Raw genomic sequence first — 115,343 nt, forward strand, 5'->3', positions numbered from 1 at the left:
GGGTCGGGATCGGCGGTTTTGGTATCCGGTGCGGCGGGTGCTGACACCGCCCCGCCGCCATTGCGGCTGCGTTGCACGGGATCTTGCGGCTTCTCCTTGGAGATCACCGCGATCACCTCGCCCACCGGGGCCTCCTCGCCCGCCTCGGCCAACAGAGCCGCCACAAAGCCATCCTGCCCGGCCTCAACCTCGACGGTGGATTTGTCGGTTTCCACCTCAAACAGCACGTCGCCAGCCGCGACCTCATCACCGGGCGCCTTATGCCACGCGACGATCAAGCCGCTGTCTTGCGCCATGCCGAGCGCGGGCATGATCACCTCATGCGGCATGGATCATCTCCCCCGACATCAGCTTGCGCGCCTTCTCGACCACCGCCTCCGGGGTGGGCACGGTCAGATCCTCGAGCGCAGGCGTGAAGGGCACCGGCACATCCATCGCCCCCATGCGCAGCACAGGCGCGTCCAGATGATAAAAGGCCTTCTCATTGATCCGCCCGGCAATTTCGCCGGTGACGCCATAGCTCTGATGGCCCTCGTCGACGACGATCACACGCGAGGTTTTTTTGGCGGAGTTGATCAGCGTGTCCTCATCAAGCGGCACAATAGTGCGCGGGTCGATCACTTCGGCGCTGATGCCCTCCTTGGCGAGGATCTCGGCGGCGGCTTCGCAGACCTGCACCATGGATGACGTGCCGATCAGGGTGATGTCGGTCCCCTCGCGCAGGATGTTAGCCTCACCGAAGGGGATCAGATATTCCTCCTCGGGCACCGGGGCCTTGTCGTTGTACATCAGCTTGTCTTCGAAGATCACAACCGGGTTGTTGTCGCGGATCGCGGTCTTCATCAGCCCCTTGGCCTCATAGGCGGACGAGGGCATTGCCACCTTCAGCCCCGGAATATGCGCCACCAGCGCGTGCAGCGATTGCGAGTGCTGCGCCGCCGAGCGCCGGGTTGCGCCCAGATTGGTGCGCAGGACCAAAGGCGCGCTCATCTTGCCGCCGGACATGTAATGGGTCTTGGCAGCCTGATTGCAGAGCTGATCCATGATCAAATAGATGAAATCGCCAAACATCAGGTCCACAACGGGGCGGGTGCCGGTCATCGCCGCCCCCACGGCCAGCCCCATAAATCCGGGCTCTGCGATGGGGGTGTCGACCACGCGGCTGGTGCCGAATTCCTCGACCAGACCGCTCAGCACCTTAAAGGGTGTGCCCGCCTCGGCCACATCCTCGCCAATGATGAACACGGTCTCATCGCGGCGCATTTCCTCGGCCAGCGCCTCGTTGACCGCTTGGGATAGGGTAATCTCTCGCATGTCGCTCTCCTCAGGCCAGCGCGTGTTTGACATCGGTGAAGACGTGCATGTCGACCTCGGATTCGTCGGGGTATCCGGCCTCCAGCGCGTAAGTCACCGCCGCTTCGGCATCCTTGCGCACCGCGTCATTGAGGGCCTCGATCTCGTCTTCAGTGGCGATGCCTTGTTCCACCAGCCAGCTGCGGAAACGGGTGATCGGATCGCGGTTCTCCTTCCAATCCTTCTCTTCTTCCTTGGAGCGGTAATATTCGCGGTTGATGTCGCCGACGTGGTGGCCGTGATAGCGATAGGTCATCAGCTCCATGAAAAACGGCCCCTCGCCTTTGCGGGCGCGGGCCACCAGCTGTTCGGTCAGCTCATTCACGGCGAGCACATCCTGGCCGTCCACCTGATGTGCCTCGATGCCAAAGGCCTCGGCGCGGGCGGTGATGGAACCCGCCGCGATTTCATCGGTGCGGGTGTATTCCGAGTAGCCGTTGTTTTCGCAGGCATAAATCACCGGTAGCTTCCACAGCGCGGCCATGTTCATGACCTCATACATCAGCCCCTGTGCGGTGGCGCCATCGCCAAAGAAACAGACCGTCACATCGTCTTTGCCCAAGAGTTTCGCGGTAAAGGCCGACCCCGTCGCAATCCCCATGGAGCCACCGACAATGGCATTTGCGCCAAGGTTGCCATTGGACTGATCGGCGATATGCATGCTGCCGCCCTTGCCCCGGCAATAGCCCTCTTCCTTGCCCAGAAGCTCGCAGAACATCTCCTTGAACGCGGCCCCTTTGGCGACGCAATGGCCGTGGCCGCGGTGGGTTGAGGTGATCTTGTCGGTGATCTTCAGCGCCTCGCAGATGCCAACGGCCACGGCCTCCTCGCCGGAGTACATATGCGTCAGCCCCGGCATTTTGGCCGAGAGGTACAGTTGGTTGGCGTTGTCCTCAAACGTGCGGATGCGGACCATCTGGCGATACATGCGCAGATAGTCTTCGGTGTTCGATGCTGTCTTGGCGGGACTCATGGGATCTCTCTTTAGAAAAAGTGCCCGGACCCGCAGGACCGAGCAGTCTTCGGGGGAGGTTAGTAACGGTTGGCGATCGGCAGCTCTTCGGCAGGGAACAGCGAAATCACCTCGCAGCCGGTGTCTGTCACCACCACCTCTTCTTCGATCCGCGCGGCAGAATAGCCGTCGCTGGCCGGGCAATAGGTTTCCAGCGCAAAGACCATGCCGGTCTGGATTTCCATCGGTTTGTCGAGGCTGACCGCGCGCGAAATGATGGGTCGTTCGTGCAGCGCCAGACCTAGCCCGTGGCCGAATTGCAGACCAAAGGCCGACAGTTCATCCGGGAAGCCGAACTCCTCGGCCTTGGGCCAGAGCTTGGCGACCTGATCGGTGGTCACGCCCGGCTTGATCGCTTGAATTGACGCATCAATCCATTCGCGCGCCTTGACGTAGGCATCGACCTGCGCAGGCGTCGATTTGCCGATGTTGAAGGTCCGGTAGTAGCAGGTGCGATAGCCCTGATAGCTTTGCAGGATATCAAAGAACGCCTGATCGCCGGGGCGGAACATGCGATCGGTGAAGTTATGCGGATGCGGGTTGCAGCGCTCGCCCGAAATGGCATTGATCGCCTCCACATCGTCCGAGCCCCACTCGTAGAGGAGCTTGTTGGACATGGCGACAATCTCGTTTTCGCGCACGCCCGGTTTCAGCTCCTCGTAGATCATGTGGTAAACGCCATCGACCATGCTGGCGGCCTGCGTCAAAAGCTGGATCTCGTCCCAATTCTTGATCTCGCGCGCGGAGAGCATGATCTGCTGACCGTCCACCACATTCAGACCGGCCTCTTTCAGGGCCTCAAACATGGCGGTTTCGGCATAATCCACGCCCACCGGCATGCCTTTCATGCCCGCGTCCTCAATGAGGCCCGCGATGTCTTCGGCGTATTTCTTCATCAGGCCAAAGCTCGGCGGGATGGTGCCGCGCATGCCGACAACGCCCGCGTGGCAATGATCCGGCACCAACCAGTCGGAGTATTTGCGGTGATGCACCGCAGCAGAGCCAAAGTCCCAGACATGCGGCGCGTCATCGCCAGTGAGCAGGGCAAAGCGGCACATCTTGTCGCGTTCCCACTCGCCGATCTTGGTCGAGGTCACATAGCGGATGTTGTTGACATCAAACAGCAAAAGCGAGCCTGCGCTGCTTTTCCTCAGTGCCTCGCGGGTGCGGCTCAGCCGGTAGCGGCGCAGCCGGTCGTGATCGACGCGGCGCTCGAAATCCACTTGTGTCGGGCCCCATGCGGGCAGGCGGCCTTCCCATTGCCAATTGGGCTCCAGATCCTGCGGTGTCAGGACGTTCGGGGTCAGTGCGCGAGACATAGCTCCTCCTTCGGGTATGCGCTCGCACACCCGTTTATCGCGTAATTTCAGTTTGTTAGTGTGTTACTGGATGCACCAGCCGCCATCGATGTGGATCATCTGGCCGGTCATGTAATCGCTGTCGTCCGAGACGAGGAAGGACGCGGTGCCCACGATATCCTTGGGGTAGGACACGCGTTTGATCTGCAAGGCATCGCGGGCGATATCGTCATAGGCCTGACCTTCGCGCTCCTTGAAACCGATCTCGACCAGATCCTTGTCGAGTTGTTCCCAGAGCGGCGTCACCACCACGCCCGGCGCATAGCCGTTGACGGTGATATTATGCTCCGACAGGCCAATCGCCCCGCAATGGGTCAGCGCCAGACAGCCGTATTTCGAGGTACAATACACGGTCACGTCCACCAGCGGTTTGCGCGACGCAATGCTACCCACGTTGATGAGCTTGTAGGGGTGATCCGCCATCGGCCCTTGCGCGATCATCTGGCGGGCGGTCTCCTGCATGCCCAGCCACATCGCCTTGGTGTTGACGTTCATAATCATGTCCCAGTTGTCCTCATCGATATCCATGAAGAACCGGGGCTTGTTGAGACCAGCGTTGAACAGGCCGACATTGATGGAGCCAAAAGCATCCACGGTCGCCTTGACGGCGGCGGCGTTGTCCGCGCGTTTGGTCACATCCATCCGAATGGCGATCGCCTTGCCGTTTCCGGCGGCGTTGATCTTGTCGGCCAGCCCCTGCGCCTCACCACCGTCGAGATCACCGATGCAGACATTTGCCCCCTGCGCCGCAAAGGCTTCGGCATTGGTCGCCCCCATGCCACGGGCCGCACCCGTAATTAGAATGTTTTTACCTTTCAAGCGGTTGGGGTCCATGATCTCTCCTCCTAGAGTCGCTATGTTCTTTGTGTTGCAATCAGGGCATCGGCCCGTGCCTGCGCCTGTCGCAGGGCCTCGCGCGGGGGGATGACCCCGCGCAGCATGTCGTGAAATTCCTCGCCACAGATGCGGATGATCTGGCCGATCTCCGGCACCGGCGGGCGCGGCCAGAATTGCAGCTCATCGCGCCAGGACATCGCGTCGACCGCCTCAAAGATCTGCGAGGTCCGCCGCACCTCGGGGTCCGAACCTACCGAGTACCGCGGATTGGTCCGGCTGCCGTGCTGCACAAAAAGCTTCTGCGCCTCAGGCGAGGTAAACACCATCAGCGCCTCGACGGCGGCGGGAATGCGGTCGGGCGCCAGATTGGCCGGAATGCCCATGACGTAGCCGCCCACCGGGGCAATTGGGTTGCCGCCCGCACCTGCGGGATGCGGCAGATAGCCAGTCTGACCATAAGCGGGCGAGCTTTCGTCCAGCTCGAAATATGGGGCCAGCAGCGTATAGCCGTAGGCCATGGCGATATTGCCCGCCGCATAGGGGCGCACCCGCTCGTACCAGGACATCGACAGGATGTCGGGCGGCGAATATTGCAGCAGTTCCAACAGGTATTCCGCCGCCAGAAGCCCCGCAGGCGTGTCGATGGTGGCGCGGTACGTCCGATCCGCCAGCCCGTCGGTGTCAAACCCGCCGGCGTTGGCAGGCAGGTCCAGAACCGGCTGGCCGAAATCCGCCATCGTCATCAAGGCCGTATGCCCCAGCGCCGTGCCGCGCGCCGCATTCCACGCAATGCCATAGCGGCCATGGCGCGGGTCATGCAGCGCCCGCGCGGCGTGCAACAGCGCATCAGTGGTCGCGGGGGGCTCCAGCCCCGCCTCGGCAAAGAGGTCGCGGCGATAGAACAGCAACTCCGGCGTGGTCTGCGCCGGCACCCCATAGGCCCGCCCGCCCCAATGCGCCGCTTTCCATCCCGCCGTGTGGAAATCCGCCGTATCCAGCCGGGCCACATCCATCACCTGATCGAGCGGCATCAGCACGTCTTTGGTGGCAAACTCTCCGATCCAGGGCAGATCAACGGCGATAATGTCGTAGCGGCTGGCGGCGCGGTCCGCATTGCGCAGGGCCTCTTCGCGCAGCCGGTCGATGGAAAACGCGCGCTGGCTGATCTGAACCCCGATCACCTGTTCAAACTGGCGTTTCAGGTTCTCCATCACCATAAAGGTCGGATCCCCATGCACCAGCACCCGCAGGCCGCCCGACACTTTCAACGGCTCGCTGCGCACCCGCATCGGCAGGATCGACTGCGCGGCAGAATAGCTGCCGCCAAAGTAGTAGTCCTTGCTCTCCTGCCCGCGATGACGCCCCCCGAACCGCGCTTCGGCCATGCGCCGCACGCGGCTTGAGAGACGAATCCACTGGTCCAGCAGCTTGTCGCTGGGATGCATCGAGAAACTCTTGCCGGATTTGGTGCGCGGGCGCTGCTCAATAAGGCCCGCCTCCACCATTTCCTTCATCCGGCGGGTGGCGGTCGCATAGGGCACCCGGCTGGCCCCGATCAGCGATGTGGGGGTGATGGTCTTGGCCTCGAAATGCCCCTTAATCAGATGCATCGCCATGCGCAGATGGGCATTTGGCACGTAAACATCGAGCGTATCTTCCAGCTCATCGCTCAGCTCTTCGAGCAGAGACAACGCCCCAAGCGCCTCGGATTTCGCCTCAGGCGACACCGGGCCGATCTGGTCATGTCTGGCGAAGGCATTCATCGGCGCGGTGGACCTTTTGCGATACAGAGGATTGCGGGGTTTCGTGATTTTATCCGGATTGGATGATGCGGAGTCGCTCACGGGCTTTCCTTTCGAAGATGTCCAAACTGACACACGCAGCGTAGCGCGAAGGTATCCAAATTGGACATCAAAACATCCATAATGGATATTTTCGCTACATTTTGGGTGACGCAGACTTGGCATTGTGCTCGAAGTCATCCGGTCGTCCGGGTGGTCCATTGGCGTCCGGGAGGGGCGCTCGGGACTGGAGGAAGTCTCGGGAAAAACGGGAGGAGATCAAAATATGAATATTCGAACCATGCTTGCCGCAAGCACCGCGATCCTGCTGGCGGGTGCAGCATCCGCCGACACCATGAAGATCGGCATCACCCAGAACAACGTGGGTGTGGACAGCTATCAGACCACATACGAGAAGGCTTTCATCGCCGCGGCCGATGCCAATGCAGACATTGAGGCCGTGGTTCTGGACGCAGGCGGCGACGTGGCTCGCCAGATTGCGCAGATGGAAGACCTGATCCAGCAAGAGGTCGATGCGATCATCATCTGGCCCACCAATGGCGAGGCCGTGATCCCCGCTGTGCGCAAGGCACAGAAAGCAGGTATTCCGGTGGTTGTCACCAATTCCAACATTGCCGAGGCGGGCTTTGACTTCATCAAGTCCTTCTCCGGCCCCGACAACATCACCCAAGGCGCGCGCTCGGCAGAGATCATGTGCGACAAGTTCAAGGACATGGGCATCGCGGATGAGGCGCAGGTGGTCCATATCACCGGCCAGCCCGGCTACACCACCGCCATTGAACGTGCCAAGGGGTTTGAGGACCGCCTGCCCGAGGTCTGCCCGAATGTGACCATCGTCGACACCCAGCCGGGCGACTGGAACCGCGAGAAATCGCAGCAGGTGATGGAAGCCTTCCTTGTGAAATACGACGACATCGACGGCGTCTACGCGGGCGATGACAATATGGGCGTCGGGGCTCTCAACGCCGCCAAGGCTGCGGGCCGTGACGGCATCATCTTTGTCGGAGCCACCAACTTTGCCGTGGGGTATGAGGCCATGGCAGCGGGGGATTACTGGGGGTCCATCTATCAGTCGCCGGTGGATGATGCCGAGGCCGCGCTGCAAACCGCCGTCGACATCCTGTCGGGCAAGGACATCCCCTTCCTGAACTACTTCGACACGCCGAAGATCACGCAGGACAATATGGACGAGTTCACCAAACCCGTCTTTTAAGGCGCATCATGTGGGGCGCGTCTGCCGGGTGCAGGCGCCCCATATGGCATTTCCCAAAATCGAGATTTGGAAGGGGCACGCCTATGGGACGTGTATCGGATCGCGTCTGCCTTGTGACGGGGGCAGCGCAGGGCATCGGCCGCGCCATTTCCGAGGCGCTGCTGCGCGAGGGCGCACAGGTCTGTCTGGCCGACATCAACGGCGACAAAGTGGCCGAGGTGGCCCGGAGTTTTGCCGCGGATCATCCCGGTCGCGTCACCTCCGCCCCGGTGGATGTCACCGATCGTGCACAGGTGCAGGCGATGATCGCCCATACGGTTGCAACCTTTGGTCGGCTGGATGTGAAATTCAACAACGCGGGCGTCAACCGGCCGATGAATTTTCTGGACGTGACCGAGGAAAACTGGAACTTCATCATGGGCATCAACGGCTTGGGCTGTATGATCGGCATGCAGGAAGCTGCCCGCCAGATGATTGCCCAAGGTCAGGGCGGCAAGATCATCAACACCGCCTCGGTGGCCAGCCGTCAGGGTTTTGACAATGTAGCCCCCTATTGTGCCTCGAAATGGGCAGTGGTGTCGCTCACCCAATCGGGCGCACGGGATCTGGCGAAACATAACATTACCGTCACCGGCTTTGCGCCCGGTGTTGTGGCCACGGAAATGTGGGAGCAGGTTGATCAGGATCTGATGGAGATCGGCGCGTCCGAGCGCCCCGGAGAGGCGATGGAGACCTTCTCGGCGGATATCCTCAAGGGACGTGTGGCCACGCCCGAGGATATCACCGGAACCACCACGTTTCTGGCCTCTCGGGACAGCGACTACATGACCGGACAGATCGTCATGATCGACGGGGGCATGACCCTCGTGTGACCGGCGACAAGGCAGGAGGAGCCGATGCCCGAGACATCACAACACGCCCAGAATCCAAGGGAGGGGATGATGGCAACACTGAGCAAAGAGCAAATCGGACGTGTCCTTGCCAAGCAAGGCATCCTGATTGCTTTCGCGATCTTTCTGGTCGCCTTTACCATCGCCAACCCCAAATTCCTGTCCGTTGATAATGTGTTCAGCGTGGTGCGTTCCTCCGCCATTCTCGGCGTGATGGCGCTTGGCGTCACCTTTGTGGTGATCAGTGGCAATCTCGATCTGTCGGTGGGGTCGATGATGTCGTTTTCCACCATCGTGGTGCTGGATCTGCACGACACGCTCGGACCATTGCTGGCGATCCCGGCGATGTTTGCGATGACGATGGCGCTGGGGGCCTTGATCGGGTTTCTGGTGGGCTACCTGCGGCTCAATTCGCTGATTGTGACGCTGGGGATGCTCTCGGCCATTCACGGGCTGACGCTCACCTATTCGGGCGGGCAGAACATGGATATCGCCGACAAGGAAGGCACGTGGTTCGGCGTCTTTGGACAGGGCAGCGCCCTTGGCATCCCGGTGCCGATCCTGATCTTTGCGCTCTTGGCGGCCTTGCTGGGGCTGGTCCTCGGCAAGACCCCATTTGGCCGCAAGATCTATGCAGTGGGGGGCAATGGCACCGCTGCGACCTTCTCGGGCATCCGCCGCGCCCGGACGGTGTTCAGCTGCTATCTGATCTCTTCGGCCTGTGTGGCCACCGCTGGGCTTATGCAGGCGAGCCGCTCTCTGGGGTCGCAAAACACCGTGGGCCAGGGGCTGGAACTTGAGGTGCTCGCCGCTGTGATCCTTGGCGGGGCGTCACTGATGGGGGGATCAGGGACGATCTTCAAAACCGTGATTGGCGTGCTGATCCTCGGATTTATCCAGAACGGTCTGCTGCTTCTGGGCCTGCAATTCTACGTCCAGTTCGTGGTGACATGGGTCATCATCATCCTTGCTGTCTGGCTCGATATCGCGGCCAAGCGCGGCAAGCTCTGGTCGCCAATCGCATAAGGGAAGGAAGAGCCCATGCAACCGGGTGCATTGTCCAAGGCGCTGAAAAACGGCGCAATCTGGGGCTTCATCGTGCTGGAGCTGATCTTCTTCAGCGTGGCGGGCGAGTTTCTGTCACTCTCCGACAAGGCCTTTATGGATTTTGAAAACATGCTGCTTTTGCTGAAGCAGTCCGCCCCCATCGGGATCATTGCGATGGGCATGACCATCGTCATGGTGAACGGCAATATCGACCTCAGCGTCGGGGCCACCTTTGCGATTGCCGCGATCGTGCTGCTGGACAGTATGACGTGGCCGATCTTCGCGGGACTGGGCGACTGGGTGATCCCGGTGGCGTGGCTCTTGGCGCTGACGGTCGGCACGCTTCTGGGGGCGCTCAACGGGCTTATTGTGTGGAAAACCGGGGTTGATGCCTTCATCGTGACGCTGGGGTCGATGCTGGGCTATCGCGGCATCGTCTTTATGTTCAACGGCGAGAACCCGACCTCGCATCTGAACTGGACGCTGGTGGATTTTGCCGAGGCGCAATTTCTTGGCCTGCACACCGCCACATGGTTCCTGCTGGCGGTGACGCTGGCGATCTGGTTCCTGATGGCGCGCACCGTGCATGGGCGCAACGCCTATGCCATTGGCGACAACCGCGACGCCGCCGTGAATGCCGGTATCCGCGTTGGCCCACATATGATGGTCAACTTCGCCATCATCGGCTTTCTCGCAGCGCTTTCAGCAGTGGTGTTTTATTCCGAAAGCGGCTCGGTCAATCCCAATGACGGCCAGCTTTATGAACTCTGGGTGATTACGGCCGTGGTCCTTGGCGGCACCAAAATCACCGGCGGCGCGGGATCGGTGATCGGCACCTTCGGCGGTGTCATCGCGATCCAGTTGTTGCGCAAGGGGCTGGGCCATATCGGCGCCGATACCTCCACCGTGAACCTGGTGATCGGCCTCATTCTCATTGCGGTGCTGTTTCTTGATCGTCAACTCAACGTCAAAGGCAAAGAGGAACTGAAGGTATGAGTGATCCGGTTCTGCGTCTCGAAAACATCGTCAAAACCTTCCCCGGTGTGCGGGCGCTGGACGGGGTGTCCTTTTCGGTGATGCCGGGCGAGGTACACGCCCTCATGGGGGAAAACGGTGCGGGCAAATCCACCCTGATGAAGGTGCTCGGCGGCATTCACCAGCCCGATAGCGGCCACATCTACATGGGCAACCATAAGGCGGTGATGGCCGGCCCCTTGGAGGCCAAGGCCAAGGGCATCGTTTTTATCCATCAGGAGCTGAGCCTCGCCGAAGAGCTCTCGGTGGCGGAAAACATCTACCTCGGGGAGCTGCCGCGCAAAAGCTTTGGCCGGGTGGACTGGCCCCGCCTTGCAGCAAACGCCAATGCGATCCTGAAAAAACTGAACGTGGGCTTTGATGCCAAGGCCCGTGTGGGCGATCTGTCGATTGCCAATCAACAGATGGTCGAAATCGCCCGCGCGCTCACTGTGGACGCCAAAGCGGTGATCTTTGACGAACCCACCGCCTCGCTGACGGATGCGGAAAAGGTGGTGCTCTTTGACGTGATCGCGGATCTGCAACGCGAGGGCGTCGGGATCATCTATATTTCGCACCGCATGGAAGAGATCTTTAAGATCACCGACCGCATCACCGTGCTGCGCGACGGGCAGTATCAGGGCACAGTCGAGACCGCCAACACCAATGAGGAAGCCGTCACCCAGATGATGATCGGGCGCAAGCTGGACCTCTCTCGCAACGCCGCGCATCACGAACTGGGCGATGTGGCATTGGAGGTGCGGGGCCTCAGCTGCGGCAAGCTGTTTCACGATGTGAGCTTTGAGGTGCGCCGGGGCGAGGTTCTGGGCTTTTACGGTCTGGTGGGCGCGGGTCGCACAGAGATTGCCGAGACGCTCTTTGGCCTGCGCGACCCGTCCGCCGGGCAGATCCTGCTCGATGGGCGCGAGGTGCGGATCACCTCTCCGGTGGAGGCCATCAATATGGGCATCTCTTTGGTGCCAGAGGACCGCAAAGGTCAGGGTCTCGTGCTGGGCATGAACTGTCGCGATAACATGACCCTGCCGCAGGTGGATGACCTGAAGGCCGGGCCGTTTGTGGCCGAAGGCGCGGAAATCGCGATCTTTGATCAGTATCGCGACCGGCTCGACATTCGCACCCCCGGCTGGCGGCAGCAGGTGGGCAACCTGTCCGGCGGCAATCAGCAAAAGATCGTCATCGGCAAATGGCTGTCGATGCACCCCAATGTGCTGATCGTGGACGAACCCACGCGCGGTATCGACGTGGGCAGCAAATCCGAGATTCACAAACTGCTGCGAGAGTTGGCCGCACAGGGCTATGCGGTGATCGTCATCAGCTCCGAGATGCCGGAGGTGCTGCATGTCTCCGACCGGATCGCGGCGATGTATTCAGGCCGCATCATGCGCAGCTTCACCGCGGAGGAGGTCACCGAGGACAGCCTGATCCAAGCAATCTCGGGCCTCGGTGGCGAGCAGGTCGCCTGACGTCAGAGCGTCGCACCGAGATCGTCCAGAACGCCACCCCATCGACTGCGGGTGGCGTTTTTGTCTCGCGCTGCAGCGCAGCATAAACCCGCCCAAAAATTACTCACCCGCGCCCCTGCCCGCTCAAAACGAGGGCATTTCCGTGCATCGCCCGCCGCCCTCAGCAAAACGCCTTGCTCGAAAATGTCGCTGCGAGGAGCGTTGAAACACCCGCAAAACAAGGCGTCAAAGCCCTTGGCGGGTGTGTGACGACCAGCGAATTGCCACTCGGTCTGGCCGCCACACGGATGCAACGAAAACACATTGCGCGCATATCCTGCCGAATTGCCCCCTGAAGGGCAAGCGCAGGGTCAGGCGCGACGGGAGACAGCTATGAAATCCGCAAAAACACTTCTGGCCAGCACAGCCGCTCTGGCAACCATGAGCCTTGCCGCACATGCCGCCGATTGCCCCATCAAGGTGGGCGTGCTGCACTCGCTCTCTGGCACGATGGCCATTTCCGAGACCACGCTCAAAGATACCGTCCTGATGCTCATCGACGAGCAAAACGCCAAGGGCGGCGTTTTGGGCTGCGAGCTGGAGGCCGCAGTGGTGGACCCGGCTTCTGACTGGCCGCTCTTTGCGGAAAAAGCGCGCGAATTGCTGAGCGTGCATGAGGTCGATGTGATCTTTGGCAACTGGACGTCCGTCAGCCGCAAATCGGTGCTGCCCGTCATCGAGGAACTCAATGGGCTTTTGTTCTACCCGGTGCAGTATGAGGGCGAGGAAAGCTCCAAGAATGTGTTTTACACCGGTGCTGCGCCCAACCAGCAAGCGATCCCCGCAACGGATTACTTCCTTGATGAGCTTGGGGTGGAGAAATTCGCGCTTTTGGGTACCGACTACGTCTATCCTCGCACCACCAACAACATCCTTGAGAGCTACCTGCAGTCCAAGGGCATCGCAGCAGAAGACATCTTTGTGAACTACACGCCCTTTGGTCACTCTGATTGGTCCAAGATCGTCGCCGATGTGGTCGCGCTGGGGGCCGATGGTAAAAAGGTCGGCGTGATCTCGACCATCAATGGCGATGCCAATATCGGCTTTTACAAGGAACTCGCGGCTGCTGGCATCTCCGCCGATGACATCCCCGTGGTGGCCTTCTCGGTGGGCGAGGAAGAACTCTCCGGTCTCGATACCTCCAACCTCGTCGGCCATCTGGCGGCGTGGAACTACTTTCAATCCGCCGAAAGCGATGCCAACGATGCCTTTGTCGCCAAGTGGAAAGAGGTCATGGGCGAGGACCGTGTGACCAATGACCCGATGGAGGCACATTACATCGGCTTTAACATGTGGGTGCAGGCCGTAGAGGCCGCTGGCACCACCGATGTGGATGCGGTGCGCAGCGCGATGTACGGGCAGGAGTTCCCGAACCTCACCGGTGGTATGGCCAAAATGCTGCCCAACCACCACCTCGCCAAACCGGTTCTGATCGGCGAAATCCTCGAGGATGGCCAGTTCGACATCATCAGCCAGACCACCGAGGTGGCGGGCGATGCATGGACCGATTTCCTGCCTGAATCGGCTGTGCTGACCTCCGATTGGGAAAAACTGGGCTGCGGGATGTACAACACCCAGACCGAGACCTGCGTTCAGATCAAATCAAACTACTGATCGAACGTCGCATTCAGGGAGAGGCCGCTGCGGCCTCTCCGCTTGGTTCCGGGAAAAGAGTAAATCCATGAGAAGACGAGTACTGGCAAGCCTCGGCTTGCTGCTGGTGGTGTTTGGCACCTTTGCCCAAAGCCCCGCCGCGCAACCCGCGTCCCCAGAGGCCGCGCCCATGCAAGATATCCTGCAAGAGCATGCCGCGATCATCACTAAATCCTCGCGCAAAACCATCGGCCCGGCGATTGACGCGGTTGCGGGCAGCGGTCTGGGCAGCGCACAGCGTGTGTTGGAGGCCTGGCAGGCCAAAGAGATGTGGCAACGGCAATCCGACGGGCTGTTCTTTCACGCCCAAAAGACCGACACAGGCTATGATCTGATTGATTTTGACAGCGGTGAGAGCGTCGGCGTAGCCAGCAAGGACGCGTTGCAGCAGATTAAACCCAACAGCGGCATCCGTGCGCTCTTGGCGGTGGCCTTGGTGCAGTTTCAGCTCTCTGATCCCGATCCCACCCGGCGTGCCGAGGCGCTTTTGTCGCTGGAACGCGACCCTACATCCGGCGCACTGGCACCGCTGCGAACCTCGATCCCTGGCGAGGGCGACCCGGTGCTTTTGGCCAACAAACAACGGCTCGAGCGGCTTTTGACCATCGCCTATGGCAGCAGCGACGAGGAACGCACCCAAGCCATCGACGATATGGCGGGGGATCTCGGCGTCGATGTGCGCGCCACGCTCAACCCGCTGCTCGTCACCACGCGCAAGGTCTATGAGGGCGCGCTGCCAGAGGGGGTGAATGTCGCCCTGCGGCTCACGCCCGGCGGCGAACGCCTCTCCCGCACCGAGGCTTATGCGCTTTTGGCAGAGCAAAACCTCGCCCCTGCCCCGGTTACGGCAGACGATATCCGCACCACATTGGCGGCGCATATCGACGGTGGCTACGTCGGTGGCGTGCCACTGGCACAACTCTCGGACCCGGCGCGGCGCATTGCGGCCTATGAAGCCCTTGTGGACGCGCAAAAAGCGGCGCCACTGCTGACAGAGGCAGATATCACAGACCTGCTCGCCGCATACGTGTTTGCCGATATCTACGCCGAACCCTCCACCGCTGTCACCGAGGCCGCAAACGCCGCCCTGCGCCGCATTGAAACCAAGGTTCAACTCAACCAGACGCTTGATCTGGGGCTGGATGCGCTCTCGCTCGGGTCGATCTATTTCCTTGCGGCCATTGGGCTTGCCATCACCTTTGGCGTGATGGGCGTCATCAACATGGCGCATGGCGAGTTTATCATGATGGGCGCTTACACCGGCTATGTGGTGCAGCAGGTGATCCCCGATCATACGCTGTCGATCGCGGTTGCCATCCCGCTCGCCTTTGGCGTGACCTTTCTGGCCGGTGTCGCGCTTGAACGGCTGGTGATCCGCTGGCTTTATAACCGCCCGCTGGAGACATTGCTGGCAACCTTTGGCGTCTCCATCGCGCTGCAACAACTGGCCAAGAATATCTTTGGCACCCAGGCCCGCCCCCTGACCGCCCCGGACTGGCTGGGGGGTGCGTGGGTTTTGAACGATGTGGTCTCCATCAGCTATATCCGCATCGCGATCTTCGGCCTCGCGCTGATCTTTCTGGGGCTGTTTCTGTTCATCATGAAACGCACGCGGCTTGGTCTGGAGACCCGCGCGGTGACGCAAAACCCCGGCATGGCGGCCTCGATGGGGATCAACACCGACCGCGTCAATATGCTGACCTTCGGGCTTGGCTCCGGCATCGCCGGGATCGCGGGGGTCGCCATCGGGCTTTTTGCCAAGGTCACCTCAGAACTGGGGCAGGACTATATCGTCCAGAGCTTCATGACCGTGGTTGTGGGCGGGGTCGGCAATATCTGGGGCACGCTCTTGGGCGCAGGGCTCATTGGCGGGCTGCAAAAAAGCATCGAGTGGCTGAACCCCTCAAACACGCTTGCCGCGCAGACCTACATGATCATCTTCATCATCATTTTTATCCAATTCCGGCCACGGGGCATCATCGCCCTCAAGGGTCGCGCGGCGGGGGATTGATCCATGAACCGCAGTTTTTTCGCACGGAACCCCTCCGTTTTGGTGTTTCTCGCCACGCTTGGGCTTGCGACGCTGGTTATCACCGCCGCCTCCGAGGGGCTGGGCCTTGGGCTCATCTCCACCTCGATGGTGAAAACGCTGGGCAAAACGCTCTGTCTCGCGCTCATTGCCGTCGCCATGGATCTGGTCTGGGGCTACGCGGGCATCCTGAGCCTTGGGCATTTCGCCTTCTTCGGGCTTGGCGGTTATATGATCGGCATGTGGCTCATGTATGAGCGCACCAGCCAGATCGTGACGCAAAACCTCGCCAATGCGCCTATTCCCCCTACGGCTGAGGAAATCTCGGACGCCATCGGTTCGCAGATCTTTGGCGTCGTTGGCAGTGCCGAGTTTCCGCTGATCTGGAGCTTTGCCGACAGTCTGGTGATCCAGCTTTTGCTGGTCGTCGCAGTGCCGGGGCTTTTGGCGCTGGTCTTTGGTTGGCTCGCGTTTCGCTCGCGGGTGGCGGGCGTTTATCTCTCGATCCTGACCCAAGCCATGACGCTGGCGCTGGCGCTCTATCTCTTCCAAAACGACAGCGGGTTGCGCGGCAATAACGGGCTTTCGGGGCTACAGAACATCCCGCATCTGGATCAAGTGCCACAATCCGTGCTGTCGGTCTGGTTCCTCTGGGCCTCGGCCTTGGCGCTGGCGCTTGGCTATGTCTTTGCTGCGTGGATCGTGTCGGGCAAATTTGGCAGCGTCATCCGCGGCATTCGCGACAATGAATCCCGGGTGCGGTTCCTTGGCTACTCGGTCGAGCGCTACAAGCTCTTTATCTTTACCGTCACCGCCATGATCGCGGGCATCGCGGGTGCGCTGTATTATCCGCAGGCGGGGATCATCAACCCGGCAGAGCTTGCGCCTGTCGCGTCGATATATCTTGCGGTCTGGGTCGCCATCGGTGGGCGTGGGCGTCTGTATGGCGCGGTGATCGGTGCCTGTTTCGTCAGCCTGATCTCCACGTGGTTCACCGGCGGGCAGGCCCCGGATATCAACCTCGGCTTTTACACCTTCGCATGGGTCGACTGGTGGACCATCCTCTTGGGTCTCTCATTCGTGCTGGTCACGCTCTTTGCACCCAAAGGCATCGGCGGGCTTTTTGACCTGATCGCCACACGCAACGAGGAGACACAGGAATGAGCCAGCTGCTTGAAGTCTCGGGCGTCTCCGTCACGTTTGATGGGTTTCGCGCCATCAACAACCTGTCCTTTGCCATCGGCAGCGCCGAGCTGCGTGCGATCATCGGACCAAATGGCGCGGGAAAAACCACCTTTATGGACATTGTCACCGGCAAAACCCGCCCTGACGCGGGGCGCATTCGCTGGGGCGACAAGGGCATCTCGCTTTTGGGTCTCAACGAGGCGCAGATCGCGCGCGAAGGCATCGGGCGGAAGTTTCAAAAACCCACCGTGTTTGAGGATCAGACCGTGCAGGAAAACCTGCTGATGGCATTGAAGGCCAAGCGCGGCGCGTTCTCCGTTCTGTTCTGGAAACCACAGCCTGCGGATCTGGAGCGCGTGCGCGCCCTTGCCACCGAAATCGGTCTTGAGGATGCGCTGCCGCTCAAATCCGGCACCCTCAGCCATGGGCAGAAACAGTGGCTCGAAATCGGCATGTTGCTGGCGCAGGAGCCGCGGCTCTTGCTGGTGGATGAACCCGCCGCCGGCATGACCCCGGCGGAGCGTGAACACACCACCGCCATTCTGGTCGAGGCCGCCAAGACCCGCGCCGTGGTGGTTGTCGAACATGACATGGAGTTTGTGCGCCGCCTCGATTGTCGCGTGACGGTGCTGCACGAAGGCGCGGTCCTCGCCGAAGGATCGCTGGATCATGTCACCGCAAACAAGGAGGTGATCGATGTCTATCTCGGGCGCTGATCCTATGCTGCAGGTCAGTGATCTGACATTGCATTACGGCCATTCGCAGATCCTTCACGGGGTCGACATCGAGGCCAGAACCGGCGAGGTCACCTGTGTCATGGGCACCAATGGGGTTGGAAAAACCTCGCTCATTCGCGCGCTTGCCGGGCGGCACAACCGATCTGGCGGCCGCGTGGTTCTGGATGGCGAGGCACTGCCCATACTGCCCGCGCACCATCTGGCCCACAAAGGCATCGCCTTGGTCAGTCAGGGGCGCGAGATCTTTCCGCTGCTCACAGTGCGCGAAAATCTGGAAACGGGCCTGTCGATCCTGCCCAAATCCGAGCGCGCCGTCCCAGAAGAGATGTTTGAGCTGTTTCCCGTCCTGAAGGAGATGCAAAACCGCCGGGGCGGGGATCTCTCGGGCGGTCAGCAACAACAGCTCGCGATTGCGCGCGCGCTCATCACACGGCCCAAGCTGTTGTTGATGGATGAACCCACCGAGGGCATCCAGCCCAACATCATCCAGATGATCGGTGATGTAATCCGCAGCCTGCGCGATGAAGGCCGAATGGCGATTATTCTGGTCGAGCAGTATTTCGATTTTGCCTATGATCTGGCCGACCGGATTGTGGTGCTGCAACGCGGTGCCGTCATCGCCTCCGGGGCCAAAGGCGACATGCCGCGCGACACGGTGCTCGCCAAAGTTTCGGTCTAATAACCCCACCCGCAGCCAGCCGATCCGCGCGCTGGCTGCGAATGGTTTGCTGGGTCAGGCGTCGATCACCACATCGCTCAACGGCACCGCCTGACAGGCAAGGCAATGCTCCGCCTCTTCAAAGGCAAGCTCGGTTCGGTGCATTGTCCGCCCGTCGATCACCCGCAGGCGGCAGCTTTCGCATTGGCCCGCGCGGCAACCGCTCGCAAGGGCCAGCCCCTCCCGCTCCGCCAGATCCAGCAGGCTCCCGGCGGCTCTGGTCCAGCGGAGCGTCCTGCCGCTCTTGGCGAACTGAACCTCAAATGGCCCCTCCGGAAGCGGCCTGTCCGCCACCGGCGATACAAAGGCCTCTTTGTGCAGGTGCTCTATCGGGTGGCCCGCCTGCGCCAAGGCCCGCTCCACCGCGGCCATCATCGCAGGGGGGCCGCATTGATAGACCTCGGGCACCTGCCCCGCCCAGTCGCGCAGGATATCCTCGGCCGTTACAAACCCACATTTGTCGTGGTTTGCGCCAATGCGATCCACCGGCAACGGCTCACTGTAAATATCGACCAGCTGCAGATTGGGCAGCTGCTTTTGCAAGTGCGCCAGCCGGTGGCGATAGGCATGCCCGGCACTGTTGCGGTTGGCGTATATCAGCCGCAGCGGATGCGAGAGACCAAGCGCCGCAGCGGTCTCCAGATAGCTCAGGAATGGCGTGATCCCGATCCCGCCCGCCACCATCACCAGCGGTCGCTCCATCGCAATCGGCAGGGTAAAGCGACCCGAAGGCGCTTTTAACTCGACACGGGTGCCACATGTCAGAGCGGTGTTGATAAACCCCGACATCACACCCCCCGGCAGGTCCGCACGATCTGCGGGTGCGGGCACATGGCGCACCGTGATCTGATAGCGGTCGCGCTCGGGATCAACTGCCGCCCCCACCAGCGAATAGCAGCGCACGACCGGCGCATCCTGACCAGCGATCTGCACCCTCAGCGTGATGTGCTGACCGGGCAGGAAATCCGGCAATTGCGCCATGCCGACAATCGCAAACCCAACGCGCATGCACCCGCTTGCGACCTCTTCGACCTCTGTGACCACCGCCTCGCGAAACCCCTGCCATGCAGGTTTGACACTGCCGCTGCCCGCAAGCGGTCGCAACGCGCAGCGGGTGGAGCGATGCGGGGCAGAGCCACTGATCGGGTCGCACTGCGCCGCCGAAATCAGCCGGTTGTAATTCGCCCCCTCGCCCGAGAACGGATCATATCCCCCCAGCCCCAATGGCGCATTGGCCTGCCACCAGCCATAGCTGCCCACCACCACATCCGGGTGCAGGTCGGTATCAAAGACCACCTGCATCCGGGCCGTCCCATGCGGCGAGACCAGCTCTGCCCAGTCTCCGTCCTCTAGCCCCTGCGCCTGTGCCGTGTCGGGGTGAACCCACACCTGCGGCTGCCTCATTCGTTTGCGCAAAGAGACCACATTGCGATGTTGCGAATGGCAAAAATAGCCGTTCTTGGCCGTGGTCAGCCGCAAGGGGTAGGCGTGATGATCCTCGCCCTGCACTTCGCTCTGGAAACGCGGCACCGGCTCATACCAATGGCTCAAAAGCCGCTCGGAATAGATCTCCACCAGCCCGGTCGGTGTCTGAAACCCGCGCAGGCCCGTATCCACCTGTTCCGCGAATTTCGCCTCACGATAGGTCAACGGGCGACAGATGCCCTTGGGGTTGGCGCGCAGATCCGCCAGCCGCAACCCGCTCGGTTGCACCTGCCAATCCCGCGCCGCGTCGATATCGCCATCGAAAAACGCATCTCCCAGCCCCAAACGACACGCAAGATCAAAGACGATCTCGGTATCGGAACGCGACTCTCCTGCAGATGGGACCACCGCCGGGCGCAGCTGCACCAGACTCTCGGCGCTTTGGCTCACGTCAAACCCATTGCGCAGGGCCTCGCGTTCCCATGGCGTATTGGCGGGCAAAAGATAGTCCGCAAACCGCGCCGTCGGGGTTTCCACGCTGTCGATCTGGACATGAAACTCCAGCGCCTGCAGCGCCGCCACGGCCATATCCGTATCCCCCTGAGACACCGACATATTCGCGCCAAACCCAACCAGAGCCCGCACCCGATAGGGCTCCCCCTCAAGGATCGCAGCATAAAGATCGCGGGCCGTGACCCAGCCCTGCGATGGCGGGCCAAGGGGGCGCGCCTGATACCCCAGCGCCTTGTCAATCTGCCCCGCCGGGAACTGATTAAAATCCGTCACCGCATGCATCGGGTGCTTTTCATAGGCCACATTGCCGCCCCGCCGGTCATAGCCCCCTTTGAGCGCCATCAGCAGGGCAATGGCGCGGTCCGTCTGGGTGGCCTCCCGGTGCTGCCCGACCCCGGACCAGCAATAATAGGCCACCCGCTTGGCGGCGATCAGCGTCTCGGCGGCGCGCAGAATATCCTCGGCGACGATGCCCGTTTCTGCCGCAGTCCGCGCCACGGTCCACGGCGCGCAGGCCTCCTCGTAACGAACAAAGGCCGTCCGGCACGCCACTGGGCCAAAGACCGTCTCCACCTCCATTTTGGTGCGCAGTTGCAGGCCCTGATGATCGGCGTCAAAGCTCCGGCTCTTGGGATCGTAAAACACCAAACCGCCTGCCGCATCGGCAGCAACATATCGCCCGCCCCCCACAACGCCGGTGACCTCTTCTTCACGAAGGAACGCTCCGGTCTCATCCTTCACCAACAGGCTGGCGTTGCTCCAGCGGCGCAGAAAATCTGCGTCATAGGCCTGCCGCGAGATCAGGATCTGTGCCAGACACATCGCCAGCGGCCCATCCCGCCCCGGCAGGACGCGCAGCCAATGATCCGCCCCCTGCGCATAGCCCGCTCTGCGCGGATCAACCGACAGGATCTTGGCCCCGCGCGCCCGTGCTGCTGCGATCTGCGTCGCCTGATCCAGCCAGACCGCACTGGGGTTAAACCCCCACAACAGGATCGCATCGGCCTTCTCATAATCGGGGTAAAGAATGCCAGACCCATAGGTGAACTTATGCGCGTGATCCTTGTGCCAGTTGCAAATTTCCGTGGCATAGACGGTGTTTGGACTGCCAAACAGCCGGATGAACCGCTCCACCCATTCAATCGAGTCACTCATTGGCGTGCCGCTCGGCGTGGTCACGCCAAAGCCAACGGCCTCTGCCCCGTCGCGTGTTTTGATCGCCTCCAGCCGCTGCGCGATATCTTGAAGCGCCTGCTCCCACGTCACCCGCTCCCAACCTGGGTTAGGATCGGATTTCGGGGTGGTGCGACGCTGCGGATAAAGCAGGCGATCCGGGTTGCTCCAAATCTCCGGCGCGGCCTTTCCTTTCAGGCAGAGCGCCTTTCCCGTCGGGTGATCCGGGGCGGGTTTTGCCGCGATCAACTGATCCTCGCGCACCTCAAAGCGGGCCCCGCAGCGCGACCGGCACAGACAGCAAAAGCCGTCGATTTCACGTGTTGTGGATGCTGGCATATCATGTCCTCCGCCCCACAGAGTGTGGCGGGCGCATGACAATAGCTAGTTTTTATATTTTATCACTGATATTGATTTCACTTATGCTTCCCACCATTCGCCAGCTTGAATTTTTTGTCGCCACCGCTGAAACCGGGCAGATCTCGCGCGCGGCCGCCATGGTCAATGTCACGCAGTCCTCAATCACCATCGCAATCCGGCGGCTGGAGGACATGCTTGGCTATGCGCTGTTCACCCGGAAATCCCATGGCGTCGAACTGACCGCACAGGGCGAGAGCTTTTTGCGCCACGCGCAAGCCATCCTCTCCGCGCTGCACGAGGCGGTTGAGCCTCCCACGGAAGCCGACTCCGATATTTCTGACACGGTCAATCTGGCGGTGACGGACACCATTTCGGGCTACTATCTGCCCACCGTCTGGCTGCGCCTGTCGCGGCTGCATCCAAGGCTGAAACTCGTGGTGACAGAGGCAAGTCGCGCGCAGATCGAAGACGGATTGCTGACAGGCGCCTATGATCTTGGGCTGGCGCTCACCTCGAACCTGCCCAATCCGGACCGCTACCATCTGCGCCGGGCGATGTCGTCGCCGCGCAATCTCTGGCTGGCGGCCAATCATCCGCTGGCGATGCGCGAAACGGTCGGCTTTGCCGATCTGGAGGATGAAAACTATATCCTGCTCACCATGGATGAGCATGAAAACACCATGCAAAATGTCTGGGCAGAGCATGGCTTCACCCCCAACATTCTGTTTAAAAGCCAGTCCATGGAGGCCCTGCGCAGCATGGTCGCGCATGGGATGGGGGTCAGCATCCTCTCCGATATGGTCTTTAGATCGTGGTCACTCGAAGGACAGCGCATCCTGCGCAAACCGCTCAGCGATCGGGTGCCCAATATGGACACCGGGATATTCTGGCTGCGCCAAACCCCGATGCGCGCCGCCAGCCGGGCGATTGTGGATTGTATCTGCCGGGGCAGCTGACCTGCGGCGATTGCGCTCTCAACTCACGGCATCGCGGGGGAATTTCTGCCCGCGCTCCCTGCTGCATTTCTAGGCAACAGCTCCACGCCCGCCGGTGTTTCCGACCTGATCCCGCGTTTTGGACCCGCGCAAAGGTTGACACATCCGATTCTTGAACCAATAGTGAATTGGTTCGCATCATTCTTCGCAGCCAAGGAGCCACGGATGTCGCCAGATCCCAGCCCACTCTCGCCACCCGACACGGGAGATCAGGGGCGCGATATTCTCAGCTTGCGCGATTTTCGCCTGCGCTTTCGCGGTCAGCCGGTCCCCACCGTGAACGGCATCGACCTCAAGGTCGCAGCGGGCGAGATCCTCTGCATTGTGGGTGAATCCGGCTGCGGCAAGAGCGTAACCGCCATGTCGATCATGGGTCTTTTGCCGCCAAGATCCTCCGAAGTTCTCAGCGGAAGCCTTGATTTCCTCGGTAAATCCTATGATTTGCGACACGAGAACCTGCCCGCAGGTCAGCGCGGAAATCAGATCGCGATGATCTTTCAGGAACCGATGACCTCGCTCAACCCGTCCTTTACGGTGGGCAATCAGATCGCAGAATCGGTGCTACAGCATCAGGGCGGCAGCCGCGCTGAGGCCATGGAACGCGCCCATGACATGCTGGTCAAAGTGGGCATTCCCGCACCGCGCCAACGGCTGAACGAATACCCGTACCAATTGTCCGGTGGTATGCGACAGCGGGTGATGATCGCCATGGCGCTGGCCAATGACCCGAAACTTCTGATTGCGGATGAGCCGACAACCGCGCTGGATGTGACCATTCAGGCGCAGATCCTCGATCTGATCCGCGACTTGCGGCGTGAGACCGGCATGGGCACGATGATGATCACCCATGACCTTGGCGTGGTTGCCGAAATCGCCGACAGCGTGGCGGTGATGTATGGCGGCGAGGTGGTCGAATACGGCCCCGTGACCGAGATTTTCGACAATCCGCAGCACCCCTACACAATCGGCCTGATGAGCGCGATGCCGCGCCTCGATCAGCCCGGTGGACGGCTGGCGATTGTGCCCGGATCGGTGCCGAGCATGGCCAATATGCCGTCGGGCTGCCGCTTTCGCAGCCGCTGCGCCTTTGCACATGCACGCTGCGCCGACCCCGCCCCAAAGGTAGAGGCCGCACCGGGCCATTCCGTGGCCTGTCACTTTGCCCCGCTGGAACAAAACCTCGCGGTGACAGCATGAGCAATGATGTGATCCTAACGGCCAAGGGGCTGACCAAACGTTTTGGCGGCGGCGGATTTATGGCCAAATCCCCGGTGATGCAGGCGGTGAGTGACATCTCGCTGGAAATCCGCCGGGGCGAGACCTTTGCCATCGTCGGCGAATCCGGCTGTGGCAAATCCACCCTTGCCCGCCTGTTGATGCGGTTGCTGGACCCCACCGAGGGGCAGGTGACCTTTGACGGTCAGGACATCAGCCATGTCACCGGGGCCGATCTGACCCGGCTGCGGCGCGATATGCAGTTCATCTTTCAGGACCCGTTTTCCTCTCTCAATCCGCGCATGACCGTGGGCAAGCTGATTGGCGAACCCTTGGAGGTCCACGCGCCCAACCTCGGCGCCCGCGACCGCCGCCAGAAGGTTGCGGAGCTCTTGCAACAGGTCGGCCTGCCCGCCGAGCACGCCAACCGCTATCCGCACGAATTCTCCGGCGGCCAGCGCCAGCGCATCGGCATCGCCCGCGCGCTGGCCTCCGGGCCAAAGCTGGTGATCGGGGATGAGCCGGTTTCGGCGCTGGATGTCTCGGTGCAGGCGCAGGTGATCAACCTGCTGGGCGATCTCAGCCGCGATCTCGGCCTGACACTGGTGGTGATCGCCCATGACCTCGGCGTGATCCGCCATATGAGCGACCGGGTCGCGGTGATGTATCTGGGCCGCATCATTGAGATGGGCACCGCCGCCGAGGTGTTTGAACAGCCCCGTCACCCCTATACGCAAGCGCTCCTGGCCTCGATCCCAGCGCCGCGCAGCGCAGAGGCCCCGCGCGAACAGCTCTCGGGCGAGATGCCTAGCCCCTCTGCCCCGCCACCGGGTTGCGCCTTTCACACCCGCTGCCCGCACGCGACGTCGGCGTGCAGCGCCGCAATCCCGACAATCACGAAGGTTGGCAACAGCCACAGCGTCGCCTGCCACCGCTGGCAGGACATCCCCGTCCCCGAAGGACAAACCGCAGAGCCCGCGCGATCAGACCAGGCAGAGTCCCGCTTTGCCCTGTATCGCGCGGCGCTGGCGGGGGGCGCGGTGCAGCATGGCCCCCACGAATAACAAGACCAAGAAACCACTGCCAAAGGACCAACAGAGAGGACCACACGATATGACCCTGCTGAAACCCACCCTGATGGCGGCGCTCCTCAGCGCCACAGCACTTGGGCTGGCCGCGACCGGAGCCAGCGCCAAGGATCTGCGCATTGGCCTGCAATCGGACGCCGATGTGCTGGACCCCGATCAGTCGCGCACTTTTGTGGGGCGCATCGTCTATGCCTCGCTCTGTGACAAGCTGGTGGACATCACCCCTGATCTGGAAATCATCCCGCAGCTGGCGACCGCATGGCAGCTGTCTGACGATGGCAAAACCATCACCATGCAGCTGCGCGAAGGCGTGATGTTCCACGATGGCACGCCCTTTAATGCCGAGGCCGTGGCCGCCAATATCGAGCGCTCCAAAACGCTCGATGAATCGCGCCGCAAGTCCGAGCTGGCCTCTGTGACCTCCACCGAAGTCACCGGAGACTATGAAATCAAACTGCACCTCGCAGGCCCCGACGCCACCTTGATGGCACAGCTTGCAGACCGCGCGGGCATGATGCTGTCGCCCACCGCTGCCGCCGAGGCCGGCGCGGATTTTGGGCTCAATCCGGTCTGCTCCGGCCCCTTCCGGTTCGAAGAACGTGTGGCGCAGGACAAGATCGTGCTGAAACGCTTTGCCGATTATTGGAACGCCGATGCGATCAGCTTTGACAGCGTGACCTTCCTGCCGATCCCCGACACCACCGTGCGTCTGGCGAACCTGCAGTCCGGTGATATCGACATGCTGGAACGTCTCGCCGCCACCGATCTGGCGCAGGCCAAAGCAGACGCCAGCATCACCGTCGCAGATGCAGTTTCTCTAGGATATCAGGGCATTACCTTTAATATCGGCAATGGTGACAAGAGCGACAACCCCTGGGGCAATGACAAACGTCTCCGGCAGGCGCTCAGCTACGCCATTGACCGCGCGGCGCTCAATCAAGTGGTCTTTGAGGGTGCCTTTGCCGCAGGCAACCAGCCCTTCCCGCCGACCTCGCCGTGGTATGATACCGACCACCCTGTGCCCGCACGCGATGTGGCCAAGGCCAAGGAACTGCTGGCCGAAGCAGGCTACGCCGACGGCATCGAACTGGAAGTACAGGTGCCCAATACCACTGTGCCGCTGCAACTGATGCAGGTGGTTCAGGCGATGGTGGCCGAGGCAGGCATCAACCTGAAGATTGTCTCGAAAGAATTCGCAACCCTGCTGGCCGATCAATCCGCAGGCGATTTCACCGCAAGCCAGATCGGCTGGTCCGGGCGCGTTGATCCCGATGGCAACATCCACGGCTTTGTCACCACCGGCGGCGGGCTGAATGATGCGAATTTCTCCAACGCTGATGTGGATGCGGCCCTGAACGCCGCCCGCGTCGCCCCCGACCTTGAGGCCCGCAAAGCCTCTTATGATGCCGCGCGCGATGTGCTGATCGACGAGTCACCGCTGGTCTATCTCTATCACCAGACATGGATCTGGGCGCTGAGCGACAAGATCGAGGGCTTCACCCCCTATCCGGACGGGATGATCCGTCTCGAAGGTGTGACCTGGTCCGAGTGATCCTGCCGCGCCCTGCCGCCAACTCTTGCGGCGGGGCGCATCTGTCTACCGGCGTAACAGCCCCGCAACCTCACAGGCTTGGTTTATGCTCCTGTTTCTGACGCGCCGCATCCTGATCGCGCTGCCCACGATCATATTGATCTCGATCTTTGTCTTTGCCCTGCAAAAGCTGCTGCCGGGCGATCCGCTTCTGGTGCTGGCGGGCGAGGAACGCGACCCGGCGGTGCTGGAACTCCTGCGCGAGAAATACCGCCTGAACGACCCCATCGTGGTGCAATATTTCACATGGGTCTCCAACGCCTTGCAGGGCGATCTCGGGATCTCTTTGCGCACCAACCAGCCCGTCACCGAACTGATGCTGCAAAAGCTGCCGGTGACGCTGCAACTGGCGGCGATGTCGATGATCTTTGCGCTGGTGATCGGCGTGCCTGCGGGCATCCTGTCGGCCTATAAAAAGGGCTCGCTCACCGATTATATCGCCAATGTCGTCGCGCTCTCTGGCCTGTCGATCCCGAATTTCTGGCTTGGGATCATGCTGATCCTTCTGGTGTCGGTAAAATGGCAACTGCTGCCCGCCTCCGGCTATGTGCCGCTGTCAGAGGATTTCCTGCAATCCATTCGCACCATGCTGATGCCCTCCTTCGTGCTGGGCACCGCATTGGCGGCCACCATGATGCGGCACACGCGCTCCGCCATGCTGGGCGTTCTGAGCGCCGATTACGTGCGCACCGCCCGCGCCAAAGGTTTGACCGAGCGCCGCGTGGTGTTGAAACACGCCTTTCGCAATGCGCTGACGCCGATTGTGACCCTCACGGCGCTGCTGTTTGGCGAACTCGTCGCAGGTGCCGTCCTGACCGAGCAGATCTTCACCATCCCCGGCTTTGGCAAAATGGTGGTCGATGCCGTTTTTAACCGCGACTACGCCGTGGTGCAGGGCATCGTTCTGGTGACTGCCGTGGGCTTCATTTTTATGAATCTCGTGGCGGACGCGCTCTATTTCATTTTGAACCCACGACTGAGAGGGCAGTGAGATGACCGAGACCACAGCCCCCATGATGCAGGAACAGCTCGGCAAGGCCGAAAACCGCGTCTGGAAGAAATTCCGCAGCCATCGCAGTGCCTTGCTCGGAGGTATCCTCGTCAGTTTCTTTGTGCTGATCGCGGTGCTGGCACCGATCCTGCCGATCCCCGATCCCGCCACCACCTCATGGAGCGCGGTGCGCAAAGCCCCCTCCATGGCCCATTGGATGGGCACGGATGAGATTGGCCGCGACGTGATGGCCCGCCTGATCTGGGGCGCGCAGGCCTCGCTTCTGGCAGGCGTCGTCTCGGTGGGCATTGCCATGTGCCTTGGTGTGCCGCTTGGCATTCTTGCCGGGTATTTCGGTGGCTGGACCGATGCCATAATCTCGCGCTGTACCGAGGCGCTCTTGGCCGCGCCCTTCCTGATCCTCGCGATTGCGCTGGCGGCCTTCCTCGGTCCCTCGCTCACCAATGCGATGATCGCCATCGGGATTTCGGCAACCCCGATTTTTATCCGCCTCACCCGCGGGCAGGTGCTCAATGTGCGCTCCGAGGATTACGTCGACAGCGCCCGCGCCATTGGTCTGCCGACGCCAAAGATCCTGCGCCGCTATATCCTGCCCAATGTGCTGCCGCCGATCCTTGTGCAGGCGACGCTGACCATCGCCACCGCGATCATCGCAGAGGCGTCCTTGTCCTTTCTCGGCCTCGGCCAGCAGGCCCCCGCACCCAGCTGGGGGTCGATGCTGAACACCGCCAAGAATTTCCTCAACCAAGCCCCCTGGATGGCCATGTGGCCGGGCATCTCGATCTTCCTCGTGGTGCTGGGCTTCAACCTTCTCGGCGACGGGCTGCGCGATGCGCTGGACCCGCGCGAGCACTAAAAAGACTAAGGGAGACATATAATGTCCGATTTCACCACCCGGCCCGAGATCCGCGGCACCTTTGGGGTTGCCACCTCGACCCATTGGATCGCCTCCGCTGTGGGCATGAGCATTCTGGAAAAAGGCGGCAATGCCTTTGACGCCGCCGTTGCCACCGCGCTGGTGCTGCAAGTGGTGGAGCCGCATCTGAACGGCCCCGCAGGCGATATGCCCGCGATCTTCCACAGCGCGACCACCGGCGAAACAAAGGTGCTCTGCGCCCAGGCCGTCACCCCCGCTGCCGCCACCATTGAGCACTACAAAGCCCAAGGTCTGACCCTGATCCCCGGCTCGGGGCTGCTCGCCACCGTGGTGCCCGGTGCCTTTGACGGCTGGATGCTGATGCTGCGCGATCATGGCAGCATGTCCCTGCGCGAGGTGCTGGAACCGGTGGTTTACTACGCCCGCGACGGCCACCCGATGTTGCCGCGCGTGGCCCACACCATCGCAGGCCTTCAGGATTTTTTTGAGGCCGAATGGCCCAGTTCGGCGGCCGTCTGGGCGCCAAATGGCGAAGCGCCGAAACCCAACGCCCTGTTTAAGAACCCCGATCTGGCCCGCACTTACGCGCGTCTCATTGAGGCCGGCGAAGCCGCAGGCGCGGACCGTGTGGCCCAGATTGACGCGGCGCGCACCGAGTGGCGCGAGGGCTTTGTCGCGGATGCGATCTTTGACTACCTCAAGGACGCCTGCGTGATGGATGTCTCCGACAAGAAACACAGCGCGGTTCTGGCCCCCGAGGACATGAAAAACTGGCGCGCTTCTTATGAGGACACCCTCACCTATGAGTATGAGGGCTGGACCGTCCACAAGACCCACGCCTGGAGCCAAGGCCCGGTTCTGCTACAAGCACTGGCGATCCTCAAAGGCTTTGACCTTGGCAAAATGGACCCGATGGGCGCAGAATTTGTGCATACGGTGACCGAGGCGATGAAACTCGCCTATGCAGACCGCGAGGCCTATTACGGCGATCCCGCGCACTCTGATATCCCGATGGAATACCTCCTGAGCGAGGACTACAACGTCGAGCGGCGCAAGCTGATCACCGCTGAGGCCTCGACCGAGCAGCGCCCGGGCCGGGTGCCGGGGTTTGAACATCTGGCCGATGCCTATGTTGAGCGCGCCGCACGGGATTTCAACGTGGGCCAAGTGGCCGCACAAGAGCCGACCATGTCGCATCTGACGGAAAAACGCGGCGATACCGTGCATCTCGATGTGATCGACCGCTGGGGCAATATGGTCGCCGCGACCCCCTCGGGCGGCTGGCTGCAAAGCTCGCCGGTCATTCCGGGCCTTGGCTTTCCGCTCAACTCCCGCGCCCAGATGTTCTGGCTGGAGGAGGGCCTGCCCACCTCGCTCGCACCAAATCGTCGCCCGCGCACCACGCTGACACCGAGCCTTGCGGAAAAGGACGGCATGCAGCTGGTATTTGGCACGCCGGGCGGTGACCAGCAGGACCAATGGCAGCTCATCTGGTTCCTGCGCTTTGTGCATTTTGGCATGGAGTTGCAGCAATGTATGGACGCGCCGCTGTTCCACTCGATGCATTTCCAAGGTTCGTTCTTCCCGCGCGAGGTGCGCACCGCAGAGATGATGCTGGAGCCGAACTTTGGCGCGGCGGTCATTGAGGATTTGCGCGCCCGTGGTCACAAGGTGATCGTGGCCGATCCATGGACCGTTGGTCGTCTGACGGCGGCCCTGCGGGAACCCGATGGGCTGATGCGGGCGGCTGCAACGCCGCGCCTGATGCAGGCTTATGCGGTGGGCCGATGACCTTTTCGCTGATCGCAAAGGACCCGGCGGACGGCGCGATTGGCGTGATCGTCGCCTCCCGCTTCTTTGCCTGTGGGGCGGCGGTGCCTTATGTGGGCGCCGCCGTCGCGGTCGCCACGCAGGCCTTCTGCAACCCGGTCTGGGGCACCGAAGGCCGCCGCCGTCTGGCAATGGCAGAGAGCGCCCAAGACGTGCTTGGCGATTTTGTCAGACGCGATGCGGGTCAGGCCATCCGTCAGGCGCATATGCTGGATGCGCAGGGCAATTTTGCGGCCCACACCGGTGCTGATTGCGTTGACTGGGCCGGGCATCTGATTGCGCGGGATCACTCCGTTGCGGGCAATATGCTGACGGGCCCCGAGGTCATCAAAGCCACCTCCGAGGCCTACGCCGCCCAGACCGATCTGCCCTTTGCACAGCGCCTGATTGCCGCGATGCAGGCAGGCGAGGCCGCAGGCGGGGACAAGCGCGGACGCCAGGCGGCGGGTCTGGTGATCCATCGCGGCGAGGATCACCCATGGCTTGATATCCGCGCCGATGATCACAGTGACCCTTTGGCGGAGCTGGCGCGGCTCTGGGATGTGGCGCAGGAACGCTATGTGCATTTCGCCAAAGCCATGCCCACTGCGGCCAATTTCTCCGGCCTGCCCACACGCGAGGGGATCGACGCCGACATCCAACGCGCCGAGGCCGCGCGCAAGGCGGCAGGGATCATCAGCCGCTCTTATGCGATCGACGCGGAGTGACCCACAACGACAGAAGGCCGGATACATTCCCCGGCCTCTTGCATTAAACAATTGACCTCTGCCCCGGCAGGCTTTTCTTTGCCGGAAATTTCAGGGAACCTGCACTTATGTCGTCATCCAGCCGCAACTCCTCGATCGAGCCGATCAAGCAGCAGGTCTTGGCCCTGATCCGCTCGGGCAGCCTTGCGGCGGATGGCAAACTCCCGACCGAGCGGGTGCTGGCCGAACAATTCGACGTCAGCCGCCGCGCGGTGCGTCAGGCGCTCGACAGTCTGGAAGAACAGGGGCTGGTCTGGCGCAAACAGGGCAAGGGCACCTTTGCGGGACAGCCCGCCGACCCCACCGGCGATCTCGCGGCGCGGATTGCCGGGGAAACCGATGCGCTGCAGGTGATGGAAGCGCGCCTGTGTATCGAGCCGGAGCTGGCAGCCCTATGCGCCAAACGGATGCAGCCCGATGAACTTGCGCGTCTGCGCCGTCTGGTGCAGCGGCAGTTTGAATCCAGCGGGCCAGAGGCGATCGAACTCTGGGACGGGGCGTTTCACCGGCTGATTGCGCAATGCGCCCGCAATCGCCCGCTGCTCACGGCCTTTGCGCTCTTGGACAAGATCCGCTCCAACCCGGAATGGATTCGCATCCGGGCCAAAGCGCGCAGCGCGCCCTCGCTGGAGGTGTCGCACTGCGAACATGTCACCATCATCGAGGCGATTGCGGCCCAGAACCCCGAATTGGCGCGCACCGCCATGCGCGATCACCTGACCACGCGGTTTGACGCGCTCCGGCAGGAAATGGACCCCGCAGATGCGGCCTGGGCCTCCGTGTTGTTCGACCCGGACACCGGCGCCTGATCTCAAAGCCAGGCCGCATCCACCTCCGGCAGTGGGATCGCATCCAGCAAATCGCGCGTGTACTGGGCCTGCGGCTGTGCAAATAAATCCGCCGTCGCCGCGTGCTCCACGATCTCACCTTGGTACAGCACCAACGTGGTGCCACAAAGCCGCCGGATAACCGACAGATCATGGCTGACAAAGGCCAGCGTCAGCCCCATCTCGGCCACCAGCCGCTCCAAGAGTGTCAGCACCTGCGCCTGCGAGGACACATCCAGCCCCGAGACAATCTCATCGGCGAGGATGAACTCCGGCTCTGTCGCAATGGCGCGGGCAATACCAACGCGCTGGCGCTGGCCGCCAGAGAGCTCATGCGGAAAGCGATGACGAAACGCCAGCGGCAGCCCCACCTGTGACAGCGCTTGACTGACCCGGTCCTTCACATCGTCAAACCCATGCAGCCTGAGCGGCCCCGCAATGATCCCGCCCACCGTGCGGCGCGGATTGAGCGAGGACATCGGATCCTGAAAGATCATCTGAAACCGCTTGCGCAGGGGCCGCAGCGCCGCCTCATCCAGATGGGTGATATCGCGCCCTTCAAACTCCACCAGCCCGGCCGAAGGTTCCAGCAGCCGCACCAGTGCGCGGCCCAAAGTGGATTTGCCGGAGCCCGAGCCGCCCACGATGCCCAGCACCTCGCCGCGCGCAATGTCAAAGCTCAGCCCCTTCAGCACCTCCACCCGTGGTGCCGCCCCAAACAGGGGCTTTTGCGCCAAGAGCGGAAACGACAGCCGCAGATCACGGACGCGGTAAATCGGCTCGCTCATGTCGTGGTCCTCTCGGCAAAATCCAGTTGCGCCTGCAGATCGTCAAGGATGCTTTGCGGCACCGGCGTCAGGCTCTGGTCGGGATCGGTATATTTGGGCGTCGCCGCTAAAAGCGCGCGCGAATAGGCATGCTGGGGCGCGGCAAAAAACGCCTCAACCGAGGCCTCTTCGAGCACCATGCCGCCAAACAGCACCGTCAGTTTCTGACAGATCTTGGCCACCACCCCCAGATCATGGGTCACGAACAAAAGCGCCGTATTGTGGCGCTGCTGCATTTCCTTAATGAGGCGCAGGATTTGTTTCTGCACCGTCACATCCAGCGCCGTGGTCGGCTCATCCGCGATGATCAGTTTCGGCTCCGCCGCAAAGGCCGAGGCAATCAGCACCCGCTGCCGCATCCCGCCCGACAGCTCATGCGGATAGCTCTGCATCACCCGTTTGGGGTCCGGGATATGAACCTCTGCCAACAGCTCCAGCGCGCGGGCCTCGGCGTCACGCTTGCTCCAGCCCAGAATATCCACCAGCCGCCGTGTGATCTGCGGCCCGATCCGGCGCACCGGATTGAGCGCGGTCAGCGGATCCTGTGGAATAAGCGCCGCCGTCTGGCCGATCACCCGACGCCGCTCTGCGGGGCGTAGCGCCAGCAGGTCCTGCCCATCAAGGCGGATCTCACCGCCGGTGATGTGAATGGCGCCGGGCAGCGTGCCAAGGATCGCCTTGCCGATCATGCTCTTGCCCGCGCCACTTTCGCCCACCAGCGCGCGCACTTCGCCTGCGGCCACGTTGAGCGAAACATCACGCAGGATCGGCACCGGACCCACGCGCGCACTGAGGGAGGTGATTTCAAGAAAGCTCATCGCAGCACCGGATCGAAATAGTCCTTCAGCCCCTCGCCCAATTGGCTAAAGCTGAGGACGGTGAAAAACAGACAGACCAGCGGGAACACCAGCACCCACCACGCCTGATGGATCGACACGCGACCCTCGGAAATCATCGACCCCCAAGTGGGATCATCGGTCGAGATTGAGAGGTTCACAAAGGACAGGATCGCCTCGACAATCACCGCGATGCCCATCTCCAGCGTCAAGAGCACCACCATGGTCGGCAGCACATTGGGCAGGATCTCAAGCAGCATAATGCCAATGCGCTTGTGCCCCGTCACCTGCGCCGAGGCCACGTAATCCATCGCCCCCTGCGTCATCGCTTCGGCTCGGATCACGCGGGCAAACCGCGTCCAGTCGATCACCACAATTGCGATGATGATGGACGTCAAACCCGTCCCCATCACCGCAATCAGCAGGATTGAAAACAGCACCGGCGGAAAGGCCATCCAGATGTCGATGAACCGCGAAATCAACAGATCCGGCCAGCCGCGATAGTATCCCGCAATCAGCCCGAGCGTGGTGCCCAGCAGGCAGGTCAGCACCCCGGCAATCAGCCCCACAAACAGCGCCACCCGCGCGCCATAAAGAAGACGGCTCAGCACATCGCGCCCCAGCGAGTCTGTGCCCAACAGATACCCCGGCTCCGCGCCGGGCAACCAAAACGGTGGCATCCGTCCCAGAAACAGATCCTGCATCAGCGGATCTTTGGGCGCCAAAAGCGGCGCAAAGACCGCCCCCAGCACCAATAGCGTGAGCCAGCCGCCCGAGAGCCACAACCGTGGCCCGATGGGGCGCTTTATTGCACTGCGCGCATCAGCCATGTCGCAACCTCGGATTAAGCAGCGCATAGGTCAGATCAACGATCAGGTTCACCAGCGTGAACATCAGCGCAAACAGGATGACGATGCCCTGGATCAGCGGCAGATCGCGGTTGATCACCGCATCAATCGCCATATTGCCAAGGCCCTCATAGGAAAACAGCCGCTCGATGATCACCGTGCCGCCAATCAGAAACGTGAACTGCACCCCCACCAGAGTCAGCGTCGGCAGGATCGCGTTTGGCAGCGCTTCGCGGGTGATCACCCGATTTTCGCCGTACCCATGCGTGCGCGCCAGCGTCACGTAATCCAGATGCATGGTTTCCTTGAGCGATTGCTTCAGCAGCTGTGCAATGATCGCCGCGAGCGGAATGGCCAGCGCCAGCGCGGGCATGAACATGTGGCTCACCAGATCAAGCCAGATATCAAACCGAAGCCGCAGCACGCTCTCAAAGAGGTAAAAGTTGGTGGCAAACGGCAGATCCAGCGCAGGGGAAACCCGGCCAGAGATGTGAAACACCGGCCAGAGCACCCCAAAGAGCAGGATCAGCAATAGCCCCCACAGGAAATCCGGCACCGAGAGCGCCATGCCGTTGGTGACATCAATCGCACCTTCCGTGCGCGTGCCCCGGTGTCGCGTGCCCGTCAGGGCCAGCACACTGCCGATCACAATGGCGATCACCAGCGCCATCACCGCCAGTTCAATAGTGGCGGGCAGACGCCCCAGCACCAGCGACAGAACCGGCTGGCGGGTGCTGATCGAGGTTCCAAAATCCCCCTGCAGCACACCTGCGACCCAGATCACAAATTGCTCGGGCAGGGATTTATCAAACCCATAGAGCGCCTTGAGGCGTGCGATATCTTCCTCGCCCGCGCCGGGGGGCAGCATCATGGCGATGGGGTTTCCGGGCACCACCCGGATCACAAAGAATACAATGACCGCCACGCCAAACAGCGTGATCAGCATGGAAAGAAGGCGGGTGAGAAGGGCTCTGACTGGCATATATGTATGAGGGGCAGCCCATCTGCCGGGCTGCCCACCGTCCTTATCCGCGCGTCATCAGCGCGGGCAGCAAGGCACCCGAGGTATGCGGCACCACCTTGACGCCCGGCGCATGCAGGATCGGCTGCACATATTGGAACAGCGGCAACACCAGCGCATCCTCGGCGATCTTGCGATCCACCGCTTTCCAGCCTTCGATGCGCTTGGTCTCATCCGCTTCGCCCCAGAGCGGGCCGATCATTGCCGCGAGGTCTTCGCCGTCCCAGACCGAATGCGGCGAGGGGCCGAACATGGCAAATCCGGTCGATGTGGTCGGATCGCCAATGGAGTTGCCCCAGTTATAAAACGCCGCCGGGGCCAGCTGGTCTGTGGCGCGCAGCTCGTAATGTTTGGCGACCTCATAGACCTCGATCTCGGCCTCAATCCCGACCCGACGCCACAGACCCACGATCGCCTGAATGATCTCGTAATCCTTGGGCTTGAAGCCACGGGTGGTCTGGATCTTGAACTTTACCGGGTTGTCCGGCCCATAGCCCGATTTCGCCAGCAGCGCCTTGGCCCCGTCGGGATCATAGGGCGTGGTAATCGACGCGTCATAAGCCGCATATTCCGGCGTTTGCAGCGTATCAATCGGCACGCCGTACCCCGACAAGAGCCGGTCCACGATGGCCTGTTTGTCCACCGCCATCACCGCCGCCTTGCGCACGTTGGGGTCTGCCATCACCTCGATATCGTTAAAGAAAATCATCGCGATGTCAGAGACGGGATGCGCCACGCCCTCGAGTTTGCCCGCCTTCAGGCGATCAAATTCCTCGTAAGGCATCTCCAGCGTGACATGGGCGTTGCCAGATTCCACCTCTGCCACCCGCGCCGCCGCGTCGGTCACAAATTTGATGGTGACACTCTCAAATTCGGGCTTCGGCCCCCAATAATCGCCAAAGGCCTTGAGTCGCACAAAGGCGTTGCGCTCATATTTTTCGACCATATAGGGGCCAGAGCCGATGGGCGCGGCCTCAAACCCTTCGGCGCCAACGCGCTCAATGTAGGCTTTGGGCCGCACATAGCCGGTGAGGAACGACATCCATTTGAAAATCGTCGGCTCAAACCGCAAAACATCCGCGGTGATACGCTGGCCATCGATCTGGAAATTGCCCACCGTGGACCAGATAAACTGGATCGGGTTGCCGCCATCCGGGTCGGCTGCGGTCTCAAGGCTCCAGACCACATCCTCGGGCGTCAGATCCGTGCCATCATGCCATTTGACGCCCTCGCGCACGGTCATGAAAATCTGGCTCTTGTCGTCGTTCCAGCCCCAATCGGTCACGATCCCCGGCACCTGCGACAGATCCGTGTCCTGCGCGATGAACAGGTCAAATACCGATTGATACATGCCCTGCAAGGTCGGGTTCACCGCCGACAGCCCCACGGTCGGGTCCCAACTGGGCAATGAGACGTTATTGGCAATCACCAATTCGTCGATATTTTGGGCAAAGGCGGGCAAGCCCACCGCTGCCAATGAAATCGATGCCGCGCCGAGCTTGAGCAAGCTCCTTTTGCTGAGTGTTGTCATGTTGTCCTCCCTATGACGCCAGTTTTTGGCCGAGTAGAAACCCCGCGCCCGCCCCGGTGCCTGCACCGGGCCAGACCGCAGCGCCTGTGTGAAACAGGCCCTCAATGGGGGTACTTCCGTCCGAGCGGCCAAACATCGGGCGGTACAGGAAATGCTGCGACAGATGGTGCGAGCCGCAAATCTGGTCTCCTCCAACCAGATTGGGGTTGTCTGCCTCAAGCATGTCCGGGGTCACCACTTTCTGAGCGATGATCTTGGCCCGTGTGCCGGGCGCATAGCGCTCCAGAATATCAAGGGCGCGATTGGCCATCGGCGCGGCGGCCGCCTGCCAGTCGCGCGCGCTGATCTGCCCCGCCGCATCGCCTTTGATGTCGCCGGGCACCATACGCACCTGCATCCAGAGCACATGTTTGCCCTCCGGCGCGCGGCTCGGATCAATCGCCGTCGGCTGCCCCACCACCACCACAGGTGCGTCGGGCAATAGCCCCGCCTGCGCCTGCTGATAGGTGCGCGCCATCTGGTCCATGTCGGGGGCCAGATGCACATAGGCAAACTGGCGCAATTCCGGGTCCGCGCGCCAATCGGGCAGATCCTCCATCGCCAGATGGATCATCATCGTCCCCGGCGCATGGCGGAATCTCTTCAGTTTCTGCTGATAATCGGGGGTCTCCTCGCCCATCAGCTTTGCCAGATGTTTGGGGGCGACATTGGCGATCACCGCGCGCTGCGCCTGACAGATGCGACCATCAGCCAGACGCACGCCCGTGGCCTTGCCGCCCTCGATCAGCACATCCGTGACCGGCACATTGGTCCAAATTCGCCCGCCTGCATCCTCGATACAGGCGACCATCGCCTTGATGATCGTATCCGCGCCGCCCTCGCCGATCACCATGCCAAAGCTCTGATTGGCCATGGCTTCCAGATAGGGAAACACCGCCCCCCCGGCGATGTCGGGGGCAAAATCCAGATGCATACCCCAAGCGGCCAGCGTCGATTTCACCTGCGCGCTTTCAAAGGTATCGCCCAGCCAGCTGCGCGGCGACGACAGCAAAAACCGCAGCAGTTCTAATGCGCCGCGCGTGCCCTCCTTGCGCCACAGACGCCACAGGATCTTGGCGAGGGGCCAGAACTTAAACGGGGTTCCCAGCAGCGCAAAGATATGCTCGGCCCGTGCCGGGAACTGGTCACTGAGCGCCCCCCAGGCTTCCCCATCGTTATTTGCAAATGCAGAAATATTCTTCGCATTGCGGCTACGGTCATTGGTGATGCCCAGCCATGTGTCATCGCCAAAGGCGGTGGCAAAGCAGCGCTCTGCGGGCACGAAGCTCAACCCCGCCGCCGTCAGCTCTGTCTGAAAGCGCTGAAAGAACGGTGATCCGGCGAATAAAGACAGGTTCATCGCGGCCCAGTCGTGCCGAAACCCCTCTGCAGTATAGGCCCCGGTCTTCACCGCGCCGCCAATCTCCGCCGCTTGTTCACAGATCAAAACGCGCCATCCACGGCTTTGCAGCACCATGGCACACGCCAAACTATTCAGCCCCGATCCAATGATCACGGCATCCGTTTTCTGGTCCATTTCTGGCCTCCCTCACGCATATTGTTTGCAAATGCAAATTTATTTGTCTAGCGTTGAATCACACCTACGGGGTCGATCTTTGCAAGGGAGGATGCAATGAACGCAGGAAACACACTGGCCAATCTGGGGCAAATGCTGGCGTCAGGCGCGGTCGAAATCATCGATTGCACGGGCGTCTTGGGGCCCAACACCCCAATTCTGCAACTGCCTGAAGACTTTGCCAAAAACACACCCAAAGTCGAAATTCACAAGATCAGTGAATATGACGAGGACGGCCCGTTTTTTGCGTGGAACTGGATGGTTCTGGGCGAACACTCAGGCACCCATTTCGACGCGCCGCATCACTGGGTCACCGGCAAGGATTACAGCGACGGGTTTACCGACACGCTCGACGTCAATCGCTTGATTGCACCGGTCAATGTGATCGACTGCTCCAAGGAAAGCGCCGCGGATGAGGACTTTTTGCTGACCGCCGATCTGGTCAAAGCATGGGAGGCAGAGCACGGCGAAATCAACGCAGGCGAATGGGTGGTCATGCGCACCGACTGGGACCAGCGCGCCGGCGACGAGGCCAAATTCCTCAATGCCGATGAGAGCGGCCCCCACAGCCCCGGCCCCACGCCAGATTGCATCGAATATCTCTTGTCGAAAAAGATCGTCGGCTGGGGCAGCCAGTGCATCGGCACGGACGCAGGCCAAGCGGGCGCGATGGACCCGCCCTATCCCGCGCACAACCTGTTGCACCGCGACAATTGCTTTGGTCTGGCAAGCCTTGCCAACCTCGACAAGCTGCCCGCCAAAGGCGCGATCCTGATCGCAGCACCCTTGAAAATCGAGCGTGGCACCGGCTCTCCGATCCGCGCCCTTGCGATGGTTTCCAAGGGCTAACACCATGACAGATCACGTCATAATCGGGTCGGGGATCAACGCTCTGGTGGCCGCCGCCTTGTTGTCGCGCAAAGGGCGCAAGGTGGTGGTGCTGGAGCGTGAGGATCGTCTGGGCGGCTGCATGATGACCGCCGAGGCCACCCTGCCCGGCTTTTATCATGACGTGATGGCCGCGACGTTTGTGCTGTTTCTGACCTCGCCCGCCTATGGCGAGCTGGCGGCGGATCTGGCGCAGCACGGGTTTGAGCTCTGTCACACCACGCATCCCACCGCCGTGTTGCGCCCCAACGGGCGCGCCACCATCCTCAGCATGGACCGCGCCGCCAATATCGCGCAGTTCAACGCGCTTGCAGCAGGCGATGGCGACCTGCACGACCGCGACGTGAGCGCCATCGAGGCGGATGCGGAGTTTCTGTTCTCGCTCCTTGGGGGTGAACTTTGGCGTTGGCGCACCGCCCGGCTGATGCTGTCGCAAATCCGCAAACGCGGCCTCAATGGGCTGAAAACATGGTTTGGCGAGGCGCTGCGCCCCGCCCGCGCATGGCTGGAGCCCGCCTATCAAAGCCCCGACATTCAGGCCCTCTGGGCACCATGGGTGCTGCACACGGGCCTCACGCCCGAAAGCACCTATTCCGGTCAAATGGGCAAGGTCATCGCCTTCGCGCTGGAGGCCGCCGGTGCCCCCATCGTCAAAGGCGGCGCGGGCCAGGCGGTCGCCGCCTTCCGCGCGCTCATTGAATCCCACGGCGGTGAATTGCGCACAGGCGCGGATGTGGCAGAGATCATCACTCAGGACGGCAAAGCCCGTGGCGTGCGCCTTGCGAATGGCGAGGCGATCTGGGCCGGCTCGGTGCTGGCCTCCGTCACGCCTTCGCAACTCTATGGGCGGCTGTTGAACGGCGCAGAAATTGCCCCCGAACAGCACGCGACGCAGAATTTCCGCCACGGGCGCGGCAATTTCCAACTGCATTATGCCCTCGAGAACCCCCCAGTGTGGCGGGCCGAGGGGCTTGAGAATGTGGCGCTGATCCATCTCGCAGATGGTATTGATTCCGTGTCCAAATCCGCCAATGAGGCCGAGCGCGGCCTCTTTCCCGAGACCCCCACCATCTGCGTCGGCCAGCCCCACCGGCTTGATCCCTCGCGCTGTCCAGAGGGCAAGGCGATCCTGTGGCTACAGATCCCCGACGCCCCGCGCCAGATCAAAGGCGACGCCAAGGGGGAAATCACCGGCAAGGATTGGGACGACGCCACCCGAGAGGCCTTTGCCGACCGTATTGAGGCGATCCTTGCCCGCCACATCGCAAACTTTGACGACATCAAACTGGCCCGCCGCGCCTATTCCCCCGCCGATCTGCAACGGCTCAATATGAACCTCGTGGGCGGCGACCCTTATGGCGGCCACTGCGGCATTGATCAGTTTTTCACCTTTCGTCCGTTCCCCGCTTCCTGCAATGGGGCGACATCATTTTCCAACCTATACCACATCGGGGCCTCCACCCATCCGGGACCGGGTCTGGGCGGCGGCTCGGGGTACAACACAGCAAAGCGATTGGGCGGATGACGGAGCCACAGGAACAACAACAAACACTCGGGGAAATCGGGCTGGAGAATTTCGCGCCCTACCTCATGAACCGCATTATGGGACGCTACAACGCGTCGATGCGCGAAGAACTGGCAGAGCTTGGCCTGACCACGCCAAAGATGCGTGCGCTGGCGGTGCTGGCGATGATCGACGGTCTTTTGATCGGCCAACTCGCGGTTTATGCGGTGGTCGAATATTCCACCCTGTCGCGCTCGCTCGACGGGCTAGAGGCCGACGCATTGGTCGAACGCCGACCCGATATCGAGGACGCCCGCGCCACCCGCGTCTTTATCACCCCCGCCGGGCGCAGCACCTTTGAAAAAATCTGGCCGCGCATGGCAGAGGCCACGGCGCAGATGTTCGAAGGCATCTCTACCGACGAGCGGCGGGTTTTTACAACAACGCTGCAAAAGATGCTCCGCAACATTCGGGTGCATGATTTCTGATCCCCAATCAGCCGCCGCATACCACGCCACTCAGCAATATTAAGTCGCAAGGGACCCCATGGCAGAACGGTCATTCAAAAAAGAAGTCGAGGAACTGCGCGCAGGTGCAGGCGAAACCTTTACCGGCGAAGGCATTCTGGCCCTGACCAAGGCGCTTTTGGAGAATGGCGTGGGCTATGTCGGCGGCTATCAGGGCGCGCCGATTTCGCATCTGATGGATGTTCTGGCAGATGCGCAGGAGCTGTTGGGCGAATTGGATGTGCGCTTTGAGGCCAACGCCTCCGAGGCCGCCGCCGCTGCCATGCTCGCGGCCTCTGTTCATTATCCGATCCGCGGTGCGGTGACGTTCAAAGGCTCGGTCGGGGTCAATGTGGCCTCTGATGCGCTCGCCAACCTGTCGTCCTCCGGGGTGACCGGCGGCGCGGTGGTGATCGTGGGCGAGGACTACGGCGAAGGCTCCTCCATCATGCAGGAGCGCAGCCACGCCTTTGCGATGAAATCGCAATTCTGGCTGATAGACCCGCGCCCCAACCTGCCCTCGATCGTGAAATCCGTCGGCGACAGTTTCGAGCTTTCCGAGGCCTCAAACACCCCCGTGATGCTGATGGTGCGCATCCGCAGTTGCCACGTCACCGGCAGCTTTGAATGTTCCGACAACCAGCGCCCGGCGCTGACGGTGCGCGACGCGCTCAGCAATCCGCAAAAGGACTGGAACCGGGTGGTGCTGCCGCCGATGTCCTTTGCCCACGAACAGGACAAGATCAACACGCGCTGGCCCAATGCGGTACAGCACATCATCGACAAAGGGCTGAATGAATTCTTCGGCCCCAAAGAGGGCGAGCTTGGCATCATCTGTCAGGGCGGCATGTACAACGGCGTCATCCGCGCGCTGCAACGCCTCGGCCTTGCGGATATCTACGGCAACACCGAAATCCCGCTCTATTGCCTCAATGTCACCTACCCGCTGGTGGACAGTGAGGTGCTGCGCTTTGCGGCTGGTAAAAAAGCCGTCCTGATGATCGAGGAAGGCCAGCCCGAGTTTATCGAACAGTCGCTCTCCACCATCTTTTTGCGCTCGGACCTGAAGGTCAAACTCCACGGCAAGGACGTCTTTCCAATGGCGGGCGAATACACCGGTCAGGTGATGTTCGACAGCATTTCGGAATTCTTGCGTCTCAATGCGCCGGGGCTGTTGCCGGATAAGATGCGCGCGCCAAACCAGCCGCCGCCCGAAATCCCCGACCTCAGCAAAACCGTTCCGATCCGCCCCCCCGGGTTCTGCACCGGCTGCCCGGAGCGGCCGATCTTTGCAGGGCTGAAGCTTGCACAAGAAGAACTTGGCACACATCAGATCAGCGCGGATATCGGCTGTCATCTCTTTGCCGCGCTGCCGCCGTTTGAAATCGGCGGGGCCACCATGGGCTATGGTCTGGGGCCTGCCTCCAACGCGGCTTTTGACGGCGGCGGCGAGCGGCGCGCCATCTCGATCATTGGCGATGGGGGCTTTTGGCACAACGGGCTGTCGTCTTCGATCGGCAATATGGTGTTCAACAAATCCGACTCCGTCGCGGTGATCGTGGACAACTATTACTCCGCCGCCACCGGCGGGCAGGACATCCTCTCTAGCCGTGCCGACAATCCGACCAAATCCACCAACAACCCGATCCCCAAGGCGCTCAAAGGGATCGGCGTGGAGTGGATTCGCCACATCGACCACACCTATGATGTGGGCCGAATGCGCGATGTGTTCCGCGAGGCCCTCACCACCGATTACGACGGACCAAAGGTGATTGTGGCCTCCTCGGAATGTATGTTGAACCGCCAGCGCCGCGAAAAACCGCTGCGCAACAAGGCGATCAAGGACGGCCAGCGCATGGAAATCCCACGCTTTGGCGTGGATGAGGACATCTGCACCGGCGATCACGCCTGCATCCGCCTGTCGGGCTGCCCCTCCCTGTCGGTGAAACATCTCGATGACCCGCTGCGCGACGACCCGGTGGCGGCGATTGACCAGACCTGCGTGGGCTGCGGCAACTGTGGCGAGGTGGCGGATGCCGCCGTGCTCTGCCCCAGCTTCTACCGCGCCGATGTGGTGCATAACCCCGGCGGCTTTGAACGCTGGTGGAACGGAGTCTCCACGCGCGTCATCACTTGGCTGCAAACCCGTCGCGAGACCCGCCGCCTGACCTTTATGGAGGTGCCGCAATGAACGCCCCCACCCTGCCCGTCCGCACCCCGGACGAAAAACTCCAGAGCATCATCAAGATCGCCACCCTCGCCGTCGGGGGTCAGGGCGGCGGCGTCCTCACGGGCTGGATCGAGAGCGTGGCCCGCGCGCAGGGCTATGCCGCGCAGGCCACATCGGTGGCCGGGGTCGCGCAGCGCACAGGTGCCACGATCTACTATATCGAAATGGCCCCGATGGGCGACACCATGCCCGTGTTTTCGCTCGCGCCCACCAGCGGCGACGTTGACATTATGATCGCCGCCGAGCTGATGGAGGCCGGGCGCGCCATTATGCGCGGCTTTGTCACCCCGGATCGCACCACGCTCATTGCCTCGACCCACCGCGCGCTGGCGGTCTCGGAAAAAATGGTGCCCGGTGACGGCATCGCCAACGCGGACGAGGTGTTTGAGGCCGCCCGGCTCGCCTCGGACCAGCTCATCATGTTCGACCTTGATCGCATGGCCACCGAGAATGGCTCGGTGATCTCCTCCTCGCTCTTTGGCGCACTTGCAGGCTCTGGCGCCCTGCCCTTCCCGCGCGCCGCCTTTGAGGACGCCATTCGCGCCTCCGGCAAAGGGATCGAGGCCAGCCTGCGCGCCTTTGATGCCGCTTTCCGACGCGCGCAATCCGGCGCAAACGCGCCCGAACCCTCTGCCGCAACGCCCCGCGCACAGACCACACCCAAAGGCCCGGAGCCGCAGCTTCACGCCTGGCACGCGCTCGAAGAAGAGGCGCGCAGCATCGCCCCTATGGCTGTTCTGGGACTGAAAAAAACCGTTGAATTTCAGGACATTAAATATGGGCGCGAATATCTGGACCGGCTGCGGCGGTTTCACGATCTGCACCCCAAAAACGCGGAACTCCAAGAGGCCGCCTCTAAATATATCGCAAATGCGATGTGTTACGATGACATCATCCGCGTGGCCGATCTCAAAACCCGCCGCGCCCGGTTTGAACGCATCACGCAGGACATGAAATCCGGCCAAAGCCCTGTGCATCTGACCGAGTTTTTCCACCCCCGTGGCGAGGAAATCGTCTCGCTCCTGCCCGCCGGTCTGGGCCGCTGGCTCGAGGCCCGCCCACGCCTCAATGCGTGGATCGACCGCCGCCTCAACCGGGGACGCCGGGTGCGGACCCATCGTTTGTCGGGGTTTGTGACGCTCTATCTCTTGGGGGGCTTGCGCCGCATCCGCCGCAAAAGCCTGCGTCACGCGATCGAACAAGCCCATCTGGATGCATGGCAAACCGCCTGCCTCGATCTGGCCAAAACCGACGCCGCCGCCGCGACCGAGCTCTTGGCCTGTCGCCGCCTCATCAAAGGATACTCTGACACCCATGTGCGGGGGCTGTCGAAATTCTCCCGCGTGATGGAGGCGGCAAAACTTGTCTATGGCCGCGATGACGCCGCCCAATGGATCGCCCGCCTGCGCGAGGCCGCCTTGCGCGACGAAAAGGGCGAGGAATTAAACGGCGCGATCAAAACCATCCAGTCCTTTACCGGCTGACGCGCTGGTGATCTCAGGTAGGGTCCGGGCGACACGGGATGTGGCGGCCCCGATGCGCCGTTTTGGCTCGCAGCGCCCAAGACCCGCCAGGAGCCTGCCTAAACACTGGTGATATCCGCATAAATCGGCAGATGGTCCGAGGCCAGTTTGGACAGAGCGGTGCGCAGGGTGCCGCTGTCACTGGCCTGCAGCGCCTGCCCCAGCGCAATCCGATCCAGCGCGGCCGAGGGGGCAACGCTGTGAAACGACGGCCCCGTCTTGAGGATGTGATAGCCCTCCCATAGCGGCTCCAGCCCAAATTTGCGCCGCCATTCGTTGAAATCCCCAAGGATCACCGCACGCGCCTGCCGCTCTGGCCCAATGTCAGAGGCGATCTGCATCAGCTGCTGCCTGCGGTATTTGCGCAGCAATCCCAGATGCGCCCCCACCACCGTAAGCGGGCCAATCGGCGTTTCCAGATCCGCCAATACCGCGCCGCGTGGCTCCAACCCCGGCAACAGCAGCCGCTCCACCGCGCGCACCGTGATGGTATCGCGCACCAAAAGCGCGTTACCATGCCAACCCAGACTGACATCATTGGTGGCCACCTCCACCGGCACCAGCCCGCTTTCGCGCAGGATTGACGCGGCCGACAGCACCGCAGGCCGGGGGGCCAGCCGCCGGTCCACCTCCTGCAAGGCAACGATATCGGCCTTCAGGGACGCAATCACCCGCGCAATACGCTCGGGGCTTCTGCGATAATCCACCCCCACCGCCTTATGGACGTTATAGCTCGCTATTCTCAGTTGGTCGGGCATATCTCTCCTTACAGCAGCGGTGAAAACAGGCGCGCAATCGGCGCGCAAATTCTGATCCACAGCGGCCGCGCGCCAAGGCTTTGTTCCAGAAGGAACGCATCCTTGAAATCAGCCTCCAGCATCTGCGTCACCTCGCCCGCAAACGCCCTGTCAAACAGCACCGCCATCGATTCAAAATTCAGCCGGAAGGACCGGTTATCAAGGTTCGCGGTGCCAACCGCTGCGATCTGATCGTCGATCAAAACCACCTTTTGATGCATGAACCCCTTGTTATAGCGCCAGATTTCAACGCCCACCGCGCGCAGCTCGTCGAAATAGGCCATGGCCGCCAGCCACGGCAGCCAATGGTCCACCTTATCCGGCACCAAGAGCCGCACCTCCACGCCGCGCAGCGCCGCCAGTTTCAGGGCCGCAAGCACATCGTTTTCCGGCACCATATAGGGCGTCGCGATCCACAGCCGCTTGCGCGCTGCATGGATCGCCGCACAAAAGAACAACGCGCCGTATTCATGCGGATCGGCAGGTCCGGTGGCCACGATCACGCCATTGGTGTTCTGCGGCATCTGCGGCGCGGTCCAGTTGACCATGTCGCGCAAATCCTCACCCGTGGCCCAGAACCAATCCTCGGCAAAAACCAGTTGCAGCTGGCTCACCATCGGTCCTTCCAACTGGCAATGGGTGTCGCGCCAATGGCCAAAATACGTATCGCGGGACATATACTCATCGCCCACGTTCAGCCCGCCGGTAAAGCCACATGTGCCATCCACCACCACCGTTTTGCGGTGGTTGCGAAAGTTGATCTGAAATCGGCTGTGCGGGCCGGTTTGCGCATGTACGTTGATGGTTTTGACCCCCGCTTCCTCAAGGGCCTCCAGATAGGTCTTGGGCAACTTATGACTGCCCACCCGGTCAAACAAAAACCGCACCCGCACCCCGCGTTTGGCGCAGGCAATGAGTCGGTCACGAAAAGCACGGCCCAGCTCATCATCAGAGACGATATAGAACTGCACCAGCACGTAGTCCTGCGCCCGGTCCAGCGCGGCAAACATCGCCTCAAAGGTCGCAGGACCGTCGATCAACAATGAGACATGGTTGCCCGCAGCAACCGGCAGTCCCGCAATCGCCTCAAAGGCGTGGATACTATCGTCCAGCGCGCTTTCATTTGGGCGGTTCAGCTTGGCATGGCTGCGGATGGCATGTGCCACGTCCTTGACCTCGCGGCGCGCCACCACATACCCGCCGATGCGCCAGCTTCCCAAGAACAGATAGGCCGGCACCGCAACCAGCGGCAGCGCCACAAGGAACACCACCCAGGCCGCCGCCCCTTGCGAGGTGCGCGTGATCTGGATCGCCCGAAACGCAAAAACCAACGCGCAGATCTGCACGGCAGCATACCCAAGAACAAGCAATGCGTTCAGCATAAGACAGACCTTTCCAACAGCGGCGCGCAGCATCCCTGCGCCGGGGTCATCGACCTTCAACCTTGGGTCTGTGCCGCCATAAAACAATAGCGCCGCCCCCCGCCCCAGGTTTCAGGCGGCCCCCTGCCCGCCGCTCAGACGTTCATGCAGGGCGGCGGCTTTTGAGCGGTATTTCACGCGCTGAGGTATCGTTTTTCGCGGATTTGGTATCTTTGGAGACATTTTTCATGTACGAGGAACAAAATTCAGACCGCAGCAGCTGAGTGACACGCACGTCACGCTAAGGAACGTAATTCATGAACTCTACTCATGAGATTCAATTTTCAGGACCAAGGATCGTTTTTCAGGAACGCCGCCTGCCCGAGACCGCGACTTTAGCGGGCTATAGCGCCTTGATCGACGCCTATGCGCTCGCGGTCCCCCTGCCCCGCAAACTCAGCGCCACCGGCCAGCACCACCGCATCCTTGAGGATGACGCATGGCGCATCCTGACGCCGCGCCACGCCCCAAGCGCCGATCTCGACGGTCATCTGACCTTTGCCCTGAAATACGAGGGGGTCGATCTCGCCGTGCTCAAACGCCTGTTTGAAACCACCGGCGCCGCCGCGATCAGTGACATCATCCGCCGCAAACCCACCGGCAGCTATGCCCGGCGCATCTGGTTTCTCTATGAATGGCTCATGCCAGAGCCGCTGGACCTGCCGGACGCAGAGGGTGGCCGCTATGTCCCGGTGATCGACCCGGAGCAGCAATTTGCCACTGAAGGAGAGACCGCGCCGCGCTACCGGGTGAAAAACAACCTGCCCGGCACCCCGGAGTTTTGCCCGCTGGTGTTTCGCACGCCCGCGCTGGAGACCTTTATCGCCATGGATCTGCCCGCCCGTGCCCGCGCGGTGGTGGCCGATGTGCCCCGCGATCTCCTTGCCCGGACCTCGGCCTTCTTGCTGCTCAAGGACTCCCGCTCCAGCTACGCCATCGAAGGCGAGCGCCCGCCACAGGACCGTATCCAGCGCTGGGGGCGCGCCATTGGCGAAGCGGGCCGCCAGCCTCTGGACCGGGACGAATTGCTGCGTCTGCAACGGATTGTCATTGGCGATGCCCGCTTTATCCGGCTGGGCTTTCGCGCCGAGGGTGGCTTTGTCGGGGATCATGACCGCGAAACCCGTATGCCCCTGCCCGATCACATCAGCGCAAGGCACGACGACCTGCCCGCGCTGACCGATGGTATGATCGCCTTTGATCAGGGGGCTGCACGGCACAGCGACCCCGTGGTCGCGGCGGCAGTGCTCGCCTTTGGTTTTGTCTATATCCACCCGTTCGAGGACGGCAATGGCCGCTTGCACCGCTACCTGATCCACCACGTCCTCGCCGAGCGCGGCTTTAACCCGCCGGGCGTCACCTTCCCGGTCTCCGCCGCCATCCTGCAACGGATCGACGACTACCGCTCCGTGCTGGAGAGCTATTCCACCCGCCTGTTGCCCCTGATCGCATGGGAGCCAACCGAGAAATTCAACATCCGCGTCCTCAATGAGACAGGCGATTTCTACCGCTATTTCGATGCAACCCCGCATGCAGAATTCCTCTATGCCTGTGTGCAACAAACGATTGACGAAGACCTCCCCGCCGAGACCGCGTTTCTGAAAAACTACGACGCCTTTCGCGCCCGCGTGGAGGCTCTGATCGAGATGCCCGAACGCACCATTGATCTGTTGTTTCGCTTTTTGCAGCAAAACGACGGAACCCTCTCGCGCCGCGCCAGAGCCAATGAATTTGCAGCCCTGACCGACGCGGAGCAGAAAGAGATCGAGACCGCCTATCAAGAGATTTTTCGCTCGGATAGGTAACTCCGGCACCTCAGCAACACAACCTATGAGATTACCCGATAAAACCAACACACTCTTTGCGAGATTGCAGAAACCCCCTTGCCAGCCTTGCGCGAACTGCGCACACTCCGATCGAGCCATGCGCTGAGTTTAGTTTTTTGAATAGTATCTCCCATTGGACACGGGTGGGCCATCGGCGCTACCGCGATCAAGCGCCCCAAAGGGATAAGTAAAAAGGGATTACCGCGATGACTCTCTTCGCGCGCCGGGTTTCCGAATTTCGCATCTGCGTGCAGGAGGCCTTCTTGTCCCTGTTGCCGGTCGCGCTCTTGTCGTCAATCATCATCGTCCTGATCAACGGCTTAAATATCTTCCTCCCGAACCAATACCTTATACCGGACACCCTGCTGGTTGAGGCAGGCAAGATCCCCGCGCTCATCTATCCGCTCGCCTTGACCGCGGCCCTGTCTTATTATCTGTCCGGCTTTTTCGAGGTGGACCGGGTCAGCGGTGTCCTCCTCGCCCTCACCACCTATCTCATGGCGCAACAATTGGTCGGCAATGGTGCGCAAGAGACGTCCTTCAACGCCTCGCTCACTGTAATGATCCTGCCGATCCTGATGTTGCGGATCTTTGCGACGATGTCGCGGCTGCTGCGCTCCATCGCGCGCCAACATGCGCAGGGGGCGGTCTTTCAGCCTGTCACCCTGATTGTCCCGCTGACGCTCACGATACTCATTGGCGCAGCGCTGATCTATCCGCTGTATCACCTCGTTGAGGCGCTGACCCAAGGCATCGCATATGTTCTGAACACAATCCCCGGCACCCTTGGCGTTGCGATCTGGTCGACCTTGGCGCATCTGATCTGGTTCGTCGGTTTTCATGGCACCAATGTCATGTCCATGATCACCGGCGGCGATTTGCAAAGCGACATCATTCCCGGCCTCACCTGGCAGAAATTTCTGGAAGTGTTCATCGGCATGGGCGGCGTGGGCTCCGTTCTGGGTCTGGCGCTGGCCATTTTGCTAACGGCCAAGGACAGATACATGCGCGCCGTGGCCTATCTCGGCCTACCCTTCGCCCTGTTCAACATCAGCGAGGTGCTCATTTTCGGGATACCGATTATCCTGAACCGGGTTTTGCTTATCCCCTTTCTCCTTGCGCCCATCGTCAATTTCACCATCGCCTATGGCGTTCTGAAACTTGGCATCTTTGAATTTGGCGGCGCATCTGTGCCCTGGGTCGCACCCGTTGGTCTCAACGGATATCTGCTCACCGGAAGCAGCTATATGGTCCTGTTTCAGCTGTTTCTTCTCGCCACGACCACAGCGATTTACGCCCCCTTTGTGTGCCGCTACAGCCGCACACAAAGCTCAACCGAACTGCGCGAAGCGCTGCGGGCAAAACTGCATCTGGGCGATGCCATCGGCAGCGATTACTCCCAGAAATTCTATGGCGCGCAGAGCTTTATCCTGCGCTCACACCGGGAAACCAGACAGGTTGTCGAGGATCTGCGCCGCAACGATCTTGTGTTGCATTACCAACCTAAATTGGACATTCGCGCCAACATATGCACCAGCATCGAGGCATTGCTGCGCATTCAAATGCAGGACGGCACGGTGGAGGGGCCGTATTTTCTGGATACGCTGGAAAAGGCCGGGTTTTCGGTGATCCTCGACAGATGGGTCTGCGACCGCGTGCTCGAAGACATGTCCCGCGCCGACACTCTCGGCAGCGACCTCATGTTTTCCATCAACCTCAACCCAGAATCCTTTGCGGACGGCGAATTTGTCGATTACCTCATCCAACAGTTTACCGGCAAAAATGTCGTATTCGAGATCATCGAACGCGGCTTTATCGGTGGCTCTGGCATCACAAAAAACATCAAGAAATTGCTGGCCGCAGGCATTCGTCTCTCGGTCGACGATTTTGGCGCGGGCTATTCAAATCTGGGCCGGCTGACGACGCTTCCGGTGGATGAGATCAAGATCGACAAAAGTCTGCTGGCAAAGGTCGACACACAGACAGGCCGCAAACTCTATGAAACCGTCACCCGGTTGTGCCGCGATCTCGGATACCGGGTTGTGGCCGAAGGTGTTGAGACGCGGAGCGAATTTGAATTTGCCAAAACCTGCGGCGTCACCGAAATACAGGGATGGTATATCGCCGGTGCGCTGCCGCTGAGCGAAGCACTGGCCTTTGCCCGCGCCCCTGCCCCATCACCCGCACCTGCGGAAACGGCGCAGTTGGTTTAACCCCGCCAGACCCGCGCCCTCCCTCCCCTGCCTACTCCAAGACGGCCCTTATATACGGCAGGCGCTACAGATCCTTGCGTTGATTGAATATTTGTTCTGCTTCCACATAGGCCCGCTCCGCCATCGGCCCGTCGAGGTCAGACATGATCTTCAGTGTCGCCTCAGCGCCGCGTCGTGACAATCGAAGCGGCGACTTTTTGATGAATTGGAATTTCCGATATCGCAAAGTGAAATAGGGCAAGGCGTACCCGATGGCTTGGCGCGCCACCGCCATCAAGATCACTTGATGACGATCCCGGCGCCCCGTCTCCGATGTCAGGTCGCTCTCCAGAACTTTGTCCAGAATGCCAAGTATCCTGAGATCTTCGAGAATGACGAGATGCCGTGCAACGGTATCAAGTTCAACATCGCCCAACGCCGCGATCTCTTTGTCGAGCTCCGCAACATCACAGGTCGCACAATGGTTATAGCCGTGTTGAAGAACCCATTGGGTGAGACCGATCTCACCGCGCCGGACAGTGCGCGTTTTATTGTTGGAAATGCGGAAATTCTTCCAATACGCGAGAAACTTCGGGTCTTTTAATATATTCTGGCCAATTGATAACGCATAAGACGCATAATGAAAATTAGGGTGTTTTACAGAATGTGACCAAATCAGGTTCCGAAAATCATCTGCGTCGTATCTTTTAATTCCGAAATTGGATGTAGCACCAACAAAATCACACCCAGCAGCTCTGGCTTCGGCAAACCAGTTTTGCGGCGTATCAACCATCCAGACGGAGTCATTTACAATATACAGTCGATCAAGATCGCTCAATTTCGACGAGATCTGCATAACCGCATCGCGATATCCGCCAAAGTCATACCCGATGTTAGGACGTTCAATAACCAAACCGGATTGTTTCAGCAACAATTCACGATCCGCATCCGCAAGCGGAAGATTAGAAACCACAATAGGCGTTATATTTTCCGCAGTCATAACCTTCAGCATATCCAAATGCGACGGCTGCAACCCCTTTGGAGCATAAACAAGGTAAATCGCCACCTCACCGGTGATTGATTTACTGCCTTCAAGAACTTTCATTTCCCGAGACGTTCTATAGTCGTAAAGCACGCGCAGAAACAAATACTCATAAATAACGCCAGGTAGTTCCAACAACTGACGAAACAGGCGCTTGACCTCTCGTTTTACTTTCCACAGTGGCGTTTTTTTCATGGGGAGGCCTTTTGGTGCGGTTCGAACATGGGTTGAAAGTGTTAATACTGGACGGATCGTCAAATGCAGATCGAGAGGGCGTTCACTTCACCCGGCACCGGAGTCTTCGATGACAGAAAGAATGCGCCCTCTGCGCCGCAGCTCCCACACCTCGTATCCCCTTGATTTAGTGTCTGTACTTGCTGCCTCTGCAGGCTCGCCCTGCCCCACCACGAGGTCTGCGCCTAGGCCCCGAACAGTTTCTTGATCTTGCGCTTCGTGACACGGCGACGGTATTTCCATGTTTTCTTGTGGTCTTCAATAAACTGCGCGACCTGCGGACTCAGATCAGATGCCAGCCGAACATCATCGGGCCGGTCCTGCTGGATGCTCTGCTTCACCAGACCTTCAATCCATTTGTAAAACAGGTCCGGATAAGCACGATCCGGGAAATACTTTTCCTTCCACTGCACAATGGTCTTTACCTGCCGCAGTGTATTTCGGTGAAGGTTGTCTCCGTGCTTGCGGTACAAAAGCACGACGTTGTTGCCCAAAGCGAACTTTAATTCGGGATGCCGGGCCATATGCTGAAACAGCCGTGTGCGCAAAATAATATCGTCGCCGGTCATCGTATCATCGAAGCCGCCAACCGCCAAAAGGGCGTCGCGCCGGAACACCTGCCCCTGAATGTAGAAAGACCCAAGGGAATTAAATTCCAGTTCGATCAGATCCTGAGCGGTTTTCGGGTGGTTTTCGGGACGCGGAAGATGAAGCTCCTCCGAAATTCGCTTGCCGTTTTCGTCGATGCTGAAATGGCCAGTGTTTGCGGCAAAGACGATGCTGTGATCCTGTGACAGAACGTCAATCGCATTTGCGATGCAGTCCGGCATCAATATGTCGTCCAACGCCACCATCGTAACAAATTCACCAGAGGCCGCGGCAAGTGCTTTATTGAAATTGGCCGGCACATTACCAGAGTTTTCCTGCTTGATGAACGTTGTCGGAAACGGGCTTTGGGCGAGCGCCGCTTCAATCACCTCGACGGAATTGTCGGGCGAGCCATCATCCAGAACAATGATTTCAATGTCCCGATAGGTTTGTTCATAGATGGATTGCAACCCTGCGGCCGCGAACTTCGCGTGGTTATACGATACGCATAGAACAGAACACAGTTGAGACACTCAGGTTTCCCTTTTCGGTCGTGGCAAGTGAGTGGCATTCAGGTAATGCGACAGGCGGCGCGGCGATGCCGTGGTCAGTCGTTTCGCAGGATTTCCGGTACGATCTGATTTTTCACGACGGATGTATCCAGTTGCGGCCCCATTGGCAAGCTCAGCACCTCTTGCGCAAGACGGCGCGCAATCGGGAACGCCTCGGCATCAAAGCCCAAATCCGCATAGGCATCCTGCATATGCGGTGGAATTGGATAATGGATCAACGTACCGATCTCGGCCTGTACCAGCTGCGCCTGCAGCTCCTCGCGCGCCGTGCTGCGCACAACAAACAGATGCCAAACCGGCGCAACCCACTCTGGCACATGAGGCAGGATCAAACCGCTGTCCTTCAATCCCTCCAGATAGATGGCCGCGATCGCGCGCCGCCGTTCGGTCCAGTCGTCCAGAACCTTCAGCTTCACCCTCAAAACGGCAGCTTGCACCGGATCAAGGCGCGAGTTCACGCCCGGAACTTCGTTGACGTATTTCTCGCGCGAGCCATAGTTGCGCAGCATCGAAACCCGCGCTGCCAGATCGCTATCATTGGTGGTGATCGCCCCACCATCGCCCAAGGCACCGAGGTTCTTGCCCGGATAGAAACTCCAGCAAACGATATCACCGTGCCCGCCCAGTCGACGCCCTTTGTAGGCTGCGCCATGCGCTTGCGCGGCGTCTTCGATTACCCGCAGGCCATGCCGCTGTGCGATGTCGAGGATGGGATCAAGGTCGGCGGGTTGACCGTAGAGGTGAACCGGCAACAGCGCGCGGGTGCGCGGGGTGATGGCAGCCTCGATGAGGCTTGGGTCGATATTATGGGTGGCCGCGTCCGGCTCGACCGGAACCGGTGTTGCGCCCACGCTGGATACAGCAAGCCAGGTGGCGATATAGGTGTTTGAGGGCACGATCACTTCGTCACCCGGCCCAATCTCCAGCGCGCGCAACGCAAGCGTCAGCGCATCAAGACCGTTGGCGAGTCCCACGGCACATTTGGTATCGCAATAGGCAGCCCATTCCGCCTCGAACGCCTCAACCTCCGGGCCAAGAATATACCAGCCACTCTCAAGGACGCGCGCCACAGCGGCATCAATTTGCGGTTTCAACTCGCGATAGGCCGCGCCCAGATCAAGAAATGGGATCATTTTGCTTCTCCACGCAGCGCCGCTTGGAACTCGTTATAGTCTCTGTAGTAGTCGGACTCATCATAGGGGTGCGACGCAAGCACCATGCAAACGGCCCCCTGGCTGAAGGCATCCATTTCCCGCCAGATCATCCGGTTGACATACAGCCCCTTGCGCGGGTCGCGCAGCCAGAACTCGGTTTTGTTGGTCCCATCATCAAGCGAGATACGGAAACTGCCCGACAGAGCAAAGATGACCTGTTCCAGATCACGATGCGCATGCCCGCCCCGTTCTGAATCAACCGGCACGTTATAAAGATAATACACTCTGGCAATATCGAACGGCACATGGTTGCCCCCTTCCACGAAGGTCAGGTCGCCGCGCGGATCGCTGATTTGCGGAAGATCAATGATCCGAGCGCTGCCTTGGGGCGTGGAATTTCGTGTCATAGAGGGTCACCCTTTGAGTAGTTGGAGGTAGGTGGAGCGTGTCTCTTCGAACAACTCGCGTGGATAGTCAAAGAAGATGTCTTGCGCCGTCCTATGGGTCTCGATCATGCCAAGACGACGATAGAAGGCCTCTGCATGAGTGTTTTCCACCCGGACATCGACCTTGGCCACCAGCAGACCCAGATGATCGAAGCCGATACCAAAAGACAAGACCGCGCTTTCCAGTGCCGCTTTGGGTGGTTTGTTCGCATCGAGAATCCAGCTGCCCCAAGTGAATTGCGTGTCCTCAATATCATAAAGACGGACCACGCCGCAGCGCGTGCCGTCGTGACGTTCGATCACGTAATAGAGTTGCTGACACCGGGCCTCTTGGACTTTGTAGCGTTCAATCCACTGGCGCTGATCCTCTGCCGTCCCAGTTACCGCAGAGAGATGCCGGTTGTAGAGCGGATTGACGCGCAGGGCATGAACATAGGGCGCATCCTCCGGGGTGATGAGCCTTAGCCGCAATCGGGGCCCAGCCACATGAGCGACAGGCGATGTAGTCATAATGCCCTCAGAGCTTTGAAATAGTACCACAGTAACGGACGCGATTATGGGTGTTTCTGATAGGTTTCACCAGAGATAACCCGATGGTGGAACAGGACTCCAAACGGTAGATGTGCCTTGCTGGGCAGAATATCGTGTTTGATGTCGTGACACAGCGGTGAGACCGAAGTCGGTGCACTCCGATTTCAGCCTGCAGGGAAGTTCTCCAGCTTTTCAAAACCTGGGTAATCATGTGCCGTATCACATCCGGCAAGTTCTGGCCCACGTTTCTGATCAGGGAGCCAGCGCATCGGCACAATAACCGTTTTATCACTGTTCTCGTTCAGCAACCCACCCCAGTAACCAAAGCTGGAATTAGAGCTCACCTGATGGTCGCATTGTGAAATCAGAAACAGGTCCAAATGCCCGGCCTCAGTATCGTTCACGTCCACGCAGCGCCACTCAATGTTCGGCGGCAGTTCCGGTGCCAGATGGGTGCGGACCCAATCGATTTCATCAGAGAAAAAGAAGACCTTTGCTTCGTTCTTTTCTGACGCTGTGACGATTTTTTTGATGGCCGTTGTGTAATAATCTTCGCCAAGCATCGCCATGCCAAGGCGGACATAATCGCCGCGACGCACATGAACCGCAATCGAGACCGGCGCCTCATGAATGTCTGCAAGCACATCCTTGTTGGCCGTGTTCAGGTCCAGATCCTTAAAGCGAAGCTCAGAAAGGACCTTGTCTTCGACTTCCGAAACATACTTCCAGTTCTCGGCATACCCATCGAAATAGAGCGGTCTGGGATGATCAAACAGGCGCGCGTCATACCCATAAGGTGTTGGGTTGTTGTAATAGAAATACTGCCTGTAAAATGCGATCTCTTCCGGGGTGGCGGCCTCCATCTCGAGGTGCGGGAACAAAGTGGCCAAGGTGAACAGGCGGCTTCCTTTGTTGTCGCAGTCTTTGCCGTTTGTCTCAAACCACGTCAGATCGTACTTCACGACCATCCCGAAGTGCTTTCGAAAACACTCACCCAATACGTATTTCGTGATCGCAGAGCAGAGGCCGCCATCAACCATGACGATGACCATCGGCTCCTCTCCTGTCTTACGCAGGATCTCTTCCCCCCGTTTCCGGAGGGAGTGGCTCTTTCGTTGAGCGATCAACGAACGCAAGGATTTACGAAGGCGACGAAATGACATGGGGCATACGTATCTTATGAGCACAGGATAGTAAAAGGGGACAGTTGCGAGTCGGAGGATAATTCTACATCAGGCGCCGTGAGCTATCTTGCAGTCTCGGGAGCGTCTTGTCCGCGGTTTCATCGAGATCCGGCATGATGTCCTTTCTTTTTCTTAGGTTCTAAGGGCTGACAAAACCGCAACATCTTTGGTGGGTTTTGCGAGAATGAGGATGACCTCGATGACGTTTCACGTTACATTTTCTCAGTGTTCTGCGATGCGATCTTTCACGAACGGACCTCATCGCGGCGCTTTTATCCCGAAAATTCCCACCAAAGCGCCCTACTCTTCTTGTGCGCGGTATGTCCAATAATTGTGGATCTTGGTGAGAGTTCACAGCTGTGAACTTTGCTAAGCAAACCGCCCTTGTGATCCCCACCAAAAGTTCACAGCTGTGAACTTTCCTCAAAGGTGAAATCCAACATTCCATTCCTTTCTCAGTGTTTGCGCAGCAGCGCCATGACCATCGGGCCGCAGGAAAACGTGCCATCGGTGGATTTCGCGCTGAGATGGCGCAAGTAACCACCGGGATTTTTGATCTCTTCAAAGCGTTCAAGCATTGACGCAAGGACCACTGCGGCCTCTGCCGGACCCATCACACTCAGAGCTTCCTCCCAGGCGGAGGTGGAAATGCCCATCATCGGGCGGATGTGATGCGCAGCTTTGACTAGATCATGCCAGTGACGAATGGGATGATCGATATAGCTTTGGATGCTGGTGCAGGCAGCAAGGGTGACAGATAGCGGCATGTTTGGCAGCTTATCATGTGCAGATGTAGAGCTGCTTTCCGGGGCGTTCGGTGACGTTGTCGTTTGGTAACCACCGGCAGTGATCTTGGCAGGGCAGGGGGTGTCGGTGCGGGTTTGTGGCTTTTTCTCAGCTTGCACGATCTGTGGCAAAGCGCTGACCTCTGCGAGGTTGTCCGTCCCCACCTCGCTTTCAGATTCAAAAGAGTCTTTCTGTGAATTCTGATGGTGCTGCTCAATTTCGGCGGCTTTGGTGCTCAGTTGTGGTGTTTCAATGAGCGCATCAGTGCGGTTGTCCACAGGCTCCATCGGGTCGAGAATGTCGCGCGCCTCATCCAGAGCGACGCGCAATTGGGTCTCCATCTGCGCAAGGTCCGCGAGGGTCAGCTTGCGCCGCAGGGCACGCGCGGACAGAGCCGCCAGATCACCAAGACGATCCCAGAGCGGCAGGTCCGGACGCAGGGAGAGGCCAAACTCCGCCAGCCCGGCCAGATCGCGGCGCATCAGGCTGACGGTCTCGCGCAGGCGTTTCAGGCGAAATTCCTCGGCGCGCACATCCTCTGCCGCCATTTCAATCTCGCGAGCGCGTTGGCGCAGCGGCGAGAGGTCAAACCCATAGGCCACCTTTTCGCCGCCGTAGCGCCGGGCGTAGCGCTTGCCGTTGGGGCTGTCGCGCCGCAACAGCAAACCTGCGTCAACCAGCCGGGCGAGATAGCGGCGCATGGTGGAATTGGCCATGCCATTGAGCCGGTCGCAGATGGTCTGGTTCGACGGATGAATGACAAGCGCGCGGTCTGCGGGCAGTTCGGTGCCGGACCAGAAACTCAGCAGCGCTTGCAGCACGGAGAGATCGCGGTCGCTCAGGCCAAAATGATGTCGCGCCACCGCAAGATCGCGCAGGACATTCCATTTGCTGACCGGTTTTGCAGCTTCCAGCTGAGATGATGCGGCAGGCATGCGCTCGCTTGCCGCCTGAAGCTGGTTCTGACGTTGGATCAGAACAGCATCAACGGTGCGCCCAAAAGGCGTTACAGGATGATACCCCATGTTTCATTCACGAAGACAAAGAAATCCCGTTCTGCGAATCATATTTGACTTGCAGTTTTAGGCTCCTGACACTAGCTTGAAGTTGCTAAACACAAGTCAGGGTCTCGTGGAGCGATGTCTTTGCGGGACCTTTTCTTTTGTCTGCTCGTGCCTCCTTTCCTTACTCTGCTCTTATTTTGTTATTGGTCTTCAGACCGTTGCAACCAACGGGCATGAAGGTCTGCGATCAGGTCCTGGGCCTCGGCCTCGACCCAATCGGCAAATGCGCCCTCCGCCAGATCAATCTGCACGCCCTTTGCGGTGCGGCGAATGCTGCCGGTTTTTTCCCCATCCAACGTCAAGGCGCGCGGTTTTTTGCGCGCAGGCTTGGCGGCGGTGCGTGCCGGGGTAGGGGAGGCGGGCAGGGCTTTCATCACCGCCTCAAAGGCGGCGGTGGAGGTTTCTTGCGGGTCGTTGCCGCGCCCGTCGATCACGGCGATGCTGGCATCGGTGTGGACCCGTTCTGCGACGGCAATCAGCTGCGCGGGGTCCACATCGGTTTCCGTCAATGCGCGGCCGAGATCATCCCAGCGGGGGCGGCCGATGTTGGGGGCGGGACCAATGGCGCGGGCCAGATCAACGCCCACCGCATCCAGAATGGCCATCGCCATCGACACGGAGGATTTGGTCACGGTCAGCACCTCGGCCACCTGCGACTGGTTGCCGAAACCGGATTCGATCAGCTCCCGCGCAAAGATCGCGCGTTCGATGAATGTCAGATCGCGGCGCGCCATATTCTCGGTAATCTGGGCGCGCACGGCGCTGTCGTCATCCATGCTGGCGACAAGGGCGCGGACCTTGCTGACCTTGTTTGAATGGCGGATCGCCTCCAGCCGGCGGCGGCCATAGACCAGCAGATAGCGGTCTGCATCACTTGGATCACGGCGCACGAGGATCGGCACGGTCTGACCAGAAGTTTCAATGGATTCAATCAGATCGGCCACGTCACCGGGGGCGAGGCGGTCCTCGATCCGCAGGTTGGTGATCGCATCTGGATCAAGCTCCCAGACATGATGGGAATCCACCGCATCACGCGCCGCGCGCAGGGCGCGATTGGTCGACATCATCGACCCCCCGGCGGTGGCGGAGGGTCCTCCCGCTGCTGCGAGACTGTCGAGCATGGACATGCGTTTTTTCTTGCCGGTGGTCATTTGCGTCCCCAGGTCTGCTGGATCAGTTCGGAAATCTCATCATTGACCGCATTGACGCTCTCGATGGCGCGGTCATAGGTGGACCGGGTGAAGGCGGAGCGCTCCACCTCGTAGAGGGTCTGTTTGGTGAGGCCCGCATCGGAAATCGCGGTGGATTTCAGCATCGGCGCATTGAGCACCTTGTCGCCATACATGGTGCGCAGGAAGGCCACGATGCGGTTTTGCGGCGCGTCCGAGGGCTCATAACGGGTGAGCACATAGCGCATCCAGTCATGCGACATGTCGGCGCCGCTTTCGGCGATCACATCCATCAGATCGGCGGTCATGCGCAGGAATTGCGACATCGACATCACGTCGAGCATCTCCGGGTGGATGGTGACAAGCACGCCGGTTGCAGCCGAAAGCGCGGACATGGTGAGAAAGCCAAGCTGCGGCGGGCAGTCGATCACCACCACATCATAGTCGCCGTCCACCTGTTCGAGCGCCTGTTTGACCCGGAAGAAGAACAGCCCCGCCTGACCCTGCGCCAGCGCGCGGGGGGTTTCGTGCTCGAACTCCATCAGCTCCAGATTGCCGGGGATGAGGTCGAGGTTGGGGATATAGGTCTTGCGGATCACCGAGGCGATCGGGGCCGGGTCATCATAGCGAATGGCATCATAAAGCGTGCCGCCATCCTGCAGGTCGACCTCGGGCTGCACACCATGTAGCGCGGTCATCGAGGCTTGCGGGTCGAGGTCGATGGCCAGCACCCGGTAGCCACGCAGGGCGAGCCGTTGGGCCAGATGCGCGGAGGTTGTGGTTTTGCCGGAGCCGCCTTTGAAGTTCATCACGCCGATGATCTGCATGTGGTCGCCCTCGCGACGTCCGGGCAGGTAGTCACCGGGCTTGCGGGCGGTTTTCTCAAGCAGATGGCGCAGATCCAGCATGTCCTGCACCGAATAAAGCCGCCGATTGCCCGGTGTCAGCTCGGGCGAGGGGCCTTTGCCATCCAGATGCAGCTTGCGCAGATAGCTGTCATTGACGCCCAGAAGGGTCGCCGCCTCGCCAGAGGTGAACTTGCGCATCATCTTGGCGGCGTCGGGGGGAAACAGGCTTTCGCGCTGGTTGTGCAATTGGGTGGCCAGCCATTCGGAATGCTCCCGAATAAGCTGGTTGAGATCCTCATGCAGCGCCTCTGCTGCCGGAGACTGGTTCGTTGCCATCGCCGTTCTGCCCTCGTATCCTGTGTGACGGATGCAAGAGCGTGCAGGATTAGAGCCTAATACGGATCATTTTCTGCAGCCTGCCGCCGTGTTCACGGAAATCGACGTTTGTCGTTATCTTTCCGTGACTATTTACCGTTGAGCGGGATTCGTGCAAGGGTTTTCTGGCCGATTTATCCACATCACCCCCACCTATATGGGTCACGCAACAGGGGCACGACAAGGGATAGGGGGACTCGTAGCGCCGCGCGGAGCCTCAGTCCGGGCTCTTTGGTGCGAGGATGAGGTCAACGGGCCGCGCGGTCGGCATGAGTGGTTTGCTGACGTGTCCGTATTGGCGGCAGTTTCAAGGTGGAGCCAGCCGATGGCGGGCGCATAGCGCAAATATAGGGCAGCTTTGCGCTGAAAATGCACGTTGAGCACGAATGGCTTTGGTGTCCTTTTTGATTTGGTTTATCTTGTGATCAGCGGGTCGCGAAACGGCAGACCAGAGGCCGCTACCTGATATTAGGGCTGCTCCCTCCCTTGTGCATCCGCGCAAAGTGCCGACCTGATCTCAACTAAGATGTTCTTTGACTTCGCCTATTTCTGGGGATGTGACGAGATTGCCCAAATGGCGGTGCCAGACTATGCACAAGGCAGCTAAATGACAGAAATAATTCATAAATAAACGGGTTGATTAAATCTGCATACTGCATAACCTATGGGAGAATCGTTTTCAGTGATCAACCCCTAGGTTGTTTGAGGGTGTATATACCAAGGTGCTTTGCCAGCCGTTTTCCGGCGCGTTTGCAGATCATATGCTGCGCGCTCACGACAGCCAGAGATCCTGACCTTTCCCAAAACGTCGTTATGTATTTTGCGAGTTCTCTGTAAAGGAGCGAGAGTAGATTTGGACATTCAACAACTAAGGGTCTTCGTCACCGTCGCTAAATATGGCAGCATCACCCGTGCCTCTGACATTTTGTGCCGCAGTCAGCCGTCGGTGAGCGCGCAAATCAAAGGGTTGGAAACAACGCTTGGTATCGCCTTATTTGAGCGCACGTCGCGGGGCATGATCGTCACGCAAGAGGGCGAGCGTTTGCTCGACGAGGCGATTTCATTAGTTGACCGACATAAGCAGTTTATGCAGGAGGCGTCGCGGCTTAAGGGCAGCGTATCCGGGGTGTTTATGCTGGGCGCGGGGCGGCATTCGGGAAACGGATTTGTCAGCGCATTCCTTCATCTGGTGTCCGAGCGGTTTCCTGAATTGGAGATTGAATTGAAACACCTCGGCTCTGCTCAGGTGATCGAGGGGCTGCGGGACAACTCATTAGATATGGGGTTTTTCACAGAAACCGAGAGCGACACCTCTGATTTGACCCTCGTTGAAGTGGCGAGTTTTGGCATTTATCTGGCGGCTCCGCCGGGGATCATCCGCACGTCTGACCCGCTTGACTGGCAGCAGCTGGCAGATCAGATCTGGATTGTATCGTCGCATGACGGCTGCTGTGGCCGCTGGGCCAACGCGCTGATGGAACAACACGATATCTGCCCGAAACGGATCATCAAAGTGGATGATGAGGCCGTAACCCGCACGTTGGTTGCCAGCGGGGCAGGGATTGGTCTGGTGCATGTGAATGCAGACGACACCCTCCCGCCGCCCAAGGACATCGACCTGCTGCACCGGGTGCGCAAAACCGCGCGGATTATGTGTGGCTATCTGGAGGCGCGCAGCGATGACCCATCAATTCGTGCAGTTGATGAATTGGTTCTGGATCTTTTGAAATCGGACGCCTCGGGCGCGACACCCTCGATGTTGCAACTTGCGTGATCTTCGGCAGACGAGTTCTGCGGCGTGAATAAACAGAATCCTAAATTTACCTGTCACTGCTTTTATTCAAGCGGTAATGCATCAAATTGCACAATCTCCGGAGGCACTATGGTTACGATTTATAGTCTGTGTGGAAAAGACGGCATTCATTACTCTCCGCATGTTTGGAAAGTGATAATGGCATTGCATCACAAGCAGCTTAATTTTAAAATTATACCTGTTGATTTTTCCACCATTCGGGAAATTGAGAATGGGGCCTTTAAAAGTGTACCAGTGCTGCGTGATGGGGATCGGGTGTTGGGCGATAGTTTCGAAATCTGCGAATATCTGGAAACGGCCTATCCCGATGCGCCAAGCCTGTTTGATGGCGAAGGATCCCGGCGGATGGCGCGGTTTTTGGAGAGCTATTGTTTGACGCAATTGCACCCGCCGCTTGCGGTCATCGCGGTGATGAACATGCACAACATCATGCACGAATCAGATCAGGCGTATTTTCGCGCTAAACGTGAAGAGCGATTCGGCATGTCGATCGAAGCCATGGCAGAAGGGGCCCCAGAGCAGCGCAAAATCCTGCGTGAGCGACTGGCGCCCCTGCGTGCAATTCTGAACGATCACCCTTGGATATATGGCGATACGCCATTGCTGCCGGACTATGTGGCGTTCAGTGCTCTGCAGTGGTGCTGGGTCGTTGGGGTGCGGGATGTCCTGGAGGAGGGTGATTCGGTGCGGGCCTGGTTTGCACGGTGTCAGGACCTGTTTGAGGGGGCCGCCCGCAATCCGGCCCCACACTAAGCACCGCCTAAATTCTGGGCGCTGACCGCTGCTGGCGTCAGGCCCCAACGCCCCGAAGCGCGCCCCCATTTGGGCGCGCTTTTTTGTGGAATATCTGAATGTTCCAAGGCCTGTCACCAAAGCCGATAGCAGACCTCACGTTTTCCGAATTGCGACATCGAGCATCATTCGCTCATATGTGAATCAAGGCCACGATGCGTTTCAAGCTGAATTGAAATTTCGAATAATATGAAATGAACGAGTTAATTGGTTGCGTGTCTGAAAGTGTATTTCAGTCAATTCACGATGCCATTGGAGGACTGTTGAATGAACGTCGCACTAATGGATGGTCCAAAAGACCAACACAGCGAAAATATCACGGATAGCTATGATTGGGTGCGCAAGGTTCATACGCTGGGGCCTGCTGGTACGAATTGTGAAAAAGCAGCGCTGAAATGGGCGGCGTTGAAATGCAAGAAAGCGGAGTTGGCGCTGCATGAGTCGATGGAGCGCGCGGCTGAACAGGTTGCGGCGTGCGGCTGTTCTGTGCTGCTGAGCGTTGTTGCCTATCCGCAGCTGCATTCGATCATTTACGAGCATATCGCGCAGCTTGGCCTGCTCGATGTTTTTATCATGAAGACGGATGACATGGTTCTGGCTTCGGTGAGCGGCCGGATGCCGACATTGTGTCAAACCCATCCTGCACCGGAGAAATTGCTGCCTGCGCAGATGCAGCGGATCTATGCGGCAAGCAACGCCCATGCCGCCGCTGAAGTGATGGCGGGGCGCGGTGATGGCTGCATCACCACGCTGGCTGCCGCAGAGCAACACGGGCTGAAGGTGGTGCAGACCTTTGGTCAAGTCCCGATGGGGTTCACCATTCACGGCCCGCTGAAACACGCGCGCTGCCGCGACATCGATTTTGAAGCATCAGATCATACAAGGAGTATCCCACAATGACACAGCGCGCCTTTGAGACCAGCATCGAAGTTCGCTACCGCGACACGGATTCCATGGGCCATATCAGCAGCCCGATTTACTATGACTATATGCAGTCGGCCTATCTGGAGTACATGCACGCGCTGCTGGAGCTGCCGAAATCCGAGAAGCTGCCGCATATCATGGTGAAAACCTCCTGCGAGTACATCAGCCAGGCCTATTACGGCGATACGGTGGTGGTGCTGAGCACGGTGTCCAAGTTCGGTGGCAAGAGTTTCGAGATGGAGCATGAAATCCGCCTCGGCAGTGCCAATGGGCGCGTGGTGGCAAAGCTGCAGTCGGTGCATGTGATGTTTGATTACGAAAAGCAATCGACCTACCCGATCCCCGAAGAGTTCCGCACCCGCGTTGCGAATTTTCAAGAGGCCGGCTGACACCTGATCAGAACAAGGGAGAGTGGGAATGGATTTGAGTTGGACCTCAAGGCAATTGTCGATCCGGGCGGAGTTTGCGTCGCTGGGGAGCCGCACCGACCGCGATGAGTTGCGGCTGGGACGGCGCGCCTTTGATCAGCAGACATGGGATCAGCTGGGCGGTGCGGGGCTGTGGCAGATGATGGTGCCCACGGACTTTGGCGGCACTGGCGTGGATTGGTGGGATGTGACGGCGGCGCTGGAGGGGCTGGCCTCGACCATCCGCACGCCGGGGCTGTTGTTGTCGGTGATTGCGCAGGCCGGGATGGCATATGCGCTGGACCTGTTTGGCACCACCGCGCAGAAGTCGGATTATTTTCGGCGTATCCTGCGCGGAGAGTTGAGCGCCACCGCGATTGCGGACCCGGACACGGGAACAGATGTGCGGGCCAGTTCGACCTTTCTCAGCCCCCGCGCTAACGAGACATTTGTGCTCAATGGTCGCAAATACAATATCGCCCATGCGCCGGTGGCCAGTTTCACACTGGTGGTCTGCAAACTCGAAGGCCATGCCCGTGACGGGATTTCTCTGGTGCTGGTGGATCAAAACAGCAAAGGCGTCACCATTGGGCCGCAGGATCGCAAACTCGGCAATCTTGACCTGCCCACTGGGCAGCTGACGTTTGAGGATGTGCCGCTGCACTACGGGCATATTCTGGGTGTGCCGGGTGAAGGTCTGCGCAATCTGGTGCGGTTTGTGTCGCTTGGGCGGCTGTACTACGGGCTGGTGGCTGCAACCCTGTGTGAACCGATGCTGGCCGAGGCGCTGAGCTATGCCAAGACGCGCCAAACCTTTGGCCAGCCAATTGTCGACCATCAGTATGTGCAAAAGAAGCTGACCGACATGCGCATCGCTGCGGATAGCGCAAAATGGGTTTCCTATGGCGCGTTGCACCAATTGTTGAGCGGTGCCCCCGAGGCGGTCATGAGCTGCTCGATTGCCAAACTCGCCGGGGCCAGCGCGATCACGGACGGGGCGGTTGATCTGCTCAAGCTTTATGGCAGCCGGGGCTACCACGAGGGCGAGGTCTCGACGTTCCTGCGCGACGCTTTGGCCTTTTGCAGTGTCGGTGGCACCGAGGAAATGCACCGGCGCAACATCATGAACCAGATGATGCGCAAAGCCCGGCCTGCGGCCAAAGCGGCAGTGGAACCGGCGCGCGATTTGGAAACAGCCTGAAGCTGTGTTTCGTTTTTGAATTGGAGTAAATCATGTTGAGAGATTTGAAGAGTTTGCAGCGCGCCGCGGTCGTTGCAATCGTCAGCGCAGCCCCAATGATGCTGGCGGCGGCGGAGCAGGCGACCATAACCGAAGCCAGTATCGACTGGACGTCGGCTGAGGCCGCAGCCACGCAGACTGCCGCGCAAGAAGAAGCGGTGACATCTGCCTTTCTGGCGCTGCCCGCCAGCGCTGAGCCGACCGCACTGCCGGTGATGTTGTTTGGAGAGGCGGCCAACCTCTCGGCGCCGGGGTTTGTCAGTCAGGGCAGCGCTTATGCAGCCTATTACGCCCAAGGCGACATTCAGATTTCCATTTCGGGATCAAAATCCGTGGTTCAGGCCAAAGATGCGCTGACATTGCATCATGAGCCCGCAGCCTGGGAAAATATCGGCACCGGGGCAGACTACAGCCTTGCGCAATTTGGGGCCTATTACACTTTGCGCATCACCTGCGATGAACCCACCACCGACACCCGCTGCACGCAGCCTGAATACCTCAGCGGGCTGGCTGAGCACCTCTTTGTTGTGAAAGGACAAGCCAATGCGATGTAAGTCTTTGACCGCGATGCTGTTGATCGGCGTTGCCGCAAGTCAGGCGCAGGCCGATCCGCGTTTTCTAGCGCCGGGTGATCTTTTGCCCGAGAGCGGTGTCGGGGTGACAGACCCGATGGTCTTTTTCCCGGACATGCGCTTTCCGATGGAGAGTGGTCCTGCCTACGCCAATTCATCTGCGGCGCTTATCGGTGGACGCAATGGACCGGAGGGAGATTCCTGTGATCCGTCCAACTACAGCTATCCATGGCGGGACAATTTTTGCGAATACCGCCGGATGGATCTCGCGGTGTGCGGGGCAGGGGGACATATGGGGCAGGATCTAAGACCTGCAACCTGTGAAAAAGGGGTGCATTGGACAGTGGCGGCCACGGATGGGGTGGTCTCGCATATCGGGCGCTTTGCGGTGACGGTGCAATCCCCCGACGGCGCGCTGCATCGCTATATCCATCTCGATATGGACAGCGTCACGCTGAACCCGCTTGATCGTGTCAAACAGGGCGACCGCATCGGCACCGTCAGCAATGGCTGGCTGAGTGAAATTCCGATCCACCTGCATTATGACATCCGCCAACCGGTTCAAATTGGCGATGCGGTGCATGCGCTGTTCCTGCCGCCCTACAGCAGTCTGGTGGCCGCTTATGAAAAGCTCGACTGAGCCGCGCGGCGGCGCGGACTGCACTTGGGTCTTTGCCTATGGGTCGCTGATCTGGGATCCGGGCTTTGACCCGCAGGAGCAGGTGGTTGCGCGACTGGACGGGTGGTATCGACGGTTCTGTCTGCGTTCACTGCGCTATCGCGGCACCTTTGACGAACCGGGATTGGTGCTGGCGCTCGATGCGGGAGAGGGCAGCTATTGCGAAGGGCTGGCGCTGGCGATCCCTCCGGCCGCAGAAGAGCCGGTCATGGCGTCGATCCGGGCGCGCGAGCTGTTCAATCCGGCCTACCGCGAAATCCGCGCGCCGTTGCAATTGCAGGATGGGCGCGTGGTGCAGGCGTTCACCTATGTGGTCAATCGCGACCACGCGCAATATGGCGATTTCACCCCGGCGCAGCAGGCCGAGATGATTGCCACCGCTGCCGGAGAGCGTGGACCGAATGTGGACTACCTCTTTAATACCGCCGAGCATCTGAGCAAGCAGGGGATCGCAGATCCCATGCTCGACCGGTTGTCGGCTGAGGTGCGAACCCTCCAGCGCGAATTGACCTGAGCGGAGCTCCCCAGGACTGCTTTGGCCACACCTTTGTGTGAATTCGCGTCTGGCCCTCCCGGACAGGCTGTCGTGGGAGGGCTTTTTTCTGTTTTATTTCAAATAAATAACGAACGCATATGGCGTGCTATTTGCTTTGCCGGGGCCTCACTTCAGATAAATCGATTGGATTTCGACCGTCGGGACCGACACAGGATTGATGAATTTCATCATCAATAGGTTCGAAGTGACATGAGCAAGAAAGCACAACAGGCCAGCTTGTCTTCGGTCGGTTTCTCATTTGGAAAGCCCTATCTGGCGTTCTCTGCCAAGGCGTGGAAGATCCTCGTGATTTTCATGCTGGGGCTGTTGGCGTGGATCGGGGCGGATCGATATTTGACCCCGGAACTGGCACCGGTGGCGGCGATCGCCGTGGTGTGTCTGGGGTTCTGGGCCAGTGCTGTGATGCCGGAGTATTGGACGGCGCTCGCGTTTTTTCTGGTTGCGATGATCACGCAGATCGCCCCGCCGGAGACGGTGTTTTCCGGGTTTGAGACATCGACGTTCTGGCTGTTGTTTGCGGGGCTTGTTTTGGGGGCTGCGATCAAATTCACCGAGCTGGACAATCAGGTGGCCCGCTTGCTGACCCGGTTGCCGTTTCAGACCTATGCGGGGACGCTTGCGGGGATTGTGGCGGGCAGTGTGGCGCTGGCGTTTCTGGTGCCGTCTTCTATCGGTCGTATCATGATCCTGTTGCCGGTGATTTCCGCGCTGGCGGCGCAGCTGGGATTTGGCACGCAGTCCAACGGGCGCACGGGGCTATTGGTGGCGGCGTGTTTTGCGACCTTTGCGCCTGCCTTCACGATCCTGCCCGCCAACGCGCCCAATATGATCCTGGTGGGGATGAGCGAAGCGCAATACGGGCTGGAGTTTTCCTATTTCGATTACCTTTTGCTGCATTTTCCAGTGCTTGGGCTGGTAAAGTCCGGGGTCATCATTGGCCTGACGTTGCTGTTTTTTCCGGACCACATGCCAGCGCGAGGCGATGTCACGCCGCAGACCCCGGAACCCGTAAGCCGGGCGCAGGCGCTGCTGATCGCCATTCTGGCCCTCTGTCTGATCCTGTGGCTGATGGATGCATGGCACGGGATTTCGCCTGCGTGGATCGGGCTTGCGGCGGCGCTGGTGTGCCTGTGGCCGAGCCTGAAGCTGACCAGCCCCAAATGTATCAATCAAGACCTCAGCTATGGAGCGCTGTTGTTTGTCGCGGGGATCATGGGGCTGGGGGCATTGATCGGCCATGCCGGTCTGGGCGAGGCCTTGGTCGCGGCTGCATCGGATTGGATCAACCTGTCGCCACAGACGCCGGTCTGGAACCTCTCGGTTTTGACGGGGATGTCGACATTGGTGGCCATGGCAACCAGCCTGCCGGGCGTGCCGGCGGTGATGACCCCGATGGCAGGCGATTTGGCGCAGGCGTCGGGCCTGACGGTCACCACTGTTTTAATGACGCAAGTGTTGGCTTTTTCAAATGTGTTCCTGCCCTTTCAAGCGCCGCCTCTGGTGGTCGCAATCCAAGCGGGCAACCTGCGGGCGGGCGCGGTGATCCGCTTCTGCCTGGCCTTGTTTGCGATCAGCTTGTGCCTGCTGGTTCCGCTGGATTTCCTCTGGTGGGCGCTGCTCGGCCAAATCTGAGTGGGCTGATTGCGCAATCGCGAGGCTTCGGATTTGCCGGGGTCTGCCCTCCGGTGTTTCGATTTGTGTGACTGCGCAACCCGTTTCACACTGAGCTGGGATTAGTGACTTTTCGAGGTGAGATTATGACCCGCGTCTTCAAGAAAATGAAAACTCTTATGGCCTGCTCCGCGCTGGCTACCATCGCCCTGAGCCCCTCTGTGCAGGCGGAATTGGCGTCGGATCTGCAAGATGGTGTCTCTGCACTTATGACGCAGTCCAAATGGACCGGGGCGCAGCGCCAGCGCTCCTTGACCATTATGCATCTGGCGATGTTCGACGCTGCGAACGCGACGCAGGGTGTCTATGCGCCTTATGCCTATGCGGGCAAGATCGACAACTCCGCCTCGCCGCAGGCCGCGGTAACCCAAGCCGCGCTTTCGGTGATGCAGGAGTTGCTGCCGGAGCGTCAGCAGGATCTGGAGGCGCTTGCGGGCTCTTACTTTACCGCGACCACGGATGCGGCAAGTCTGGAGGCCGGGCGTCGGATTGGTGCGGCGGCGGCAGCGGCTGTTTTGGCTGTCCGGGCGCAGGATGGTGCGGACTTTTCACTCGACTATACGCCCGGTGCCGCCGAGGCAGGGGTGTATCAGCCGACCTCTGATCGGGCGATGGTCGCACCAAAGATCAAAGATATGACCCCATTTGTGCTGACCTCCGCCAGCCATTTCCGGGTGCCGCCGCCGCCGTCTCTGGACAGCGCGCAGTATAAACAAGGGCTGCTGGAAGTGGTGACACGGGGGGGCAAGGACAGCCCGGCCACCGCAGAAGAGATCGAGATTGCCAAACTGCACGCGGGGTCTGGCTCTGGTGCGTGGAACCAGTTGGCGCGCAACAGCAGCCGGGCCTGCGCGCTGCCGCTTCTGGAAGAAACCCGGATGCTGGCGCTGTTGAATGTCGCCCTGAGCGATGCGCTGATTGCCGGGTTCAATGCGAAATACAGCTATGCGTTGTGGCGCCCGCAAACCGCCGTGGAGGCGTTGGGGACAACTTACAGTCACCCGGACCTGAAAGCGGGTATGGAATGGGAGTCGCGCATCCCGGCGCCGATGCATCCCGAGTACCCCTGCCAGCATTGCACAAGCGGCAGCGCCGCGCTGGAGGTGATGACCTCGGTATTTGGCAGCGCGCCCTTTCCGATCCGTTTTGAGGGCGCGGCCAATATCAGCAAGGACTACGACAGCCTGCAGCAGTTTGCCGAAGAAGAATCTGAGTCCCGTCTGATCGGCGGGGTCCATTATCGCCGGTCGAACGCGGTGGGGGATATGTTGGGCTATCAGATCGGCCATCACGTAGCGCAGACGGCCTTGCAACCGCTCAGCGGTGGCAGTGCCCCCCAACAGGCCTGTGACGGTTTCGACAGCACCATGGTGCTGCAGTAATTGGTAACGAGTACCGCGCCCGGCCAAGAGAAGGCCGGGCGTTTTTTGCAATGTGTCAGGAGCTGAAACAGCTTTTGATTTCACAAGTGACAGAGAGTGACCCCATGAACATGACCCCTGCACAGATCCTTTTTCGTGTGCTCCTGATCGGAGTTGGCGCAACTCTGGTGATGGATATCTGGGCCATCATTGCAGAGGCGCTGTTTGCGATCCCGCAAAGCAATTTTGCCATGGTGGGCCGCTGGATCGGCCATATGCCAGAGGGTGTATTTGCGCATGACAGCATCCGCGCCGCCGCCCCTGTGACAGGCGAAGCCGCACTTGGCTGGGGCGTGCATTACGCGGTGGGCGTGAGTTTTGCTGCGCTTTATGTGGCGATTGGTGGACAGCGTCAGCTGCGGCGACCTCAGTTGGTTTTTGCTCTGCTTGTTGGTTTGGGCACAATTGTGTTCCCCTTCTTTGTCATGCAGCCCGCGATGGGCGCCGGGATTATGGCGAGCAACCGTCCCGACCCGACATTTGCCCAACTCAAAAGCGTGATGACGCATCTGTCCTTTGGGGTGGGGCTTTATGTGGCGGCCTGGCTGCAAGCAAAACTACTGCCGCAAGCGCGCCTAGAGTTGCGCGATGTTACCGGATAACCCGCGCGGCCCCTGCGTGTTGCCCGCAAGAGCAAAGCCGCCATACGCATTCCGGCGTTTGGCGGCTTTGGTGTTCATGGGGTCTGAGGCAGGGTCAGTGTTGTACAGGCAGACGGCTTTGCAGGATTTCGACCACGTCTGAGGGATCAGGCAGCGAATGGTGGCCATGGATCTTTTGCATATGCGGGTCGTTGTGTTCACGCCAGACTGGTTGAAAGACCTCATAGCCATCTTCGCGAATTTGGCTGACGTTGCGCTGAACCGAGGCCTTGTCCCACATTGGCCCCCCCATCACTGGAAAGAAGAGCACCGGGAATTCTGCTGCGAGGATCACCGTGGTCAGTCGGTTCTGTGACGATCCATTGGCCACGGCGCTCAGGGTGTTTGCGGTTGTCGGCAGCACGGCGAGCAGATCGTGTTCGGCGGCGATCCGTCCCGGTTTGTCGGTGCGCCAGTTTTCCGGCCGGTCGCCATGGATCAGCCGATCGACCAGCAGCGCCAGCGTGTCCGTGTTGACGAATTTCACAGCCGTGGGCGTGAGCATCAGGCTCAGCGTGCAGTCGATATTGTCTTTGATGGCGCGCAGGTAGAACGGCAACATGGTCAGGTCGAGCGAGCCGCACGCGCCGATGAGAATGCGGGGTTTGGGGGCTGAGGTCATAAGAAATCCTTTCGAATAAATGGAAAAGAGGTGAGATCCATCAGGGGCGCGCCTGCGTGCGCTGGGGCCATTCGCTGGCAACAAGGGTCAGCAGATCAAACTGCGCCACACGGGTATCATCGTCGCTGCGCAAGACCTGACAGGCCCATTGCACCTCGGCTGCGCCGGCCTTGCTCAGAGGGCCGATGCAGCAGCAGGTGAGGGTGACATAGAGCGCGGTGTCGAAATAGACGGGTGCAAAAAACCGCAGGTCCTTAGCCCCGAGATTGGCCAGCACCGGGCCGGGTTCAGGATCAACAAAGAGGCCATTGGCCAGCGCCATGATGAACTGACCATGCGCCACGCGCCCGTCAAAGAACGGATGGCTGCGCGCGGCGGTTTCATCCATATGCGCATAGAAGAGATCGCCGGTCAGATGGCCGAACGCTTCGACGTCCTCGGCACTGACAATGCGGTCGGCGCTGCGCAAATGATCTCCGACCCGGAGGCGGGACAGGGGTTTGCGGAACGGGTGTTCACCTTCCCGCACCGGCACGCCCTCCATCCAGATCCCGGAGACTTGGGTCAGCAGGGTGGCTGGGCCGGTGATTTCACTCTCTTCGAGGTAGAATTCCAATAGCGAGAGGATGTCCTCCTCTGCCGGGGCGGGCGCCTGCGGTCCGGGGCTGGCGGTTTCGGGATTGAACACGGTGATTTGGTCCAGACAGGGCGCAAGGCTGGCGACAAATTCACCCAGAAACCCGTGCTGGCGCGACACGACCGTGAGGCTGCGCTGGCCGGGAAACTGACGCAGAACCTCCAGCACGCCATGGGTGTCGCTATAGGGCACCAGAGAGATCTGCGGCGCGGGGGCTTGGGTGTTTTCCATGGCGGCGGACAGGGAGGCCGGGCCGATGCCGATCTTTCCAAAAGCCGAGCGCAGACGTTCGGTGGCGCGCTCTTCGAGTGAGGCGGGCACCAGCACACAGGTTGCAAAAGAGGCGTTGCGGTGAACGGTGGCGACCGCCTCGAGAAACAGCTCCCACTCCTGCGCACCGGGGTCGTATTCGGGGGCCAGCAACAGGGCGGTATGGCTGGCCTGACAGGCACCGAGACGCAGGCTGCCGTCCAGCACCTTTGGGTGGGCGTGAAAGGTCGCGGTATGCGCGGGCTTGGCGCAGAGGGTGACGATATCGCCGCGTTGAAAATGCGGCAGGAGGGTCTCGGCATCGATCACCGGCACCACATGAAGCAGGCTCTCGGGGAGAGCAGCGGTACTGCGCAACAACCGGCACAGGCCGAGGGCGGAAGGCTGTGCGATGTCCGAGACGCACATGAGCACGCTGCGCCCGGACAGGATCGCAAGGCTCAGCCGTTCCATCAGATTGGGAAAGGAGGCGTCATTGGCCACCACATGCGCGGCCAGCCCGCTGCCGGGTTGTTTCAGTCGCATCCGCACCTGTCGATCGGGGCAGGGGGCGGCGGTCCCCGCGTGGGCGCAGGGGCGGGCGGGGTCGCGTAGGATCATTTTCTGGTCAGGGAGGCCGCGGCAGGCCAGTGTCACCAGCCGTTTCATACGCAACAACCCCTGCAGGAACCCGGCGTCGGCCAGAATGGGATCGTGGCGTGCCCGCTCGCTGTTAGCCAGCGCGGTCAGCCCGTCGTACATCCGGCGCAGCAGTTGCGCGCGTTTGGCAAAGCTCAGACTGTGCAGGCTTTGGCCGCTGGCCCCGCGACATTGGGCAATCTGTTGTGCGAGCGTGCTGTGGCGGCTCATGTATGGGGTTTCGTGTGCTGCACGTTCTGACAGATCCGGGCCCGCCGAGGCGCAAAAGGGCGCACCATCCGGCACGCCGGACTGAATGGCATAGGCCAGTTCTACGCCACGTTGAACGGCGGCCTTGCGCCGTGAGGTCAGGTCGGTTTCAACGTCGGCGGTATTGGCCATGTCACGCTCCACTCAAATGCACAGATGGCAGAATTGAGCGTGATCCAGCCTCGTATTTCCAATCGATTCATCGGAGGGCGTGCTTCAGCTTTTCCGAGGTCAGCGCAGCGCGGCGCGCACGCTGTAGCAGGGCGTTGTCTGTAATCAGCCTTGCTGAGAGGGTTGTTCGGAAAAATCGATGCCTCTTTTTTATGCGCCTAAATTATGCTCGGGGCATTGGAATTTGGACCTATTCGGGAAAGAGGTATTTGAACATGGCGGAGCAGAAGACCATTTGTATTGCTGGTGCTACGGGGCTGGCCGGGGCCTATGCGGTGCGTGAAGCCTTGCGCAGAGGTCACAATGTGCATGCCACAGCGCGCGATATAAACCGGGCACATCGGTTATATGAGTTTCCCGGTGCCGCGGGCAGGCTCCGGCTGTTTGAGGCCCATGCCGAAAGGCCCGAGAGCTTTGCTGCGCCCTTGGTCGGCGCGGATGCGGTCATTCTGGCCTGTTTCCCAACCCCGCGCAGCGGGCGAGACGGGCGCGCGATAGCAGAACTGGAGCCGGGGCGGGCGTGGCGCGATGTGGTCGCGCCGGCCAAGATCGCCTGCCGCGAAATCCTGCAGATTGCGGCGCGCACGGATGTTGCGGCGGCTGTTCTGTGTTCAAGTACCGCTTCCGCTGCGCCCGTACCGCCGCCGCCGGTGCTGAACGAATTGCGTGATGTGTCCTCGCTGGCCGATCAGCGCGCTGCTGGCAAATACATGCAGGCCCAGAAAACCGCGATGGAGCAGGCCGCACAGGAAGCGGCGGATCGGGGGGGCATTCGTCTGACGATTTTGCTTTCGAGCATGATGGTGGCCCCCGCTTTGTTGCCGTGGCATCTGGAGGGCCATGTGCTGAGTTTTCTTGCTGGTTTGGTGCGCGGCATTCCGGGTTGGCATCAACAGGTGCCGGATGGTGCCATGTCATTGACCAGCCCCGAGGATCTGGCGGGTTGCGCCTTGCAGGCCTGCGAGACTGCGCAGGTGGTGGGGCGCTATTTCACCCTGAGCGACAGTTGGACCTGGGCGCGGATCTATCAGGAGATCGCCCATTATGTGCCGCAAAGCGCCCTGCCGGTGACAAATGGCGCAGCGCCAAAATTGCCGACAGTTTATGACTTTTCGCGCCGGGACAGCCTTGGGGTCGCGTTCACACCGATAGACGAGATGTTGCGCCGCTTTTTTGCAAGTGTGCCGACGCCTTCGGGCGAAACTTCACCGCAGCGCGTCAGCGCGGAATGAGGCCGCGCTGACGCTGTGAACGGCTCAGGAAAACACGATGCCGCCGTCAACATTGAGCGTCTGACCGGTCACAAAGGCGGCATCATCGGAGGCAAAGAAAGCCACCGGGCCGACCACGTCCTCGGGATCGCCGATCCGCGCCATTGCGGTTTTGGCGGACCATGCGCTGCGGGTTTCGGGATCGTCCAGATTGACCCGGCCCATATCGGTGAGGATGATCCCCGGACAGACGCAGTTCACTGTGATGCCAAGCGGGCCGACCTCTTGCGCCAACACGCGGGAAAACCCCATGACGGCGGCTTTGGATGCGGAATAATGCGCCTGTTCGGGCGCACCATGTTTGCCGCCAATCGAGGCGATATTGACGATCCGCCCATACCCACGGGCTTTCATCGAAGGCAGCAGCGCTTGCGTCACCATAAAGGTGCCCTTGGCGTTGACGTCCATCACCGCATCCCAGACCTGTTCGGGCAGGCCATCAACCGGGCCTGATATCAAAATGCCCGCATTGTTGACCACGGCGTCGATCTCGCCGAGGTCTGCACGGGCCTGCGCCACCATGGCCTCGACCTGCGCCTTGTCGGAGACATCGGCATAAAGGCAAAGCGCGCGCTGGCCTGTGGCGCGGATTTGGCCGGCGACGCCTTCCAGTTCTGTCTTTTGTCGATCAATATCGTTGAGCGCGACATCATAGCCGCGTGCCGCAAGGCCCAATGCGATGGCGGCGCCGATGCCGCGGCTGGCGCCTGTCACGAGCGCGGTTCTTGCTTTGGTCATGAGAAACTCCTGTTAAGCTGCGGTATAGCCGCCATCCACCGTGAGGATGGTGCCGGTGATGTAGCTGGCGGCGGGAGAGGCGAGGAACAGGACCGGGTCGGCGATCTCTTGTGGGTCGCCCAGACGCCCCATCGGAGTGCGCTGCATCCAGACCTCAAACCAGTCCGGTTTGGAGCGACCCGCCAGCGTGAGTTCGGTGGCGGTGTAGCCGGGTGCCACCGCATTGACGCGCACCCCTTGGCTGGCCCATTCCAAAGCGGTGGATTTGACCAGCAAATTGACCCCGGCCTTGGCGGCGTTATAGGCGGCTTGTGGTTGCGGCCAGACGGCCACCTCGCCGCAGATCGACGAGGTCACAACACATGCGCCGCTGCCGCGGTGGGCCATGCCGGGTCCAAAGGCGCGCAAACTGTGAAACACGCCCGTCAAATTCACGTCGATCACCCGCCGCCAGTCGGCGGGGTCCACGGTTGCGGTCGGGGCGTTGTGAACGATGCCGGCATTGGCCACCAGCACGTCGGGGTGTTCGCGGCGCGCAAGCGCGGCGCAGGCGTCCCAGTCGGTCACATCAAGGGGCGCAAAGCGTCCGCCAAGCGCGGTGGCGAGGGCCTCGCCTGCGGTTTTATCCAGATCGGCGATCACCACCGTGGCACCGGCCTGCGTCAGCGTGCGAGAAATGGCAGCACCGATCCCCTTGGCCCCGCCGGTCACCAATGCGGTCTGGCCCTGCAGGCTGAATTGTGTGGCCAAACTCATGACAGCACCTGTTTCAGCGCCGGATAGAGTGCGCAGTAGCGTGTGTAGATCTCGTCATAGGCGCGGGTATTGTCCGCGCGCGGCTCAATCAGGCGTCCGGGGTGGACCATAACGCCGATGCCCTCATCGATGGTGTCAAAAATGCCAGCGCCGACGCCCGCAAGCACCGCCGAGCCGGTTGAGGGGGCATCGGGCGAGGCGGGCACCCGCACCGGGATGCCTGCGGTATCGGCGTGGATTTGCAACCACAGATCAGAGGCAGTAGCCCCGCCGCCAACGGTGATTTCCTCGCCCGTGTAACCCGCCTGCGCAAAGGCATCGAGAATGGCGCGGGTGCCAAAGCCGATACCTTCCATGGTGGCGCGGAAAATATGGTGCAACTCATGGCCAAGGTTCAGCCCGACCAAAGCGCCGCGCGACAGCGGATCGGTGTGCGGCGTGCGGTTGCCCTGAAAATGATCCTGCACCAACAGCCCCTCAGCCCCCGGTGGCAGGGCTGCGGCTTTGGCGTTCAGGCGTTCGAAATCCAGCGGTGCGCCGGTGAGGCGTGACAGCCAGTTGAGGATCGAGCCGGTCGAGGTTTGCCCGCCCTCGACGATCCAGCGGTCGGGGTAGACGATATCGGCATAGCTGCCCCAAACGCCCTGCGCGTGGATGGGGGTTTCGGTGACGCCGAACTGGAGATGCGAAGAGCCGGTGATCATCGCAAGCTGGCCGGGGCGGTGGACCCCGAGGCCGATCATGCCGATCAGCGCATCCGCGCCCCCCTGCACCACTTTGACCGATGCGGGCAGGCCCAGCTCGTTGGCAGCGGCGGCCGTGAGGGTGCCAACCACATCCCCCGGTGCGACGACACGATTGGGCCATTTCTCCTCAAGCTCGGGTATGCCCAGTTTTTGCAGAAGGCTGCTGGCCCATCCCCCCTCGCGGGAGCGGTAGTGCCAGCGCAGCCCGGCATTATCGAGGCTGGCGGCCCATTCGCCGGTCAGACGATAGGTGATGAAATCCTGATATTCGCAGATGCGATGGGCTTTTTCAAAAATCTCCGGCTCATTGCGTTTGAGCCAGAGCGATTTTGGGATCATCCATTCGGCAGAGACCGGCCCCTTGCCGCCGCCATTGAGCGCCAGTGCGGGATCTGCGGTGTCGAGCACGGCTTGCGCCTCGTCATGGGCGCGCACATCCATCCACATGATCGCGGGGCGCAGCGCGCGGCCATTTTCATCAAGGGCGACCACCGTGCAGCAGGTCGTCGCGTAGCAGATCGCCGTGATCTGGTCGGCGGGGACTCCAGCCGCGCGGATTGCGCCCTGTGCAGCGTTGACGAAGGTCTGCCACCAGTCCTCGGGGTTTTGCTCTACTCGTCCCGGTTTGAAATCGGTTTTGTAGGGCACGGCGCTGGTCCCGAGACAGGTGCCATCGGCATCGTAGACGCGGGCGCGCAGGCTTTCGGTGCCACCATCGGCAGTCAAAAAACAGGCCATGAAACCTCCTCATATCATGGACAGGGTTCCTTTAGAGAGTGCGGTAGGCCTCCAATGCCTTGCCCGCGTACATGACAGCGGGCCCGCCCCCCATTTCGACGGCCACCTCAAGGGCCGCAACCAGCGCCTCCTCGCTGGCCGCATGGCGTTTGGCCGCATCGACATGATAGAGGATGCAATCTTCGCAGCGGGTTGCAACAGCGATTGCAACGGCGATCAATTCGCGGTCGGCGGTGCTGAAGTGGCCTGCCGTGGTGGCGGCGGATGACACGGCGGCAAAGCCTTTCATCAGGTCGGGTGCTTGTTTGGCAAAAGCGCCCATGCGCAGTTTTGCGGCCTTCAGGGCCTCGGTCGGCGGTGTGTCAGTCATCGATGATCCCCTTGGCGATAATGGCGGCGGCGGCTTTGGGATCATCCCAATGCGGCATATGTCCGGCGCGGGCAAAGACGTGGAGCGCGATCTCTGGCGCAACATCGAGCGCATCCTGCCAGTCGAGCACCGCATCTTCGCATCCGGTTAGAATCCGCACTGGCATTTGCCGGGCCAGATCTGCGAGCGGGGCGCGCAGGTTCAGCCGCTGCTGATCGCCATGGCTCAGATCCGAGGCCAGTGCGGTCAGACGTCCACGCGCAAGATCGGCGTGGATCTGCGCCACGGTGGCTGGCGAGAAGGCGGCGGCACGCGCAGAGAGGTTGCGCAGCAGATGGGCGATGGCCCCGGCGCTTGTGGCTTCGGCCATGCCGGTGAGGAAGGCACCGTTGATCCAGAGACCGAGCCCTGCCGGCGCAATCAGCGTAAGCGAGCGCACCGCTTGGGGCGTGGCAGCGGTGGCGGCAATGGCGGTGGCTGCCCCAAGCGAATGGCCCACCAGATGCACCGGACGCGCGGGGTCGAGCTCTTGGGTCAGGGCATTGACCAGATCGTCAAAGGTCTGCGCCTCTTGCGGCGTCTTGCCATGGGCGGGCAGATCGACCGCCCGCGCGGCGATCCCGGCGCGACCAAGCATTTTACCAAGCTGTTCAAAAGTGACGCTGTCGCCCCCAAAACCGTGCACGAGCAGGGCAGGGGTGCCATTGGCTGGTCCCCAAGACATGGCCGCCAGACGACCTGTGCTGCCGGATTGGCTGCGGGTCACATCGATAAGCTCAATACGGCCACGTCGCCCGGTGCCTTGGATGTTGTTGAGATCCAGCCCGGCCCGGCGCGCGGCGCGGCGGGCCAGAGGGGTGGCGCGCAGACGCTCCCCGGCAGGGCGCGGCGCGGACGGAGAGGGGGCCGTGGGGGTGTTGGCGGTGGCGGCTGCGGGAGAGGCCACGGGCTCTGCGGCGGGGGGCATATCGCCTGCATCTTTAGGTGCGACTTCGACGCGGGCGATGGGGGTGTCGACCTTGACGGTCTCTCCCGGTGCAACAAGAGTTTCCACCAGGCGACCGGACACCAGAGCGGGAAATTCAGCCACGGTTTTGTCGGTCTCGACCTCCAGCAGGGAAGCGCCGCGGGCGTAGTCTTCGCCCAGTTTCACCATCCAGCTGATGATTTTGCCCTCTTCCATGGTTTCACCCAAGCGAGGCATCAGCAGGTCGATCACCACCTTGCCCGCCGTGGGGGGCGCTGTATCCGCATCCGTATCTGGGTCAGCATCTGTGGCGCTGACCCAATCCTCCGCGCCCGCAAGATCGATTTCGGCAATCGGCTCTCCCAGGCGCACCAGCGCGCCGGGGCTGACGAGGATCTTTACCAAGCGACCGGAGCCAAGGGCCGGGTATTCCACCGCCGTTTTGTCGGTCTCAAACTCCACCAAAGGCGCGCCGCGCTCAAACGACTGACCCTCGGTGATGCGCCATTCGGAGACCGTGCCTTCTTCCATGGTCTCGCCAAGGCGGGGCATGGTCAGGGTGACGGTGCTCATGCTGCGCTCCTTTCTGCCAGCAGTCGCGCGGCCACCTGTTGCACCGCCTGTGATGTGGGCACGGAGTTGGCCTCCAGATCGACCGAGACGGAGATCGGGATGTCCTCGCCGCACAGCCGGATCACCGGTTCTGCGAGGAAGTCGAAACATTCCTCGTGGATGCGCGCAGAGAGTTCCGCGCCAACACCGGCGGTCATGACCCCTTCGGAGACGACCATCACCCGCCCGACGCGTTCCACATGTTGGCGCACGGTATCGAAATCCAGCGGGTTGAGGCAGCGCAGATCAATGACTGTTGCCTCAAGTCCTTGTTTGGACAGCTCTTCTGCGGCCTTCAGCGCATGGTGCACCTGACGCGAGTAGGTCACGATCACCAGATCGTCGCCGGTGCGGCGCACGGCGGCCTTGCCCCATGCCGGGGGTGGGGCCGAGAGGTCGACCTCTTCTTTCAGGGTGTAGAGTGCCTTGTGTTCGATGAACACCACCGGATCGGGCTGACGCAGCGATTGGCGCAACAGGTGATAGGCGTCCGACACGGTTGCGGGCATCACGAGGCGCAGGCCGGGGGTGTGCAGCACGTAAGCCTCAAGCGATTGCGAATGCTGCGCGCCTGCGGACCGGCCCGTGCCACCTTGGGTGCGCAGGACCATCGGCACGCCGATCTGACCGCCGAACATATAGCGGATCTTTGCGGCCTGATTGCCCAGCTGGTCCATCGTCATGCCGATAAAATCGACATACATCAGCTCGGCCACGGGGCGCAGGCCGGACATGGCGGCCCCCACCGCAGCGCCGATGATGGCAGGTTCTGAAATGGGCGTGTCGATCATCCGCGCGGCGCCAAATTCCTCATAGAGTCCTTTGGTGACACCATAAGCGCCGCCGTAGCGTCCGACCTCTTCGCCGATCACCACAACGCTGTCGTCCTCGGTCATGGCATCGCGCAGCGCCTGTTTGAGCGCATCCCTATATGTCATCTGGACCATGTGCTCACTCCCTTGCAAGAATTCGGTCAATACGCGCGGCCACGGCCTCGGGTTCGGGTTCGCCGGGCGCGTAGACATCGCGGAACATCGAGTTCAGTGGCGGCTCACTGGCGGCGATGGTGAAATCAATGGTGGCATCCATCTCTGCTGCGATCTCCTGATCGAGTGCGTCGAGATGTGTGCTGTCTGCCTCGCCCATTTCGATCAGGGCGGCGCGGGCGAATTGGACCGGGTCCTTGGCGCGGCCCTGTTCCTCGTCCTCGGCGCTGCGGTAGGGGCTTTTGTCCATCCGGGCGTGGCCATAAAAACGGTAGCATTCTATGGCGAGAAATCCGGGTGTGCCGCCGCGCGCCGCATCAATCACCCGGGTGGCGGCGGCGCGCACCTCGCGCACATCCAGCCCATCCACGGTTTCGGCATTGAGACCAAAGGCCAGACCGCGTTCATGCAGGGCGCGGCCCTTGGTGGCCTGTTCGATGCGGGTGCCCATGCCGTATTGGTTGTTGATGCAGACAAAGACCACCGGCAAATCCCAGAGCGCGGCCATGTTCATGCTCTCATAGAGGATGCCCTGCTGCATCGCGCCATCGCCAAAAAACGCCACCGAAATGGCCCCTTTGCCCGCGCGTTTGGAGGCCAGACCCGCGCCGACCACGGCAGGGATGCCGCCACCCACGATGGCGTTTGCGCCCAGATGCCCGAGCCCCATATCGGCAATATGCATGGAGCCGCCTTTGCCCCGGCAATAGCCCTCTTCCTTGCCGCCGATTTCAGCCATCATACGTTTGGGATCAGCCCCACGGGCGAGAAAGATCCCGTGACCGCGGTGGTGGGTCGTGAAGGTGTCGCCCTCCTGCATCAGGGAGGCAACGCCGACAGCGGCGGCTTCTTCGCCGATCGACAGGTGGAGCATGGAGCCTGCGGACTGGCCGCGCACGAACAATTCGCCCACCCGTTCCTCGAAGGTTCTGACACGGCGCATCTGTCGATAAAGCGGGAGCAGTTCCGTGTTGGAGCGGGCAGCCCGGTCGGCCACGGCGGTTTCAATGGGTGCCGTCATAGTTGCATCCTCACAGCAAATTCAGTTTGGTCGTGCGGGAGACAATCGCCACGGCGGTCAGAATGATGATGCCTTTGACGATGTTCTGGATGTAGGTGTCCATCCCGATCAGGTTGAGGCCGTTGTTGATGACCCCGATGAAGAGCGCGCCGCAAAAGGTGCCCAGCACGGTTGCGGTGCCCGGACGGAACATGGTCATGCCGATAAATACGGTAGCCAGCCCGTCGAGCAGGTAGCGTTCGCCCACATTGGGCTGTCCCGACCCCAGACGGGAGGCCAGAAGCGCGCCAGCGATCACCGCAAAGACCGAGACAAGGACCAAGGCCGCCATCCGGTAAAAGGTGATCCGCACCCCCGAAAGCTCAGCCGCTTTCTGGTTGCCGCCGACCGCATAGACGTAGCGGCCAAAGACTGTGCGCTCCATCACGAACCACGCGATGGCCACGGCGCAGACCATAAAGAACGCAAGGTTGGGGATGCCGAACAGACGGCCCTGACCCAAGGCGAGATAGGTGCCGGGCAAGCCGCCATAGATCGCGCGTCCACCGGTCATCAGGAAGTTGACCCCAAAGAGGATGGACCCCATGGCGAGGGTTGCGATCAGCGAGGGAATACCGACCTTGGTGATCAGCACCCCATTGATGAGGCCGACGATGATCCCGGCCAGCAACCCCGCCAGAAGTGCAAGCGCCAGCGGGTAGCCCATGGTCAGCAGGAGCGGCACGAGAATGCCCGCAAGCCCCACCGTATAGCCCACCGAGAGGTCGATTTCCTTGGCCGCAAAGCCAAAGGTCAGCCCCGAGCCCACAATGGTCAGGATCGCAATCTGTTGCAGAATGTTAGAGAGGTTAAACGGCGTCAAAAAGCGGTCGACGAACAGCGAGAACCCCAAAAACATCAAGATCAGAACACCCAGCGTCGAGTAGCGCTGAACAAAATCCGACCGGACCGGTTTGGGCGCGGAGGCGGGTGTGGACGCAGATATCTGTGCAGTTTGGCTGGTCATGCTGCATCTCCGGTGATGGCTGTGATGAACTGGCCCTCGGAAAAGTCCCGGGCATGAATGTCTGCACCGGGGCGACCGTGGACAAAGGGAATGGCGCGGTGGCAGACCTGAGCGATTTCGCCCAGATCAGACGAGGCAATGAGGATCGCGGCGCCTTCTGCGGCGAGGCGGCGCATATGGGCGTAGATCTCCATTTTGGCGCCGATATCGACGCCTTCGGCTGGCTCGATGAAGATCAGAACCTTGTAGCGGGCCTCTGCGCCATAGAGCCATTTGCCGATAGAGACCTTTTGCTTGTTGCCACCAGACAGGTTGCGGATCAGCTGGCGTTGGTTTGGGGTTTTGACATTCAGGAGCTTAATCACCCGGTCCGCTTCGCGCCGCTCAAGGCTGCGGTTCAGGATGCCGCTTTTGGCGGCAAATTCGGGATGCACCATGGTGAGGTTTTCAACCACCGTGCCATCGCCCGCGAGCGCGTTTTCCATCCGGTGATCCGGGACCAAGGCCACGCCGGCGCGCTGCATGACACGCACGCCGGAGCCACGGATCGGCTGGCCATCCACAGAGAGTTCACCGCGCACGACACCCTGTCTGGCATAAAGAGACCGTGCAAAGCCAAAATGCCCGGCCCCCGTCAGGCCGATCAGGCCGACGATCTCGCCCCGGCGCAGGTGAAATGCGTCCATCTCGACGGAGCCGACGGCCCAATCCTCGACCGCGAGGATAACAGGGGCAGTGGCGGGGTCCGCAGGCGTGGAGGGGGCGGCGGTTTCGGCCTCTGGCTGTCCGGCCTCGCGGCGCAGCATAAGATCGGTCAGCACCGCTTCGCTGGCGGCGGCGCGGTCGAGCGTGCCCACATGTTTGCCGTCGCGCAGCACGGTGATCCGGTCCGACAGCTCCACCACCTCAGAGAGGAAATGCGAGATCAACACCACTCCGACGCCTTTGGTGGGCAGACGTTTGATGATGCCCCACAGCTGCTTTTTCTCGCGCGCCTCAAGCGTTGCGGTGGGCTCGTCGAGGATCAATAGACGAATGTCGCCACGCAGGGCGCGCACGATCTCGATCACCTTGCGGTCTGCCATCGGCAAGTCACCAACCGGGCGGTGCAGATCAAGATCCAACCCCGGAAACCATGTTGCCAGCAGCCGCTCGGCCTCGGAGCGCAGGGCACCCCGGCGCATGATCCCGGCGGTGTGGCGGGGTTCGACCCCGAGCATGATGTTTTCAGCGCCCGTCAGCGAGGGCACGAGGCTGCCTTCTTGGCTGACATGGGCGATGCCATGCCCAAGCGCGCTGCGCGGGCTGCTGAGCGTGACGTCGGTGCCCGCAACCGTGATCCGGCCGCGTGTGGGCTGGAGCGAGCCGCCAAGGATGTTCACAAAGGTGCTCTTGCCTGCGCCGTTTTCGCCCACGAGGCCATGCACCTCGTTGAAATGGAAGGCGACATTGACCTCGTCCAGCGCCCGCGTGCCCGGGAACTCCATAAGGATATCAGAGAGATGCACAGACATGTGCCCCTCCTTTCGGGTGATTTCAAAAAGACCGTTTGAAGGCGGACCACGCAGCCTGCTGGCACATGGTCCGCCGCCGGGGAGACAGGGGTTACATGAAGTCTTTGCAGTTTTGCTTGGTCACCAAGGGGGCGTCCATGTAGACGATATCGCTGGGGATCACGTCCTCGCGCGCCTTGCCCTCGCCGACGATGGCGGTGATCCAGTCGCCAATCTGTGCGCCCATACCCTCAAACGGCTGGCTCACGGTGGCGATCATCATGCTGTCGGGCTTGCAGACCTCGGCCACGGCCTGCGGGTGGCCGTCGATGCCGATGACTTTGACATCTGAAAGCCCTGCGGCCTTCATCACGTTGATGGTGGCCTGCGCCGGTTCGTCCCATGGCGCCCAGACCGCATCGATGTCCTCGCCAAAGCGGGCGACATAGTCCTGCATGGTTGAGGTCGTGTCCTCAAAGAAAGCAGTGTAGTCGATGTTGTGTTCGGCCAGCACCTTTACGTCGCCGTATTCCTGCAGCACTTTTTCCATCACGTCGCCGCGTTTGCGGGTGCCGTGGTGTTCGGCCATGCGGAAGAAGATCAGATTGCCCGCGCCGCCCAGTTGATCGAGCAGGTAAGGCGAGACATCTGCGGACATGGCCCAGTTGTTGGTGGTGATATCCACCTGAACGCCGTCGATATAGCCGCTGTCGACGGAAAAGACCGGCACGCCTGCCTCGACCGCGACATCAATGGCCGCTTTGGAGGCGCGCAAATCCGACATGGTGATGATGATGGCATCAACCCCGCGCGACACCGCGTCCTGAAGGTTTGAGGCGGTGGCCTCGCCAGAGCCCTGACTGTCCAGAAAACTGACGTCCCAGTCATACCCTTTGTCCGAAAGCCAGTCCTCAAAACCGGCTTTGACGCGCTGTTCGGACTGGGCGGCGGCGTTGGAATGCACCCACGCGATATTGAGCGCATCCTGCGCGGCAAGGGGGGCGGCAACGCCCACGGCGAGCGCGGTTGCGGCGACACATGTTGAGAGTTTGAAGGCGATTTTGGTCATTGGTTCCTCCCTGGAATAGATGTGATCGCGGTCCTCCTCACCGCTGGCACAGGGGGATACTGCGACTCGACATTACTTTTGTCAAGCATGAGTACATTTGTAATTCATGAAGTGGATGTACAATTGTCAGGCCGAGAGACAAAGGTTATTCTCTGGGCATGAAAGATATTGATGATGTGCAAATCATGAGCCGCGCAGCCTGGCTCTATTATGTCGGCGGCCTCAATCAGGAGGAGACGGCAAACCGGCTTGGGATGACTCGCGCGCGGGTCAACAAGTTGCTTCAACTCGCAAAAGAGGCGGGGATCGTGTCGATCTCGATCGATTCACGGGGCAATGGTCTGTTGGAGGTGGAAGAGGCGCTGCGGGCGCGGTTCAACCTAGAGCGCTGCATCTGTTCGCCGCCATTGGGGCTGACCCGTGGCAGCAGATTGCCCGGCCATCTCAAGGATTTTCCGCGCCGGGCGGTGGGATCGCTGGCGGCGGCGCTGTTGCGTGATCAACTGGCGCGGCAACCCGACTCGGTGATTGGCACGGGATGGGGGCGGACCCTCGATCAGATCACCCGCAATATGGCCGGTGTGCGGGCACCTTCGGCGCGTTTTGTCAGCCTGATGGGGTCCTTAACCGCCAATAGCGCGTTTAATCCGTTCGAAGTGGTGCAGGCGCTGGCCCGTGCCACGGGGGCGGAGGGTTACTTTCTGGCGGTGCCGTTTATTGCCAATAGCGCCGAGGATCGCGACACGCTTTTGGCGCAGACCACGGTGAGCGCGGTTCTCGATATGGCACGTCGGCCCGATCTTGCGATCATCTCGGTCGGGGAACTCACGGATGAGTCGCTGTTGCGCCAGTCCGGGATGATCTCTTCGTCGGAACTGAGCGCGCTGCGGGATGCCGGGGCGATTGGCGACACCAATGGTATCTTCTTTGGCGCCGACGGTCTGCCGGTCGATCATGACCTCAACCACCGCACCCTTGCGGTCGGGTTTGACTCGCTGCGGCAATCACATTGTGTGCTGCTGTCCGGGGGCGTTGAGAAGGCAGAAGCCACGCTTGCGCTGCTGCACAGCGGTCTGGTGAAGACCCTGATTATTGACGGCGATACCGCCTGCCTGTTGAACGAGATGTGAGATTTCCAAATTGAGCGCAAACAGGGCGGGCGGTGCCATACGCAGCCCGTGGCGTCTGACATTTGAAAAATTGACCAATTGGTAAAGTGCTGGCAGGCTGCGGGCAAAGGTCCGGTGCGACGGGGGAGAGACTGGCAGAGCCAGCCCCCAACGCAGCTGGCAACGAGAGGACAGCCACCATGAGTTTTGACCTGATTATCCAGAACGCGACTCTGCCTGATGGTCGCAGCGGGTGCGACATTGCCTGTCGGGACGGGCGCATTGCCGCGCTTGAGCCCAATATCACGGCAGAGGCCGCGCGGGTCATTGATGCGCAGGGTCTGCTGGTGTCGCCGCCCTTTGTGGATGCGCATTTCCATCTGGATGCCACCCTGTCGCTGGGACGTCCCCGGATGAATGCGTCGGGCACGTTGCTGGAAGGGATTGCGCTTTGGGGGGAGCTCAAACCGATCCAGAGCATTGATGAGATCGTCGCGCGGGCGATGCGCTATTGTGATCTGGCGGTCAGTCAGGGCCTTCTTGCCATCCGCACCCATGTGGATGTGAGCGATGAGGATCTCAAGACCGTCGAGGCGATGCTGGAGGTGCGCGAGAACGTCAAAGACTATATCGATCTGCAGCTTGTGGCCTTTCCGCAGGATGGGGTGTTTCGCGCCGAAGGGGCGGACAAGCACCTGTTGCGGGCTCTCGATATGGGGGTCGATGTAGTGGGTGGCATCCCGCATTTTGAACGCACAATGGCGGATGGCGCGCGCTCGGTTTCGTGGCTGTGCGAAGTGGCGGCAGAGCGGGGCCTGCGGGTCGATATGCATTGTGACGAATCCGATGATCCGCTGTCACGCCATGTGGAGACATTGGCCTATGAGACCCAGCGGCTTGGGTTGCAGGGGCGGGTGACGGGATCGCATCTGACCTCGATGCATTCGATGGACAATTACTTTGTGTCCAAGCTGATCGCGCTGATGGCTGAGGCCGATATGCAGGTGATCGCCAATCCGCTCATCAATATCATGTTGCAGGGCCGCCATGACAGCTATCCCAAACGCCGGGGTCAGACCCGCGTGCGCGAGCTTCGGGATGCCGGGCTGAATGTGGCCTTTGGTGCTGATTGCGTGATGGACCCTTGGTATTCGCTAGGGGCGGCGGACATGCTGGAGGTGGCCTCCATGGGGCTGCATGTGGGGCAATTGTCGTCGCGCGAGGATATGCGCTGGTGCTTTGATGCGGTAACGGAGCACCCGGCCAAGATCCTCGGGCTGGAGGGCTATGGTCTGGCGGTTGGCAATAAGGCGGATATGGTGCTGTTGCAGGCCTATGACCCGATTGAGGCGATCCGGTTGAAACCCTCGCGGCTGGCCGTTGTGCGCGGCGGCAAGGTGATCTCTGAGACACCGCCAAAGATTGCCACGCTCTCGCTAAAGGGACGTCCCGCGCAGGTGGACCCGGCAAGCTATTGTCCCGGTGAATGACCGCAAACTGTCAATTGTGAAATAATGTTGCGTGAATCATACGCAAAGAGACAGAAAATTTTTCACCTATTTGTCTCTGATGTGCATAACATTTGACCAAACGGTCAAAAAGAAGGCGAACAACGCCGATGATCGTCATTCAGCGCGGACCGGAGGAGGGTTGCGCTGGCTGGGCGATCAAACTGAGGGAATGATCACCAGAATAGACACAAGCGAAAAATGATCTGTGGAGGAGAACAATCATGAAAAAGCCAGGTCTCAATCGAAGAACAATTCTGAAAAGTGGTGCGGCCTTGGGCGCGGCCTCTTTGTTGCCAGCCCCGATGGTCATGGCGCAAGCGCCGATCAAGGTGGCGGGGGTGCATGCCTCACCCGTTGAGAATGCTTGGAATTCGCGTCTGCATGTGGCGATGCTGGAAGCGGCAGAGCGCGGCGAGATTGAATATGTCTTCTCCGAGGGGATTGCAGGGACTGATTATGCCCGTGCAATGCGGGAATTTGCCGAACAGGGCGCGCAGGTGATCGTGGGCGAGGCCTATGCGGTCGAGCGCGAGGCGCGGCAGGTTGCGGGCGACTACCCGGAGACACGGTTTGTGATGGGCTCCAGCGGCAAGCCGCAGGGCGACAATTTCGGTACCTTTGGCACATGGAACCATGAAGCCGCCTATCTGTGTGGCATGCTGGCCGGTAAAATGAGCCAGTCCGGGGTGTTTGGGGCGGTGGGCGCAATCCCGATCCCCGAGGTGAACATGCTGATTAACGGCTTTCGCCAAGGGGTGGATGCGGTGCGCCCGGATGCAAAACACCTGATCAACTTTATCGGTACGTTTTTTGACCCGCCCAAGGCGCGCGAGGCGGGGCTGGCGCAGATCGATTCTGGTGCGGATATCCTGTTTGGCGAACGCATCGGCACCGCTGACGCCGCCAAGGAGCGCGGCATCAAGGCGGTGGGCTCGCTCACGGATTATTCCGAGCGCTACCCGGAGACGGTGTTCTCCAATGCGATCTGGAACTTTGGCCCGATCCTGGGTGCGGCACTTGCGGATCGCGCGGCGGGCAAGTCCAGCGGCGAGGATTACACCCGTTTTGGCCTCATGAAAGAGGGCGGCAACGATATCTCCTTTGTGGCCTCGATGGTGCCAGAAGACGCGATTGCCCCGATGGAAGAGGTCCGCGCCGCCATCAAGGCGGGTGAGTTCGAGGTCGATATCAACTTCGACGAGCCAGCCTGAGCTTTTCAAACACATTGCCCAAGGCGCAGGGCCCCCTCTGCGCCTGACATCCTACAGCACATGTTCAGGAGGCACCGACATGTCTGAACCCGTTGTGCTGCATCTGGATTCCGTGACCAAACGGTTCGGGTCCTTTGCGGCGAATGACAATATCTCCATCACGCTGCACCGGGGCGAGGTGGTGGCGCTGCTTGGGGAAAACGGCGCGGGCAAGACGACGCTGATGAACATCCTCTTTGGGCATTACGTGCCAGACGAGGGCGAGGTCTATATCAACGGCAGCAAAATCGCGCAGGGCAAGCCCAAGGAGGCGATTGCAGCAGGTGTGGGCATGGTGCACCAGCATTTCTCGCTGGCCAAGAACCTCACGGTGCTGGAAAACGTCATGACCGGGACCGAGCCGCTGTTGGGGTGGAAATCGGACACCGCCAAGGGCCGTCAGAAGCTCAGAGCGCTGGAGCAGAAATTCGGCCTGAGCGTCGATGCGGATGCGCGGGTGGGCGATCTGTCGGTGGGCGAACAGCAGCGGGTGGAGATCCTGAAGGCGCTATATAATGACGCGCGGATTCTGATCCTTGATGAGCCGACAGGTGTTTTGACGCAACAGGAAGCGGAGGGGCTGTTTCAGACCCTGCGGGTGATGGCACAGGACGGTTTGTCGATCATCTTTATTTCGCACAAGCTCAATGAGGTGATGAAGGGGGCTGACCGTGTGGTGGTGCTGCGGGCGGGCAAGGTGATCGCGGAGCGCGCCACCTCGCAGACCAGCAAAGAAGAGCTGGCCGAACTGATGGTGGGCCGCCGGGTGGAACGCCCGGTGCGCGAGGCCAGCACGCCGGGCGCGGTGGTGGTCCGGGCGCGCGATGTTGTGGTGCAGGCCGGAGCGGTGACGCGGTTGAGCGGGATCAGTTTTGACATCCGCGCCGGAGAAACGCTCGGGATTGTGGGGGTCTCTGGCAACGGGCAGGCGGCGCTGTGTGATCTGGTGGCGGGCGTGGTACCGGCCGACAGTGGAGCATTTGAGATCGACGGGCACCCCGTCGCGCAGCTGACACCGCGCGATCTGAGCGGCATGAACGTGGGCCGCACGCCCGAGGATCGCAACACCCAAGGTGCCGTCGGAGAGCTGACCTTGTGGGAAAACGCGGTGCTGGAGCGGATCAGCGATCCGCGGTTTTCACGCCAAGGGTTTCTGAGAAAGGCCCCGGCGCGGGCCTATTGTCAGGCGTTGATTGAACGCTTTGACGTGCGCGGCGGCACCCCAAACAGCCGCATCAGCCTCCTGTCGGGGGGCAATATGCAAAAGCTCATTCTGGGGCGCAGCCTCGTGCAGCGCCCGGTGTTCCTGTTGGCGGCGCAGCCGACACGCGGGCTGGATGAGGGCGCGATTGCCGCCATTCACGAAGATATCCTTGCGGCGCGCAAGGGCGGCACGGCGGTGCTGCTGGTGTCAGAAGATCTCGACGAGGTGATCTCGCTCTCGGATCGGATCATGGCGATCCACGCCGGGCAGTTGTCGCCGGCGGTGGATGCACAGGGCGTGGATGCGCGCCAGCTTGGCCTGATGATGGCCGGGGAATGGGGAGGGATGCGCTGATGCGGATCGAACGCAGGCAAAACCAGCCAAAGGCGCTGTTGATCGTGGCTCCGATGCTGGCAGTGCTGGCGGCGCTGTCGCTGGCGGGAATTTTGATTGCACTGGCGGGCGTGCCGGTGCTGGCGGCGTATAAATCGCTTTTTGTGGGGGCCTTTGGGTCCAAGTTTGCCATCACCGAGACCCTGACACGGGCCACGCCCTTGATCGTGACCGGGCTGGCGGCGGCGGTCGCCTTTCGCGCGCGGATCTGGAATATCGGCGCGGAGGGGCAGTTTTATATGGGCGCGCTGCTGGCCACGGTATTTGGCTTTCAGAACTTTCTGGGCCTGCCGTCCTTTGCGCTGATCCCTGCGCTGTTTCTGGCGGGTGCGCTGGCCGGCATGGTGATGCTGGTGATCCCGCTGGGGCTGCGGCTGCGCTTTGGCGTTGACGAGGTGGTGACGACCCTTCTGCTGAATTTCGTGGTGCTGTTGTTTGTGTCGATGATGCTGGATGGCCCGATGAAAGACCCGCTGGCCTTTGGCTGGCCGCAATCGGTGCCGATTGTCGACGAGGGGCTCTTGCCCAAAATCATCGAGCGCACACGCCTGCATCTGGGGCTGATCATCGCGATTGCGGCGGCGGTGCTGATCTATGTCATCAATGCCTTTACCGTCTTTGGGCTGGAGGCCAAGGCCGCCGGGTTCAACCCCGCCGCCGCCAAATTTGCGGGCGTGCCGTTTCAGATGACGCTGATCAAAGTGGCCTGCCTGTCGGGCGGTCTGGCGGGGCTTGCGGGCGCCATCGAGGTGATGGGCGTCAAGGGGCAGCTCTCCAATGATCTGTCGGCGTCCTTTGGCTATACGGGCATCGTGGTGGCGATGCTGGCGAGCCTTAATCCCATTGGCGTGATCTTTGCCGCCATCTTTACCGCGATGATGTTTGTCGGCGCAGAGAGCATGAGCCGCAGCTTTGGCATCCCCAGTTTCATTGCGGATGTGGTGGTGTCGCTGTCGCTGCTGACGATGCTGGTGGCGATCTTTTTCTCCAACTACAGGATTCGCAAATGACTGATATCTTTGACATCCTGTTTACGGTTGGCCTGTGGTCCTCGGTGCTGCGGATCGCAACGCCGCTGATCTTTGGCACGCTGGGAGCCCTTCTGTGCGAGCGGGCAGGGGTGCTCAATCTCGGCATCGAGGGCATCATGACCTTTGGGGCGATGATCGGCTGGCTGGCGGTGTTTCAGGGCGCGGATCTGTGGGTCGGGCTGCTGGTGGCAGCGCTGGCGGGCGCGCTGTTTGGTTTGTTACATGCGGGGCTGACGGTGACGCTGGGGTTGTCGCAGCATGTGACGGGGCTGGGGATCACCCTCTTTGCGTCGAGCTTTAGTTACTACATCTTTCGCATCGCGATACCGGCACAGAACACGCCGCCCACGGTAGAGCCATTTCAGCCGCTCGATATTCCGGTGCTGTCGGATCTGCCCTTTGTGGGGCCTGCGCTGTTTAGTCAGACCGCGCCCACCTATCTGGCCATCGGCATTGCAATCTTCCTTGCGTATTTCCTCGCCCGTACGCCGATGGGGCTGGCGGTGCGGATCACCGGTGAAAACCCCCATGCCGCCGAAGCGCAGGGCGTCGATCCAATCCGGGTGCGCTATGGTGCGGTGATGGCGGGCAGTGCGCTGATGGCGGTGGGCGGCGCGTTTTTGACGCTCTCGGCCTTTAACAGCTTCTTTCCGACCATGATGCAGGGGCGGGGCTGGATCTGTATTGCGCTGGTGGTGTTTTCCACGTGGAAACCGGGCCGTGCCATTCTGGGCGCGCTGCTCTTTGCGCTGTTTGATGCCTATCAGCTGCGGTTGCAGAACGTGCTTGGGCAGGTGGTGCCGTATCAGATCTTCCTGATGATGCCCTATCTGTTGTCCATTCTGGCGCTGGTCATCATGTCGCGCAGTGCGCGTGTGCCGCAGGCCTTGATGCAGCCTTATCGCAAGGGAGAGCGCTAGGCGCTTGATATTGCAGTTGACGCCAGCCGCCGCACGGCGTTCTCTGTCGCCGAGACCGCACGGAGGCGGCGGTCAGCACGATAAAGCGGCAGATGATGCCAAGACCGGGCTGTCACAGACCGGAACGGAGGACCCACCCATGACCAAGTTTTTCAAAACACTCTCAGCCACGCTGGCGGCTGGTGTGATGCTCGCGGGCACCGCCCAAGCCGAGACCCGCGTGACCTATAAATCCGCCAAGAGCGGGTCGTCCTATTACCAGATGGGGGTCGAACTGGCTGAGGCGATGAAAGCGGGCACCAATGGTGATATCATCGTTACCATCGAGGAAAGCCAAGGGTCCACGCAGAACGTCATGGAAGTGCGCGCGCGCGGTGGCGATTATGTCTTCACCACGCCGCCGGTGCTGGTGTCATTGGCACAAAAGGGCAAAGGCCCGTTTGATGGCAAATCCGCGCCGCAGTTTGATGAAATCCGCGCGCTGTTCCCGATCCCGTCGCTGACCATGCATTTTGTGATGGCAGGTGAAGGCGGTGCCGCCTCGCTTGACGATCTGGAGGGGCAGACGCTCCTGTTGGGCAAAGGCTCCTTTGGTGCGACCGAGGGCGAGAAATACCTGACCCTCTTTGGTCTGGCCGACAAGGTCGAGATCGCGGATGCGGAACTGTCGAATGCGGTGGCGGCGCTGAAGAACGGCCAGATCGGGGCGTTTGTGACCGCAGGGTCCTTCCCGGCGCCGAATGTGGTTGAGGCCGCAGCCTCTACCCCGGTGCGGCTGGTGTCGCTGACGCCCGAACAGGTGGCTGAGACCAAGCGCACCAAGCTGGTGATCCCGGCGGGCACCTATGCGGGCCAGACCGAGGATGTGACCACCACCTCGCTGCCGGTGGCGGCCTTCACCACCACCAAGATGGACGAGGACACCGCCTATCAACTGACCCGCACCTATTGGGAACAGAAGGCCGAAATGGCGGATACCTCAGCGTGGTGGAACGGTGTCACCGAGGAGCTGATGGCCAATATCACCACGCCGCTGCATCCGGGTGCGGTGCGCTACTACGAGGAAGCAGGCTTCACCCTCTCTGACGCGCAAAAGTAATAGTCGACTGTCCAGCGCGCTTCGGGGTCGCTATCCCTGCAGCGCGCTGTTTCTTTTGAAGGCCCCCCGATGACACATTTACCAAAAAGCCGCCTTGCGGCTGGCTTCTGGCTGCTGCTGGCCGCAGGGCTGGTGGCCTATCACCTCGCGCTTGTGTTTGCGGGGATCGTGCCGAACCTTGTGAGCCGCCCCCTGCATATGGCGTTTATCCTGCCCTTTGCGCTGGTCTTTGGTGTCACCGCAAAGGGGCGGTTTTATTCGGGGGTTGTGCTGGCCGTGCTGGGCACGGGCGCGGCGATCTGGGTGGCGCTCAACGCGGATGCCTTGGGCGATCAATACGGCTTTCTTGAGGGGCGCGGGCAGGTGGTCATTGCGGTGATCCTCTTGGCTGTGGTGCTGGAGACCGCGCGGCGTGCGATTGGCTGGCCACTGCCGGTGGTGGCGGCGCTGGCGCTTTTATACGGGCTGTTTGGGCAGCATATTCCGGGTGAATTTGGCCATTCGGGCACCCCATTGGAGAGCTTTCTCGGCACGCTCACCATTGCCGAAGGCGGCATCTGGGGTTCGCTGACGGGTGTGTCGGTGGGCGTGGTGTCGATCTTTGTGATCTTTGGCGCGGTCCTGAACGCGGGCGAAGCGGGGCAGGGGTTTATGAATGTCGCGGGTGCGGCGGCGGGGCGGCTGAAGGGCGGTGCGGCCAAGGTCTCGGTGATTTCCTCGGCGCTCTTTGGGTCCATTTCGGGATCGGCCTCGGCCAATGTGGCCTCAACAGGGGCGATCACCATGCCCGCGATGGTGCGGCTCGGCTATCCCAAGCGACTGGCGGCGGCGGTGGAGGCGGTGGCCTCCTCGGGCGGGCAGATCATGCCACCCTTGATGGGGGCCGGGGCCTTCGTGATGGTAGAGCTGACGGGCGTGCCTTACACGGCGATCATGGCGGCGGCGGTGCTGCCGGCGCTGTTGTATTTCCTCGCGGTCTGGGTTGGTATCAATGCCTATAACCGCCGCTTTGACCTCAAGGGCGTGCCCGAAGAAGACCGCCCCAAACGACGCGATGTGATCGTGACCTCGCTGTTTTTTCTCGTCCCGTTCAGCGTGCTTTTGTGGGCAATGTTCGGGGCCGGGTTCACACCGGAGTATGCGGCGGCGCTGTCGGTGCTGGCGGGGGCGATCCTGCTGCTGTTCAACGCCGAGATGACGTTTAAGCCGGGCCAGATCCGCGACCGGGCCTTGGCGGCGCTGCTCAATGCGGCGCGGCAGGTGTCGATGATCGCAGCCATTATCTTGTGTGCATCGATCATCATCGGGGTGCTGTCGATCACCGGGCTGGGGGTCAAGATCACCTCGTTGATCATCCAAGGCTCCGGCGGGCTGCTCTGGCCGTCCTTGCTGCTGACGGCACTGGCCTGTCTGGTGCTGGGCATGGAGGTGCCGACCACGGCGGCCTATGTGATCTGCGTGTCGGTGGCGGGACCTGCGCTGACGAAACTGGGGCTGGAGCCGTTGCAGGCGCATCTCTTTGTGTTCTGGTTTGCGCTGTTGTCGACGATCACGCCGCCGGTCTGTGGCGCGGTGTTCATTGCGGCGGGCATGATTGGCGAGAGCTGGCTCAAGGTGGCGCTGACGGCGATGTCGCTGGGGGTTGGTCTCTATCTGATCCCGCTGGGGATGGTGGCGAACCCGGCGATCCTGACCTTGGCCGATGATCCGCTGGGGGCGCTGTTGGCGCTGCTGCGCATGGGCGTCGGCCTGACGCTGGTTTCTGCCGGGCTGATTGGCGCGCGCGGCGTGCTGGGCACGGTCGGGCTTTGTGCGCTGGGGCTGTTGGTCACGTTTTCGGGGCTGTGGATTTAGCGCGCACGTTTGCAGCGCTCGGAACAATAGCGCACCTCATCCCAGATCTTCGCCCATTTGCGCCGCCATGTGAACGGGCGCTGGCAATGGGCGCAGATCTTGCGGGGCAGATCGGATTTCTTGCGCATCTTCATGGGGCTAGCTCTCGAACGGCAGGCTAAGCTGGTTGGGAGCGGACCGTGCCCCCTGTTGCGTATCCTTGGTTTTGCGGCGCATTGGTTTGCGGCTGGCGTGTTTGGCAAGGAGGCCTTTGGCCTCTTGGCGGAAGCCGCCAGAGCGGCGCACCGCCCAGATCTGATCGCGGGCCGCGCGGGCGGCACTCAGGTGATCGATGATGGGGTGCGGATAGGTCTTGCCCAGCACCGCAGAGGCGTTTTCAGCCTTCCATGGCTCTTGCAGGTGGTGGTCGGGGATGGCCGCGAGTTCCGGCACCCAGCGGCGGGTAAACGCCCCGGTGGGGTCTTGGTCCTTGCCCTGTTTGACCGGATTGTAAATGCGCGGCGTGTTGATGCCGGTGGTGCCTGATTGCATTTGCACTTGACTCCAGTGGATGCCCGGCTCGTAATCGGTAAAGCGACGCGCCAGCACAAGGCCGGGCGCGCGCCAATCAAGCCAGAGATGATAGCTCGCCACCGACATCACCATGGCTCGCATCCGAAAGTTGAGCCAACCGGTGGCGTTGAGGCAGCGCATGCAGGCATCCACAAAGGGCAGGCCGGTTTCACCCTCGGCCCAGGCGTGCAGGCGGGTGCTGTCTGGGGTGGTGGGGCGCAGGCCGTCATAGGCACGGTGCATGTTTTCATGCTCGATGCGCGGCTCATCCTCGAGCTTTTGGATAAAGTGGCAGTGCCAGTGCAGCCGCCCCATAAAAGAGCGCAGCGATTGCTGCCAGTTGCGCGGCAATTCCGGGTCGCTTTGGCGCTGCCACGTGGCCTGCGTTACCTCCCGCAGCGACAGGCTGCCCCATGCCAGATGCGGCGAGAGGCGTGAACAGGCGCGCGCCCCCTGAAGCGGCGAGGACATCGCCCAGCGGTAGGGCTCTGCCCGCGTGTTGAGGAAGGAGCGCAAGCAAGACTGCGCCACCGCCCGTCCGCCCGGTTGACGGTCGGGGCAGGGGTCCTGCGCCAGATGCAATGCGCGGGCGGTCGGGATGGTGCCGAGATCCAGATCAAGCGGGGCAAGGGCGCTGGCCTCTGCAAGAGGTTCCGCCATAAAGCGGTCCCATGTTGTGGCCCAGCCATCGCGCGAGCGCAGGCGGCGATGGACACCGTTCTGGCGCAGCTCTGTCCAAGGGAGCGCATTGTCACGGCACCATGCGCCGACGCGCAGATCGCGCTGATAGGTCCAGGCGTTACCGGTTTCCTCATGCGACCAGAGGGCGGTGGCGCCATAGTGCTGGACCATATCGCGCAGCACCGAGACCGCATCGCCCACCCGCACCACCAGAGGCTGACCAAGGCGGGCAAGATCCGCGCGCAGGCTCTTGAGGGTTTCGGCGATAAACGCCCAGTGCCTGGCAGAGCTGTCCGCCAGCGCCCATAGCTCCGGTTCGACAATATAGAGCGGCAGGACCGGACCGCGCTGACTGGCTGCCGCCAGCGCGGGATGATCCGCGACCCTCAGGTCTCTTTTGAACCAGACGATATGCACGCGATGCCCCTTTGACCTCCGTCGGAGGAGATACGGCGCGGGGGCGGGGATGGATGAGTTTTCCCCCGCCCCGTTGTGCGGGCAGCGTGGTCAGGCGGGACCGATCAAACCAATCCGGCCAGCCAGAGGTAGAGCGGCAGGCCCAGCGTGATGTTGAACGGAAAGGTCACCCCCAGCGACAGCGTCAGATAGATGCCGGATTCCGCCTGTGGCAGGGCAATCTTCATCGCTGCGGGCACCGCGATATAGGAGGCAGACGCCGAGAGCACCATCAGCAGGAACAGGCTGCCGGTCTGCAGCCCAATGGCCGTGCCAAGCGCCATCGCCAAGAGCGCGCCGACAATGGGCATCATCAGACCGAAGGCAAACAGCCCGGCGCTGAGCAGATGCCGATTGCGCAGCAGGCTGCGGCCTGCGGACAGCCCCATATCCAAGAGAAACAGACACAGGATGCCGGTAAAGGGCGTCACCACAAAGGGGGCGATCATCTCCATGCCTTTGTCCTGTGTGAGCATTCCGATCACAAACGCGCCGGTCAGCAGCACCACGGAGCCATTGGCAAAGAGGTCACGCATCGGCACCGCGCCAGCCTCTTTGGTGCCGCTGAAACGATGCGCGATCCACAGTGCAGACAGAATTGCGGGCACCTCCATCGAGGCGGCGACTGCGACCATATAGCCATCAGAGGCAATCCCCGACAGATCCAGCAGGCTGGAGGCGGCGACGAAGGTGACAATGGAAATCGAACCATAATGCCCCGCAACCGCTGCCGCATTGAGCGGGTTCAGTCGCGTTATGCTGCGCAGCAGCGCATAGGCGATAAAGGGCAGCAGAAAGGACAGCACCAACCCGGCGCCGAGGGCGGCAAAGACATCGGCGCTGAGCCCGTGTTGAGCAAGGCTGTGACCGCCCTTAAACCCGATGGCAAGGAGCAGGTAGAGCGACATGAATTTGGCGGCGCCTTCGGGAATCGACAGATCGCTGCGCACTGCCGCCGCGATCAGCCCCAACACAAAGAACAGGATTGTGGGCACCATGAGGTTGCCGATCAGGCTATGGAAGATTTGCGTCATCTGAGGCTCCGAATGTTCAATTCGGCCCCTGTTGCCTGAAACGCTCGCATAGCTAAAATACAAAGAACAAGTAAGATACATATCTTGAGGCTATGAATGAGACCCACCCTGCGCCAGATGCAATATATCGTCGCGGTTCATCAGCTGGGCAGCTTTGGTCTGGCGGCAGAGGCCATGCATGTGAGCCAGCCGAGCCTGTCGAACCAGATCGCCGCAGTGGAGGCGGAGCTGAAGATCCGGCTGTTTGAACGGGGACGGGGCGGGGTGCAGACCACCGCCAAGGGGCTGGAGTTCATCACCCGCGCCCGCCGTATCCTTGCGGAGGTGGAGACCCTGCGCGGGGTGATGCAATCCGACGTGGCCTTTGGCGGGCGGTTGCGGCTTGGAGTGTTGCCCTCAATCGGGCCGTATCTTTTGCCACAGGCCATGAAGGCGCTTCACCAAGAAGAGCCGGATCTGCGGGTGATCGTGCGCGAGGAAAACACACTGAACCTCGATGAGGGCATCCGCAACGGGCGTTTTGATGCGATTATTTCAACACCGGAGGATCATCCCAACACCCACCAGCACCCGCTGTTTCTGGAGCCGCTCTGGGTTGCCGTGGCGCGCGATCACCCGTTGGCGCGCCGGGATGGCATCGGGCCGGAGCAGTTGCAGGGTCAGCGGCTTTTGACGCTGGACACCGGTCACCGGCTGGCCCGGATTGTATACGGGATTGCGGGGCTCAGCGGCGGCATCGTGTCGGATGACTACGAGGGCACCAGCCTTGATTCCATTGTCTTAATGGCCGCGACCGGCGCGGGCATCGGCATTCTGCCCGACCTTTTTGCGCGCAGACAGGCGGTGCACCGCAGCGAAGTGCATGTGATGCCGCTGCGGATGCAGGACGCCAACCGCACCATCAGCCTGCTGTTGCCGCGTGATCACGACAAAGGCCCCGAACAGCCTCTGGCCACAATCCTGCGTCGCTCTGCGCGGGAGCTGACCTTGCAGGTGATTGAGAGCTGAAGTGCGCGACATGCGCGCGCAGAGAAGGGAACTGAGCAGATTGTGATACGTTGAAACGCTGAAACTGCGCTAAGATACGCCGTATTCTAAGTTATGGAGATTGCCGATGCTGACTCGACGCCATTTTATTGCCACTTCTACGGCATTGTTTTCGGCCCCCCTGACCGCCTATCCCGCGCTTGCGGCGGGGCGGCCCAGTGCGGCACAAATGAACGCGTGGGACAAGCGGGTGACCCCAGCCGGGTATGATGCGGCCACCACAAACCCGTGGGGGTTCCATCCACGGTTTCTGCCGCAGCGGGTTAAGGCCAATGACGGTTTGGTGCCCGGCGATATCCATGTGGATGCGGTGGCGCGCTACCTCTACCACATTGAGGAAGGCGGCACTGCGATGCGCTACGGCGTGGCGATTGCGCGCGGCAATCTTTATGAACCCGGTGTCTATGCCATTCGTCGCAAGGTGAAATGGCCCAATTGGACGCCGACACCTGCGATGATCAAGCGCGATCCGGCGGCATATCAGCAATATGCCAACGGGATGCCTCCGGGGCCGAAAAATGCGCTGGGATCACGTGCCCTCTATCTGTTTGAAGGCAACCGTGACACCTATCTGCGCATTCACGGCACGCCCTATCCCAATTCAATTGGCGGTCGGGCCAGCTCTGGCTGCGTGCGGATGGTGATGGCGCATATCATCGACCTCTATCCGAATGTGACGATCGGCTCGACGGCGCATCTGTATTCGGCCGAGGACAGCGTGACCTCGGCCTGATTGGGGACGCCGCGCGGGGGTTACTCGGCGCGGCTCACACAGATCGGGTTGCCCTTTGCCGTGCGCAGGGGCAGGAGCGTGCTTTCAACCGGACCACGGTGAACATACCAATAACAGCCGTCTGCCTCTTGCAGGCGGGCGGTTGTGAGATCCTGCGCGGGTGCGGCAAGGGCCGCCACCTCTTCGGGCAGCGCGCCTACGGTACCTGCGCCATCGACACAGGCGCCCAGACCAAGCAAAATGGCCCCGATTACACTAATTCTACTCTTCACGATCTTTCCCTTCTGACTGGTCTGTCCCCCATAAAAGCCGCGTGAATGAGCGAGGGGGTCGGCTCCACATTGGCACCCTGATCGGCGCGGCGCAACATTGCTGCAGGGGGCGGGGAGATCTGTCGCAGGGTCAGTTGCTGATCGGCGAGCGCCTGTGCCACCGCTGGCGCATGGGTAATCAGCAGGATGGATATGGCCGCGCGCTGTTTGAGGTCGCTTAGGGTTTTGATGACCTCAGCGGCCGCGCATTGATCCAGCGATGAGGTGGGTTCATCGGCAATGATCACCTGAGGTTGCACCAAAAGCGCGCGCGCAAGGCAGAGCCGCTGCGCCTCGCCGCCCGACAGATCCCGTGTGAGACGCGCTAGGAAGGGGGCATCCGTCGGGAGTGATACTGCGGTCAAAGCGTTGCATATCGCGGTGAGCGTTGCGGGATCGCTGTGACGGGGGCGCAGGAGCCAGCGCAGGCGACCCTGCGAGAGGCTCAAGGCCTCGGCCAAGGTCTGAGCGACGGAAAAATGCGCGGTCAATGCGCGGTGCGGAAATTGCGAGACATAGCCGATCTGGCAGGGGCAGGGGCCGGGACAAGGACGGGGGCTGGGGCGGGCAGGGCGTGTCGCCTCGGACCAGAGGATCTGACCGGATTGGAGCGGCTCCATCCCTGCGACAAGTCTGGCGAGCGTGGATTTCCCGCAGCCGCTTGGACCCAGCACCGCCAGACATTCCCCGGCGCGCAGGCTGAAGCTCAGGTTGCGCAGTACCGGACGCGCGCCATAGCTATGAGAGAGCTGATGCACCCGCAGCACATCGGGGCCTGAGGGCGCTGCTGCCGTGCCCGGCGCAGTGTCACGTGGCTGCTGTATCATTGCGCGGCTTTTGGGATGCTGCGGCTGTTGCTGAAGGTCGCGGGGCGTACCGGTTTCAACGATGCGGCCTTGATCCAGAACGGCGATGTGATCGCAGACGGACAGCGCCAGCGCGGGGTCATGGGTGATCAGGATCTGCGCCCGTTGCGCGCGGCCATGCGCCATTGCCTTGACCGTCAGCGCCTGATTGGCCGGGTCCAGCGCGGCGGTGGGTTCATCCAGGATCAGGCATTTTGGCTTTGGCAGCAATGACAGGGCAATCAGGACGCGCTGGACCTCGCCACCACTGAGATAGGCGGGCCGGCGTTCCAACAGTTCGGGCGGCAGATTGAAGGTCGCAAAGACCTGTTCGGGGGTGATGTCGGTGATCTGGTGCAGCGCCAGCACCTCGGCCACATGCGCCCGCATGGTAAGCTGCGGGTTGAGCGCGTCGCTCAGGCTTTGAGTGATCAGCCCGATCTGGTTGCCCCGAAGGTGGCGCATTTGTCCAACAGAAGCGCTGAGCACATCCGTACCCGCCACAATCGCCTGTCCCGACCAGTGAAACCCGCGATGGCGCGCTTTGTGGCGCAGGGTGCGGCTGGGCTGGCCTTCTAACAACCGCAACAACAGGCGCGCGAGGCTGCTTTTCCCGGCACCAGACGGGCCAAGCAGCGCCAGTGTTTCGCCCGTGGCGACGCTGAGATTGATGTCTTGCAACAGGGCCGTGTCGCCCACGCTAAGGCTGAGATTGCGCAGCTCGATCATGGGTTTGCTCCTTGTCTCAGCCGCGCGTGGCGCTGTTGGCGTTGATCCAGTGTGGTCAACACCAGCAAGAACCCCGTCAGACAAAGCGCAGGCGGTAACAGCAGCCATTGCCACGCAGGCGTGTGTAGATAGCCGGTCGCGTCTTGCAACATGCTCCCCCACGTCAAAAGATCGCCAGCCGTTAGTCCCAAAAAGGCCAACCCGGCCACGCGCATCACCGCCTGCACCACATTTTGCAGATATACGCCGGTGAGCGTGGGCAAGATTGCGGGCAGAATGTGGTGGAGCAGAAGATACGGCCAGCTTGCCCCCATGTGGCGCGCAAGGCGGATGTTCTCGCGCCCTATCTCGCGCAGCAGGACAGAGCGCAAAATCCGCACATCGTCATGCCATGTCAGCACCGCCATCAGCAGGATGATCTCAGCCGCGCCCGGTTGGTGCCACGCTGCAACTAGCAGGAGCAACAGGATCGAGGGCACAATCTCTGCCATATCAGTCAGATGCAGCACCACCGCGCGGCCCTTTTTTGGAAAGACAACCGCCAGTCCGGCCATGGTGAGGCCAATCAAGAGCGCAAGCGCTGCCGTCAGCAGCGCCAGCCCAACCGTCACGGGGGTTGCGCGCAGCAGGCCCGTGAGCACGCTTTGGCCAATGTCGTTGGTGCCAAGCCAATGGCGCGCAGAGGGCGGTTGCAACGTGTCGGTGCTGGTCACATAAGCTGGGAGCAGCGCGTCCGATGCGGCGATCAACAGCGTCAGGATCACCACGGCAAACAGACCCAGCACCTGCCGTCTGTAGCGCGTTATCGTTTGAGGTATTCGGGGCGTTGGGGCACTCATATCCGCTACCCTCGGTGGGCCAATATGTCGGTCAGCGCATCAAAGATCCAGTTCAGGCTCAGCACCAGCGCCGCGAGCACCGCAATTGCGCCTTGCAGCAGGGCATAGTCGCGATCGAGCACCGCCTGATAGGTCAGCGAGCCGACACCGGGATAAGAGAAGATCACCTCGACAAAGAGGCTGGCCGTAAAGAGCGTTGCGACCGACTGACTGAGCCGGGCGCAGATGACTGGCAGCAGATTGCGCCCGTAATAGTCGCGCCGCTCGCGCCACCCAGAGATGCCACGGCTGCGGGCGTTGATCACAAAGGCCCGGCGCGACAGCCCCGCCGCCTCGCCCCGCACCACAAAGAAATAGCGCACCACCTCATGCAGCGCCAAAGCACAGGCAGGAAGAAGGGCGTGGCGGGCGATCTCTCGGGCGTGAGGCCACGGGGCCTCTGCGGGAAACAGCGGCTCTGCGCCGCCTGTTGGCAGGATCGGCCAGAGGATCGCAAAACACAAAAGCAGCGCCATTGCCGTCACAAAGGGCGGCACACTGGCCAGCAAGCTCATCGCGGTGGTGATGATCCGGTCAAGGCGCGCGCCGGGGCGGCGGCCTGCTTCGATGCCAAAGATCACGCCGACACCCAGAAAAATGGGTGTTGCCAGTGCGATCAATAGCGCGGTCCATGGCAGGGCGTCGGCCAGCAGGCGGCTGACAGGCGCGCCGTGCAGGTGTGAATACCCAAAATCGCCGCGCAGCAGCCGCATGAGGTCGCGGCCGACCTGTTCGATCAGGGTGCCTCCAAGGCCCAATTGATCCCGCAAGGCGCTGCGTTCGCTCTCCTGAAGGTCGCGCTGAACGTCGGAATCCATCAGCACATCCAACGCGTCCCCCGGCAATAACCGGGGCAGCACCGACATCAAGACCAGCAGGAACACAAAGACCGCAAGGCGTTGCAGCAAACCGCGCAGCAGGGCCGCCGCCTTGCCACGCGATATGCCAATGCCCGCTTTGGGCCGCATGGGACCATGCCCTCGCGTGCGCGCATTCATTCCTCTAGCAGCATGTACTTATGCGTTGCGACAGGAATGCCGAGGGTGAGACCGTCGTCAAAGAACCACGGTTTGCTATCCGCATCATGCGCAATGGTGCGAGACACATTCAGGAGCATAATCGCGGGCAACTCTCTGGAGTAAAGGTGCTGAAACTTCGCCAGAAGGGCCGCGCGCCTATCTGGGTCCAGTGCGCGCGCCTGTGCCTCGGCCAGCTGGCGCAACGTGCCATCACCCCGATATTGTTCGTTGTTCCAGCGGGTGCCAAACACCCGTTCCAGAATGGTGACCGGATCGCCCAGGGTGCTGCCACCTGCAAGGATCAAATCGTAATCCTCGCCCGGTTTCATCTTGCGCAGAGCACCGCGTTCCAACACGCGGATCGAGACATCGAGGCCAAATGCGTCCAACTGATCCTTGATCACCTGCGCCAATGCCTGCTCTCGTCCGCTGGTGATCAGGCGCAAGGTCACGGGGCTGCCGTTCTCAGCCCATCGCCCGGACGCCTCATCACGGCTCCAGCCTGAACGCATCAACAAGGCTGCGGCCTTGTCCGGGTCGTGGTTATACTGCAGCACGGTCTCAGCGTTGAACCAAGCGGAATTGTCCTGCAAATAGCCAAGGCTGGCGAGCGTTGCGCCCCCACGATAGGCGATGTCGATCAGCGCCTGACGGTCCAGAATGAAGGCCAGCGCCTGCCGTCGCTGCACAGATGAGAACAGCCCCGCGTGATCGAACCGCAGCTTGATCGGGTGACCTGCGGGAGACATGTCCACCTGCAAATCATGCTGCTTGGCATAGTCCACCAGACGAGTGGGCAGATCTGAAATCACGTTCACCTGACCTTTGGCGGCGGCCTCAATGGCGGCCTCGGGTTGCAGTTTGGCAATCAGGACTTCGTCGTATTTCTGCGTGCCGCCATAGTAATTTTCGACCGCAGAAAACACATAACGCCCCTTGGCGCGCTCATGGTTGCTGAGCCGATAGGGGCCAGAGCCGATCATGGCGCGCGGGTCCGAAAAGCTGCGCGGATTGTCCTGCCCGCGATAAATATGCTGTGGCAGGATCGGCAGGCCCACCAAAACGCTGGAGACAAAGCCTGCGTCAGGTGCGTTGAGCGTAATGCGCAGATCATCAGGCGACAGCGCCTCTATGGCGCTGACATTTGCCAGCGACACAAACGGGTGCGGATGCTGCGCCATATACTCAAAGGTAAAGGCCACATCGGCGCTGGTGATATCGGTTCCGTCGTGCCAGCGGGCCTGTGGATCAAGCGTGAGCTCTACGTGCAGGCCATCCTCAGACACCTGCCAGCTGCTGGCCAGTTCAGGCGCCAAGGCGCCGGATTTATCCTGCCCCACAAGGTTGTCGAACACAAAATGGGTCAGCATGTAGCCAAGCCCGCCGCGCGCTTGCAGATAGGGGGTGGCCAGACCCCAATCGGTGTTGCTGTTGGAAATCACCAGTCGTTTGGTTTCGGCAGGGTTTGCCATCGCCAGCGGGGTTTGCGTCGCCATAACCAAGCACAGGCCAAACGCGCGCAAAATGGGTCTCAATCGGTGTCCCATGAGGTCCTCCAATAAATGTCGTCAGGAAATGGGGCTAGCGATTGAGGGCTGGCTCAGAATGTGGGGGTATCCAGCCGATGGTTGCATCGGGGATATGATCAAGCTGTGGCACATAGGGTTTGATATCGATCACCGCGGTGCCGTCGATACAATCCAGTCCCTCCACCTGAAGTATGTTCTGATCATGCGCGATCCGTCGGGTCACACTCATCGCAATCGGGTTGGGGCGGTTTGGCGTGCGGCTGGCAAACACCCCGCGCTTGCTGCCGTTGCAGCCCGTGGCATCCAGATGTGGTTTACGGTTCGACAGATGCAGCCAGTAGAACACAATAAGATGCGAGGCGAGGTGAATATTGTGCAGTCCGGCGGCGTAATGTGGGAGCAATTCAATATAACTGGTGCCATCATTGCCCATCAAAGAGGCCGGACACTCCGCCAGCGTTTCAAATCCCGTGCGCAAATAGCCAATCGGGTCCAGTTGAATGCAAGGGGGGGAGGGGTTTGTCATCGGGCCACGTCCAATCAAATTTGGGAGCGGCTCAATCCTTACGGGTTCTCTCGCCTTTTCAGAAGTTGCGTCATCTGCACTCCACACATGCGCCTGACGTCATGTCTGATCGAGATCGGGTTCTGTCAGCTTGGCCTGAGCACAGATGTCACGCAGGGTCAGACGCATCCAGCGGTGCAGCGGGTCCGCATCAAAGCGTGGATGCCATAACATCGAAACCGTGATGCCGGGCACCGCAAAGGGCAATGCGCCACACACCATATCGCGGCGCAGGTTGCGGGTGTGAAGGGCTGGGACCGTCGCCACCAGATCGGTACACCGCGCCAGCGATAAGGCAGCGGCAAAGCCGCCGACCACGACCTTCGCACTGCTGCTGTGGCCCAGATCTGACAAAGCCTTGTGGATCGGGCCGCGACGCTGATTGTCCGCATCGGTATGTCGCGCCACATCAACATGTTCGCACTCTGCATATTGTGCGGTGGTCAGCGCTCTCGCTGCGAGCGGGTGGTCTGCGCGCATCGCGTAGACAAAATGATCTTTCATGAGCGCCTGGCTTTGAAAATTTGGATCGGTCTTGGCGCTGATGACTCCCGTCTCAAGATCGACATTCCCGTCCCGCAGCGGGCGATTATTGTCGGCTTCTTTTTGTACAAACCGCAACCGGACCCCCGGTGCGTCAGCGGCCAGCTGTGTAATCAGAGCGGGGCCGAAGGTTTCCACAAAACCGTCGCTGCTCCGCAGGGTAAAAATCTGCGAGACGGTTTGCAGATCGACGTCATGCATGGGGCTGAGGGCCGCCTCAATGTCCTCGACAAGCTGGGCCGTGACCTCCCGCAACTCAAGGGCACGCGGGGTCGGCACCAGTTTGCGGCCCGTGCGCACCAACAACGGATCGCCCGTGGTGTCACGTAGCCGCGCCAGTGCCCGGCTCATCGCGGACGGGCTGAGTTGTAAGCGATTGGCAGCACCCAGTACGCTGCCTTCTTTCAGCAGGGCATCAAGGGTGATGAGGAGGTTGAAATCAGGACGCGAGGGCAATGGCAAACACAAAATCAGAATTAAGATCCCGTCACGTTAGCACCCGTGGAGCGGATGGCCAACGGGGCCGGTGATGGTGCGACGGTTGGTCGTTGTGCATACGCAAAATGGATGTAATGTTGATTATGTTATAAGTGCTTATCTTGCAGCGTTCGCAGGTGCAGTCAGCGATATGCGAGCGGTAGACCTTGCTGGGACAGAGGGGGTGCGGGTGTTTCATCCTTCGGTCTGCCACGGCCTCTATGCAAGTGCCGCGTGTTGGGGCATATAGCTCCTGAACACGCCGCGTTTCATGTTGATAGCGCAGCATTGTCATCCGCGCTCAGGAGCCAGCTTGCCGTGCCCCGATCCGCTACCCAGCCCGACGCCATCACCGAGAATATGTCTTTTCTCTTGGTGGAACTCGACGGGCAGCTCTCGCGCCTCATTGCCTATTTCGAAGCCCCCCGCAGCGAGGTCGCCGCGCAGTTGATGCAGCGCGCAGGCTATTCGAGCAACCTTGCCGGGCGGGTGCGCAAAGCCTGTCTTGCCGCGATGCTGCACAAGAAGACCAACGAGGCGCGACGGCTGCGCCTGCAGGGTATCGACGCGGTCGCGCGCAACCTCGACCTGCTGTCGCGTCTCGGTCGGCGCGGGGTGGATCAGGCAGAGCGTACGCGCAAAGTGAAGCTGCTGCGCGCCGACACCTATGTGCCCCCTTTGCGGCTGGTGCGCCGCACGGTCGCCCGCGTGCAGGACGCACTCGACAATCAGGACAGCAAGCTGGCGGTGAAAATCGGCCAGACCCGCGGCGAGATCGCCACATTCCACGACCGCCTGTTTCGCACCTACACCCGCGACATGGCCGAGACAAGACACACCGAAGATCTCGCCTATGCGCTGCTCACGCTGAACGAGGTCTCGCGCATGGGCGAGGCGTTGGAGGCCATCTCAGAAGCGCTTTTGTCGATCAACATCGGCCAGACTGTGCAGTTTGAACGCTATTTCACCCTGCGCAGTGTGCTGGCGGGCGTGGCGCGCGACGACGATGAAGAGATCAGCCTGAAGCCGCTGGCCGAGACCCGCTCCGGCTCGGCGATCTCCAGTGTCGAGATGCGCGACCGTAAGGGGCGTTCGGTGGCGGCGGTGTTCAAGGACGGCGATAAGCGCAAAGTGAAAGAAGAGCGCGTTGGGGTCAAAAGCTGGAACTCGGTCTATCCCGGCCTTGCGCCAGAAATCCTGTCCTATGAAAAGAACGGCCAGTCCGCCGCGCTGCTGATCGAGCACCTCGATGGCGAGACCTTTGAGGATATCGTATTGGGCGGCAGCGATGCGGCGCTGGCAACGGCGCAGTCCGCGCTGCACAAGACCGTGCGCGACATCTGGCGCACCACACTGACGGACGAGCCGGCGCGGATGGGCGCGATGGACCAGCTGGCCAAGCGGATGAAGGATGTGACGCGGTTGCATCCCGGTCTGGTGCCCGGCGCGCAGGGGATCAACGGGACCACGGTGCCGGGTCTGGCCACGCTGATCGCACGCGCGCAGACGCGGGAGGCGGCGCTGACTGCGCCGTTCTCTGTCTATATCCACGGTGATTTCAACCTCGACAATGTGATCTTTGATCCGGTCGCGGGCAAGATCCGCTTCATCGACCTGCACCGCTCGCGCTACATGGATTACGTGCAGGATGTGTCGGTGTTCATGGTGTCGAATTACCGCCTGCAGGTGCTGGACCGCGCCACCCGCGCCCGCATCGGTGGGGTCGCCGTCGCCATGCATCAGATGGCGGAGAAATTCGCCCGGCGTCAGAAAGACGGCACGTATCACTATCGTCTCGCGCTGGGGCTGGCGCGCAGCTTTGCCAGTTCGACGCGGTTTGTCGTCGACGAAGATCACGCGCGACGGATGCTGCTCCGCGCCCGCTATATCCTAGAGACCGCGCTGGCTGTGCCCGAGGGGCGCGAAGCGCGGTTCAAACTTCCCGTGAAGGACCTCTTTCATGACTAAACGCATCGGGGTGATTGGCACGCCCGGAAAATGGTCCACCGAGACCCTGGCCGACGCCTTTGCCGAGCGTAGCGGATACCGTCAGGTGATCGACATGGGGAAGGCCATGTTGGACCTCGAAAAAGGGCAGCTGATTTGTGACGGGGTGGATCTGTGCCAGCTTGACGGGCTGGTGCTGAAGAAGGTGGCAGAGGACTACAGCCCCGATGCGCTCGACCGGCTTGAGATGCTGCGCGTGGTCGAGGCGGCTGGGGTGCGGGTCTTTTCCCCTGCCGAAAACGTCATCCGACTGATGGATCGCCTCGCCTGCACAGTCACCTTGCGCAACGCTGGCATCCCGATGCCCAAGACCGTCATCACTGAGGATGTGGACGCGGCTCGTGGCGCCTTGGGCCGCTTTGGCGCGGCGGTGTTCAAGCCGCTGTTTTCCACCAAGGCGCGGGGCATGGTGCTGCTGGACGCCGAGGCCCCCGATGCCGATGCGCAGATCGCCGCCTTCAAGGCCGCCAACCCGGTGATGTATGTTCAGCAAAAGGCTGATCTGTCGGGCGAAGACCTCGGGATGGTCTTTCTGAACGGTGAATACATCTGCACCTACGCCCGCGTCAGCCAGTCCGGCGCGTGGAACACCACGATCCATTCGGGCGGCAAATACGCGCCCTTTGACCCGTCGCCGGAGCTGATCGAGCTGGGCCGCCGGGCGCAGGCCCCCTTTGGCCTGACCTTCACCACGGTGGATATTGCGCTGACGCCTGAGGGGCCAATCGTTTTCGAGGTTTCGGCCTTTGGCGGCTATTCCGGCGCGCAAAAAGGCTGTGGCATCGACGCGGCGGCGCTGGTGGCGGCGCACGTATTGGCGGAGGTTTCGCGATGACCTTGTCGGACATTCTCGCTCATCTCGACCTGTCTGCGGCAGGCGACGCGCCCTTTGGCCTGTCTGTGGGCCATGTGTCGCTGACGGTTCACGCGCCAGAGCCGCTGCGTGCCCGGCTGATCGCCTATTTCGGCGAGACGATCACCGCGCCCGGCGGCGGCGCGCCGGTGCATCTGCTGGAGGGGCAGAGCCTTCCGCAGGAGCCCGACTGGATCGACTGGCAGCGCGAGGGTGGCAAGAGCGGGCGCAAGGATGCGGTGTGCGACCTTGGGGCTGCGCGGCTGATCCGCAAGGTGCGCAGCGGTGTGACCGTCGTGCAAGCGCCGGGTGTGGCCATTGCGCTGGGGGCGCTGGCCGATAATGAGAGCACCGTCATCAACTTCATCAACACGCAGGTACTGAATGCCTGCCTGCGCCAGGGCTGGCAACTGGCTCATGCGGCGGCGGTGACGGATGGCGCGCGCACGCTGGCGATCTCCGGCCTGTCGGGCGGCGGCAAGTCCACGTCGATTCTGCGGATGATGGATCTGCCCGGCACGCAGTTCCTGTCCAATGATCGGGTGCTGATCCAAGGCGGCCCGGCGCGCGCACTTGGCATCCCCAAGCATCCGCGTATCAATCCCGGCACGATCCTCGGTAATCCGCGCCTGCACGGCATGCTCTCTGAGGCACGCAAGGCCGAGCTGCGCGCCCTGCCACCCGCCGACCTTTGGGAACTGGAAGAAAAATACGATTTGATCGTGCCGGAGGTCTACGGGTCGGGGCGGATGCGCCTTTATGGGCCGCTGACCGATTTCTGGGTGCTGAACTGGTCGCACGACAGCGACCAGCAGACCCGCGTGACGCCCGTCACACTGGCCGACCGACCAGACCTGCTGAGCGCCATCATGAAAAGCCCCGGCCCCTTCTACCAGCACGCCTCCGGCGCGTTTGAGCCAAACGGCAACAGTCCTGATCCCGCGCCTTACATCGAGGCGCTCAACGGGGTGAGGGTGTGCGAAGTCTCCGGGCGCATCGACTTCGACGCCATCGCTGCGGCGGGCAAGGCGCTGTTTCATGCCTAAAAGCTATCATGCCTTTTTTCGCCACGGGGCCTACCACCAGTGGGCGGACGTGCCCTCGGCCCGCCAACCTTGGGCGCTGAGCGATGAAGGCATTCAGCAAGCGCGGGCGGGCGCGCGGATCCTGCATGACATGCTGGTTGAACAGGATCTGATGCTTGCGCCTGTGGCGTTTTGCTCGCACCAGTTGCGCGCATGGCAGACAGCGGATCTGCTGATCGCCGCCTTACGGGACCTCGGACACGAAATTACCGATCTGAAGGAGACGTCTGCTCTGGCCGAACGCGGGCTGGGTTCCGCCGCCAATCTGAGCGTTGCGCAGATTGAACAGGCGCTTGCGGCCGATCCGCGCCACGACGCCCCGCCCAACGGCTGGAAGTCCGACAGCGACTATTGCCTGCCGCTCGAAGGGGCCGAGAGCCTGATGATGGCCGGGGCACGCGTTGCGACCCATCTGGAACACGGTGGCCGGCCGGACCGCGTGACGATCCACGTGGGCCATGGGGCGTCTTTCCGCCACGCCTGTTACCACCTCGGGCTGCTGTCTCGCGACGACATCGCGCGGTTTTCGATGTTTCATGCCCGACCGTCACTGATCTGTCATGAGACGGATGGTACATGGCGGTATTTGGCAGGTGCGTGGAAAATCAGGGAACCAAAGTCCGAGCCGAAGGATTGACCCTGTAAGCAACATGGGGGCCCCGGCATGGACGATCTTCGAAACTTCACCACGACGGACGTCCTGCTGCCCCCGATCCTCGACACCGACGCCTGCATGGCGGATCTGCCGCGCTTGCTGGAACCTTGGGATGAGGCTGCGGCAGCCCCCGTGGTGGATTGCCTGTCGCGCGCGCGCAGTCATGGCGGCTGGCATTGGCCGGATCGTCCGGTGGTCTTTGTCTCGGACCCCCATGCGGATGCTGAGGGGTTCCTGCGTTCGCTCATCGCCGCCGGGGTGATCCATCGCAGCAAGGGGCGGATAGGGCTGACGCCGTTTGGTCGCACCGCGCATATCGTGCTGGGCGGCGATGCGCTGGACAAGGGCCCGAGCAATCTCGCGCTGCTGGACGCCATCGCCGATGTGCTGGACACCGGGGCCGATGTGACGATCCTCGCGGGCAACCACGACTTGCGGATGCGGCTGGCCATCGGGTCGGTGCGGGGGGAACGCAGCGCGCTCACCGAACATCTCTTTGTGCGCATGGGGCGCAAGATCCTGCCCGCCTTGCGCGAGGTGCTGACCCGCTTCGTCACGCCCGAGGACATTGCCGCCCTGCCCCCAGAAGCTGTGTGCAAGGCTCGTCTGATGCCGGGTGAGGATTGGTCGACGCGATTTGCAACAGCCGCGCGCCCTGAATTGCCCGCCAAGGTCATCACCAAGGAAATCCGCAAGCTCGAGGAAAAGCGCGCCAAATTTGAAACCGACCGCGCCCGCATCGGCATGACCCACCGGGAGCTGCTGGCGGCGCTGTTGAAATGCCACGATATCTTTTTGGAACCCGAAGGGCATTACGCCTGGTTCTTTGAGCGGATGCAGGCGGTCGCGCGCTCTGGCTCACTGCTGTTCGTCCACGCCGGCCTGTGTGATGACATGGCGCGCGCGCTGGTGCGCGATGGGGTCGAGGCGGTGAATGCGGCCTATGCGCGTGCCGCCGAAGGGGCGAGCTTGGGCTTTTATTTTGGACCCTTGGCGAACCTCGTGCGGACGAAGTACCGCGCCTCCGACTGCGCCCTGACCGCGGCAGGCGTCGAGGTGCTCCACCGCGCCGGGCTGCACATGGTGGTGCAGGGCCATGTGAACAACCACGCAGGCCAGCGTTTGCTGGCCAAGCGGGGCCTGCTGCATCTGGAGGCGGACATCACACTGGACCGTGCCTCTCGGGCGCTCGAAGGGCTCGATGGCATTGGGGCCGGGGCAACCTTGATCTTTCCGTCGGGGGATGTGATCGGTTTAAGCCGAGACCACCCGCGCGCCAAGCACTTCGCCCCGGAACGCATGGCGGCCCACTGACCGCATTGCAAGGATCCTCGCATGAGCACAGACAAGCGTTTTTCTCACGAATCTCTGCAAGACGCCAAGACGATCAAGACCCTGCTGTCCGCGCTGTCGAAAGGCTTTGCCAAGGGGGAAATGTCGCTGGGCGATGACGACGAAACACTGGTGCTGCAAACCGCTGACCTGATGACCCTGCGTCTGAAGGGAGAACGGGTCGACGGGCGCTGCACCGTCAGCCTTCGCGTGAGCTGGACCGACCCGGACGCGCCACAGACCGGCAAGACCGGAGCGCCACGGATCGACAGTTGATCCTGATACCTGTCCCAAGTTGGCGCAAAATCCGCTCTCGTAAATTTAAACCTGCCGGATCTTGCGAGCGGTTTGTTGATCGCTCAATGAACCGCTGATCGGCCACCTGACCCAACCCCAAAGAGAACCCCAAAGGGACAGTGCGCTCGCGGTGTCTGAGGACGGGATACGAGGGCCAAAAAACGGGATTCGGGACCTCAGAAATCAGGTTTGAGCCAGAATGCAGAAGGTCCAGATTGCGCGGGATTCTGACTGGCGGGTCAATGTTGCTTCTTTTGATGGCAACAAAATCAGGGATTTACCTGAAAAGTATACATCGAAAATTTACCATGAATCGCAGGATCTTATCGTGATCTAGGCCGAATTTCGCCGGTGCGGCACATGTCCTAATTCGCAATCTAGCGCGTCCTATTTCGCGAAATTGGACGCCCCGGATTTTACGCCGTTGTAGCGCTTTTGAGGTCGCCAGATGTTTTGGCGGCAGAAAAGAGGAACGGCCCCATGACAAGCCTGTGTCACATCGCGCTGTCCCACGACAGTGGTCGCAAAGTCCCCGTCGCAGAGCTGGGTGGCAGCCACGGGCTGACCGCCGCCTCGGCCAAGATGTATGATCGGTTTTTCGGATTACAATCGGTGCTGCGTCAAAATAGTGACCAGACGCATATGCTTAGGTCGGTGCTGCAAAAGGCCGTCGCCAGCCTGCCAGA

The 115,343-nt window shown here is 61.0% G+C and carries 101 protein-coding genes (1 of these 101 running past the window's edge); 55 read left to right on the top strand and 46 right to left on the bottom strand.

What is annotated here, in order from left to right:
• From UB90_RS08885 to UB90_RS08910, 6 genes are all read right to left on the bottom strand, one after another.
• Positions 1 to 329 (bottom strand): biotin/lipoyl-containing protein (locus UB90_RS08885; RefSeq protein WP_328585764.1); only part of this gene is annotated, 329 nt, incomplete at its 3' end.
• The gene (locus UB90_RS08890; protein ID WP_065325207.1) at positions 319 to 1,314 is read right to left on the bottom strand and encodes an alpha-ketoacid dehydrogenase subunit beta; all 996 of its coding nucleotides are present in this window, start codon (positions 1,312 to 1,314) and stop codon (positions 319 to 321) included. The genes UB90_RS08885 and UB90_RS08890, both read right to left, overlap by 11 nt.
• A gap of 10 nt (positions 1,315 to 1,324) precedes the next feature.
• Complete coding sequence (locus UB90_RS08895) at positions 1,325 to 2,326, bottom strand: thiamine pyrophosphate-dependent dehydrogenase E1 component subunit alpha (RefSeq protein WP_065325206.1); 1,002 nt, start codon at positions 2,324 to 2,326, stop codon at positions 1,325 to 1,327.
• Positions 2,327 to 2,385: 59 nt separating this feature from the next.
• Positions 2,386 to 3,684: a M24 family metallopeptidase gene (locus UB90_RS08900; protein WP_065325205.1), complete on the bottom strand. Its 1,299-nt coding sequence runs from the start codon at positions 3,682 to 3,684 to the stop codon at positions 2,386 to 2,388.
• Positions 3,685 to 3,747: 63 nt separating this feature from the next.
• On the bottom strand, positions 3,748 to 4,557 hold the full coding sequence (locus tag UB90_RS08905; RefSeq protein WP_065325204.1) for an SDR family NAD(P)-dependent oxidoreductase: 810 nt from the start codon (positions 4,555 to 4,557) through the stop codon (positions 3,748 to 3,750).
• A 20-nt stretch (positions 4,558 to 4,577) separates the two neighbouring features.
• Positions 4,578 to 6,323: an ABC transporter substrate-binding protein gene (locus tag UB90_RS08910; RefSeq protein WP_074712635.1), complete on the bottom strand. Its 1,746-nt coding sequence runs from the start codon at positions 6,321 to 6,323 to the stop codon at positions 4,578 to 4,580.
• A 304-nt stretch (positions 6,324 to 6,627) separates the two neighbouring features.
• Here UB90_RS08910 and UB90_RS08915 point away from each other — a divergent pair, with 304 nt between their 5' ends.
• From UB90_RS08915 to urtE, 10 genes are all read left to right on the top strand, one after another.
• Positions 6,628 to 7,575 carry a sugar ABC transporter substrate-binding protein gene (locus UB90_RS08915; RefSeq protein WP_065325202.1) on the top strand — a complete coding sequence of 316 codons (948 nt, stop codon included), beginning with the start codon at positions 6,628 to 6,630 and terminating at the stop codon, positions 7,573 to 7,575.
• An 83-nt stretch (positions 7,576 to 7,658) separates the two neighbouring features.
• Complete coding sequence (locus UB90_RS08920) at positions 7,659 to 8,447, top strand: SDR family NAD(P)-dependent oxidoreductase (RefSeq protein WP_065325201.1); 789 nt, start codon at positions 7,659 to 7,661, stop codon at positions 8,445 to 8,447.
• A gap of 69 nt (positions 8,448 to 8,516) precedes the next feature.
• The gene (locus UB90_RS08925; RefSeq protein WP_040642648.1) at positions 8,517 to 9,491 is read left to right on the top strand and encodes an ABC transporter permease; all 975 of its coding nucleotides are present in this window, start codon (positions 8,517 to 8,519) and stop codon (positions 9,489 to 9,491) included.
• Positions 9,492 to 9,506: 15 nt separating this feature from the next.
• Complete coding sequence (locus tag UB90_RS08930; protein ID WP_005625641.1) at positions 9,507 to 10,508, top strand: ABC transporter permease; 1,002 nt, start codon at positions 9,507 to 9,509, stop codon at positions 10,506 to 10,508.
• Positions 10,505 to 12,010, top strand: a complete 1,506-nt coding sequence (locus tag UB90_RS08935) for a sugar ABC transporter ATP-binding protein (RefSeq protein WP_065325200.1) — start codon at positions 10,505 to 10,507, stop codon at positions 12,008 to 12,010. The genes UB90_RS08930 and UB90_RS08935 overlap by 4 nt, the downstream gene beginning before the upstream one ends.
• Before the next feature lie 372 nt (positions 12,011 to 12,382).
• Positions 12,383 to 13,663, top strand: a complete 1,281-nt coding sequence (urtA, locus tag UB90_RS08940; RefSeq protein WP_065323545.1) for an urea ABC transporter substrate-binding protein — start codon at positions 12,383 to 12,385, stop codon at positions 13,661 to 13,663.
• 67 nt (positions 13,664 to 13,730) lie between these two features.
• Complete coding sequence (urtB, locus tag UB90_RS08945) at positions 13,731 to 15,713, top strand: urea ABC transporter permease subunit UrtB (protein ID WP_065325199.1); 1,983 nt, start codon at positions 13,731 to 13,733, stop codon at positions 15,711 to 15,713.
• 3 nt (positions 15,714 to 15,716) lie between these two features.
• On the top strand, positions 15,717 to 16,895 hold the full coding sequence (gene urtC, locus UB90_RS08950) for an urea ABC transporter permease subunit UrtC (RefSeq protein ID WP_065325198.1): 1,179 nt from the start codon (positions 15,717 to 15,719) through the stop codon (positions 16,893 to 16,895).
• The gene (gene urtD, locus UB90_RS08955; protein WP_065325197.1) at positions 16,892 to 17,632 is read left to right on the top strand and encodes an urea ABC transporter ATP-binding protein UrtD; all 741 of its coding nucleotides are present in this window, start codon (positions 16,892 to 16,894) and stop codon (positions 17,630 to 17,632) included. The genes urtC and urtD overlap by 4 nt, the downstream gene beginning before the upstream one ends.
• Positions 17,633 to 17,636: 4 nt before the next feature.
• The gene (gene urtE, locus UB90_RS08960) at positions 17,637 to 18,332 is read left to right on the top strand and encodes an urea ABC transporter ATP-binding subunit UrtE (protein WP_065325229.1); all 696 of its coding nucleotides are present in this window, start codon (positions 17,637 to 17,639) and stop codon (positions 18,330 to 18,332) included.
• A 54-nt stretch (positions 18,333 to 18,386) separates the two neighbouring features.
• Here the strand turns inward: urtE and UB90_RS08965 are convergent, their stop codons facing one another.
• A complete protein-coding gene (locus tag UB90_RS08965) occupies positions 18,387 to 21,821 on the bottom strand; it encodes a molybdopterin-dependent oxidoreductase (RefSeq protein ID WP_065325196.1) in 3,435 nt (1,144 codons plus the stop codon).
• Between the two features lie 83 nt (positions 21,822 to 21,904).
• Between UB90_RS08965 and UB90_RS08970 the strand changes: the two genes are divergently transcribed.
• The 9 genes from UB90_RS08970 (at position 21,905) to UB90_RS09010 (ending at position 32,005) form a co-directional block, all read left to right on the top strand.
• Entirely contained in the window at positions 21,905 to 22,798 is an 894-nt protein-coding gene (locus tag UB90_RS08970; protein WP_065325195.1) for a LysR family transcriptional regulator, read from the top strand.
• A 204-nt stretch (positions 22,799 to 23,002) separates the two neighbouring features.
• Entirely contained in the window at positions 23,003 to 24,034 is a 1,032-nt protein-coding gene (locus UB90_RS08975) for an ABC transporter ATP-binding protein (RefSeq protein ID WP_065325194.1), read from the top strand.
• Positions 24,031 to 25,116, top strand: a complete 1,086-nt coding sequence (locus UB90_RS08980) for an ABC transporter ATP-binding protein (protein ID WP_065325193.1) — start codon at positions 24,031 to 24,033, stop codon at positions 25,114 to 25,116. Before UB90_RS08975 ends, UB90_RS08980 begins: the two co-directional genes overlap by 4 nt.
• Positions 25,117 to 25,165: 49 nt before the next feature.
• The gene (locus UB90_RS08985; protein ID WP_065331932.1) at positions 25,166 to 26,692 is read left to right on the top strand and encodes an ABC transporter substrate-binding protein; all 1,527 of its coding nucleotides are present in this window, start codon (positions 25,166 to 25,168) and stop codon (positions 26,690 to 26,692) included.
• An 85-nt stretch (positions 26,693 to 26,777) separates the two neighbouring features.
• Positions 26,778 to 27,722 carry an ABC transporter permease gene (locus UB90_RS08990; protein ID WP_065325191.1) on the top strand — a complete coding sequence of 315 codons (945 nt, stop codon included), beginning with the start codon at positions 26,778 to 26,780 and terminating at the stop codon, positions 27,720 to 27,722.
• Between the two features lies 1 nt (position 27,723).
• Positions 27,724 to 28,599 (top strand): ABC transporter permease, encoded by an 876-nt coding sequence (locus UB90_RS08995; RefSeq protein WP_065325190.1) that lies wholly within the window; start codon positions 27,724 to 27,726, stop codon positions 28,597 to 28,599.
• 21 nt (positions 28,600 to 28,620) lie between these two features.
• Positions 28,621 to 30,411, top strand: coding sequence for a gamma-glutamyltransferase family protein (locus UB90_RS09000; RefSeq protein WP_065325189.1), 1,791 nt, complete (start codon positions 28,621 to 28,623; stop codon positions 30,409 to 30,411).
• Positions 30,408 to 31,157, top strand: coding sequence for a DUF1028 domain-containing protein (locus UB90_RS09005; protein WP_065325188.1), 750 nt, complete (start codon positions 30,408 to 30,410; stop codon positions 31,155 to 31,157). The genes UB90_RS09000 and UB90_RS09005 overlap by 4 nt, the downstream gene beginning before the upstream one ends.
• Before the next feature lie 107 nt (positions 31,158 to 31,264).
• Positions 31,265 to 32,005, top strand: a complete 741-nt coding sequence (locus UB90_RS09010; RefSeq protein WP_065323535.1) for a FadR/GntR family transcriptional regulator — start codon at positions 31,265 to 31,267, stop codon at positions 32,003 to 32,005.
• Between the two features lie 2 nt (positions 32,006 to 32,007).
• Here UB90_RS09010 and UB90_RS09015 read toward each other — a convergent pair whose 3' ends face one another.
• The 6 genes from UB90_RS09015 to UB90_RS09040 are packed head-to-tail and all read right to left on the bottom strand — an operon-like array spanning position 32,008 to position 38,662.
• The gene (locus UB90_RS09015) at positions 32,008 to 32,811 is read right to left on the bottom strand and encodes an ATP-binding cassette domain-containing protein (RefSeq protein ID WP_046002226.1); all 804 of its coding nucleotides are present in this window, start codon (positions 32,809 to 32,811) and stop codon (positions 32,008 to 32,010) included.
• A complete protein-coding gene (locus tag UB90_RS09020) occupies positions 32,808 to 33,668 on the bottom strand; it encodes an ABC transporter ATP-binding protein (protein ID WP_065325187.1) in 861 nt (286 codons plus the stop codon). Before UB90_RS09020 ends, UB90_RS09015 begins: the two co-directional genes overlap by 4 nt.
• Positions 33,665 to 34,516, bottom strand: a complete 852-nt coding sequence (locus UB90_RS09025; protein WP_065325186.1) for an ABC transporter permease — start codon at positions 34,514 to 34,516, stop codon at positions 33,665 to 33,667. The genes UB90_RS09020 and UB90_RS09025 overlap by 4 nt, the downstream gene beginning before the upstream one ends.
• Entirely contained in the window at positions 34,509 to 35,516 is a 1,008-nt protein-coding gene (locus UB90_RS09030) for an ABC transporter permease (RefSeq protein ID WP_040643054.1), read from the bottom strand. Before UB90_RS09030 ends, UB90_RS09025 begins: the two co-directional genes overlap by 8 nt.
• Before the next feature lie 43 nt (positions 35,517 to 35,559).
• Entirely contained in the window at positions 35,560 to 37,086 is a 1,527-nt protein-coding gene (locus UB90_RS09035; protein WP_065325185.1) for an ABC transporter substrate-binding protein, read from the bottom strand.
• Between the two features lie 10 nt (positions 37,087 to 37,096).
• Positions 37,097 to 38,662 carry a phytoene desaturase family protein gene (locus UB90_RS09040; RefSeq protein WP_065325184.1) on the bottom strand — a complete coding sequence of 522 codons (1,566 nt, stop codon included), beginning with the start codon at positions 38,660 to 38,662 and terminating at the stop codon, positions 37,097 to 37,099.
• Between the two features lie 96 nt (positions 38,663 to 38,758).
• On the opposite strand from UB90_RS09040, the gene UB90_RS09045 reads away from it, so the two are divergent.
• Genes UB90_RS09045 through UB90_RS09065 form a run of 5 tightly spaced genes read left to right on the top strand, consistent with a single transcriptional unit; the run spans position 38,759 to position 45,313 of the window.
• On the top strand, positions 38,759 to 39,550 hold the full coding sequence (locus UB90_RS09045) for a cyclase family protein (protein WP_065325183.1): 792 nt from the start codon (positions 38,759 to 38,761) through the stop codon (positions 39,548 to 39,550).
• 4 nt (positions 39,551 to 39,554) lie between these two features.
• The gene (locus UB90_RS09050) at positions 39,555 to 41,114 is read left to right on the top strand and encodes a phytoene desaturase family protein (protein ID WP_065325182.1); all 1,560 of its coding nucleotides are present in this window, start codon (positions 39,555 to 39,557) and stop codon (positions 41,112 to 41,114) included.
• On the top strand, positions 41,111 to 41,581 hold the full coding sequence (locus tag UB90_RS09055; RefSeq protein WP_005663921.1) for a MarR family winged helix-turn-helix transcriptional regulator: 471 nt from the start codon (positions 41,111 to 41,113) through the stop codon (positions 41,579 to 41,581). Before UB90_RS09050 ends, UB90_RS09055 begins: the two co-directional genes overlap by 4 nt.
• Positions 41,582 to 41,639: 58 nt before the next feature.
• Positions 41,640 to 43,790, top strand: coding sequence for a thiamine pyrophosphate-dependent enzyme (locus UB90_RS09060; RefSeq protein WP_065325181.1), 2,151 nt, complete (start codon positions 41,640 to 41,642; stop codon positions 43,788 to 43,790).
• Entirely contained in the window at positions 43,787 to 45,313 is a 1,527-nt protein-coding gene (locus UB90_RS09065; protein ID WP_065325180.1) for an indolepyruvate oxidoreductase subunit beta family protein, read from the top strand. Before UB90_RS09060 ends, UB90_RS09065 begins: the two co-directional genes overlap by 4 nt.
• Positions 45,314 to 45,411: 98 nt before the next feature.
• On the opposite strand, the gene UB90_RS09070 is transcribed toward UB90_RS09065, so the two are convergent.
• Together UB90_RS09070 and cls are read right to left on the bottom strand one after the other, a co-directional pair.
• Complete coding sequence (locus UB90_RS09070) at positions 45,412 to 46,110, bottom strand: endonuclease/exonuclease/phosphatase family protein (RefSeq protein ID WP_065325179.1); 699 nt, start codon at positions 46,108 to 46,110, stop codon at positions 45,412 to 45,414.
• An 8-nt stretch (positions 46,111 to 46,118) separates the two neighbouring features.
• Entirely contained in the window at positions 46,119 to 47,531 is a 1,413-nt protein-coding gene (gene cls, locus UB90_RS09075) for a cardiolipin synthase (RefSeq protein ID WP_065325228.1), read from the bottom strand.
• Positions 47,532 to 47,827: 296 nt separating this feature from the next.
• Here cls and UB90_RS09080 point away from each other — a divergent pair, with 296 nt between their 5' ends.
• Entirely contained in the window at positions 47,828 to 49,375 is a 1,548-nt protein-coding gene (locus tag UB90_RS09080; RefSeq protein ID WP_065325178.1) for a Fic family protein, read from the top strand.
• Between the two features lie 227 nt (positions 49,376 to 49,602).
• A complete protein-coding gene (locus tag UB90_RS09085; protein WP_065325177.1) occupies positions 49,603 to 51,609 on the top strand; it encodes an EAL domain-containing protein in 2,007 nt (668 codons plus the stop codon).
• Positions 51,610 to 51,673: 64 nt separating this feature from the next.
• On the opposite strand, the gene UB90_RS09090 is transcribed toward UB90_RS09085, so the two are convergent.
• From UB90_RS09090 to repA, 9 genes are all read right to left on the bottom strand, one after another.
• Complete coding sequence (locus tag UB90_RS09090) at positions 51,674 to 52,825, bottom strand: rhamnan synthesis F family protein (protein ID WP_065325176.1); 1,152 nt, start codon at positions 52,823 to 52,825, stop codon at positions 51,674 to 51,676.
• A 224-nt stretch (positions 52,826 to 53,049) separates the two neighbouring features.
• Complete coding sequence (locus UB90_RS09095; protein WP_074712633.1) at positions 53,050 to 53,985, bottom strand: glycosyltransferase family 2 protein; 936 nt, start codon at positions 53,983 to 53,985, stop codon at positions 53,050 to 53,052.
• 74 nt (positions 53,986 to 54,059) lie between these two features.
• Entirely contained in the window at positions 54,060 to 55,157 is a 1,098-nt protein-coding gene (locus tag UB90_RS09100) for a DegT/DnrJ/EryC1/StrS family aminotransferase (protein WP_065325174.1), read from the bottom strand.
• Positions 55,154 to 55,585, bottom strand: a complete 432-nt coding sequence (locus UB90_RS09105; protein WP_065325173.1) for a sugar 3,4-ketoisomerase — start codon at positions 55,583 to 55,585, stop codon at positions 55,154 to 55,156. The genes UB90_RS09100 and UB90_RS09105 overlap by 4 nt, the downstream gene beginning before the upstream one ends.
• Before the next feature lie 6 nt (positions 55,586 to 55,591).
• Positions 55,592 to 56,134: a GNAT family N-acetyltransferase gene (locus UB90_RS09110; RefSeq protein ID WP_065325172.1), complete on the bottom strand. Its 543-nt coding sequence runs from the start codon at positions 56,132 to 56,134 to the stop codon at positions 55,592 to 55,594.
• 185 nt (positions 56,135 to 56,319) lie between these two features.
• Entirely contained in the window at positions 56,320 to 57,207 is an 888-nt protein-coding gene (locus UB90_RS09115; protein ID WP_065325171.1) for an alpha-1,2-fucosyltransferase, read from the bottom strand.
• A gap of 587 nt (positions 57,208 to 57,794) precedes the next feature.
• Complete coding sequence (gene repC / locus UB90_RS09120; RefSeq protein WP_065325170.1) at positions 57,795 to 59,150, bottom strand: plasmid replication protein RepC; 1,356 nt, start codon at positions 59,148 to 59,150, stop codon at positions 57,795 to 57,797.
• Positions 59,151 to 59,329: 179 nt separating this feature from the next.
• Positions 59,330 to 60,340, bottom strand: a complete 1,011-nt coding sequence (gene repB / locus UB90_RS09125) for a plasmid partitioning protein RepB (protein WP_065325169.1) — start codon at positions 60,338 to 60,340, stop codon at positions 59,330 to 59,332.
• A complete protein-coding gene (gene repA, locus UB90_RS09130) occupies positions 60,337 to 61,542 on the bottom strand; it encodes a plasmid partitioning protein RepA (RefSeq protein WP_005642811.1) in 1,206 nt (401 codons plus the stop codon). The genes repB and repA overlap by 4 nt, the downstream gene beginning before the upstream one ends.
• 892 nt (positions 61,543 to 62,434) lie before the next feature.
• On the opposite strand from repA, the gene UB90_RS09135 reads away from it, so the two are divergent.
• The 11 genes from UB90_RS09135 to UB90_RS09185 all read left to right on the top strand — a co-directional run bounded on the left by UB90_RS09135 (position 62,435) and on the right by UB90_RS09185 (position 72,258).
• Complete coding sequence (locus UB90_RS09135) at positions 62,435 to 63,355, top strand: LysR family transcriptional regulator (RefSeq protein WP_065325168.1); 921 nt, start codon at positions 62,435 to 62,437, stop codon at positions 63,353 to 63,355.
• Between the two features lie 24 nt (positions 63,356 to 63,379).
• Positions 63,380 to 64,147: a glutathione S-transferase N-terminal domain-containing protein gene (locus tag UB90_RS09140; protein WP_227512036.1), complete on the top strand. Its 768-nt coding sequence runs from the start codon at positions 63,380 to 63,382 to the stop codon at positions 64,145 to 64,147.
• A 306-nt stretch (positions 64,148 to 64,453) separates the two neighbouring features.
• Positions 64,454 to 65,086, top strand: a complete 633-nt coding sequence (locus UB90_RS09145) for a prephenate dehydratase (RefSeq protein WP_065325166.1) — start codon at positions 64,454 to 64,456, stop codon at positions 65,084 to 65,086.
• On the top strand, positions 65,083 to 65,499 hold the full coding sequence (locus tag UB90_RS09150) for an acyl-CoA thioesterase (protein WP_005642823.1): 417 nt from the start codon (positions 65,083 to 65,085) through the stop codon (positions 65,497 to 65,499). The genes UB90_RS09145 and UB90_RS09150 overlap by 4 nt, the downstream gene beginning before the upstream one ends.
• Positions 65,500 to 65,527: 28 nt before the next feature.
• Positions 65,528 to 66,718, top strand: coding sequence for an acyl-CoA dehydrogenase family protein (locus UB90_RS09155; protein ID WP_065325165.1), 1,191 nt, complete (start codon positions 65,528 to 65,530; stop codon positions 66,716 to 66,718).
• 32 nt (positions 66,719 to 66,750) lie between these two features.
• On the top strand, positions 66,751 to 67,311 hold the full coding sequence (locus UB90_RS09160) for a hypothetical protein (RefSeq protein WP_065325164.1): 561 nt from the start codon (positions 66,751 to 66,753) through the stop codon (positions 67,309 to 67,311).
• Positions 67,301 to 67,969 carry a M23 family metallopeptidase gene (locus UB90_RS09165; protein WP_005642832.1) on the top strand — a complete coding sequence of 223 codons (669 nt, stop codon included), beginning with the start codon at positions 67,301 to 67,303 and terminating at the stop codon, positions 67,967 to 67,969. Before UB90_RS09160 ends, UB90_RS09165 begins: the two co-directional genes overlap by 11 nt.
• Positions 67,953 to 68,522, top strand: a complete 570-nt coding sequence (locus tag UB90_RS09170) for a gamma-glutamylcyclotransferase (protein WP_065325163.1) — start codon at positions 67,953 to 67,955, stop codon at positions 68,520 to 68,522. Before UB90_RS09165 ends, UB90_RS09170 begins: the two co-directional genes overlap by 17 nt.
• A 231-nt stretch (positions 68,523 to 68,753) precedes the next feature.
• Complete coding sequence (locus tag UB90_RS09175) at positions 68,754 to 70,196, top strand: SLC13 family permease (RefSeq protein ID WP_065325162.1); 1,443 nt, start codon at positions 68,754 to 68,756, stop codon at positions 70,194 to 70,196.
• Positions 70,197 to 70,321: 125 nt separating this feature from the next.
• Positions 70,322 to 71,617, top strand: coding sequence for a vanadium-dependent haloperoxidase (locus UB90_RS09180; protein WP_065325161.1), 1,296 nt, complete (start codon positions 70,322 to 70,324; stop codon positions 71,615 to 71,617).
• Between the two features lie 104 nt (positions 71,618 to 71,721).
• Positions 71,722 to 72,258, top strand: coding sequence for a DUF2938 domain-containing protein (locus UB90_RS09185; RefSeq protein WP_227512035.1), 537 nt, complete (start codon positions 71,722 to 71,724; stop codon positions 72,256 to 72,258).
• 94 nt (positions 72,259 to 72,352) lie between these two features.
• Here UB90_RS09185 and UB90_RS09190 read toward each other — a convergent pair whose 3' ends face one another.
• Positions 72,353 to 72,919: a flavoprotein gene (locus UB90_RS09190; RefSeq protein ID WP_065325160.1), complete on the bottom strand. Its 567-nt coding sequence runs from the start codon at positions 72,917 to 72,919 to the stop codon at positions 72,353 to 72,355.
• Between the two features lie 40 nt (positions 72,920 to 72,959).
• Entirely contained in the window at positions 72,960 to 74,846 is a 1,887-nt protein-coding gene (locus tag UB90_RS09195) for a MaoC/PaaZ C-terminal domain-containing protein (protein WP_065325159.1), read from the bottom strand.
• Positions 74,847 to 75,100: 254 nt separating this feature from the next.
• On the opposite strand from UB90_RS09195, the gene UB90_RS09200 reads away from it, so the two are divergent.
• Positions 75,101 to 76,117 carry an NAD(P)H-binding protein gene (locus UB90_RS09200; RefSeq protein WP_065325158.1) on the top strand — a complete coding sequence of 339 codons (1,017 nt, stop codon included), beginning with the start codon at positions 75,101 to 75,103 and terminating at the stop codon, positions 76,115 to 76,117.
• Positions 76,118 to 76,141: 24 nt separating this feature from the next.
• Here the strand turns inward: UB90_RS09200 and UB90_RS09205 are convergent, their stop codons facing one another.
• The 10 genes from UB90_RS09205 to UB90_RS09250 all read right to left on the bottom strand — a co-directional run bounded on the left by UB90_RS09205 (position 76,142) and on the right by UB90_RS09250 (position 86,658).
• A complete protein-coding gene (locus UB90_RS09205; RefSeq protein ID WP_065325157.1) occupies positions 76,142 to 76,894 on the bottom strand; it encodes an SDR family NAD(P)-dependent oxidoreductase in 753 nt (250 codons plus the stop codon).
• Positions 76,895 to 76,906: 12 nt separating this feature from the next.
• Entirely contained in the window at positions 76,907 to 77,650 is a 744-nt protein-coding gene (locus tag UB90_RS09210) for an SDR family NAD(P)-dependent oxidoreductase (RefSeq protein WP_110613674.1), read from the bottom strand.
• The gene (locus UB90_RS09215) at positions 77,647 to 79,134 is read right to left on the bottom strand and encodes an FGGY-family carbohydrate kinase (protein ID WP_065325156.1); all 1,488 of its coding nucleotides are present in this window, start codon (positions 79,132 to 79,134) and stop codon (positions 77,647 to 77,649) included. The genes UB90_RS09210 and UB90_RS09215 overlap by 4 nt, the downstream gene beginning before the upstream one ends.
• 31 nt (positions 79,135 to 79,165) lie before the next feature.
• Positions 79,166 to 79,504, bottom strand: coding sequence for a carboxymuconolactone decarboxylase family protein (locus tag UB90_RS09220; protein WP_005685823.1), 339 nt, complete (start codon positions 79,502 to 79,504; stop codon positions 79,166 to 79,168).
• Positions 79,497 to 81,044: an alpha/beta fold hydrolase gene (locus tag UB90_RS09225; protein ID WP_065325155.1), complete on the bottom strand. Its 1,548-nt coding sequence runs from the start codon at positions 81,042 to 81,044 to the stop codon at positions 79,497 to 79,499. The genes UB90_RS09220 and UB90_RS09225 overlap by 8 nt, the downstream gene beginning before the upstream one ends.
• The gene (locus UB90_RS09230) at positions 81,041 to 82,030 is read right to left on the bottom strand and encodes an alpha-ketoacid dehydrogenase subunit beta (RefSeq protein WP_065325154.1); all 990 of its coding nucleotides are present in this window, start codon (positions 82,028 to 82,030) and stop codon (positions 81,041 to 81,043) included. Before UB90_RS09230 ends, UB90_RS09225 begins: the two co-directional genes overlap by 4 nt.
• Before the next feature lie 4 nt (positions 82,031 to 82,034).
• Positions 82,035 to 83,090, bottom strand: coding sequence for a thiamine pyrophosphate-dependent dehydrogenase E1 component subunit alpha (locus UB90_RS09235; protein ID WP_065325153.1), 1,056 nt, complete (start codon positions 83,088 to 83,090; stop codon positions 82,035 to 82,037).
• A gap of 10 nt (positions 83,091 to 83,100) precedes the next feature.
• Positions 83,101 to 84,096 carry an ABC transporter permease gene (locus UB90_RS09240; RefSeq protein ID WP_065331933.1) on the bottom strand — a complete coding sequence of 332 codons (996 nt, stop codon included), beginning with the start codon at positions 84,094 to 84,096 and terminating at the stop codon, positions 83,101 to 83,103.
• Positions 84,093 to 85,610, bottom strand: coding sequence for a sugar ABC transporter ATP-binding protein (locus UB90_RS09245; RefSeq protein ID WP_065325152.1), 1,518 nt, complete (start codon positions 85,608 to 85,610; stop codon positions 84,093 to 84,095). Before UB90_RS09245 ends, UB90_RS09240 begins: the two co-directional genes overlap by 4 nt.
• A gap of 91 nt (positions 85,611 to 85,701) precedes the next feature.
• A complete protein-coding gene (locus UB90_RS09250; RefSeq protein ID WP_080929584.1) occupies positions 85,702 to 86,658 on the bottom strand; it encodes a sugar ABC transporter substrate-binding protein in 957 nt (318 codons plus the stop codon).
• A gap of 158 nt (positions 86,659 to 86,816) precedes the next feature.
• On the opposite strand from UB90_RS09250, the gene UB90_RS09255 reads away from it, so the two are divergent.
• From UB90_RS09255 to UB90_RS09290, 8 genes are all read left to right on the top strand, one after another.
• On the top strand, positions 86,817 to 87,788 hold the full coding sequence (locus UB90_RS09255) for a sugar-binding transcriptional regulator (protein ID WP_065325151.1): 972 nt from the start codon (positions 86,817 to 86,819) through the stop codon (positions 87,786 to 87,788).
• 179 nt (positions 87,789 to 87,967) lie between these two features.
• Positions 87,968 to 89,257: an amidohydrolase family protein gene (locus tag UB90_RS09260; protein WP_065325150.1), complete on the top strand. Its 1,290-nt coding sequence runs from the start codon at positions 87,968 to 87,970 to the stop codon at positions 89,255 to 89,257.
• Positions 89,258 to 89,499: 242 nt separating this feature from the next.
• Complete coding sequence (locus tag UB90_RS09265) at positions 89,500 to 90,489, top strand: BMP family protein (protein WP_065325149.1); 990 nt, start codon at positions 89,500 to 89,502, stop codon at positions 90,487 to 90,489.
• A 79-nt stretch (positions 90,490 to 90,568) separates the two neighbouring features.
• Complete coding sequence (locus tag UB90_RS09270) at positions 90,569 to 92,086, top strand: ABC transporter ATP-binding protein (RefSeq protein WP_065325148.1); 1,518 nt, start codon at positions 90,569 to 90,571, stop codon at positions 92,084 to 92,086.
• Positions 92,086 to 93,135, top strand: coding sequence for an ABC transporter permease (locus tag UB90_RS09275; RefSeq protein WP_065323498.1), 1,050 nt, complete (start codon positions 92,086 to 92,088; stop codon positions 93,133 to 93,135). Before UB90_RS09270 ends, UB90_RS09275 begins: the two co-directional genes overlap by 1 nt.
• Positions 93,132 to 94,076 (top strand): ABC transporter permease, encoded by a 945-nt coding sequence (locus UB90_RS09280; protein WP_065325147.1) that lies wholly within the window; start codon positions 93,132 to 93,134, stop codon positions 94,074 to 94,076. The genes UB90_RS09275 and UB90_RS09280 overlap by 4 nt, the downstream gene beginning before the upstream one ends.
• 139 nt (positions 94,077 to 94,215) lie before the next feature.
• Positions 94,216 to 95,175 carry a TAXI family TRAP transporter solute-binding subunit gene (locus tag UB90_RS09285; protein ID WP_065325146.1) on the top strand — a complete coding sequence of 320 codons (960 nt, stop codon included), beginning with the start codon at positions 94,216 to 94,218 and terminating at the stop codon, positions 95,173 to 95,175.
• Positions 95,176 to 95,244: 69 nt separating this feature from the next.
• Positions 95,245 to 97,029, top strand: coding sequence for a TRAP transporter permease (locus UB90_RS09290; protein WP_065325145.1), 1,785 nt, complete (start codon positions 95,245 to 95,247; stop codon positions 97,027 to 97,029).
• Here the strand turns inward: UB90_RS09290 and UB90_RS22435 are convergent.
• The 3 genes from UB90_RS22435 to UB90_RS09300 form a co-directional block, all read right to left on the bottom strand.
• Positions 97,026 to 97,163: a DUF2256 domain-containing protein gene (locus UB90_RS22435; protein WP_074712631.1), complete on the bottom strand. Its 138-nt coding sequence runs from the start codon at positions 97,161 to 97,163 to the stop codon at positions 97,026 to 97,028. The genes UB90_RS09290 and UB90_RS22435 overlap by 4 nt on opposite strands.
• Before the next feature lie 4 nt (positions 97,164 to 97,167).
• The gene (locus UB90_RS09295) at positions 97,168 to 98,679 is read right to left on the bottom strand and encodes an FAD-binding domain-containing protein (protein WP_065325144.1); all 1,512 of its coding nucleotides are present in this window, start codon (positions 98,677 to 98,679) and stop codon (positions 97,168 to 97,170) included.
• A gap of 104 nt (positions 98,680 to 98,783) precedes the next feature.
• Positions 98,784 to 99,752 (bottom strand): sodium-dependent bicarbonate transport family permease, encoded by a 969-nt coding sequence (locus UB90_RS09300; protein ID WP_065325143.1) that lies wholly within the window; start codon positions 99,750 to 99,752, stop codon positions 98,784 to 98,786.
• Between the two features lie 96 nt (positions 99,753 to 99,848).
• Between UB90_RS09300 and UB90_RS09305 the strand changes: the two genes are divergently transcribed.
• Positions 99,849 to 100,760: a hydrogen peroxide-inducible genes activator gene (locus UB90_RS09305; protein WP_065325142.1), complete on the top strand. Its 912-nt coding sequence runs from the start codon at positions 99,849 to 99,851 to the stop codon at positions 100,758 to 100,760.
• A gap of 106 nt (positions 100,761 to 100,866) precedes the next feature.
• Positions 100,867 to 101,532 (top strand): L,D-transpeptidase, encoded by a 666-nt coding sequence (locus UB90_RS09310; protein ID WP_065325141.1) that lies wholly within the window; start codon positions 100,867 to 100,869, stop codon positions 101,530 to 101,532.
• 20 nt (positions 101,533 to 101,552) lie between these two features.
• On the opposite strand, the gene UB90_RS09315 is transcribed toward UB90_RS09310, so the two are convergent.
• The 7 genes from UB90_RS09315 to UB90_RS09345 all read right to left on the bottom strand — a co-directional run bounded on the left by UB90_RS09315 (position 101,553) and on the right by UB90_RS09345 (position 108,407).
• Entirely contained in the window at positions 101,553 to 101,783 is a 231-nt protein-coding gene (locus UB90_RS09315; protein ID WP_225265214.1) for a hypothetical protein, read from the bottom strand.
• A 17-nt stretch (positions 101,784 to 101,800) separates the two neighbouring features.
• Positions 101,801 to 103,417, bottom strand: a complete 1,617-nt coding sequence (locus UB90_RS09320; protein WP_065325140.1) for an ABC transporter ATP-binding protein — start codon at positions 103,415 to 103,417, stop codon at positions 101,801 to 101,803.
• Positions 103,414 to 104,256 carry an ABC transporter permease gene (locus UB90_RS09325; RefSeq protein ID WP_081285550.1) on the bottom strand — a complete coding sequence of 281 codons (843 nt, stop codon included), beginning with the start codon at positions 104,254 to 104,256 and terminating at the stop codon, positions 103,414 to 103,416. Before UB90_RS09325 ends, UB90_RS09320 begins: the two co-directional genes overlap by 4 nt.
• Before the next feature lie 5 nt (positions 104,257 to 104,261).
• A complete protein-coding gene (locus UB90_RS09330) occupies positions 104,262 to 105,263 on the bottom strand; it encodes an ABC transporter permease (protein ID WP_081285554.1) in 1,002 nt (333 codons plus the stop codon).
• 26 nt (positions 105,264 to 105,289) lie between these two features.
• The gene (locus tag UB90_RS09335; protein WP_081285551.1) at positions 105,290 to 106,861 is read right to left on the bottom strand and encodes an ABC transporter substrate-binding protein; all 1,572 of its coding nucleotides are present in this window, start codon (positions 106,859 to 106,861) and stop codon (positions 105,290 to 105,292) included.
• Positions 106,862 to 106,895: 34 nt separating this feature from the next.
• Positions 106,896 to 107,369: a tRNA (N6-threonylcarbamoyladenosine(37)-N6)-methyltransferase TrmO gene (gene tsaA / locus UB90_RS09340; RefSeq protein ID WP_065325138.1), complete on the bottom strand. Its 474-nt coding sequence runs from the start codon at positions 107,367 to 107,369 to the stop codon at positions 106,896 to 106,898.
• A gap of 99 nt (positions 107,370 to 107,468) precedes the next feature.
• A complete protein-coding gene (locus UB90_RS09345; RefSeq protein ID WP_227512033.1) occupies positions 107,469 to 108,407 on the bottom strand; it encodes a LysR family transcriptional regulator in 939 nt (312 codons plus the stop codon).
• A gap of 339 nt (positions 108,408 to 108,746) precedes the next feature.
• Between UB90_RS09345 and UB90_RS09350 the strand changes: the two genes are divergently transcribed.
• From UB90_RS09350 to UB90_RS09380, 7 genes are all read left to right on the top strand, one after another.
• A complete protein-coding gene (locus tag UB90_RS09350) occupies positions 108,747 to 110,396 on the top strand; it encodes an aminoglycoside phosphotransferase family protein (RefSeq protein WP_227512032.1) in 1,650 nt (549 codons plus the stop codon).
• Positions 110,389 to 111,270, top strand: a complete 882-nt coding sequence (locus UB90_RS09355; RefSeq protein WP_065325135.1) for a GAK system ATP-grasp enzyme — start codon at positions 110,389 to 110,391, stop codon at positions 111,268 to 111,270. Before UB90_RS09350 ends, UB90_RS09355 begins: the two co-directional genes overlap by 8 nt.
• Positions 111,267 to 112,334: an HprK-related kinase B gene (locus tag UB90_RS09360; RefSeq protein ID WP_065325134.1), complete on the top strand. Its 1,068-nt coding sequence runs from the start codon at positions 111,267 to 111,269 to the stop codon at positions 112,332 to 112,334. Before UB90_RS09355 ends, UB90_RS09360 begins: the two co-directional genes overlap by 4 nt.
• Positions 112,327 to 113,010 carry a histidine phosphatase family protein gene (locus UB90_RS09365; RefSeq protein ID WP_065325133.1) on the top strand — a complete coding sequence of 228 codons (684 nt, stop codon included), beginning with the start codon at positions 112,327 to 112,329 and terminating at the stop codon, positions 113,008 to 113,010. The genes UB90_RS09360 and UB90_RS09365 overlap by 8 nt, the downstream gene beginning before the upstream one ends.
• Before the next feature lie 27 nt (positions 113,011 to 113,037).
• Complete coding sequence (locus UB90_RS09370) at positions 113,038 to 114,342, top strand: metallophosphoesterase (protein ID WP_065325132.1); 1,305 nt, start codon at positions 113,038 to 113,040, stop codon at positions 114,340 to 114,342.
• Positions 114,343 to 114,363: 21 nt separating this feature from the next.
• A complete protein-coding gene (locus UB90_RS09375; RefSeq protein ID WP_065325131.1) occupies positions 114,364 to 114,636 on the top strand; it encodes an amphi-Trp domain-containing protein in 273 nt (90 codons plus the stop codon).
• Between the two features lie 501 nt (positions 114,637 to 115,137).
• Positions 115,138 to 115,343 carry the start of a 3-oxoacyl-[acyl-carrier-protein] synthase III C-terminal domain-containing protein gene (locus tag UB90_RS09380; protein WP_065325130.1) on the top strand. The gene runs 727 nt beyond the window's last position, so only the first 206 of its 933 coding nucleotides appear in the window; its start codon is at positions 115,138 to 115,140; its stop codon lies beyond the right edge, outside the window.

This window comes from Tritonibacter mobilis, assembly GCF_001681715.1.
Classification (GTDB): Bacteria; Pseudomonadota; Alphaproteobacteria; order Rhodobacterales; family Rhodobacteraceae; genus Epibacterium; species Epibacterium mobile.

What these genes read in the sequence shown, in the direction of transcription:
- UB90_RS09115 (WP_065325171.1), bottom strand. Translation starts at nt 57,207, where the DNA reads ATGGTCATCGTCATGGTTGATGGCGGCCTCTGCTCTGCGATCACGAAA.
- UB90_RS09085 (WP_065325177.1), top strand. Translation starts at nt 49,603, where the DNA reads ATGACTCTCTTCGCGCGCCGGGTTTCCGAATTTCGCATCTGCGTGCAG.
- UB90_RS08910 (WP_074712635.1), bottom strand. Translation starts at nt 6,323, where the DNA reads ATGAATGCCTTCGCCAGACATGACCAGATCGGCCCGGTGTCGCCTGAG.
- UB90_RS09185 (WP_227512035.1), top strand. Translation starts at nt 71,722, where the DNA reads ATGAACATGACCCCTGCACAGATCCTTTTTCGTGTGCTCCTGATCGGA.
- UB90_RS09310 (WP_065325141.1), top strand. Translation starts at nt 100,867, where the DNA reads ATGCTGACTCGACGCCATTTTATTGCCACTTCTACGGCATTGTTTTCG.
- urtE (WP_065325229.1), top strand. Translation starts at nt 17,637, where the DNA reads ATGCTGCAGGTCAGTGATCTGACATTGCATTACGGCCATTCGCAGATC.
- repA (WP_005642811.1), bottom strand. Translation starts at nt 61,542, where the DNA reads ATGGCAACGAACCAGTCTCCGGCAGCAGAGGCGCTGCATGAGGATCTC.
- UB90_RS09145 (WP_065325166.1), top strand. Translation starts at nt 64,454, where the DNA reads ATGAACGTCGCACTAATGGATGGTCCAAAAGACCAACACAGCGAAAAT.
- UB90_RS09370 (WP_065325132.1), top strand. Translation starts at nt 113,038, where the DNA reads ATGGACGATCTTCGAAACTTCACCACGACGGACGTCCTGCTGCCCCCG.
- urtD (WP_065325197.1), top strand. Translation starts at nt 16,892, where the DNA reads ATGAGCCAGCTGCTTGAAGTCTCGGGCGTCTCCGTCACGTTTGATGGG.
- cls (WP_065325228.1), bottom strand. Translation starts at nt 47,531, where the DNA reads ATGCTGAACGCATTGCTTGTTCTTGGGTATGCTGCCGTGCAGATCTGC.
- UB90_RS09200 (WP_065325158.1), top strand. Translation starts at nt 75,101, where the DNA reads ATGGCGGAGCAGAAGACCATTTGTATTGCTGGTGCTACGGGGCTGGCC.
- UB90_RS08970 (WP_065325195.1), top strand. Translation starts at nt 21,905, where the DNA reads ATGCTTCCCACCATTCGCCAGCTTGAATTTTTTGTCGCCACCGCTGAA.
- UB90_RS08915 (WP_065325202.1), top strand. Translation starts at nt 6,628, where the DNA reads ATGAATATTCGAACCATGCTTGCCGCAAGCACCGCGATCCTGCTGGCG.
- UB90_RS09240 (WP_065331933.1), bottom strand. Translation starts at nt 84,096, where the DNA reads ATGACCAGCCAAACTGCACAGATATCTGCGTCCACACCCGCCTCCGCG.
- UB90_RS09005 (WP_065325188.1), top strand. Translation starts at nt 30,408, where the DNA reads ATGACCTTTTCGCTGATCGCAAAGGACCCGGCGGACGGCGCGATTGGC.
- UB90_RS09210 (WP_110613674.1), bottom strand. Translation starts at nt 77,650, where the DNA reads ATGAGTTTGGCCACACAATTCAGCCTGCAGGGCCAGACCGCATTGGTG.
- UB90_RS09330 (WP_081285554.1), bottom strand. Translation starts at nt 105,263, where the DNA reads ATGCGGCCCAAAGCGGGCATTGGCATATCGCGTGGCAAGGCGGCGGCC.
- UB90_RS09220 (WP_005685823.1), bottom strand. Translation starts at nt 79,504, where the DNA reads ATGACTGACACACCGCCGACCGAGGCCCTGAAGGCCGCAAAACTGCGC.
- UB90_RS09060 (WP_065325181.1), top strand. Translation starts at nt 41,640, where the DNA reads ATGGCAGAACGGTCATTCAAAAAAGAAGTCGAGGAACTGCGCGCAGGT.
- UB90_RS08985 (WP_065331932.1), top strand. Translation starts at nt 25,166, where the DNA reads ATGACCCTGCTGAAACCCACCCTGATGGCGGCGCTCCTCAGCGCCACA.
- UB90_RS09025 (WP_065325186.1), bottom strand. Translation starts at nt 34,516, where the DNA reads ATGGCTGATGCGCGCAGTGCAATAAAGCGCCCCATCGGGCCACGGTTG.
- UB90_RS09160 (WP_065325164.1), top strand. Translation starts at nt 66,751, where the DNA reads ATGTTGAGAGATTTGAAGAGTTTGCAGCGCGCCGCGGTCGTTGCAATC.
- UB90_RS08930 (WP_005625641.1), top strand. Translation starts at nt 9,507, where the DNA reads ATGCAACCGGGTGCATTGTCCAAGGCGCTGAAAAACGGCGCAATCTGG.
- UB90_RS09190 (WP_065325160.1), bottom strand. Translation starts at nt 72,919, where the DNA reads ATGACCTCAGCCCCCAAACCCCGCATTCTCATCGGCGCGTGCGGCTCG.
- UB90_RS09070 (WP_065325179.1), bottom strand. Translation starts at nt 46,110, where the DNA reads ATGCCCGACCAACTGAGAATAGCGAGCTATAACGTCCATAAGGCGGTG.
- urtC (WP_065325198.1), top strand. Translation starts at nt 15,717, where the DNA reads ATGAACCGCAGTTTTTTCGCACGGAACCCCTCCGTTTTGGTGTTTCTC.
- UB90_RS09360 (WP_065325134.1), top strand. Translation starts at nt 111,267, where the DNA reads ATGACCTTGTCGGACATTCTCGCTCATCTCGACCTGTCTGCGGCAGGC.
- UB90_RS09030 (WP_040643054.1), bottom strand. Translation starts at nt 35,516, where the DNA reads ATGCCAGTCAGAGCCCTTCTCACCCGCCTTCTTTCCATGCTGATCACG.
- UB90_RS08900 (WP_065325205.1), bottom strand. Translation starts at nt 3,684, where the DNA reads ATGTCTCGCGCACTGACCCCGAACGTCCTGACACCGCAGGATCTGGAG.
- UB90_RS09325 (WP_081285550.1), bottom strand. Translation starts at nt 104,256, where the DNA reads ATGAGTGCCCCAACGCCCCGAATACCTCAAACGATAACGCGCTACAGA.
- repC (WP_065325170.1), bottom strand. Translation starts at nt 59,150, where the DNA reads ATGGGGTATCATCCTGTAACGCCTTTTGGGCGCACCGTTGATGCTGTT.
- UB90_RS09275 (WP_065323498.1), top strand. Translation starts at nt 92,086, where the DNA reads ATGCGGATCGAACGCAGGCAAAACCAGCCAAAGGCGCTGTTGATCGTG.
- UB90_RS09225 (WP_065325155.1), bottom strand. Translation starts at nt 81,044, where the DNA reads ATGAGCACCGTCACCCTGACCATGCCCCGCCTTGGCGAGACCATGGAA.
- UB90_RS09305 (WP_065325142.1), top strand. Translation starts at nt 99,849, where the DNA reads ATGAGACCCACCCTGCGCCAGATGCAATATATCGTCGCGGTTCATCAG.
- UB90_RS09335 (WP_081285551.1), bottom strand. Translation starts at nt 106,861, where the DNA reads ATGGGACACCGATTGAGACCCATTTTGCGCGCGTTTGGCCTGTGCTTG.
- UB90_RS09235 (WP_065325153.1), bottom strand. Translation starts at nt 83,090, where the DNA reads ATGACGGCACCCATTGAAACCGCCGTGGCCGACCGGGCTGCCCGCTCC.
- urtB (WP_065325199.1), top strand. Translation starts at nt 13,731, where the DNA reads ATGAGAAGACGAGTACTGGCAAGCCTCGGCTTGCTGCTGGTGGTGTTT.
- UB90_RS09010 (WP_065323535.1), top strand. Translation starts at nt 31,265, where the DNA reads ATGTCGTCATCCAGCCGCAACTCCTCGATCGAGCCGATCAAGCAGCAG.
- UB90_RS09155 (WP_065325165.1), top strand. Translation starts at nt 65,528, where the DNA reads ATGGATTTGAGTTGGACCTCAAGGCAATTGTCGATCCGGGCGGAGTTT.
- UB90_RS09320 (WP_065325140.1), bottom strand. Translation starts at nt 103,417, where the DNA reads ATGATCGAGCTGCGCAATCTCAGCCTTAGCGTGGGCGACACGGCCCTG.
- UB90_RS09035 (WP_065325185.1), bottom strand. Translation starts at nt 37,086, where the DNA reads ATGACAACACTCAGCAAAAGGAGCTTGCTCAAGCTCGGCGCGGCATCG.
- UB90_RS09045 (WP_065325183.1), top strand. Translation starts at nt 38,759, where the DNA reads ATGAACGCAGGAAACACACTGGCCAATCTGGGGCAAATGCTGGCGTCA.
- UB90_RS09100 (WP_065325174.1), bottom strand. Translation starts at nt 55,157, where the DNA reads ATGATCCCATTTCTTGATCTGGGCGCGGCCTATCGCGAGTTGAAACCG.
- UB90_RS09165 (WP_005642832.1), top strand. Translation starts at nt 67,301, where the DNA reads ATGCGATGTAAGTCTTTGACCGCGATGCTGTTGATCGGCGTTGCCGCA.
- UB90_RS09230 (WP_065325154.1), bottom strand. Translation starts at nt 82,030, where the DNA reads ATGGTCCAGATGACATATAGGGATGCGCTCAAACAGGCGCTGCGCGAT.
- UB90_RS08975 (WP_065325194.1), top strand. Translation starts at nt 23,003, where the DNA reads ATGTCGCCAGATCCCAGCCCACTCTCGCCACCCGACACGGGAGATCAG.
- UB90_RS09250 (WP_080929584.1), bottom strand. Translation starts at nt 86,658, where the DNA reads ATGACCAAAATCGCCTTCAAACTCTCAACATGTGTCGCCGCAACCGCG.
- urtA (WP_065323545.1), top strand. Translation starts at nt 12,383, where the DNA reads ATGAAATCCGCAAAAACACTTCTGGCCAGCACAGCCGCTCTGGCAACC.
- UB90_RS09355 (WP_065325135.1), top strand. Translation starts at nt 110,389, where the DNA reads ATGACTAAACGCATCGGGGTGATTGGCACGCCCGGAAAATGGTCCACC.
- UB90_RS09180 (WP_065325161.1), top strand. Translation starts at nt 70,322, where the DNA reads ATGACCCGCGTCTTCAAGAAAATGAAAACTCTTATGGCCTGCTCCGCG.
- UB90_RS09270 (WP_065325148.1), top strand. Translation starts at nt 90,569, where the DNA reads ATGTCTGAACCCGTTGTGCTGCATCTGGATTCCGTGACCAAACGGTTC.
- UB90_RS08920 (WP_065325201.1), top strand. Translation starts at nt 7,659, where the DNA reads ATGGGACGTGTATCGGATCGCGTCTGCCTTGTGACGGGGGCAGCGCAG.
- UB90_RS09065 (WP_065325180.1), top strand. Translation starts at nt 43,787, where the DNA reads ATGAACGCCCCCACCCTGCCCGTCCGCACCCCGGACGAAAAACTCCAG.
- UB90_RS09015 (WP_046002226.1), bottom strand. Translation starts at nt 32,811, where the DNA reads ATGAGCGAGCCGATTTACCGCGTCCGTGATCTGCGGCTGTCGTTTCCG.
- UB90_RS09260 (WP_065325150.1), top strand. Translation starts at nt 87,968, where the DNA reads ATGAGTTTTGACCTGATTATCCAGAACGCGACTCTGCCTGATGGTCGC.
- UB90_RS08965 (WP_065325196.1), bottom strand. Translation starts at nt 21,821, where the DNA reads ATGCCAGCATCCACAACACGTGAAATCGACGGCTTTTGCTGTCTGTGC.
- UB90_RS09375 (WP_065325131.1), top strand. Translation starts at nt 114,364, where the DNA reads ATGAGCACAGACAAGCGTTTTTCTCACGAATCTCTGCAAGACGCCAAG.
- UB90_RS22435 (WP_074712631.1), bottom strand. Translation starts at nt 97,163, where the DNA reads ATGAAGATGCGCAAGAAATCCGATCTGCCCCGCAAGATCTGCGCCCAT.
- UB90_RS09265 (WP_065325149.1), top strand. Translation starts at nt 89,500, where the DNA reads ATGAAAAAGCCAGGTCTCAATCGAAGAACAATTCTGAAAAGTGGTGCG.
- UB90_RS08925 (WP_040642648.1), top strand. Translation starts at nt 8,517, where the DNA reads ATGGCAACACTGAGCAAAGAGCAAATCGGACGTGTCCTTGCCAAGCAA.
- UB90_RS09245 (WP_065325152.1), bottom strand. Translation starts at nt 85,610, where the DNA reads ATGTCTGTGCATCTCTCTGATATCCTTATGGAGTTCCCGGGCACGCGG.
- UB90_RS09170 (WP_065325163.1), top strand. Translation starts at nt 67,953, where the DNA reads ATGAAAAGCTCGACTGAGCCGCGCGGCGGCGCGGACTGCACTTGGGTC.
- UB90_RS09255 (WP_065325151.1), top strand. Translation starts at nt 86,817, where the DNA reads ATGAAAGATATTGATGATGTGCAAATCATGAGCCGCGCAGCCTGGCTC.
- UB90_RS09050 (WP_065325182.1), top strand. Translation starts at nt 39,555, where the DNA reads ATGACAGATCACGTCATAATCGGGTCGGGGATCAACGCTCTGGTGGCC.
- UB90_RS09110 (WP_065325172.1), bottom strand. Translation starts at nt 56,134, where the DNA reads ATGACTACATCGCCTGTCGCTCATGTGGCTGGGCCCCGATTGCGGCTA.
- UB90_RS09205 (WP_065325157.1), bottom strand. Translation starts at nt 76,894, where the DNA reads ATGACCAAAGCAAGAACCGCGCTCGTGACAGGCGCCAGCCGCGGCATC.
- UB90_RS09285 (WP_065325146.1), top strand. Translation starts at nt 94,216, where the DNA reads ATGACCAAGTTTTTCAAAACACTCTCAGCCACGCTGGCGGCTGGTGTG.
- UB90_RS08890 (WP_065325207.1), bottom strand. Translation starts at nt 1,314, where the DNA reads ATGCGAGAGATTACCCTATCCCAAGCGGTCAACGAGGCGCTGGCCGAG.
- UB90_RS09280 (WP_065325147.1), top strand. Translation starts at nt 93,132, where the DNA reads ATGACTGATATCTTTGACATCCTGTTTACGGTTGGCCTGTGGTCCTCG.
- UB90_RS08905 (WP_065325204.1), bottom strand. Translation starts at nt 4,557, where the DNA reads ATGGACCCCAACCGCTTGAAAGGTAAAAACATTCTAATTACGGGTGCG.
- UB90_RS09195 (WP_065325159.1), bottom strand. Translation starts at nt 74,846, where the DNA reads ATGGCCAATACCGCCGACGTTGAAACCGACCTGACCTCACGGCGCAAG.
- UB90_RS08990 (WP_065325191.1), top strand. Translation starts at nt 26,778, where the DNA reads ATGCTCCTGTTTCTGACGCGCCGCATCCTGATCGCGCTGCCCACGATC.
- UB90_RS09290 (WP_065325145.1), top strand. Translation starts at nt 95,245, where the DNA reads ATGACACATTTACCAAAAAGCCGCCTTGCGGCTGGCTTCTGGCTGCTG.
- UB90_RS09105 (WP_065325173.1), bottom strand. Translation starts at nt 55,585, where the DNA reads ATGACACGAAATTCCACGCCCCAAGGCAGCGCTCGGATCATTGATCTT.
- UB90_RS09150 (WP_005642823.1), top strand. Translation starts at nt 65,083, where the DNA reads ATGACACAGCGCGCCTTTGAGACCAGCATCGAAGTTCGCTACCGCGAC.
- UB90_RS09300 (WP_065325143.1), bottom strand. Translation starts at nt 99,752, where the DNA reads ATGACGCAAATCTTCCATAGCCTGATCGGCAACCTCATGGTGCCCACA.
- UB90_RS09040 (WP_065325184.1), bottom strand. Translation starts at nt 38,662, where the DNA reads ATGGACCAGAAAACGGATGCCGTGATCATTGGATCGGGGCTGAATAGT.
- UB90_RS09175 (WP_065325162.1), top strand. Translation starts at nt 68,754, where the DNA reads ATGAGCAAGAAAGCACAACAGGCCAGCTTGTCTTCGGTCGGTTTCTCA.
- repB (WP_065325169.1), bottom strand. Translation starts at nt 60,340, where the DNA reads ATGACCACCGGCAAGAAAAAACGCATGTCCATGCTCGACAGTCTCGCA.
- UB90_RS09000 (WP_065325189.1), top strand. Translation starts at nt 28,621, where the DNA reads ATGTCCGATTTCACCACCCGGCCCGAGATCCGCGGCACCTTTGGGGTT.
- UB90_RS08895 (WP_065325206.1), bottom strand. Translation starts at nt 2,326, where the DNA reads ATGAGTCCCGCCAAGACAGCATCGAACACCGAAGACTATCTGCGCATG.
- UB90_RS09055 (WP_005663921.1), top strand. Translation starts at nt 41,111, where the DNA reads ATGACGGAGCCACAGGAACAACAACAAACACTCGGGGAAATCGGGCTG.
- UB90_RS09365 (WP_065325133.1), top strand. Translation starts at nt 112,327, where the DNA reads ATGCCTAAAAGCTATCATGCCTTTTTTCGCCACGGGGCCTACCACCAG.
- UB90_RS08935 (WP_065325200.1), top strand. Translation starts at nt 10,505, where the DNA reads ATGAGTGATCCGGTTCTGCGTCTCGAAAACATCGTCAAAACCTTCCCC.
- UB90_RS08995 (WP_065325190.1), top strand. Translation starts at nt 27,724, where the DNA reads ATGACCGAGACCACAGCCCCCATGATGCAGGAACAGCTCGGCAAGGCC.
- UB90_RS09020 (WP_065325187.1), bottom strand. Translation starts at nt 33,668, where the DNA reads ATGAGCTTTCTTGAAATCACCTCCCTCAGTGCGCGCGTGGGTCCGGTG.
- UB90_RS09080 (WP_065325178.1), top strand. Translation starts at nt 47,828, where the DNA reads ATGAACTCTACTCATGAGATTCAATTTTCAGGACCAAGGATCGTTTTT.
- tsaA (WP_065325138.1), bottom strand. Translation starts at nt 107,369, where the DNA reads ATGACAAACCCCTCCCCCCCTTGCATTCAACTGGACCCGATTGGCTAT.
- UB90_RS09090 (WP_065325176.1), bottom strand. Translation starts at nt 52,825, where the DNA reads ATGAAAAAAACGCCACTGTGGAAAGTAAAACGAGAGGTCAAGCGCCTG.
- UB90_RS08980 (WP_065325193.1), top strand. Translation starts at nt 24,031, where the DNA reads ATGAGCAATGATGTGATCCTAACGGCCAAGGGGCTGACCAAACGTTTT.
- UB90_RS09215 (WP_065325156.1), bottom strand. Translation starts at nt 79,134, where the DNA reads ATGGCCTGTTTTTTGACTGCCGATGGTGGCACCGAAAGCCTGCGCGCC.